The sequence below is a fragment of the Kitasatospora sp. NPDC101155 genome (genome assembly GCF_044768305.1).
Classification (GTDB): Bacteria; Actinomycetota; Actinomycetes; order Streptomycetales; family Streptomycetaceae; genus Kitasatospora.
In genome coordinates, this window is the sequence record NZ_JBIWPN010000004.1 from 1 (window position 1) to 115343 (window position 115343).

The 115343-nt window shown below is 73.0% G+C and carries 53 protein-coding genes, 6 pseudogenes and 1 riboswitch; of the genes and pseudogenes, 43 read left to right on the forward strand and 16 right to left on the reverse strand.

Going from position 1 to position 115343, the window contains the following annotated elements; all coding sequences use genetic code 11:
* Nucleotides 1-243 precede the first annotated feature (243 nt).
* From ACIRYZ_RS06935 to ACIRYZ_RS06945, 3 genes are all read left to right on the forward strand, one after another.
* On the forward strand, nucleotides 244-483 hold the full coding sequence (locus ACIRYZ_RS06935) for a chaplin (protein WP_402940576.1): 240 nt from the start codon (nucleotides 244-246) through the stop codon (nucleotides 481-483).
* Nucleotides 484-622: 139 nt separating this feature from the next.
* Nucleotides 623-2263 (forward strand): AMP-binding protein, encoded by a 1641-nt coding sequence (locus ACIRYZ_RS06940; RefSeq protein ID WP_402940578.1) that lies wholly within the window; start codon nucleotides 623-625, stop codon nucleotides 2261-2263.
* Between the two features lie 272 nt (nucleotides 2264-2535).
* Nucleotides 2536-3033 carry an adenosine-specific kinase gene (locus ACIRYZ_RS06945; RefSeq protein ID WP_402940581.1) on the forward strand — a complete coding sequence of 166 codons (498 nt, stop codon included), beginning with the start codon at nucleotides 2536-2538 and terminating at the stop codon, nucleotides 3031-3033.
* A gap of 243 nt (nucleotides 3034-3276) precedes the next feature.
* On the opposite strand, the gene ACIRYZ_RS06950 is transcribed toward ACIRYZ_RS06945, so the two are convergent.
* From ACIRYZ_RS06950 to ACIRYZ_RS06960, 3 genes are all read right to left on the reverse strand, one after another.
* A complete protein-coding gene (locus ACIRYZ_RS06950) occupies nucleotides 3277-3468 on the reverse strand; it encodes a ferredoxin (RefSeq protein WP_402940584.1) in 192 nt (63 codons plus the stop codon).
* A 62-nt stretch (nucleotides 3469-3530) separates the two neighbouring features.
* Nucleotides 3531-4751 carry a cytochrome P450 gene (locus tag ACIRYZ_RS06955; protein ID WP_402940587.1) on the reverse strand — a complete coding sequence of 407 codons (1221 nt, stop codon included), beginning with the start codon at nucleotides 4749-4751 and terminating at the stop codon, nucleotides 3531-3533.
* 48 nt (nucleotides 4752-4799) lie between these two features.
* Complete coding sequence (locus ACIRYZ_RS06960) at nucleotides 4800-6029, reverse strand: cytochrome P450 (RefSeq protein ID WP_402940590.1); 1230 nt, start codon at nucleotides 6027-6029, stop codon at nucleotides 4800-4802.
* 385 nt (nucleotides 6030-6414) lie between these two features.
* On the opposite strand from ACIRYZ_RS06960, the gene ACIRYZ_RS06965 reads away from it, so the two are divergent.
* The 10 genes from ACIRYZ_RS06965 to ACIRYZ_RS07010 all read left to right on the forward strand — a co-directional run bounded on the left by ACIRYZ_RS06965 (nucleotide 6415) and on the right by ACIRYZ_RS07010 (nucleotide 36311).
* Nucleotides 6415-7338: a proline iminopeptidase-family hydrolase gene (locus ACIRYZ_RS06965; RefSeq protein ID WP_402940591.1), complete on the forward strand. Its 924-nt coding sequence runs from the start codon at nucleotides 6415-6417 to the stop codon at nucleotides 7336-7338.
* Complete coding sequence (locus tag ACIRYZ_RS06970) at nucleotides 7335-8270, forward strand: ACP S-malonyltransferase (protein WP_402940594.1); 936 nt, start codon at nucleotides 7335-7337, stop codon at nucleotides 8268-8270. Before ACIRYZ_RS06965 ends, ACIRYZ_RS06970 begins: the two co-directional genes overlap by 4 nt.
* 144 nt (nucleotides 8271-8414) lie before the next feature.
* Nucleotides 8415-8666, forward strand: coding sequence for a phosphopantetheine-binding protein (locus tag ACIRYZ_RS06975; RefSeq protein ID WP_402940596.1), 252 nt, complete (start codon nucleotides 8415-8417; stop codon nucleotides 8664-8666).
* 33 nt (nucleotides 8667-8699) lie between these two features.
* Nucleotides 8700-10226, forward strand: coding sequence for an AMP-binding protein (locus ACIRYZ_RS06980; protein WP_402940599.1), 1527 nt, complete (start codon nucleotides 8700-8702; stop codon nucleotides 10224-10226).
* 30 nt (nucleotides 10227-10256) lie between these two features.
* Nucleotides 10257-11786, forward strand: coding sequence for an AMP-binding protein (locus ACIRYZ_RS06985; RefSeq protein ID WP_402940602.1), 1530 nt, complete (start codon nucleotides 10257-10259; stop codon nucleotides 11784-11786).
* Entirely contained in the window at nucleotides 11783-13021 is a 1239-nt protein-coding gene (locus ACIRYZ_RS06990) for a type III PLP-dependent enzyme (protein ID WP_402940605.1), read from the forward strand. The genes ACIRYZ_RS06985 and ACIRYZ_RS06990 overlap by 4 nt, the downstream gene beginning before the upstream one ends.
* The gene (locus ACIRYZ_RS06995) at nucleotides 13021-13533 is read left to right on the forward strand and encodes a cobalamin B12-binding domain-containing protein (protein WP_402940608.1); all 513 of its coding nucleotides are present in this window, start codon (nucleotides 13021-13023) and stop codon (nucleotides 13531-13533) included. Before ACIRYZ_RS06990 ends, ACIRYZ_RS06995 begins: the two co-directional genes overlap by 1 nt.
* Before the next feature lie 38 nt (nucleotides 13534-13571).
* Nucleotides 13572-14888 carry a methylaspartate mutase gene (locus ACIRYZ_RS07000; protein WP_402941432.1) on the forward strand — a complete coding sequence of 439 codons (1317 nt, stop codon included), beginning with the start codon at nucleotides 13572-13574 and terminating at the stop codon, nucleotides 14886-14888.
* A gap of 119 nt (nucleotides 14889-15007) precedes the next feature.
* Nucleotides 15008-25816, forward strand: a complete 10809-nt coding sequence (locus ACIRYZ_RS07005; protein WP_402940609.1) for an SDR family NAD(P)-dependent oxidoreductase — start codon at nucleotides 15008-15010, stop codon at nucleotides 25814-25816.
* Complete coding sequence (locus tag ACIRYZ_RS07010) at nucleotides 25776-36311, forward strand: SDR family NAD(P)-dependent oxidoreductase (protein WP_402941435.1); 10536 nt, start codon at nucleotides 25776-25778, stop codon at nucleotides 36309-36311. The genes ACIRYZ_RS07005 and ACIRYZ_RS07010 overlap by 41 nt, the downstream gene beginning before the upstream one ends.
* 252 nt (nucleotides 36312-36563) lie before the next feature.
* Here the strand turns inward: ACIRYZ_RS07010 and ACIRYZ_RS07015 are convergent, their stop codons facing one another.
* Nucleotides 36564-39509 carry an AAA family ATPase gene (locus ACIRYZ_RS07015; protein ID WP_402940612.1) on the reverse strand — a complete coding sequence of 982 codons (2946 nt, stop codon included), beginning with the start codon at nucleotides 39507-39509 and terminating at the stop codon, nucleotides 36564-36566.
* Nucleotides 39510-40095: 586 nt separating this feature from the next.
* Between ACIRYZ_RS07015 and ACIRYZ_RS07020 the strand changes: the two genes are divergently transcribed.
* The 9 genes from ACIRYZ_RS07020 (at nucleotide 40096) to ACIRYZ_RS07060 (ending at nucleotide 78862) form a co-directional block, all read left to right on the forward strand.
* On the forward strand, nucleotides 40096-45582 hold the full coding sequence (locus ACIRYZ_RS07020; protein WP_402940615.1) for an SDR family NAD(P)-dependent oxidoreductase: 5487 nt from the start codon (nucleotides 40096-40098) through the stop codon (nucleotides 45580-45582).
* Complete coding sequence (locus ACIRYZ_RS07025) at nucleotides 45582-50333, forward strand: type I polyketide synthase (RefSeq protein WP_402940617.1); 4752 nt, start codon at nucleotides 45582-45584, stop codon at nucleotides 50331-50333. The genes ACIRYZ_RS07020 and ACIRYZ_RS07025 overlap by 1 nt, the downstream gene beginning before the upstream one ends.
* Before the next feature lie 72 nt (nucleotides 50334-50405).
* Nucleotides 50406-65840 (forward strand): SDR family NAD(P)-dependent oxidoreductase, encoded by a 15435-nt coding sequence (locus ACIRYZ_RS07030; protein ID WP_402940620.1) that lies wholly within the window; start codon nucleotides 50406-50408, stop codon nucleotides 65838-65840.
* Nucleotides 65837-69763, forward strand: a complete 3927-nt coding sequence (locus ACIRYZ_RS07035; protein WP_402940623.1) for a type I polyketide synthase — start codon at nucleotides 65837-65839, stop codon at nucleotides 69761-69763. The genes ACIRYZ_RS07030 and ACIRYZ_RS07035 overlap by 4 nt, the downstream gene beginning before the upstream one ends.
* Nucleotides 69764-69997: 234 nt before the next feature.
* On the forward strand, nucleotides 69998-70798 hold the full coding sequence (locus ACIRYZ_RS07040) for an ABC transporter ATP-binding protein (protein WP_393026817.1): 801 nt from the start codon (nucleotides 69998-70000) through the stop codon (nucleotides 70796-70798).
* Nucleotides 70798-73311 (forward strand): ABC transporter permease, encoded by a 2514-nt coding sequence (locus ACIRYZ_RS07045; protein ID WP_402940627.1) that lies wholly within the window; start codon nucleotides 70798-70800, stop codon nucleotides 73309-73311. The genes ACIRYZ_RS07040 and ACIRYZ_RS07045 overlap by 1 nt, the downstream gene beginning before the upstream one ends.
* Nucleotides 73312-73649: 338 nt before the next feature.
* Nucleotides 73650-74957 carry a sensor histidine kinase gene (locus ACIRYZ_RS07050; protein ID WP_402940629.1) on the forward strand — a complete coding sequence of 436 codons (1308 nt, stop codon included), beginning with the start codon at nucleotides 73650-73652 and terminating at the stop codon, nucleotides 74955-74957.
* A complete protein-coding gene (locus ACIRYZ_RS07055) occupies nucleotides 74921-75565 on the forward strand; it encodes a response regulator (protein WP_393026808.1) in 645 nt (214 codons plus the stop codon). Before ACIRYZ_RS07050 ends, ACIRYZ_RS07055 begins: the two co-directional genes overlap by 37 nt.
* Nucleotides 75566-75919: 354 nt before the next feature.
* Nucleotides 75920-78862 (forward strand): amino acid adenylation domain-containing protein, encoded by a 2943-nt coding sequence (locus tag ACIRYZ_RS07060; RefSeq protein WP_402940632.1) that lies wholly within the window; start codon nucleotides 75920-75922, stop codon nucleotides 78860-78862.
* Between the two features lie 496 nt (nucleotides 78863-79358).
* Here the strand turns inward: ACIRYZ_RS07060 and ACIRYZ_RS07065 are convergent, their stop codons facing one another.
* Entirely contained in the window at nucleotides 79359-79760 is a 402-nt protein-coding gene (locus ACIRYZ_RS07065; RefSeq protein ID WP_402940635.1) for a YccF domain-containing protein, read from the reverse strand.
* A gap of 393 nt (nucleotides 79761-80153) precedes the next feature.
* Between ACIRYZ_RS07065 and ACIRYZ_RS07070 the strand changes: the two genes are divergently transcribed.
* The gene (locus ACIRYZ_RS07070; RefSeq protein ID WP_402940638.1) at nucleotides 80154-80987 is read left to right on the forward strand and encodes a universal stress protein; all 834 of its coding nucleotides are present in this window, start codon (nucleotides 80154-80156) and stop codon (nucleotides 80985-80987) included.
* Nucleotides 80988-81604: 617 nt separating this feature from the next.
* A riboswitch (TPP riboswitch) is annotated at nucleotides 81605-81776 on the forward strand.
* A gap of 91 nt (nucleotides 81777-81867) precedes the next feature.
* On the opposite strand, the pseudogene ACIRYZ_RS07075 reads toward ACIRYZ_RS07070, so the two are convergent.
* Nucleotides 81868-82746: pseudogene (locus ACIRYZ_RS07075) on the reverse strand (glycosyltransferase family 4 protein); the annotation flags it as partial.
* On the reverse strand, nucleotides 82634-83242 hold the full coding sequence (locus ACIRYZ_RS07080) for a hypothetical protein (RefSeq protein WP_402940641.1): 609 nt from the start codon (nucleotides 83240-83242) through the stop codon (nucleotides 82634-82636). The gene ACIRYZ_RS07080 and the pseudogene ACIRYZ_RS07075, both read right to left, overlap by 113 nt.
* Nucleotides 83243-83371: 129 nt before the next feature.
* On the opposite strand from ACIRYZ_RS07080, the gene ACIRYZ_RS07085 reads away from it, so the two are divergent.
* Nucleotides 83372-83644 (forward strand): hypothetical protein, encoded by a 273-nt coding sequence (locus tag ACIRYZ_RS07085; protein ID WP_402940644.1) that lies wholly within the window; start codon nucleotides 83372-83374, stop codon nucleotides 83642-83644.
* A 164-nt stretch (nucleotides 83645-83808) separates the two neighbouring features.
* Here ACIRYZ_RS07085 and ACIRYZ_RS07090 read toward each other — a convergent pair whose 3' ends face one another.
* Nucleotides 83809-86226: a collagenase gene (locus ACIRYZ_RS07090; protein WP_402940647.1), complete on the reverse strand. Its 2418-nt coding sequence runs from the start codon at nucleotides 86224-86226 to the stop codon at nucleotides 83809-83811.
* 250 nt (nucleotides 86227-86476) lie between these two features.
* On the opposite strand from ACIRYZ_RS07090, the gene ACIRYZ_RS07095 reads away from it, so the two are divergent.
* From ACIRYZ_RS07095 to ACIRYZ_RS07110, 4 genes are all read left to right on the forward strand, one after another.
* Nucleotides 86477-86911 carry a DUF6153 family protein gene (locus ACIRYZ_RS07095; RefSeq protein WP_402940650.1) on the forward strand — a complete coding sequence of 145 codons (435 nt, stop codon included), beginning with the start codon at nucleotides 86477-86479 and terminating at the stop codon, nucleotides 86909-86911.
* A 107-nt stretch (nucleotides 86912-87018) separates the two neighbouring features.
* Entirely contained in the window at nucleotides 87019-88665 is a 1647-nt protein-coding gene (locus ACIRYZ_RS07100) for a multicopper oxidase family protein (RefSeq protein WP_402940653.1), read from the forward strand.
* Between the two features lie 339 nt (nucleotides 88666-89004).
* The gene (locus tag ACIRYZ_RS07105) at nucleotides 89005-90933 is read left to right on the forward strand and encodes an amino acid transporter (RefSeq protein WP_402940656.1); all 1929 of its coding nucleotides are present in this window, start codon (nucleotides 89005-89007) and stop codon (nucleotides 90931-90933) included.
* A 148-nt stretch (nucleotides 90934-91081) separates the two neighbouring features.
* On the forward strand, nucleotides 91082-91843 hold the full coding sequence (locus ACIRYZ_RS07110; RefSeq protein ID WP_402940658.1) for a class I SAM-dependent methyltransferase: 762 nt from the start codon (nucleotides 91082-91084) through the stop codon (nucleotides 91841-91843).
* Between the two features lie 105 nt (nucleotides 91844-91948).
* On the opposite strand, the gene ACIRYZ_RS07115 is transcribed toward ACIRYZ_RS07110, so the two are convergent.
* Nucleotides 91949-92626 (reverse strand): transglycosylase family protein, encoded by a 678-nt coding sequence (locus ACIRYZ_RS07115; protein WP_402940661.1) that lies wholly within the window; start codon nucleotides 92624-92626, stop codon nucleotides 91949-91951.
* 223 nt (nucleotides 92627-92849) lie between these two features.
* On the opposite strand from ACIRYZ_RS07115, the gene ACIRYZ_RS07120 reads away from it, so the two are divergent.
* From ACIRYZ_RS07120 to ACIRYZ_RS07150, 7 genes and pseudogenes are all read left to right on the forward strand, one after another.
* Nucleotides 92850-93704, forward strand: coding sequence for an S-methyl-5'-thioadenosine phosphorylase (locus tag ACIRYZ_RS07120; protein ID WP_402940664.1), 855 nt, complete (start codon nucleotides 92850-92852; stop codon nucleotides 93702-93704).
* 239 nt (nucleotides 93705-93943) lie between these two features.
* Entirely contained in the window at nucleotides 93944-95326 is a 1383-nt protein-coding gene (locus tag ACIRYZ_RS07125; RefSeq protein ID WP_402940667.1) for a rhodanese-like domain-containing protein, read from the forward strand.
* Between the two features lie 167 nt (nucleotides 95327-95493).
* Nucleotides 95494-95754, forward strand: coding sequence for an MFS transporter (locus ACIRYZ_RS07130; RefSeq protein ID WP_402940669.1), 261 nt, complete (start codon nucleotides 95494-95496; stop codon nucleotides 95752-95754).
* Between the two features lie 238 nt (nucleotides 95755-95992).
* A complete protein-coding gene (locus ACIRYZ_RS07135; RefSeq protein WP_402940672.1) occupies nucleotides 95993-97498 on the forward strand; it encodes a purple acid phosphatase family protein in 1506 nt (501 codons plus the stop codon).
* 141 nt (nucleotides 97499-97639) lie between these two features.
* Entirely contained in the window at nucleotides 97640-97885 is a 246-nt protein-coding gene (locus tag ACIRYZ_RS07140) for an EF-hand domain-containing protein (protein ID WP_402940675.1), read from the forward strand.
* Between the two features lie 337 nt (nucleotides 97886-98222).
* A pseudogene (locus ACIRYZ_RS07145) lies at nucleotides 98223-98291 on the forward strand (helix-turn-helix domain-containing protein); the annotation flags it as partial.
* Nucleotides 98292-98637: 346 nt separating this feature from the next.
* Nucleotides 98638-98775 (forward strand): annotated as a pseudogene (locus ACIRYZ_RS07150) (ISL3 family transposase); the annotation flags it as partial.
* A gap of 17 nt (nucleotides 98776-98792) precedes the next feature.
* On the opposite strand, the gene ACIRYZ_RS07155 reads toward ACIRYZ_RS07150, so the two are convergent.
* The 4 genes and pseudogenes from ACIRYZ_RS07155 to ACIRYZ_RS07170 all read right to left on the reverse strand — a co-directional run.
* The gene (locus ACIRYZ_RS07155; protein WP_402940678.1) at nucleotides 98793-99374 is read right to left on the reverse strand and encodes a hypothetical protein; all 582 of its coding nucleotides are present in this window, start codon (nucleotides 99372-99374) and stop codon (nucleotides 98793-98795) included.
* Nucleotides 99352-100452, reverse strand: coding sequence for a hypothetical protein (locus tag ACIRYZ_RS07160; RefSeq protein WP_402940681.1), 1101 nt, complete (start codon nucleotides 100450-100452; stop codon nucleotides 99352-99354). The genes ACIRYZ_RS07155 and ACIRYZ_RS07160 overlap by 23 nt, the downstream gene beginning before the upstream one ends.
* 316 nt (nucleotides 100453-100768) lie before the next feature.
* The gene (locus ACIRYZ_RS07165; protein WP_402940684.1) at nucleotides 100769-101473 is read right to left on the reverse strand and encodes a sirohydrochlorin chelatase; all 705 of its coding nucleotides are present in this window, start codon (nucleotides 101471-101473) and stop codon (nucleotides 100769-100771) included.
* Nucleotides 101473-102573, reverse strand: a pseudogene (locus ACIRYZ_RS07170) (uroporphyrinogen-III synthase); the annotation flags it as partial. The pseudogene ACIRYZ_RS07170 and the gene ACIRYZ_RS07165, both read right to left, overlap by 1 nt.
* Here ACIRYZ_RS07170 and ACIRYZ_RS07175 point away from each other — a divergent pair.
* The 6 genes and pseudogenes from ACIRYZ_RS07175 to ACIRYZ_RS07200 form a co-directional block, all read left to right on the forward strand.
* Nucleotides 102570-104234: pseudogene (locus ACIRYZ_RS07175) on the forward strand (FAD-dependent oxidoreductase); the annotation flags it as partial. The pseudogenes ACIRYZ_RS07170 and ACIRYZ_RS07175 sit on opposite strands and share 4 nt — an antisense overlap.
* A 121-nt stretch (nucleotides 104235-104355) precedes the next feature.
* Complete coding sequence (gene nirD / locus ACIRYZ_RS07180) at nucleotides 104356-104715, forward strand: nitrite reductase small subunit NirD (RefSeq protein WP_387619380.1); 360 nt, start codon at nucleotides 104356-104358, stop codon at nucleotides 104713-104715.
* Entirely contained in the window at nucleotides 104712-106043 is a 1332-nt protein-coding gene (locus ACIRYZ_RS07185) for a nitrate/nitrite transporter (protein ID WP_402940687.1), read from the forward strand. Before nirD ends, ACIRYZ_RS07185 begins: the two co-directional genes overlap by 4 nt.
* Before the next feature lie 146 nt (nucleotides 106044-106189).
* Nucleotides 106190-106618 (forward strand): hypothetical protein, encoded by a 429-nt coding sequence (locus ACIRYZ_RS07190; protein WP_402940690.1) that lies wholly within the window; start codon nucleotides 106190-106192, stop codon nucleotides 106616-106618.
* A 196-nt stretch (nucleotides 106619-106814) separates the two neighbouring features.
* Nucleotides 106815-107435 carry a hypothetical protein gene (locus tag ACIRYZ_RS07195; protein ID WP_402940692.1) on the forward strand — a complete coding sequence of 207 codons (621 nt, stop codon included), beginning with the start codon at nucleotides 106815-106817 and terminating at the stop codon, nucleotides 107433-107435.
* A gap of 372 nt (nucleotides 107436-107807) precedes the next feature.
* Nucleotides 107808-109817: an Ig domain-containing protein gene (locus tag ACIRYZ_RS07200; RefSeq protein WP_402940695.1), complete on the forward strand. Its 2010-nt coding sequence runs from the start codon at nucleotides 107808-107810 to the stop codon at nucleotides 109815-109817.
* A gap of 76 nt (nucleotides 109818-109893) precedes the next feature.
* Here the strand turns inward: ACIRYZ_RS07200 and ACIRYZ_RS07205 are convergent, their stop codons facing one another.
* The gene (locus tag ACIRYZ_RS07205) at nucleotides 109894-110367 is read right to left on the reverse strand and encodes a hypothetical protein (protein WP_402940698.1); all 474 of its coding nucleotides are present in this window, start codon (nucleotides 110365-110367) and stop codon (nucleotides 109894-109896) included.
* A 478-nt stretch (nucleotides 110368-110845) separates the two neighbouring features.
* On the opposite strand from ACIRYZ_RS07205, the pseudogene ACIRYZ_RS07210 reads away from it, so the two are divergent.
* Nucleotides 110846-111016: pseudogene (locus ACIRYZ_RS07210) on the forward strand (hypoxanthine oxidase); the annotation flags it as partial.
* A 72-nt stretch (nucleotides 111017-111088) separates the two neighbouring features.
* Entirely contained in the window at nucleotides 111089-112330 is a 1242-nt protein-coding gene (locus tag ACIRYZ_RS07215; RefSeq protein WP_402940700.1) for an alpha/beta hydrolase, read from the forward strand.
* A 25-nt stretch (nucleotides 112331-112355) separates the two neighbouring features.
* On the opposite strand, the gene ACIRYZ_RS07220 is transcribed toward ACIRYZ_RS07215, so the two are convergent.
* Both ACIRYZ_RS07220 and kdpB read right to left on the reverse strand, forming a co-directional pair.
* Nucleotides 112356-112841: a universal stress protein gene (locus ACIRYZ_RS07220; RefSeq protein WP_402940703.1), complete on the reverse strand. Its 486-nt coding sequence runs from the start codon at nucleotides 112839-112841 to the stop codon at nucleotides 112356-112358.
* Between the two features lie 195 nt (nucleotides 112842-113036).
* The gene (gene kdpB / locus ACIRYZ_RS07225; protein ID WP_402940706.1) at nucleotides 113037-115223 is read right to left on the reverse strand and encodes a potassium-transporting ATPase subunit KdpB; all 2187 of its coding nucleotides are present in this window, start codon (nucleotides 115221-115223) and stop codon (nucleotides 113037-113039) included.
* Nucleotides 115224-115343: the final 120 nt, after the last annotated feature.

Genomic DNA, 115343 nt, shown 5'->3' on the forward strand with positions numbered 1-115343 from the left:
CGCGCTCGGTCTGCTGCACCGCGCGGTGGCGGCCGAACCCGGGTTGGAAGCGGCCCGGGAACTGCTGCAATCACTGAGCGTGGCCGGGGCCGCCGGGGCCGCCGGGGCCGCACCGGGGGCGGGGGAGGGCGACACGCCCTCCGACTGACCAATCCGGGCGTTCCCGGCCTGCGGTGAAGTTCGATCGGTGCGAGTGTGATGGTCACACGGCTGTTTTTCGCCACCCTCACAAGGAGTGACGCAATGCGTATTCGCACCACCCTCGCCGCCACCGCGCTCGCCGCGGTGGCGGTCCTCGCGGGCGCCGGCACCGCCGCGGCCGGCGACGCGAGTGCCAACGGCATCGCCGCCAACTCGCCCGGTTTTCTCTCCGGCAACCAGATCCTGATCCCGATCAACTTCGAGGCCAATTTCTGCGGGAACACGATCGGCGCGACCGGCCTTCTGAACCCGGCCTTCGGGAACCTCTGCATCAACGAGTGACCTGAGCCCCGGGGCCGTCCGTCGAATCCGACGGGCGGCCCCGGCGCCGTGTCCGCACCCCCGTTCGGGGGTGGCGCCGCGGGCCCGGGAACGGCGACCATGGTCCCCGTCCCGCACCTCCGCACCCAGGAGCCAGCCCGTGCCGACCACGCCCGCCCCGCGCAGCTACGCCTGCGGCACCTCGGACGTCCCGCTGCTCGGCGACACCATCGGGGAGAACCTCGACCGCGCGGTGCGCGCCTTCCCCGAGCGCGACGCCCTGGTCGACCGGCCCACCGCCCGCCGCTGGACGTACGCCCAACTCGCCGCCGACGTGGACGCGCTGGCGCTCGGCCTGCTGGAACTCGGGATCGCCAAGGGCGACCGGGTCGGCATCTGGGCCCCCAACTGTGCGGAGTGGACCCTCACCCAGTACGCCACCGCCAAGCTCGGCGCGATCCTGGTCACGGTCAACCCGGCCTACCGGGCACACGAGTTGGAGTATGTGCTGAACCAGGCCGGGATCCGGGTGCTGGTCGCCGCAGAGCGCTTCAAGACCTCGGACTACGCCGCGATGATCGAGGAAGTCCGGCCGAGCTGCCGCGAGTTGGAGCGGGTGGTGCTGCTCGGCAGTCCCTCCTGGGACGCCCTCCTGTCGGCCGGCCGCGGGGCCGATCCCGCCCTGCGCGCTCTCTTCTCCGAGCGCCAGGGCGAGTTGGCGCCCGACGACCCGATCAACATCCAGTACACCTCCGGCACCACCGGCTTCCCCAAGGGCGCGACCCTCTCGCACCACAACATCCTCAACAACGGCTACTTCGTCGGGGAGCTGCTCAACTACACCGAGCAGGACCGGATCTGCATCCCGGTGCCCTTCTACCACTGCTTCGGCATGGTGATGGGCAACCTCGCCGCCACCTCGCACGGCGCCTGCATGGTCATCCCGGCCCCCTCCTTCGAACCCGGCGCCACCCTGGCCGCCGTCGCCGCCGAGCGCTGCACCTCGCTGTACGGCGTGCCGACCATGTTCATCGCCGAACTCGCCGACCCGGACTTCGCCGGCTACGACCTCGGCAGCCTGCGCACCGGCATCATGGCCGGCTCGCCCTGCCCGACCGAGGTGATGAAGGAGGTCATCGACCGGATGGGCATGGCCGAGGTCTCCATCTGCTACGGCATGACGGAGACCTCGCCGGTCTCCACCCAGACCCGCACCGACGACTCGGTCGAGCGCCGGGTCTCCACCGTCGGCAGGGTCGGCCCGCACCTGGAGGTCAAGGTGGTCGACCCGGCCACCGGCCGTACCGTGCCGCGCGGCGAACCCGGCGAGCTGTGCACCCGCGGCTACTCCGTCATGCTCGGCTACTGGAACGAGCCCGAGCGCACCGCCGAGGCCGTCGACGCGGCCCGCTGGATGCACACCGGGGATCTCGCGGTGATGGACCAGGACGGCTACCTGGCGATCACCGGGCGGATCAAGGACATGGTGATCCGCGGCGGGGAGAACCTCTACCCGCGCGAGATCGAGGAGTTCCTCCACACCCACCCGGACATCCTCGACGTCCAGGTGATCGGTGTCCCGGATGCCAGGTACGGCGAGGAACTGATGGCCTGGATCCGGATGCGCGAGGGCGCCGATCAGCTCACCGCCGATGCCGTGCGCGAGTACTGCACGGGGCGGCTGGCCCACTTCAAGATCCCGCGCTACGTCCACGTGGTCGAGGAGTTCCCGATGACCGTGACCGGCAAGATCCGCAAGGTCGAGATGCGCGAGCTGGCCGTCCGCATCCTCGGCCTCTAGAGCCTTCCAGTACCTTCGGCCCGCCCGGGAGGCGGGCCCGGGAACCCGGCGGGAGAGTGGGATCACGCCCCTCGACGTCACCGTGGAACGCGTGATCCCCCTCCCGCCGGAAACCGGCCACCCGCGCACCGGTCCGTATCTGGTCCTCCGACGTCTTCCCGGCTGACTTGGCGACGCTCCGCCTGCGTGCCGTCCCGACGGCACGCAGGTCCGGCGGACATGATCGGAACGACGTGCATCGTCCGATGACGAGCGAGAGCAGGAGGTTCCTGATGGCCGCTGCCGGATTGTCCTTCGATGTGGTGAGCATCGAGAAGCCCGATGACGTGAATGTGATCATCGGCCAGTCGCACTTCATCAAGACCGTGGAGGACGTGCACGAGGCAATGGCCGGGGCGGGCCCGCACCTGCGCTTCGGAATCGCCTTCTGCGAGGCGTCCGGCGCCTGCCTGGTCCGTCGATCCGGCAACGACGAGGAGTTGGTGCCGCTGGCGGTACGCAACGCGCAGGCGATCGGGGCCGGCCACTCCTTCGTGATCCTGCTGCGCGGCGGCTACCCGGTCAACGTCCTCAACGCCGTCAAGCTCGTGCCCGAGCTGTGCGGCATCTTCTGCGCGACCGCCAACCCGGTCGATGTCCTGCTGGCCGTCACCGATCGGGGCCGCGGCGTGATCGGCGTGATCGACGGCGTACCACCGGTCGGGGTCGAGACCGACGAGGATGCCGCGGACCGCCACAGCCTGCTGCGCCAGATCGGCTACAAGCTCTGAACTCGGCGTCCTGTCTCCTGCCCGGTCGCATGCCTTCGGCACCTGCGCCCGGGCCCGCTGAGTGCCGCCAGGCCTCTGCCACGACGTGGACGGATACCTCGGCGCCGGCAGCGCCTCTCGGCGACGGGTGGGATCCGGTCCACCCGTCGCCGAGCGGGGGCCCGCGAACGCGCCACGCCCCGCCGAACGTGTGGGACGTTCGGCGGGGCGATCGGTGGGGGTGTTCGCTCAGTCGGCCTTCGGCTACTCGGTGATCTGGATGAGCCGCACCGGGCAGAGCGAGGCGGTCTGCCTGACCAGCGCGTGCAGCTCCGCGGGCGGCTCCTCCTGGAGCAGCGTCACGATGCCGTCGTCGTCCTGGTCGAAGACGTCGGGGGCGCGCATGACACACTGGCCGGCCGACACACACCGGTCGGGGTCGACGCTGACACGCATAGTGGTTGTACCTCGCTCTGTGGGGTGAACCTCGGTGGAGTGAACCTCTGTGGGCCGGACGGTCACCAGGTGACGGGGAGCTCGTGGACGCCGTAGACCAGGGCCTCGTCCTTGAACTTGAGCTCGGACATCGGGGCGGCCAGCTTGAGGCCGGGGATGCGCCGGAACAGGGTGCCGTAGACGACCTCGAGCTCGATCCGGGCGAGGTTCTGGCCGATGCACTGGTGGATGCCGTAGCCGAAGGCGAGGTGGCTGCGGGCCTCCTCGCGGCGGATGTCGAGGGTGTCGGCGTCGGGGAAGACGCTCTCGTCGTGGTTGGCGGAGTTGTTGAGCGGAAGAATGCCCTCGCCCGCCTTGATGACGGTGCCGTCGATCTCGATGTCCTCCAGTGCGACCCGGGCGGTGCCGGAGTCGGAGATGCTGAAGAAGCGCAGCAGCTCCTCCACCGCGCCGGGCAGCAGCTCGGGGTCGGCCTTGATGGCGTCGAGCTGCTCGGGGTGCTCCAGCAGGCCGAGCACGCCGAGCGAGATCATGTTGGCGGTGGTCTCGTGCCCGCCGACCAGCATCAGCCGGGCCATCGTGACGATGTCGGTGTGGTCGGCGATCGGCTCTTCGCGGTTCTTCTCGATGAACCGGCTGATCAGGTCGTCGCCGGGTTCGGTCTCCTTGGCGGTGATCAGCTTGTCCAGGTACATGTCCAGGCCGACGACCGCGGCGCCGTACTCCTCCGGGCTGATGTCGTGGTTCATCATCAGCGCCGACCACTCCTCGAACTGCGGGTGGTCCTCGTACGGGACGCCGAGCAGTTCGCAGATCACCAGCGAGGGCACCGCCAGCGAGAGTGCGGCCACCAGGTCGACCGGTCCGCCGGCCGCGAGCATCGCGTCGATCCGGGCGTCCACGATCTCCTGGATCCGGGGGCGCAGCGCGCGCATCCGGCGGGCGGTGAACTCGGGGATCAGGTAGCGGCGCTGGGCGGTGTGCTCCGGCGGGTCCATGGAGAGCAGCATGAGGCGGACCTCGCGCAGCATCTCCTCGGGGATGTGGAACTGGTGCGGGTAGCCGGGCAGTTTGAGGTTGGAGCTCACGCGGGAGTCGCCGAGCACCGTCTTGACGTGCTCGTGCGTGGTGACCAGCCAGGCCGGCTTGCCGGTGACCTTGAGTACCGCCTGGGAGATCGGCTCGTTCTCACGGAGCTCGGCGTACCGCGCCGGCGGGCTGAACGGACAGGTGCGGGTCATCGGGAAGTTCGGCAGTTCGGTGGCCAGGTGGTCCTGGGTCATGGTGCCCTCTCGGAGTCGGGTTCGACTGGTCGGATCGATCCGCCTGGGTCACCAGGTGACGGGCAGTTCGTACATGCCGTAGACGATGGCGTCGTCCTTGAACTTGAGCTCGGACATCGGGACGGTGAGCTTCAGGCCGGGGATGCGCCGGAACAGGGTCTCGTAGACGACCTCGAGCTCGATCCGGGCGAGGTTCTGGCCGATGCACTGGTGGATGCCGTAGCCGAAGGCGAGGTGACTGCGAGCCTCGCGGCGGATGTCGAGGGTGTCGGCGTCGGGGAAGACGCTCTCGTCGTGGTTGGCGGAGTTGTTGAGCGGAAGGATGCCCTCGCCCGCCTTGATGACGACTCCGTCGATCTCGATGTCCTCCAGCGCGACCCGGGCGGTGCCGGCGTCGGAGATGCTGAAGAACCGCAGCAACTCCTCGACGGCCTTGGGCAGCAGGGTGGAGTCGGCCTGGACGGCGGCGAGCTGGTCGGGGTGCTCCAGTAGGGCCAGGGTGCCCAGCGCGATCATGTTGGCAGTGGTCTCGTGGCCGGTGACCAGCATCAGTCGGGCCATGCTCACGATGTCGGCGTGCTCGACGGAGGGCTCGGCGCGGTTGGCCGCGATCAGTCGACTGATCATGTCGTCGCCCGGCATGGTCTCCTTGATGGTGACCAACTGATCGACGTACTGGTCGAGTTCGTAGTGCGCCAGGCCGCGCTCCGCGTCGCTGATGTCCTGGTTCATGATCTGGCCGGCCCAGTGCTCGAAGCGCGGGTGGTCCTCGTAGGGGACGCCGAGCAGCTCGCAGATCACCAGCGAGGGCACCGGCAGCGCGAGCGCGGCCACCAGGTCCAGCGGGCCGCCCTTGGCCAGCATCGCGTCGATCTGGGCATCCACGATCTGCTGGATCCGGGGGCGCAGCGCGCGAATCTGGCGGAGGCTGAACTCGGGCGCCAGCAGCCGGCGCTGGACGGTGTGTTCGGGCTGGTCCATGGAGAGGAAGGTGAGCGGGACGGCCTGCAGCATCTCCTCGGGCACCGGCACCTGCAGCGGGTAGCCGGGCAGCTTGAGGTTGGCGCTCACCCGGGAGTCGCCGAGGATCTTCTTCATGCTCTCGTAGGTGCTGACCAGCCAGGTGGGCTTGCCGTTGACCTTGAGGACCGCCCGAGAGATCGGCTCGCTCTCACGGAGCTCGGCGTACTGCGCCGGCGGGCTGAAGGGGCAGGAGCGCGGCATCGGGAAGGCCGGCGGCTGGGCGGCCGGACGGTCCTGGTCGGCAGTCTGGGTCATGGTGCCCTCTCGAACTCACTCGAACGAACTCATTCGAACTCGCATACGTCGGAACTCGCGTGCGTCGTATGCGCGAGCACGCTGATCCGGGCACGCTGATCCCGGCGCGAGGAAGCCCCCCGCGCGAGGAGGACCCGGGCGCGTGGAGCGGCCATCCGTACGGCGCATTCGACCGTTGTTCGCACGTTAGGCGGCCCGATCACCGCACCACACCCCTGCCGACCCCTACCGTGTGGCCTGTGCCGCTACCCGGGCCGATCCGGCTCGCGCCCCTGCTGGGCTAGGGGCCGCTAGGGGTCCAGCCGGGCCGTCGCAGCGCGTTAGCGTCGGGGCCGGATCACGTTCCCGTGCACCCCGAACACGTCTGTCGACTGAGGTGGTTACCGTGCCCCTGGAGCCCAGCGCAAAGGGAACCGTCCCGTTCGGGGAGTACCGAACCTGGTACCGGGTCACCGGCGATCTCCGAGCGGGAAAACCGGCCGTGGTGGTTGTGCACGGCGGTCCCGGCAGCACCCACGACTACCTGCTGCAGCTGACCGAACTCGCCGAGCAGGGCTGGCCGGTGGTGCACTACGACCAGCTCGGCAACGGCGGCTCGACCCATCTGCCCGACAAGGGCGCCGACTTCTGGAAGGTCGACCTCTTCGCCGCCGAACTGGCCAACCTGCTGAGCGAACTGGGCATCGCCGACAACTACGTGCTGTTCGGCCAGTCCTGGGGCGGCCTGCTCGCCGCGAAGCACGCGATGACCCGGCCGGTCGGACTGCGCGGCTTGGTGGTGGCCAACTCGCCCGCCTCCTACCCGCTGTGGCTCAGCGAGATGGCCGTGCTGCGCGCGCAGCTGCCGCCGGACGTGCAGGAGACCCTGCTGCGGCACGAGGCGGCCGAGACCTTCGAGTCCCCCGAGTACCTGGCCGCCATGCGGGTCTTCTACGACCGTCACGTGTGCCGGATCCTGCCCTGGCCAAGGGACTTCCTCTCCTCCTTCATGGAGATCTACAACAACCCGACCGTGTACTACACGATGAACGGGCCCAACGAGTTCCACGTGATCGGCACCCTCAAGGACTGGTCGATCATCGACGAACTGGACGCGATCCGGACGCCGACGCTGCTGATCAGCGGCAGGTACGACGAGGCCACCCCGGTGACGATGCAGCCCTACTTCGACCGCATCCCCAACGTGCGTTGGGAGATCTTCGAGAACTCCAGCCACTGCCCGCACCTGGAGGAGTCGGATCGCTTCACCGAGGTGATGGTGGGCTTCCTGAAGGAGCTGGCGCAGCCGGTGGGAGAGAGCCGGTCATGACGAAGCGAACAGCGATGATCTTCCCCGGCATGGGCCCGGTCGCCTTCAACGACGTCGGCCGGTTCATGGTGGCCAACCGATTCGCCAGGGAACTGGTCACGGTCGCCGACGAGGTCCTCGGCTACTCCCTGGTGGACGCCCTCCGCGAGGCCGAGGGCGACTACTCCGAGGCGGCCCAGGTGGCCTTCCTGGTCAACTGCCTGGCCAGCGCCGACTGGGCGCAGGATGCCCTCGGCGTCGAAGCCGAGGCCGTCCTCGGCCCCAGCTTCGGCGAGAAGGCGGCGGTCGCCTTCGCCCGGTCGCTCTCGACGCCCGAGGCCGTGCGGATGACCGCCGAACTCGCGCGCTGCATGGACGAGTACTTCAGCCGGGAGCACACCGACATCGTGGTGCTCTCCTTCGTCCGTACTCCCGAGGAGAAACTGGGCGAGATCCTCGCCGAGCTGGACGAGCAGGGCGAGTGGCACGACATCTCCTGCTACGTCGACGAGGGCTTCTACATGCTCTCGCTGCGCGAGTCCCGGGTGGAGTGGATGCAGCACCGGCTGCGCGCGATCGGTGGGATGCCGCTCTACACCATGCGTCCGCCGCTGCACTCGGGCGCCTTCGCCGGGCTGCGGGACAAGGCCGAGCGCGAGGTGCTGTCCACCCTGCACTTCACCGACCCGAAGCTGCCGGTGGTGGCCGACCAGGACGGCGCGCTGCTCACCACGGCCGAGCAGGTGCGCACGATGCTGCTGGACAGCATCGTGCGTCCGCTGCGCTGGCCGGACGCGGTGGCCGGGCTCAAGCGGCTCGGCGTCGAGCGGGTCTGTGTCGCGGGTCCTGACAGCCTGTTCGGCCGAGTCCCGTGCACCACGGGAAACTTCGAGGTCGTGCCGGCCAACCCCCGGCTGGCGATGACCCCCGGGCGCCGGTCCTCCGTCGGCTGAGCGCCGAGGCGCGGGTCCGCCCCCCTCCTGGAGCGCACCTGCCAGAACGCGCCGACACCGGTCAGCGCCGCCCGAGCACACCGGCGCCGCTGCGGCGCCGTCCGAGCACACTCGACGACGAACAACGACAGTGATGGAGTCACCATGTGGGACGAGAAGTTCGAAGAGACCCTGCGCCGCTTCCTGCCCTTCCTGCCCCCGGGCGAGCAGCTGGAGAACGACACCCCGCTGCGTGAGCTGGGCCTGGACTCGCTCGGCACCGTGGAGCTGCTGGGCAACCTGGAGGCGGCCTACGACGTCCGCTTCCTGGACGACGCGCTGACCCCGGAGACCTTCGAGACCCCCGGCGTGCTCTGGAAGACCGTGGCGGGCATGCTGACCGGCGCCGAGGCCTGACGGGGCGGAGAGGGACACGAAAGGGCCACCACGATGGATGACACCGTGGACCTCGCGCTGTCCGGGCGTTTCCTGCGCGGACTCGCCAAGTCGGCGGACCGCCCCGCAGTGCTGGCAGGCGGGACCAGCCTGACCTACCAGGAGCTGCACGAGCGCGCGCTGCTGCTGGCCGGTTCGCTGCTGGCCCACCTGCCGTCGCGGCCGGCGGCGATCGGCGTGCTGGCGGGCAAGGGCCCCTCGGCGTACGCGTCGATCCTGGCCGGTCTGTACACCGGGATCACCATGGTCCCGCTGCAGCCGGCCTTCCCCGCCGCCCGCACCCGGCAGATGATCGAGGCGAGCGGAGTCGGTGCGCTCATCGCCGACGACGACTCGCTGCCGGTCCTGGTCGGGCTGCGGGAGGAGGGCGTCGACCTACCGGTGCTCTTCGCCCCCGGCGGTCAGCCGCAGCCGGCCGTACCGCCGGCGGCGGGCAGCGCGCTGCCCGCGCCGATGCCGGTGCGCGGCGAGGACACCGCGTACGTCCTGTTCACCTCGGGCTCGACCGGCCGGCCCAAGGGCGTTCCGGTCACCCACGCCAACACCCGTCACTACTTCGGCCTGCTCGACGAGCGGTACGACTTCGGTCCCGAGGACGTCTTCTCGCAGAACTTCGACCTCAACTTCGACTGCGCGATGTTCGACCTGTTCTGCGCCTGGGGAGCCGGTGGCACGCTGGTCGTTCCGCCGCCGCAGGCCTACCGGGACATGCCGCGGTTCATCGCCGACAACGGCCTGACCGTCTGGTTCTCCACCCCCAGTGCGATCGCGCTGGTGCGGCGGATGGGGGGCCTCGGGCCCGCCAGCATGCCCTCGCTGCGCTGGAGCTTCTTCGCCGGAGAGGCGCTGAGCTGCCAGGATGCGGGCAACTGGCTGGCGGCGGCGCCGGATTCGACACTGGAGAACCTCTACGGGCCGACCGAGCTGACCATCACCGTCGCCGCCCACCGCTGGGCGGGCGAGGACGCGCTCAACGGCATGGTGCCGATCGGTTCGGTGCACGGCGGACACCAGGTCCTGCTGCTCGACCCCAGCGGCGAGGACTCTGCCGTTGAGGGTGAACTGTGCATTGCAGGACCACAGTTGACCGCCGGATACCTCGATCCCGGTGACGACGTGGGGCGGTTCTTCGACCGCAACGGTCGGCGCTTCTACCGCACCGGGGACCGGGTCCGCCGGGCGGACGGTGGTGAGCTGCTCTACCTGGGCCGGGACGACGCGCAGGTGCAGGTGCTCGGGGTGCGGGTGGAGTTGGCCGAGGTGGACGCCGCGGTGCGCAGCTGCCCCGGCGTGCAGGACGCGGTCACCGTGGCGACGGCGGCCCAGGGCTCGGTGGAACTGGTGGTCTTCTACACCGGCGAGGTCGTGCCGCCGGCTCAACTCGCCCGTGACCTGCGCAAGGTGCTACCGGTGGCGATCGTCCCCAAGCGCTATCAGCACCTGGCCGAGTTCCCGCTGAACTCGAACCGAAAGATCGACCGCAAGCAGCTCGCACTCCAGGCCGCGACGACATCCGATTGAGGCTCACGATGGAGAGGACGGACACACGCCGTGAGTGGTGACGCGATACCGCAGGCCGAGCCCGCCGTGCTGGTGCACGGGGTGCTCGACGAGGCGACGGCAGACGCCGCGCCCGGTGCCGTCGCGGTCAGCGACCGGGACGGGCGATGGACCTACCAGGAGCTCGGCGAGTACAGCCACGCGGTCGACGCGTGGCTGGAGTCGCGCGACGTGCGCCCCGGTGACCGGGTGCTGGTCCAACTGCCGAGCAACCGGGCGCTGGTGGCGCTGTTCTACGGCACGGCCCGGCGCGGTGCGGTGCTGGTGCCGCTGAACCCGGGCATGAAGGAGTACCACCTGCGTTCGGTGCTCGCCAACGCCGAACCCCGGCTGGTGATCGTCGCCGACACCGCGGTGGACCGGATCTCCGGGCTCTCGCCGGTCGAGGTGCTGGGCTTCGGCGAGGTCTGGCCCGAGGTGACGGCTCTGCACGGTGCCGGCGTGCGGGCCTCGGTCCAGGAGGTCGACGCCGACGAGGTCGCCGTCCTGGTCTACACCTCCGGTAGCACCGCCGCGCCCAAGGGCGTGATCTGCCCGCACCGCCAGATGGTCTTCGCCTCCAGGGCGATCAACCAGGAACTCGGCTACCGCCCCGACGACGTGGTGTTCTGCCGGTTCCCGATCTCCTGGGACTACGGGCTCTACAAGATCCTGATCGCCGCGCTCGGCCGCTCGGAACTGGTGCTGGCCGACACCGACTCGGACCTGGTGCTGCTCAAGCGGATTCGTGAGAGCGGCGCGACCGTGGTGCCGATCGTGCCCTCGCTGGCGGCGATGATCTGCTCCCTCGCCGAGCGCGACCCGGGCGGCGGGTCCAAGGTGCGGCTGTTCACCAACACCGGTGCCGCGCTGCCGAAGACCACGGTGGACGCGCTGCGCACGGCCTTCCCCGGCGCCGAGGTGGTCCGCCAGTTCGGCCAGACCGAGTGCAAGCGCATCTCGGTGCTGCCGCCCGAGTTCGAGGACGTCAAGCCCACCTCGGTGGGCCGTCCGCTGCCGGGCACCAGGGTGTTGATCCTCGACGAGGACGGCAATGAGGTGCCCACCGGCGCGGTCGGCGAGATCGTGGTCGAGGGCCCGCACGTGATGCCCGGCTACTGGCGGGCGCCCGAGCTCACCGCCAAGGCCTTCCGAACCGACCCGGTCAGTGGGCAACGGCGCCTGCACACCGGTGACTTCGGCAGTGTGGACGAGGACGGGTTCCTCTACTACGAGGGCCGCCGGGACGACATGTTCAAGCGCAAGGGCGTGCGGATGAGCACGATCGAGATCGAGGCGGCCGCGATGGACATCCCCGGTGTCCAGGCCGCCGCGGCGCTGCCGCCGACCGAGGACCGCGACCTCGCGGTCTGCGTGGTGGGCGACCTGGCGCCGCACACGGTGCTGCGGGAGCTGTCGCTGCGCCTGGAACCGGCCAAGGTGCCGGGCCTGTGCCGGATGGTCGAGGAACTGCCGCTCACGCTGCACGGCAAGCACGATCGCAGGAAGCTCGCTCTACTCTTCGAAGGGGCCACCCCGTGACCGGCTACGCCGAGCTTGCCAAGCGCTTCGGTACTCCGTCGTACGTCTACGACCTGGACCGCGTCGCGGCCGCCCGACGCGACCTGTTCGCCGCGCTGCCCGAGGAGGTCGAGCTCTTCTACGCGGCGAAGGCGAACCCGCACCCCGAGCTGCTGCGCGAGATGCGTGCCGGCGAGGGCCGGCGCTGCCGGGCGGAGATCAGCTCCACCGGTGAGCTCGCTGCGGTGCTGAGTGCGGGCTTCCAGGGCAGCGAGATCCTCTACACCGGCCCCGGCAAGACCGAGGGGGAGCTGACCGAGGCGCTGAGTGCCGGGGTACGGCTCTTCTCGGTCGAGTCGCTGGGTGATCTGCGCAACGTCGGCGCGGTCGCCACCCGGCTCGGCGTGGTCGCCACCTGCCTGCTGCGGGTCAACAGCGCCGGTGCCAGCGCCACGTCCAGCATCCGGATGACCGGGGTGCCCTCCCAGTTCGGCTTCGACAGCGAGACACTGCCCGAGCTGCGCGAGCAGCTCTTCGACGTGCCGGGTACGGACGTGGCGGGGGCGCACTTCTTCCCGCTCAGCAACGCCAAGGACGAGGCGAGCCTGATCGGGGAGTTCCAGCACACCATCGCGGTGGCCGCCCAGGTGCAGGACGAGCTCGGTACGCGCTTTCGCTTCGTCGACATCGGCGGCGGCTTCTCGGTGCCGTACGCGGTCCGCGGCGAGCGGCCGGTGTACGGCAACCTGCGTGAGGCGATGGCGATCTCGCTGGACGAGTGGTTCCCCGGCTGGCGCAGCGGCGAGGTGAGGATCGCGGTCGAGTCCGGGCGCTACCTGGTCGGCGACAGCGGCACCCTGATGGTCGGCGTGGTCAACCTCAAGGAGAGCCGCGGCCGGCGCTTCGTGATCCTGGACGGCGGGATCAACACCTTCGGCGGCATGTCCGGGCTGGGCCGGATCATGCCGGTCTCGGTGCGCCTGGACGACGAGGGGATCCCGCTCGAGCAGATCGCCAGCCTGGTCGGTCCGCTCTGCACTCCGGGCGATGTGCTCGGCCGCGACATCGAGCTGCCGGCGTTGGCGCCCGGGGACGTGGTGAGCATCCCCAACGCCGGCGCCTACGGCCCGACGGCCAGCCTGCTGATGTTCCTCGGGCGCCCGGCACCGACCGAGATCCTGGTCCGCGGCGAGGAGTTGGTCTCGGTGTCGCGGATCGAGCACATCCGCGCCTACGAGCTCGGCCAGGAGCTGTGATGTCGCTGCCCGCAGAGCAGAGAAAGGCCGTCGCCGCCGCGCGGGACCAGCCTGTCGCCGCCGCGCAGGACCTTCCCGCCGTGGTCAAGCGGGACGCGACGGTGATCGTCGCGGGCGGCACCTCCGACTCGCACACCTGGAACCTGGTCTTCCTGCAGCTGCTGCTGGAGGAGATGGGGTTCGACGTGGTGAACCTGGGCCCCTGCGTGCCCGCCGACCTGCTGGTGAGCGAGAGCCTGGCCCGCCGTCCGGCGCTGCTGGTGGTCAGCAGCGTCAACGGGCACGGCTTCCAGGACGGCATCCGGATGATCGGCAAGGTGCGCGAGCGCGACGAGCTGAGCGCCGTCCCGGCGGTGATCGGCGGCAAGTTGGGCATCGCGGGCGCCCAGAGCGCCGAGCAGCCGGCCGAGTTGATCGCGGCCGGCTACGACGCGGTCTTCGACGACGGGGCGGAGGGGATCGCCTCCTTCCGGCGGCTGCTCGACTCGCTCCCGCAGCGGGTGTTGACGTGATCGGGGGCGAGGTCGGCGGGTTCGGCGGCTTCGGCGAGGTGGTCGGTTCCGGCAGGTACGGCGAGGTCGCCGGGTTCGGCGGCTTCGGCGCGTTCGTCCGCCGGGCGCACCGGGCGGGCGAACTCGTGGTGCAGCCCCGGATGGGGATGAGCGACCCGGAGCTGATGCGGGCCGGACTGCTGGCCACCAAGGGTGCCGCCGGCCGTACGGTCGGCACCGTCACCCTGGACAGCTACACCCGGGTGAACGACCTGGAGTCCGCCGAACTCGCCCTGCTGGAAGGCGTGTCGCTCAACGGCTACCCGATCGTCAGCCATGATCTGGAGACCACCAGGAGGGTGCTGGACGGGATCCACGGCTCGGACTTCCCGGTGCAGGTCCGGCACGGCTCGGCCGCGCCGCTGGACATCTTCCGGGCGCTGATGACGGTGGGACTGGACGCCTCGGAAGGCGGTCCGGTCTCCTACTGCCTTCCGTACGGGCGCATCCCGCTGCGTGAGTCGGTGGAGAACTGGTCGCGCTCCTGCTCCCTCTTCAGCCGGCTGCGCGAACTCGGGCGGGATCCGCACCTGGAGACCTTCGGCGGTTGCATGCTCGGCCAACTCTGCCCGCCCAGCCAACTGGTGGCGATCAGCGCGCTCGAAGCGCTGTTCTTCTACCAGCACGGGCTGCGCTCGATCTCCGCCAGCTACGCCCAGCAGACGCACCAAGGCCAGGACATGGAGGCCGTGTTCGCGCTGCGCCGGCTGTGCGCCGAACTGCTGGCCGAGGCGGACTGGCATGTCGTCATCTACGCCTACATGGGCGTCTACCCCACCACGCCGCGCGGGGCGCTGGCGCTGCTCGGCGACGCGGCCGAGCTGGCCGCCTCCACCGGCTCGGAGCGGCTGATCGTGAAGACCGTCGCCGAGTCCGTGCGGATCCCGACGGTGGCGGAGAACGTCAGCGCGCTGGAGCACGCGGCCGCGCGCGCGGCCCGCACCGAGCGGGTCGCCGATGACGGCGCCGACTCGCAGACCTACGCGGAGGCCGCGGCGCTGGTCTCCGCGGTGCTGAACCTGAACCCGGACGTCGGGCGGGCGATGCTGCTGGCGTTTCAGCGCGGGTACCTGGACATCCCCTACTGCCTGCACCCCGACAACCAGGGGCGCACCCGCAGCTACCTGGACGGGGAGGGGCGGCTGCGCTGGGCGAACATCGGCAGGCTGCCGCTGGCCGGGGTGGTGGAGGCCGGCGAGTCCCACACCGTCACCTCCGGCGAGCTGCTCGGGTCACTGTCCTACATCCGCTGGAAGTTCGACAACGAAGCGATTGCCGCCGGGCAGGGCCATGCGCTCTCCGGCGGTGCTGCCTGAGCGCAGCCAGGCGCTGAGAGTGGCGCGGCATGACGGGGGCGATGTGCGGCTGGGCGCAGCCGTCCCCGCGTAACTGTTCGTTTGCTAAACGGTCTTGGCCGAATGTGGGAGATGCGCGGATGAATGAGTCCAGTTCCGATTCAGTACTGGCCCGGCTGCTGGCCGCTGCCGCGCCGTCGGAGCACCGGAGGTTGGTTCTCGACCTCGTGAGCAGCGCGGCGGTCGCGGCGCTGAAGGCCGCACGCCCGGAGGCGGCCGAGACCTTGGACACCGCGCGTGCCTTCACCGAGCTCGGCTTCGACTCGCTGGCCTCGGTCGACCTGCAGGCCCGCCTGGTCGCGGCCACCGGTCTCGACCTGCCGGTCACCGTGGTCTACGAGTGCCCGACCCCGGCCGCGCTGGTCGATCGGCTGCTCGCGGCGGCGCTCGGCGCCGTCACCCCCGAACCGGCCCCGACCGCCAACCTCGGTGCGGCGGACGAGCCGATCGCGATCGTGGGCATCGGCTGCCGGTTCGCGGGCGGGGTGGACTCCCCGGACGGGCTGTGGCAGCTGCTGCGCGACGGCGGCGAGGTGTTCTCCGACTTCCCCACCGACCGCGGCTGGGACCTGGACCGGCTGTTCGACGAGGACCCGGAGACCCCCGGCAGCAGCTACGCCCGCGCCGGCGGCTTCATCGACACCGCCACCGAGTTCGACGCCGACTTCTTCGGCATCAGCCCGCGCGAGGCGCTGGGCATGGACCCGCAGCAGAGGCTCGTCCTGGAGACCGCCTGGCAGGCCCTGGAGCACGCCGGGGTCGACCCGCTGGCGCTGCGCGGCACCGAGGCCGGCATGTTCTTCGGCGCCGAGGTGCAGGAGTACGGCCCGCGGCTGTACGAGGCCCCCGACGGCCTGGACGCCTACCTGCTGACCGGCAACGCCCCCAGCGTCATCTCCGGGCGGGTGGCCTACGTGCTCGGCGCGCTGGGCCCCGCCGTCACCGTGGACACCGCCTGCTCGGCCTCGCTGGTCGCGATCCACCTGGCCTGCCAGTCGCTGCGCGCGGGGGAGTCCTCGCTGGCGCTGGCCGGCGGCGTCGCCGTGATGGGCGGCCCGGGCGTCTTCACCGCCTTCAGCCGCCAGCGCGGCCTGGCCCCCGACGGCCGCTGCAAGGCCTTCGCCGCCGCCGCGGACGGCACCGGCTTCGCCGAGGGCGTCGGCGTCCTGGTGCTGGAGCGGCTTTCCGACGCCAAGCGCAACGGGCACCGGGTGCTGGCCGTGGTCCGCGGCTCCGCCGTCAACCAGGACGGCGCCTCCAACGGGCTCACCGCGCCCAGCGGCACCTCCCAGCAGCGGGTGATCCGCCAGGCCCTGGCCAATGCCGGCCTGCGCGCCGCCGAGGTGGACGCCGTCGACGCCCACGGCACCGGCACCACGCTCGGCGACCCGATCGAGGCCACCGCGCTGCTCGCCACCTACGGGCAGGACCGGCCCGAGGACGCGCCGCTGCTGCTCGGCTCGGCCAAGTCGAACCTGGGCCACACCCAGGGCGCCGCCGGCGTCGCCGGGGTGATCAAGATGGTGCTGAGCATGCGCCACGGCTACCTGCCGAAGAGCCTGCACATCGACGCCCCGAGCCCGCACGTCAACTGGTCGGCCGGCGCCGTCGAACTGCTCACGGAGGGCCGGCCGTGGCCCGAGACCGGCGCGCCGCGCCGAGCCGGCGTCTCCTCCTTCGGCGTCAGCGGCACCAACGCCCACGTCGTGCTGGAGCACGACGCCGAGGCCGAGCAGCCGCTCGCCGAGGAGCCCGCCACCGCCCCCGCCGACTCCGGGGTGCTGCCGTACGTGCTGTCGGCGCGCGGCGAGCAGGCCCTGCGCGAGCGCGCCGCGGACCTGCTGCCGCTGCTGGACGGCGACGAGGTCCGGCTCACCGACCTCGCCCACTCGCTGGCCATCACCCGGGCCGGCCTGGCGGACCGCGCCGCGATCGTCGCCGAGAGCCGCGAGGAACTGCGCGCCGCCCTGGCCGCGATCGCCTCCGGCGAGGCCCCCACCGCCGTCGCCGGCCCCGGCAAGCTCGCCTTCCTGTTCACCGGGCAGGGCAGCCAGCGCCTCGCGATGGGCCGCGAACTGGCCGCCGAGTTCCCGGTGTTCGCCGTCGCCCTGGAGAAGGTCTGCGGCTACCTGGACCTCCAGCTGGACCTGCCGCTCACCGAGGTGCTGTTCGCGGCCGAGGGCTCGGCCGAGGCCGAACTGCTGCACCACACCGAGTACGCCCAGCCCGCCCTGTTCGCGATCGAGGTCGCGCTGTTCCGGCTGGCCGAGAGCTGGGGCCTGCGCCCCGACTACCTGGCCGGGCACTCCATCGGCGAGCTGGCCGCCGCGCACGTCGCCGGGGTGCTCACCCTGGAGGACGCCGCCATCCTGGTGGCCGCGCGCGGCCGGCTGATGCAGGCCCTGCCGGCCGGCGGCGCGATGGTCGCGGTGCAGGCCACCGAGGCCGAGGTGGCGCCGCTGCTCACCGGGCGGATCGGCCTCGCGGCGGTCAACGGCCCCCGCGCGGTGGTGCTCTCCGGCGACGAGCGGGAGGTGCTGCGGATCGCCGAGGAGCTGGCCGCGGCCGGGCACCGGACCAAGCGGCTGCGGGTGAGCCACGCCTTCCACTCGCCGCTGATGGAGCCGATGCTCACCGAGTTCCGCCGGATCGCCAGGGTGCTGGAGTACACCGCGCCGAAGATCCCGATCGTCTCCACGGTCACCGGTGAGCTGTGCACCGAGGCGGTGGCGACGCCCGAGTACTGGGTCGAGCACGTGGCCGCCCAGGTGCGGTTCGCCGCCGCGATGGACTGGCTGGCGGCCGCCGGGGTCGACACCTTCCTGGAGATCGGCCCGGACGGCGTGCTCTGCGCCATGGGCCAGGAGTGCCTGGACGGCTCCCCGGCCGTCTTCGCCCCGCTGCTGCGCCGTGAGCACCCCGAGCCCCGGCAGGCCGTGCTGGCCCTGGCGGCGGCCTACACCACCGGTGTCCCGGTGGACTGGGCCCGCTTCCACGCCGGCCGCGACGGCCGCCGGATCGAGCTGCCGAACTACCCCTTCCAGCGCAAGCGGTTCTGGCTGGAGCCGGGCTCGGCCCACGCCGACCTCGCCGGCATCGGCCAACTTCCAGCCGGACACCCGCTGTTGAGCGCCGTGGTGGCCGTCGGTGCGGACGGCGTGGTGCTCACCGGGCACCTCTCGCTGCGCGCCCAGCCCTGGCTGGGCGACCACGTCATCGTCGGGCGGGTGCTCTTCCCCGGCACCGCCTTCGTCGAGCTGGCCGTGTGCGCGGGCGACCACGTGGGCGCCGGCGCGATCGAGGAACTCACCCTGGGCGCCCCGCTGGTGCTGCCGGCCGAGGGCGGCGCGGGCATCCAGGTCGCGGTGGGCGAGCCGGACGAGAGCGGGCGCCGACAGCTGACCATCCACTCCAGGGCGGACGGCGCGGACGCCGGGCAGTGGACCCAGCACGCCAGTGGTGTGCTGGCACCCGCCGCCGAGCCGCTGCCGCAGCCGCTGGACAGCTGGCCGCCGCAGGGCGCCGAGGCGATCGACCTCACGGGCGTCTACGAGGCCCTGGCGGCCCAGGGTTACGGCTACGGTCCGGCCTTCCAGGGTCTCAAGGCGGCCTGGCGCCACGGCGGCGAGGTCTTCGCCGAGGTCGAGCTGCCCACCGAACTGGTGGCCGACGCCGCCGAGTTCGGCCTGCACCCGGCGCTGCTGGACGCCGCCCTGCACGCCGCCGACCTGGGCGCCGAGCCCCGCGCCGAGGTGCTGGTGCCGTTCGCCTGGACCGGGGTGTCGCTGCACGCCGCCGGCGCCGCCTCGGTGCGGGTGCGGATCTCCCACCCCGGCAAGGACACCCTGGCCCTGGAGTTCGCCGACGCCACCGGCGCACCGCTGGCCACCGTCCGGGGCCTGGTCTCCCGCCCGGTCTCGGACGGCGAAGTCCTCTACGCCGTACGGCAGTCTCCGCTGGCCGTGCCGGCCGAGCCGCGGCCGCTGCGGATCGCGGTGCTGGACGGCGAGCTCGCCGACCTGACCGCGCCGGCCGACCTGACCACCTTGGCCGACCCGCTGCCGCAGGCCGTCGTGCTGCCCGCGGTGGCCGGCGCCGAGGAGCTGCCGCTCGCGGCCCGGGGCGCCACCGCCCGGGTGCTGCGGGTGCTCCAGGCCTGGCTGGCCGACGACCGCTTCGCCGACTCCACGCTGGTGGTGGTCACTTCGCCGGCGCTCGCCCAGGCACCCGTCCGCGGCCTGGTCCGCTCGGCGCAGGCGGAGAACCCCGGCCGGTTCGTCCTGATCGAGCACCCCGACCTGCCCACCGAGGCCGAGCTGTCCGCCGCGCTCGCCACCGGCGAGCCCGAACTGTCGCTGCTGAGCGGCGAGTTCACAGCCCCCCGGCTGGCCGCCCTGCCCTCGGCGGCGAACCCGGAGCCCCAGTGGGGGAGCGTCCTGATCACCGGCGGCACCGGTGGCCTGGGCGGACTGCTGGCCCGGCACCTGGTCATCGAGCACGGTGTGCGCAGCCTGGTGCTGGCCGGGCGCCGCGGCTCGGCGCCCGAACTCGAGGCCGAACTGAACGAGTTGGGTGCCGAGGTGGCCGTGGTCGCCTGCGACGTGGGCGACCGCGCCTCGGTGGCCGCGCTGCTGGCGGCCCACCCGGTCGACTCGGTGATCCACGCCGCCGGCACGGTGCGCGACGGAGTGATCGGCTCGCTCACCGAGGAGACGCTGGAGGAGGTGTTCCGGGCCAAGGTGGACGGCGCCTGCCACCTGCACGAGCTCACCGCCGAGCTGGACCTCAAGGCCTTCGTGCTCTTCTCCTCGCTCGCCGCCGTCCTCGACGGCGCCGGACAGGCCAACTACGCGGCGGCCAACGCCTTCCTGGACGCCCTGGCCGAGCACCGCGCCGAGCTGGGCCTGCCCGCCACCGCCCTCGCCTGGGGCCTGTGGACCGGCGGGGCCGGCATGGGTGCCGCGCTCGACGAGGCGACGCTGGCCCGGATCGCCCGCTACGGACTGCCCGGACTGGACGCGGCGCACTCGCTGCGGCTCTTCGACGCCGCCGTGCGCACCGGCGCCGCCCGGGTCGTCCCGGTCGAGGTGGACACCGCCGCCGTGCGCCGACGTACGGACGGCATCCCCGCGCTGCTCAGCGGCCTGGTGCGGCCGGTCAACCGCCGGGCGTCGGCCGCCCGCGGCACCCGCGCCCAGGACGGCGGCAACGCGCTCAGCGCGCTGCCCGTCGCCGAGCGGGACCGGACCCTGCTGGAGCTGGTCCGCACCGAGGTGGCGGCCGTGCTGCGGCACGAGAGCGCGGCGGCGATCAGCCCGACCCGGGCGTTCACCGAGATCGGCTTCGACTCGCTGGCCGCCGTGGAACTGCGCAACCGCCTCAACTCGGCGACCGGGCTGCGGCTTCCGGCCACGCTGGTCTTCGACTACCCGGCGCCGAAGGTGCTGGCCGAGTACATCCGCGACACCCTGTTCGGCAGCGAGCCCGGGGCCCCGGCCGCGCCGGTGGCGGCGGCCGCGGGCCTGGCCGTGGGGGCACCTCCCAGCCGCCAGGCTGGGGGAGACCCGATCGTGATCGTCGGGATGAGCTGCCGCTACCCCGGCGGCGTGGAGTCCCCCGAGGACCTGTGGCACCTGGTCGCCGACGGCGTCGACACCATCGCGGACTTCCCGGCCGACCGCGGCTGGGACACCGAGGGGATCTACGACCCGGAGCCGGGCACGCCCGGCAAGACCTACTCCCGCGAGGGCGGATTCCTCTACCAGGCCGCGGAGTTCGACGCCGACTTCTTCGGCATCAGCCCGCGCGAGGCGGTCGCGATGGACCCGCAGCAGCGCCTGCTGCTGGAGGTCTCCTGGGAGGCGTTCGAGCGCGCCGGAATCGATCCGGCGACGGTCCGCGGCACCGCCACCGGCGTGTTCGCAGGCGTGATGTACCACGACTACGGCAGCTGGCTCACCGACGCCCCCGAGGAGGTGGCCGCCTACTTCGGCAACGGCACCCTCGGCAGCGTGCTCTCCGGACGCGTCTCCTACGCGCTCGGCCTCGAAGGGCCGGCCGTCACCGTCGACACCGCCTGCTCCTCCTCGCTGGTCACCCTGCACCTGGCCGCGCAGGCGCTGCGCGGCGGCGAGTGCACGCTCGCCCTGGCAGGCGGTGTCACCGTGATGTCCACCCCCGACACCTTCATCGACTTCAGCCGTCAGCGCGGCCAGGCCGCCGACGGGCGCTGCAAGTCCTTCGCGGCCGCGGCGGACGGCACCGGCTGGGGCGAGGGCGTCGGCATGCTGGTGCTGGAGCGGCTCTCCGACGCCGAGCGCAACGGGCACCGGGTGCTCGCCGTGCTGCGGGGCAGCGCGATCAACCAGGACGGCGCCTCCAACGGCCTGACCGCCCCCAACGGGCCGTCCCAGCAGCGGGTGATCCGTCAGGCGCTGGCCAGCGCCGGGCTGTCGGCCGCCGAGGTCGACGTGGTGGAGGCGCACGGCACCGGCACCACGCTGGGCGACCCGATCGAGGCCCAGGCGCTGCTGGCCACCTACGGCCAGGAGCACACCGAGGAGCGCCCGCTCTGGCTCGGCTCGATCAAGTCGAACATCGGCCACACCCAGGCCGCCGCGGGCGTCGCGGGCGTGATCAAGATGGTCGAGGCGATGCGCCACGGCGTGCTGCCCAAGACCCTGCACGTGGACGCCCCCTCGGACCAGGTGGACTGGACGGCGGGCGCCGTCGAACTGCTCACCGAAGCCCGGGACTGGCCCGAGACCGGGCACCCGCGCCGCGCCGCCGTCTCCTCCTTCGGCATCAGCGGCACCAACGCCCATGTGATCCTCGAAGCGGCGCCGTTCACCGAGGACGCCCCGGCCACCGGAACCCCGCCCACCCTGGTGGCGCTGCCGGTCTCCGGCCGCAGCCCCGAGGCGCTGGCCGCCCAGGCCGAGAAGCTGGCCGCCACCGGCGACGCGGACCTCGCCGACCTGGGCCTCGCGCTGGCCACCACCCGCAGCGCCCACCCGTACCGCGCCGTGGTGCTGGCCGCCGGGCGCGCCGAACTCGACGCCGCCCTGGCCGCGTTGAGCGCGGGTACGGAGGCGCCCGGGCTGGTCACCGGCACCGTCGACGAGGGCGGCCTGGCTTTCCTCTTCTCCGGCCAGGGCTCGCAGCGCCCCGGCATGGGACGCGAGTGGTACGAGGCGTTCCCGGTCTTCGCCGAGCAGTTCGACCTCGTCGCCGCCCACCTGGACGGCGCCCTGGAGCGCCCGCTGGCCGAGGTGGTCTTCGGCGACGACGCCGAACTGCTGGGCCGGACGGCCTACACCCAGGCCGCGCTGTTCGCCACCGAGGTGGCGCTGTTCCGGCTGCTGGAGTCCCTCGGCCTGCGCCCGGACTTCCTGGCCGGCCACTCGATCGGCGAGCTGGCCGCCGCCCACGTCAGCGGCGTCTGGTCGCTGGCGGACGCGGCCAAGGCCGTCGCCGCCCGGGGCCGGCTGATGCAGGCGCTGCCCGAGGGCGGCGCGATGGTCGCGGTGCGGGCGAGCGAGGCCGAGGTGCTTTCGCTGCTGGACGAGCGGGTCGGCATCGCGGCGGTCAACGGGCCGCGCTCGGTGGTGCTCTCCGGCGACACCGAGGCGGTGCAGGAGGTGGCGGCCCACTTCGGGCGCGCCAAGCGGCTGACCGTCTCGCACGCCTTCCACTCGCCCCGGATGGACGGCATGCTGGCCGAGTTCGGCGCCGTGCTGGCCGAACTCGACTACGCCGAGCCGAACATCCCGATCGTCTCCACCCTGACCGGCAAGGCGGCGAGCGCGGCTGAGCTGGGCGCCCCCGAGTACTGGGTCCGGCACGTCCGGGAGAGCGTGCGCTTCGCCGACGCCGTCGACACGCTCGCCGGCCAGGGCGTCACCACCTTCCTGGAGCTCGGCCCCGACGCGGTGCTGACCGCCCTGGGCCCGGACTGCCTGGCCGACGACGCCCAGGCGCTCTTCACCTCCGTCGCCCGCAAGGGCAAGCCCGAGGTCGCCGAACTGCTCGGCGCCCTCGCGCAGGCCCACACCCGCGGCGCCGCCCTGGACTGGCCCGCGCTCTACGGCGACTACACCCCCCGGGCCGTCGAGCTGCCGACCTACGCCTTCCGGCACCGGCGGTTCTGGCTGGACGTCCCGGCCGCCAAGGGCGACGCGGGCAGCCTGGGCCAGGCGCCGGTGGACCACCCGCTGGTCGGCGCCGGGATCCGGCTGGCCGCCTCCGACGAGGTGCTGCTGACCGGCCGGGTGTCCCGCGCCACCCACCCGATGCTGGCCGAGCACGCCGTCCTCGGCACCGTCCTGCTGCCGGGAACGGCGCTGGTCGACCTGGCGATCCGGGCCGGCGACCTGCTCGGCCTGCCGGTCCTGGAGGAGCTGACGCTCCAGGCGCCGCTGCTGCTGCCCGAGTCGGGAGCCGTCCAGCTCCAGGTCGTCGCCGCGCGCGGCGGGGCCGTGCGGATCTTCTCCCGCCCGGCGGGCGACGAGGAGGCCGACTGGACCACCAACGCCACCGGCCTGCTCGCCGAGCGCGCCGCCGACCGCCCCGAGCCGACCACCCAGTGGCCGCCGGCCGGCGCGACCGAGGTCGACGTCACCGGCCTCTACGAGAAGATGCGCACCGAGGGCTACGAGTACGGCCCGGTCTTCCAGGGCGTCAAGGCCGCCTGGCGGCGCGGCGAGGAGGTCTTCACCGAGCTCGAACTCCCCGTCACCGAACGGCCCGACGCCGCCCGCTTCGGTCTGCACCCCGCGCTGCTGGACGCCGCCCTGCACGCCACCGCACTGCTGGACGAGGAGCGTGAGGAGGCACCGGCGGATGGCAAGGTGCTGCTCCCGTTCGCCTGGAACGGGGTCGAACTGCACACCGGTGGCGCCTCGGCGGCCCGGGTGCGGCTGACCCGCCAGGACGGCGGCGGCATCCGGATCGAGTTGGCCGACGGCGCCGGGACCCCTCTCGCCTCGGTCTCCTCCTTCGTGACCCGGCCGGTGGCGGCCGGCCAACTCGGCCCCCAGCAGGACTCGCTGTTCACTGTGGAGCTGACGCCCCGCCCTGAGCTGACCGCCCAGGGCGTGGGCAACCGGCAGTTCGCGGTGCTCGGCACCGGCGACCTCGGCCTCGACGTGCCCGTCCACCCCGACCTGGCCGCGCTCGGCGACGCCGTCCCCGACGTGCTGCTGCTCCCGGTGCCGACGCCGACGGGCCGGCCCGTCCCGGAGGCCGTACGCGCCGCGCTGCGCGCCGTGCTCGGGCCCGTCCAGGAATGGCTGCGCGAGGACCGGTACGCCAAGGCGACGCTGGTGGTGCTGACCGCCCAGGGCCTGGCGGACGCCGCCGTGCGCGGCCTGGTCCGCGCCTCGCAGGCGGAGGACCCGGGCCGGATCGTCCTGGTGGACTCCGCCGAGGCGCCCACCCTGCCGCTGCTGGCCGCCGCCCTCGACTCGGGCGAGCCCGAACTGCTGCTGCGCGAGGGCGCGATCCTGGTGCCGCGCCTGGCCAGGGTCCAGCTGCCGCAGGCCGATCAGGACGGCCCCGACTGGGGCACCGTGCTGATCACCGGCGGCACCGGCGGTCTGGGCGCGCTGGTGGCCAGGCACCTGGTGCGGCAGCACGCGGTCACCAGCCTGGTGCTGGCCGGACGCCGGGGCCTGGAGGCGCCCGAGGCGCGGGAGCTGCAGGCTGAGCTGACCGAACTGGGCGCCCAGGTAGCGGTGGTGGCCTGCGACGTCGCCGACCGGGCGGCGCTGGCCGCGCTGCTCGCTGAGCACCCGGTGCGAAGCGTCGTGCACACCGCGGGTGTCCTGGACGACGCCCTGATCGGCTCGCTGACCCCTGAGCGGATCGACCCGGTGCTGCGGCCCAAGGTCGACGGTGCGTGGCATCTGCACGAGTTGACCCTGGAGCGGGAGATCAGTAGGTTCGTCCTGTTCTCCTCGGCGGCCGGCACTCTGGACGCCACCGGGCAGGGCAACTACGCGGCCGCCAACGTCTTCCTGGACGCGCTGGCCGAGCATCGGGTCGCGGCCGGCCTGCCGGCCACCGCGCTGGCCTGGGGCCTGTGGGCGGGAGCCGGCGGGATGGGCGGCCAGCTCGCCGAGGCCGACCTGGAGCGGATCGAGCGCTCCGGCATCGGCGCGCTGGACCCGGCCGAGGGGCTGGCCCTGTTCGACGCGGCCCTGCGCGCAGAGCGTGCCACCCTGGTGCCGGCGCGCCTGGACCTGGCGGCGCTGCGCGAGCGCAGCGAGTCCCTCCCCGCCGTGCTGCGCGCTCTGGTGCGGCCCACCGTCCGCCGGGACGCGGCCACCGGCGCCGGCGGCTCCAGCGGTGCGGCCTCGCTGGCCCAGCGCCTGAGCACGCTGCCGGCCGCCGACCACGAGCACGCGGTGCTGGAGGCGGTCCGCTCGCAGGTGGCCGCCGTGCTCGGGCACGACGGCCCGGCATCCGTCCAACCCAGGCGCGCCTTCACCGAGCTGGGCTTCGACTCGCTCGCCGCGGTGGAGCTGCGCAACAAGTTGAACGCGGTCAGCGGGCTGCGCCTGCCGTCCTCGATGATCTTCGACTACACCACCCCGGCGGCGCTCGCCGCGTACCTGCTGGACAGGTTGCGCCCGGAGCGGACCGAGCCGGCGGACGAGGAGCCCGACGACGCCCGGGTGGCCGAGCTGCTGGCCGGCATCCCGGTGGCCAGGCTCCGCGAGTCGGGCCTGCTGGAACGGCTGCTGAAGCTCTCCGAGACCGCCGCCGACTCGAAGCCGGCCGCGCCCGGCGCACCGGCCGAGTCCGGGGCCGACCGGACCTCGGCCATCAAGAACATGGACATCTCCGATCTCATCCGCACTGCGCTCGACCGTAGCGACGCCAAGTAATCAGGGAGCGACACCGACCGTGGATACATCTGTCGAGCAGATAGTCGAGGCGCTGCGCGAGTCGTTGCTGGAGAACGAACGACTGCGCCAGCAGAACACGCGGATCGAGGCCGCGGCGCAGGAGCCGATCGCGATCGTGGCGATGAGCTGCCGCTACCCCGGCGGCGTCAGCTCGCCCGAGCAGTTGTGGCAGCTGGTCGACCAGGGCGTGGACGCGGTGGGGGACTTCCCCGCCGACCGTGACTGGGACGTCGAGGGGCTCTACGACCCGGACCCGGACGCGCCGGGCAAGACCCACGTCCGTGAGGGCGGCTTCCTCTACGACGCACCGCGCTTCGACGCCGCGTTCTTCGGCATCTCGCCGCGCGAGGCGATCGCGATGGACCCGCAGCAGCGCCTGCTCCTCGAGGTCTCCTGGGAGGCGTTCGAGCGGGCCAACATCGACCCGCACACCCTGCGCGGCAGCCGGACCGGCATCTTCGCCGGGGTGATGTACCACGACTACGGCAGTTGGCTGGCCGAGGTGCCCGAGGGCGTCGAGGGCTATCTCGGCAACGGCAACCTGGGCAGTGTCGCCTCGGGCCGGGTCTCCTACACGCTGGGCCTGGAGGGGCCCGCCGTCACCGTGGATACCGCCTGCTCCTCCTCGCTGGTCGCGCTGCACCTGGCGGTCCAGGCGCTGCGCACCGGTGAGTGCGCCTACGCGCTGGCCGGCGGTGTCACCGTGATGTCCACCCCGGACACCTTCGTGGACTTCAGCCGCCAGCGCGGGCTCTCGCTGGACGGCCGGTGCAAGTCCTTCGCCGCCTCGGCGGACGGCACCGGCTGGGGCGAGGGCGTCGGCATGGTGCTGCTGGAGCGCCTGTCGGACGCCGAGCGCAACGGGCACCGGGTGCTGGCCGTGGTCCGCGGCAGCGCGATCAACCAGGACGGCGCCTCCAACGGCCTGACCGCCCCCAACGGGCCGTCCCAGCAGCGGGTGATCCGCCAGGCGTTGGCCAACGCCAGGCTCAGCGCCGATCAGGTGCACCTGGTGGAGGCGCACGGCACCGGCACCCCGCTGGGCGACCCGATCGAGGCGCAGGCGCTGCTCGCGACCTACGGGCAGGAGCGCGCCGACGGTGAGCCGCTCTGGCTCGGCTCGATCAAGTCGAACATCGGCCACACCCAGGCGGCCGCGGGCGTCGCCGGGGTGATCAAGCTGGTGATGGCGATGCGCCACGGCCGGATGCCGAAGACGCTGCACGTCAACGAGCCCACCCCGCAGGTGGACTGGACCGAGGGCGCGGTCGAACTGCTCACCGAGGCCAGGGACTGGCCCGAGCGCGGCGAGGCCCGGCGGGCCGCGGTCTCCTCCTTCGGCATCAGCGGCACCAACGCCCACGTGATCCTGGAGAGCGTGCCCGAGCCCGAAGTGCCGCAGCGCGCCACCGAACTGACCGGACCGCTGCCGCTGGTGCTCTCCGGGAAGGGTGAGCAGGGCCTGGCCGCCCAGGCGCAGCGGCTGCTCGACCACCTGGACAGCGCCCCGCTGCCCGACCTCGCCTGGACCCTGGCCACCTCCCGGGCCGCCCTCGGCGACCGTGCGGTGGTGATCGGCGCGGACCGCTCCGCGCTGGCCACCGGGCTGAGGGAGCTCGCCGCCGGACGCGCCGCGGCGGGCGTGGTGCAGGGCGGGCGCCAGAGCGAGTCCCGGATCGCCTTCGTCTTCCCCGGACAGGGCTCGCAGTGGATCGGCATGGCGGCCGAACTGCTGGACACAGCACCGGTGTTCGCCGCCAGGATGACCGAGTGCGCCCAGGCGCTGGCCCCGCACGTGGACTGGGACCTGCTGGAGGTCATCCGCGGCGCGGGCTCGCTGGAGCGGGTGGACGTGGTGCAGCCCGTGCTCTGGGCGGTCATGGTGTCGCTGGCCGAGCTGTGGAACTCCTACGGGGTGCGCCCGGCCGCCGTGATCGGGCACTCGCAGGGCGAGATCGCGGCCGCCTGCGTGGCCGGGGCGCTCTCGCTGGCCGACGGCGCCAAGGTGGTGGCCCTGCGCAGCCTGGCCATCGCGGACACCCTGTCCGCGCGCGGCGGCATGATGTCGGTGGCGCTGTCGGCGGAGCAGGTCCGTGAGCGGCTCGCCGAGTACGAAGGGCGGCTCTCGGTGGCCGCCGTCAACGGCGCGGCCTCGGTGGTGGTCTCCGGCGACGCCGACGCCTTGGACCGGCTGCACGCCGGGCTGCGCGCGGTGGGCGCGCGGGCCAAGCGGCTGCCGGTGGACTACGCCTCGCACTCGGCCCAGGTCGAGTCGATCCGCGAGCGGCTGCTGAAGGAGCTTTCCGGGCTGAGCCCGCGCTCCGCCGAGGTGCCGTTCTACTCCACGGTGACCGGCGAACTGTTCGACACCGCGGGCCTGGACGCCGACTACTGGTACACCAACCTGCGCCAGAGCGTGCTCTTCGAGGGCACCACCCGGCTGCTGCTCGACAGTGGCTACGGCGTCTTCGTCGAGTGCAGCCCGCACCCGGTGCTGCTGCACAGCGTGGAGGAGACGGCGGAGGCGCTGAACGCCGAGGTCGTCGGGATCGGCTCGCTGCGCCGCGACGAGGGCGGCCCGGAGCGCTTCCTGACCTCGCTGGCCGAGGCGCACGTGCACGGCGTCGTCCTTGACTGGGCGGCGGTCTTCGCCGGGACGCCCGTGCGCAAGGTGGATCTGCCCACCTACGCCTTCCAGCGCGAGCGGTTCTGGCTCGGCGGCTCCCAGGCGGTGGGCGATGTGACCGCGGCCGGTCTGGTCGCCGCCGGACACCCGTTGCTCGGCGCCTCGGTCGCGGTCGCCGACGGCGGCGGCATGCTCTTCACCGGCCGGCTCGCCACCGCCACCGCGCCCTGGCTGGCCGACCACGCGGTGGGCGGCACGGTCCTGCTGCCGGGTACCGCGTTCGTGGAGTTGGCCGTCAAGGCCGGCGACGAGGTCGGCTGCGGCCGGGTGGCGGAACTGACCATGGAGGTGCCGCTGCTGCTGCCCGAGCGCGGCGCGGTCCAACTACAGCTCCACCTCGGCGAGTCGGACGAATCGGGCCGACGCCCGCTGACCGTGCACTCGCGCCCCGAGGGCGGCGAGGGCGAGTGGACCAGGCACGCCAGTGGCCTGCTGGAGCCGGACACCACCGAGGCCGGCTTCGACTTGGCCGCCTGGCCCCCGGCCGGTGCGCAGCCGGTCCCGGTGGACGGCGTGTACGAGGGGCTGGCCGAGCAGGGCTACCACTACGGCCCCGCCTTCCAGGGGCTCAAGGCGGCCTGGCGGCGTGGCGAGGAGGTCTTCGCCGAGGTCGAACTCCCGGTGGAGGAGCAGGGGTTCGCCCTGCACCCGGCGCTCTTCGACGCGGCTCTGCACGCCGCGGGCCTCGGCGGTGGCCAGGAATCGGACCAGGCCAGGCTGCCCTTCGTCTGGAACGGCGTCTCGCTGTACGCCTCGGGAGCCAAGGCGCTGCGCCTGCGGATCACCGGCACCGACGCATTGACCGTCCAGCTCGCCGACACCACCGGCTCCCCGGTGGCCTCGGTGGAGGCGCTGACCACCCGCGCGGCCGACCCCGCCGCGCTCGGGGCGGCCACCCGTTCCGATGCCCTGTTCCGGCTCGACTGGCCGGTCCTCGCGGTGGAGGGACCCGCACCCGAGCACGCGGTGCTCGGCGAGGGCGGCCTGGCGGAGCTGGCGACCGTACCGGAGTTCGTGGTCCTGCCGGTGCGGCGGGGCGAGGATCCCGTCACCGGCACCAGGGCCGTCTCCGTGCAGGTGCTCGAGATCCTGCGGCAGTGGCTGGACAGCGAGAAGGTCGCCGCCTCCCGCCTGGTGGTGCTCACCAGGGGAGCGGTGGCGGTGGGCGCCGAGGGCGTCCAGGACCTCGCCGCGGCCGCCGTCTGGGGCCTGACCCGCGCCGCCCAGGGCGAGAACCCCGAGCAGTTCGTCCTGGTGGACGCCGACCGGGACACCACCGTCGAGCAGGCCCTGGCGGCGGTCGCCGCCTCGGGCGAGCCCCAACTCGCCGTGCGCGACGGCAAGGTGCACGTGCCCCGGCTGGCCAGGAGCGCACCGGAGGGCACCGTCAGCCCCCTCGACGCCGAGGGCACCGTGCTGATCACCGGCGGCACCGGCGTGCTCGGCGCGCTGGTGGCCCGGCACCTGGTGGCCGAGCACGGTGTGCGCCACCTGCTGCTGGCCGGGCGCAGCGGCGTCGCCCAGGACGACTTCGCCGACCTGGACGCGGAGATCACCGTGGCCAAGTGCGACGCGGCCGACCGCGAGCAGCTCGCCGACCTGCTCGCCACCGTCCCCGCCGACCGCCCGCTGACCGCCGTGCTGCACCTGGCCGGCGCGCTGGACGACGGCTTGGTCACCGCGCTCACCGCTGAGCGGCTGGACGTGGTGCTGCGCCCCAAGGTGGACGCGGCCTGGCACCTGCACGAGCTCACCGCCGGTCTCGACCTCAAGGCGTTCGTGCTCTTCTCCTCGGCCGCCGGCACCGTGGACGGTGCGGGCCAGTCCGGCTACGCGGCGGCCAACGCCTTCCTCGACGGCCTGGCCCAGCACCGCCGGGCGCTCGGCCTGCCTGGCCTGTCGCTGGCCTGGGGCTTCTGGGAGCAGCGCACCGGGATGACCGCGCACCTGAGCGAGGCGGACGTGGTGCGGATGGCCAGGTCCGGGGTGCGTCCGATCGCCACCGCCGAGGGCCTGGCGCTCTTCGACGTCGCGTTGGCCGGGGACCGGGCGCTGCTGGTGCCGATCGGCCTGGACATGCCCGCGCTGCGTTCGGCGGGCACGCTCTCCCCGGTGCTGCGCGGCCTGCTCCGTCCGGCCGCCCGGCGCACGGCGGCAGCGGCACCCGCGGCACCGGGCAGCGCGCTGGACAGGCTGGCCGCCCTCGGACGGGCCGAGCGCGACACGGCCCTCTTCGAGCTGGTCCGCACCCATGTCGCCGCCGTGCTCGGCCACGACCCGGACATGGTGCTCGACCCGCGACGGGCCTTCAGGGACTGGGGCTTCGACTCGCTGACCGCGGTGGAACTGCGCAACCGGCTGGGCCTGGCGGTCGGGCTGCGGCTGCCGGCCACCCTGGTCTTCGACTACCCGGACCCCACCGCCCTGGTCGGCCACCTCAGGACCGAACTCTTCGGCTCCGCCGAGCCGGTCCCCGAACCCGCCGCCGGCGCGCGGCAGGCCGGCGACGAGCCGATCGCGATCGTGGCGATGGCCTGCCGCTTCCCCGGTGGTGTCGGCACCCCCGAGGAGTTGTGGCAGCTGCTGGCGGAGGGCGGTGACGGCATCTCGCAGTTCCCGGCCGACCGTGGCTGGGACATCGAGGGACTCTACGACCCGGAGCCGGGCAGGGCCGGTCGGACGTACTCCCGCGAGGGCGGATTCCTGCACGACGCCGCCGACTTCGAGCCGGACTTCTTCGGCATCTCGCCGCGCGAGGCGATCGCGATGGACCCGCAGCAGCGCCTGCTCCTGGAGACCTCCTGGGAGGCGCTGGAGCGCGCCGGCATCGACCCGTACTCGGTGCGGGGCAGCGCCACCGGCGTGTTCGCCGGGGTGATGTACCACGACTACGGCAGCAGGCTCAGCAACGCGCCGGAGGACGTGCGGGACTACCTGGGCAACGGCAGCCTCGGCAGCGTGGCCTCGGGCCGGGTCGCCTACACCCTCGGCCTGGAGGGGCCCACCCTCTCGGTGGACACCGCCTGCTCCTCCTCGCTGGTGGCGCTGCACCTGGCGGCGCAGGCGCTGCGCGGCGGCGAGTGCACGCTCGCCCTGGCCGGCGGCGTCTCGGTGATGTCCACCGTGGACACGTTCGTGGACTTCAGCAGGCAGCGCAATCTCGCCGCCGACGGCCGGGCGAAGTCCTTCGCCGACGGCGCGGACGGCACCACGCTCTCCGAGGGCGCCGGGATGCTGCTGCTGGAGCGCCTGTCGGACGCCCGGCGCAACGGGCACCAGGTGCTGGCCGTCATCCGTGGCTCCGCCGTCAACCAGGACGGTGCCTCCAACGGGCTGACCGCGCCCAACGGGCCGTCCCAGCAGCGGGTGATCCGTCAGGCGCTGGCGAGCGCGGGGCTCTCGGCCGCCGATGTCGACGTGGTGGAGGCGCACGGCACCGGTACCACGCTGGGCGACCCGATCGAGGCGCAGGCACTGCTGGCCACCTACGGCCAGGGCCGCTCGGCGGATCGGCCGTTGTGGCTGGGGTCGATCAAGTCGAACATCGGTCACACCCAGGCGGCCGCCGGTGTGGCCGGGGTGATCAAGATGGTGCAGGCGATGCGCCACGGCGTGCTGCCCAAGACCCTGCACGTGGACGAGCCCTCCAGCAAGGTGGACTGGTCGGCGGGCGAGGTCCGGTTGCTGACCGAGGCCCGGGCCTGGCCCGAGGTCGAGCGGCCGCGCCGGGCCGGGATCTCCTCCTTCGGGATCAGCGGCACCAACGCCCACACCATCATCGAGGCCGTCACCGAGCAGGTCGCCGAGCCGGCAGGCACCGAGGCCCCGCTGCTGCCCGTCCTGCTCTCCGGGGCCACCCCGGAGGCGCTCTCGGCCCAGGCGGCGAAGCTGACCGCCCTGGTGGAAGCGCCGATCGCCGACCTCGCCTTCTCGCTGGCCACCGGCCGCTCCGAGCTCGGCCACCGGGCCGCGCTGATCGCCCGCGACCGGGACGAACTAGCCGCAGGGCTGGCCGCGTTGACGGCCGGCGAGGCGGCGCCCGGTGTGCTGCGCGGCAAGCCGGTGGCCGGCAAGCTCGCCTTCCTGTTCACCGGCCAGGGCGCGCAACGCCCGGGCATGGGACGGGAGTTGTACCAGAGCCAGCCGGTCTTCCGACGCGCGTTGGACGAGGTCTGCGGCCAGCTGGACGCGCACCTCGACCGGCCGCTGCGGGAGCTGATCTTCGATCAGGACGCCGAGCTGCTCGACCAGACCCGCTACACCCAGAGCGCCCTGTTCGCCCTGGAGGTCGCGCTCTTCCGGTTGCTGGAGTCCTGGGGCGTCAGGCCGGACTTCCTGGCCGGGCACTCCATCGGCGAGCTGACTGCCGCCCACGTCGCGGGCGTGCTGAACCTTCAGGACGCCGCCCGCCTGGTCGTGGCCCGGGGCCGCCTGATGCAGGCGCTGCCCGCCGGTGGTGCGATGCTGGCCGTCGACGCCACCGAGGAGGAGGTGCTGCCGCACCTCGGGGAGGCCGTGAGCATCGCCGCCGTCAACGGGCCGAACGCCGTCGTGGTGTCCGGTGCGGAGGAGGCGGTGGCCGCCCTCGAGGCCGCCTTCACCCACCGCAGGACCAAGCGCCTGCGGGTCAGCCACGCGTTCCACTCGCCGCTGATGGACCCGATGCTGGCGGAGTTCACCGAGGTCGCGCGCACCCTTGAGTTCGCCCCGCCGACCGTGCCGATCGTCTCCAACCTGACCGGCGAGCGGGCCACCACCGAAGAGCTGACCTCACCCGAGTACTGGGTGCGACACGTGCGCGAGGCCGTCCGCTTCGCCGACGGGATCCGCACCCTGGAGGCCGAGCAGGTCCGCACCTTCCTGGAGCTGGGCCCCGACGCGGTGCTCTCCACCATGGGCACGCACTGCCTGGCCGACCCCGAGCGCTCGGCGCTGATCTCCGTGCTGCGCCGGGACAAGGAGGAACCCCTGGCCCTGGCCACCGCGTTGGGCGCGCTGCAGGTACGCGGCGTCCCGATCGACTGGGAGCGGCTCTACGGCGGTACGGCGGTGCGCCGGATCGACCTGCCGACGTACGCCTTCCAGCGTCGGCGGCTCTGGCTGGAGGACGGACCGTCAGGGCCGCGCGAGGCCGCCGGCTTCGGCCAGGCGGCGGCCGGGCACCCGCTGCTCGGTGCCGAGCTCAGGCTGGCGGAGAGCGACACCATCGTGCTGACCGGACGCCTCTCGCTGAGCACCCACCCGTGGCTGGCCGAGCACGCCGTCGCCGATGTGGTGCTGCTGCCCGGCAGTGCCTTCGTGGAACTGGCGGTCCAGGCGGGCGACCGGGTGGGCAAAACCCTGGTCGAGGAGTTGACCATCGAACGACCGCTGGTGCTGCCCGCGCAGGGCGGGATCCAGCTCCAGGTGGTCACCGGCGCCGACGACGGCTCCGGGCGCCGCCCGGTCACCGTGCACGCCCGCACCGAGGAGAGCGGCGCCGCATGGGCCAGGCACGCCACCGGCGTCCTGGCCCCGCTGAGCGCGCCGGAACCCGCCGCGCTTCAGGTCTGGCCGCCGGCCGGTGCCGTGCCCGTCGACCTCGACGGCAGCTACGACCGCCTCGCCGACCAGGGTTACGGCTACGGCCCGCTGTTCCGCTGCCTGCGGGCCGCCTGGCGGCTGGGCGAGGAGGTCTACGCCGAGCTCGCCCTGCCCGAGGAGGCCGAGCAGAACGGGTTCGGCCTGCACCCCGCACTGCTCGACTCCGCGCTGCACGCCATCGACCTGCTGGACGGCCAGGACCCGACGGTGATGACCCTGCCGTTCTCCTGGGAGGGCGTGACGCTGTACGCGGCGGGTGCCTCGGCCCTGCGGCTGCGGCTCACCCCGCAGAGCACCGAGCAGTTGAGCCTGCAGCTTTTCGACGGCGCCGGCGCACCGGTCGCCGTGGTGTCGGTGCTGCGGATCCGGCAGGTGTCCGCCGAGCAGCTGAACGCGGCCGCGGCCGCGGCCGCCTCGGGCTCCGGCGACCTGTTCGAACTGCACTGGGTGCCGGTGCCGTTGGCGGCTCTCCCGCAAGACGAAGCGCAGCTCGAACCGGACACCGTGGCCGTCACCGTCGACGGCGTTTCGCACGCCCCGGCCCAGGCTGGTCAGGCTGCTCACCGCGCCCTGGCCGTCCTCCAGGAGCGGCTAGCCGAGGACCGTGCCGAGGGCGCGCCGCTGGTGGTCGTCACCCGGGGTGCGGTGGGCGTGGACGGCGCGCCGGACCTCGCGCAGGCCGGCATCTGGGGTCTGGTGCGGGCGGCGGCCGTCGAACACCCCGACCGCCTGGTCCTGGTCGACCTCGATGAGGACCCCGCCTCCGAGGCCGCCCTGGCGGCGGCGGTGGCCACCGGGGAACCGGAGTTGGCGCTGCGGGCCGGTCAGGCGTACGTCCCGAGGCTGGCCGAGGCCACGGCCTTCGAGCGCGTCAGCTCGCTGGACCCGCAGGGCACCGTGCTCATCACGGGCGGTACCGGCAGCCTCGGCCGCCTGCTCGCCCGGCACCTGGTGGGCGAGTACGGCGTCCGACACCTGTTGCTGACCAGCCGCACCGGGGTCCTGCCAACGGAGCTGGCGGAGCTGGCCGAGCTGGGCGCGACCGTGACGGTGGCCGCCTGCGACGCCGCCGACCGCGAGGCGATGGCCGCGCTGCTCGACGACATCCCCGTCGAGCACCCGCTGACGGCGGTGGTGCACGCCGCCGGGGTCCTGGACGACGCTCTGATCTCGGCGCTCACCGACGAGCGCCTGGACGCGGTGCTGCGGCCCAAGGCGGACGCGGCCTGGCACCTGCACGAGCTGACCGCGGGCCTGGACCTGGCCGCCTTCGTCCTGTTCTCCTCGGCCGCCGCCACCCTCGGGGCCGCCGGGCAGGGCAACTATGCGGCGGCCAACGCCTTCCTGGACGCCCTGGCCGCCCGGCGGCGCTCGGCCGGGCTCCCCGCGCTCTCGCTCGGCTGGGGCCTGTGGGACACCGGCTCCGGGATGGCCGGCTCGCTCGGCGAGGCGGAGCTGCGCCGGCTCTCCCGGGACGGCATTCAGCCGCTGTCGGTCGACCGGGCGCTCGCACTCTTCGACCGGGCGCTGACCTCGGACCAGTCGCTGCTCCTGCCGATGCGGGTGCAGCCGACCGAGCAGGCGCCCCCGATGGTCCGCGCGCTGGCCGCCCGGACCCCGGCCCGCCGCACCGCCCAGGCAGGGCCGGCCGCGACCGACAAGCCGCAGCTCACCCCGCTGCCCGAGCGGCTCGCGGCGCTCTCCCCGGTGGAGAGCGGGCAGTTGTTGCTGGAGACCGTGCGCGGCCACGTCGCCGAGGTGCTCGGACACCCGAGCGCCGAGGCGGTGGACCCGGAGCGCGCGTTCGGTGAGCTGGGTGTGGACTCGCTCTCCGCGCTGGAGTTGCGCAACCGGATCAGCGCCGACACCGGCCTTCGTCTGTCCTCCACCCTCACCTTCGACTACCCGACCCCGGCGGCCATCGCCGACCACCTCTTCGACGAACTGGTCGAAGACGTGGACGGTGCGCCGGATGTCGAGGCCGAGGTGATCCGCCTGGAGTCCCTGCTGGAAGCAGCGGCCTCGGCCAGCTCGGTCAACGAGGAGCAGCGCTCCCGGGTGGCCCTGCGCCTGCGCGCCCTGACCGCCAGGTGGGCCGGCGACCTGCACCCGGAGCCCGCCGACCAGGGCGGCCCGGAGCTGGACACGGCCACCGCCGACGAGCTCTTCGATCTCCTCGACGACGAGCTCGGCAAGTTCGACTAGCAGGACCTGGGGGTCTGCCCGGCGGGACCGCGCCGGGCAGCCCCCCGGAAGCCGCAAGGCGGTGCCGGTGGCATCACCGGCACCGCCTTCCCGGCCCGCCCGCCTCAGCACGAGCAGCTCAGAACCCCTGGCCCGTCCCGATATCCGAAGGGAGCCCTCCCGATGCACCAACGCCAAAGCCGCCGCCGACTGCCCGCGGGGCGGTTCGGACGCGGCGGCTTCGGCGCCGGGCAGCAGGCCTTCCAACAGGCCTTACAGCGCCAACCGGCGCCAGAGCACTGGGAGTTCCTTGGTGGCCACGGTGCGCTGACGAGGACGGCGATCGGTGGCGGACGGGTGCTCGGGCAGCGCGGGGATCTGCCGTTCCAGGAGCTTGGACGGCAGTTCGGTGCGGCTGGCGACGTTCAACTTCCGGTACACGCGGGTGAGGTGCTGTTCGACCGTGCTGACCGTCACATGGATGCGGCCGCTGATCTCACGGTTGGTGTATCCGAGCGCAGCCAGGACGGCGACCCGGCTCTCCGCGTCGCTGAGCAGCGAGGCGTAGTCGGCAACCGGGATGGCAGCGGGGCCGGCGGCGGGCGAGGGGGTGGCAGGGGAGTCGGCGGGCACCGGCTCGTTCTGCGGCACCGCGCCGTCCACCGCCGCCGCCTGCGGCTCGCCGTCGCCGGCCTCCTGGGCGGCTTGACGCGCCACCAGGCGGGCTCTGGCGTAGTCGCCCAGCTCGTAGTGGGTGGCGGACAGGTCGGCGAAGGCCAGCGCGAGTTCCAGCCGGTCGCCGCAGGCCTGCAGCAGGTCGATCGACTCGCGCAGCAGCGCGGTGCGATGCCGCGGCTGGCTGGTGCCGGCCAGTACCCGCAGGGCGATCGCCCGCGAGCGGGTGCCCAGTGGGTGGCGCTGCCCGACCTGCTCCTCCGCCAGCTCCTTGGCGACCCGGGTTTTGCCGATCCGCAGGTTGGCCTGGGCGAGGTCGGTGCGCCAGGGGACCAGCGGCTGCAGGGCGGGGTTGCGGTCGCGCATCAGGTGCCCGCAGGTCTCGAAGTCGTTCAGCGCCGCGAACGGCCGGTCGGTGGACAGGTAGTGGTGTCCCCGGGCGCGCAGGTACTGGACGCCGAAGCCGGTGTCGAACATGCTGTCCGGCACCTTGCGCCGCAGCAGCTGCGCCGTGGTCTCGTGCCGGCCCATGGCCGTGTTGGCGGAGATCGCCGTCGACAGCGGCAGGCCGATCAGGACACCCCAGGCCTGGGAGTGCAGCAGATCGAGCGCCTCGGTGGCCTTGGCCTCCGCGGTGCCCGGATCGCCCTGCAGCAGGGCGATCTCGGCTCGGACGCTGAGCAGCAGCGCCCGCCAGGTCGTCCACCCGCGCCGCACGGAGTCGCTCAGCAGCGCCTCGCAGACCTCGATCGCGGTCTGGACCTGGCCGGTGAAGGCGATGACCAGCAGAGAGATGACCGTCAGTTCCAGTTTCAGGTCGCTGACCTGGTCGCTCTGCAGGGCCTCGGTCACCTGCGCCACCGACGCGGCGCTGACGTCTCCACCGACCAGCAGGGCCACCGTGGCCCACAGGGTGTTCACCTTGCCCGTGGTGGCCCGTTCCAGGGTGGCTATCTTGGCGAGGTCGCCGCCGTGGCTGACCCGGGGCACGCCGTAGAAGCAGTGCCGGACGAACTCCACCTCGGCCAGCACGTGGGCGTCGCCCGGGGCGAGCGAGGCGGCCAGCGCGGTCACGGCCTCGTCGGCGAGGCCGGTCTCGCCCTGCCAGAGCATGTGCCGCACCACGGTGGCCGCGTCCCGCGCGTCCAGGTCCTCGCCCAGCACGTGCCGGTGGAGCGGATTGAGATGCGGGGTCACGGCGGCCGGGTTCACCTGCCACTCCGCCCGCGCCAGCGCGGTGGAGAGGGTGTGCCGTTCCTGCTCGTCCGCGGACTCGCGCAGGGCCAGGCGCAGGTAGCCGGTGGACTGTTCGACGTCGTCCGCGGCCAGCGCCTGCTCGGAGGCCAGCCGCAGCACCGACAAGCCCCAGGGCTCGTCGACCTGGCCCGCGGCCATGAGGTGGTTGGTCACCACGGAAGCGGGCGCCCCGTCCAGATAGAGCAGTCGGGCGATCGCGCCGTGCAGCCGGGAGCGCTCGCCGGGGTCGAGGTCGCTCAACACCGCTTTGGCGGCGGCGGGCAGGCGGAAGCGGTACCCGTCGAGCAGGCCGGTGGAGCCCAGCACGTCGACCACGACCTGCACCGCGTCGGGGCTGGTCGACAGCAGCAGCGCGGCGGTCCGGGCGCTGGCGTGCTCGCCGAGCGCGGCCAGCGCCCTGGCGACGGAGAGGTGTCTGGGCTCGCCCCGGTAGAGGAAGGCCAGCACCGCTTGCCGGTAGGCGATGCTCGGGACGGGCTCACCGAGTTCGGTGCCGAACTGGGTGCCGTCGTCCAGCAGGGCGTGCACCAGCATGGGGTTTCCGCCGGTCACCTGGTGGTAGGTGGCGCTGATCTCGGCGGGCAGTGGCCGGTCGGCCTGGGCGGCGAGCATCCGGGCCACGCCCTGCTCGGACAGTGGCGCCAGCCGGACCCGGCGGTGTGGTTGGCGGCTGAGGCCGTCGTGGATGAGCGGGTTCGGCAGCGCGCACTGCTCCCAGCCGGCACAGACCACCGTGATCCGCTTGTTCCTGATCCGCCGCAGGAGGTACAGCAGGGTCTGAAGGGACTGGGTGTCCAGGAGATGGGCGTCGTCGATGAGGATGACCAGAGGACGTTCTCTGGCCAACTCCAAGATTGATGTGGACACGGCTTGGGGGAGGGTTTCCGGGGCGTATTGTGTGCCGCCGTGGTCCGGTCGACCCGATGCCGTCCGGTATCGGGCACCTGACGCTAAGTTGACTTCGGTATCAGGCTGTAACGAGTCTTCCAGAACATCCGTCGGGAGCTCGCCGCTGTGCAGGAGTTCCCGGATGGCGCTCATCGGCTGGGCCCGCTTCTGAAGGCAGCCGACGGTGGTCAGCAGCCGGGCGCCGGTCTTGCCCGCGGCGTTCGCGAACTCGTGGAGCAGCTCGGTCTTCCCGACCCCCGGGCCGCCGGTGACGATGACAAGCTGCCCTGCTCCGGCGACGCACTCGGCGAACGCGTCGCGCAGGGTCTCAAGCTCTCGATGGCGCTCGAACAGGCGCACCATGACCTCCCCCGTGATGGCCTCCCCCGTGGCCATCATTCTTGGATTGAATCCGCAAAAGAATTTACCGGGGCCGCCCACCCTCACGGATCCCCGGGGGCATTATCTTCGCTGCGCGACGACAAGCTCTGGAAACACGGAAGTGAAATCTTCTCCACAGCAAAAGGTCGTATACATGTCATCATTGGAATTTCCCGCCCTCGTCAGCGTTTCACGTGGCGTGGGCGGCGGAGACGGCACTGTCGTCTTGGAATGGTCCAGACCTTCCGGGGTTGGGCTGGCTTGCCGGGACACTCCGGGCCGATCGTGGACTTGTGGCTGTTCAGGGGGTCTCCTCCCGTTCCCCGGAGCCGACTTGACGTTATGTTCGATTCGCCGACGTTGTCAACATCGACCTCGCCGGATGGTCGGCGGTGGCGATCCGCGCGGGTCCGATGGGGGTGGTCGCCATGTCGGCGGGCCAATCGGCGCGGCATTCGACATGCTTCGGAAAGTGGGGGCCGGTTCACTCCAGGGGGCGGTAGGGGGGTGACCCCGACACCCCCTGATCCCTAGCCTCCCAAAGGCGGGGACATGGACCGACGAACCGGGATCCCGCGTTTCCGAAGGCTTCGATCCCGATCGGATGACTGCGTTGGCGAACAACGAGGACCGACTGCTCGACTATCTCAGGCGAACCACTTCGGATCTGCGCGAGACGCGGCGCAGGCTGCGCGAGTCGGAGTACCGCGCGCACGAGCCGATCGCGATCGTGGGGATGGCCTGCCGGTACCCCGGCGGGGTCGCCACGCCTGAGCAACTGTGGGACCTGGTGGTCGCCGGCGCCGACGCGGTGTCGGACTTCCCGGCCGACCGGGGCTGGGACGTCGAGTCGCTGTACGACCCCGACCCCGCGCGGGCGGGCAAGACCTACGCCCGGACCGGGGCCTTCCTGCACGACGCCGCCGACTTCGACCCGGACTTCTTCGGCATCTCGCCGCGCGAGGCGCTGGCGATGGATCCGCAGCAGCGGCTGCTCCTCGAGACCTCCCACGAGGCCTTCGAGGATGCCGGCATCGTCCCCGCGGCGCTGCGCGGCTCTCGTACCGGCGTCTTCGTCGGCGTCATGTACAACGACTACGCGACCCGGCTGCTCTCGGTGCCGGACGACCTCGACGGCTATCTGGCCAACGGCAGTGCCGCCAGCGTCGCCTCGGGCCGGGTGGCCTACACCTTCGGCCTGGAAGGGCCCGCCGTCACCATCGACACGGCCTGCTCGTCCTCGCTGGTGGCACTGCACTGGGCGGTCAAGGCGCTGCAGTCGGGCGAGTGCACGTTGGCGCTGGCCGGCGGTGTGACCGTGATGTCCACCCCCGAGACCTTCATCGACTTCAGCCGGCAGCGCGGCCTGGCCCCCGACGGCCGCTGCAAGGCCTTCGCCGAGGGTGCCGACGGCACCGGCTGGGGCGAGGGCGCGGGCATGCTGCTGGTCGAGCGGCTCTCCGACGCCCAGCGGCTCGGTCACCGGGTGCTGGCCGTGGTCAAGGGCACCGCGATCAACTCCGACGGAGCCAGCAGCAGGCTCACCGCACCCAACGGCCCCTCCCAGCAGCGGGTGATCAAGCAGGCGTTGGCGAGCGCCGGCGTCTCCCCGGCGGACGTCGACGTGGTCGAGGCACACGGCACCGGTACCGCGCTGGGTGACCCGATCGAGGCGCAGGCCCTGCTCGCGGCCTACGGTCAGGACCGGCCCGAGGGGCGGCCGCTGTGGCTCGGCTCGATCAAGTCCAACCTCGGGCACACCCAGGCCGCCGCGGGCGTGGCCGGGGTGATCAAGATGGTGCAGGCGATGCGGCACGGCGAACTGCCCAAGACCCTGCACGTGGACCGCCCCTCCACCCAGGTGGACTGGACGGCGGGCGAGGTCCGGCTGCTGACCGAGGCCCAGGAGTGGCCCGAGAGCGGACGGCCCCGGCGAGCGGCGGTCTCCTCGTTCGGGATCAGCGGCACCAACGCGCACGTGGTCCTCGAACAGGCCCCGGCGCTCGAACCGCAGACCGAGGCGGACGGCGAGCCGCGGACCGAGCCGCAGACCGGGGCTCAGGGCGAGGCGGAGACCGCGAAGAGCCAGGCGCAGGTTGCCGAGTCGCAGAGCGCCGACGCGCCGGCAGTGACCCCCGCGCCCCGGCTGGACGCCGTCCCGTGGCTCCTGTCGGCACGCACCCCCGAGGCGCTCGCCGAGCAGAAGGGCCGCCTGCGCGCCTGGGTCGAGGCCCGCCCCGAGCTTGACCCGGCCGAGGTGGCCTTCTCGCTGGCCTGCGCCCGCTCCTCCTGGGAGCACCGTGCGGTGGCCGTCGGCAGCTCCACCGAGGAGCTGCTGGCGGCCCTGGCCCTGGCTGCGGGCACCGTGGTCGGTAGCGGGAAGCTGGCGTTCCTCTTCACTGGGCAGGGCTCGCAGCGCCTTGGCATGGGGCGGGAGCTGTACCGGGCGTTCCCGGTCTTCGCGGCCGCCTTCGACGAGGTATCCGCCTTGCTGGATGCGGAGTTGGAGATTCCGATCGCCCGGGTGATCGAGGCGGAGCCGCAGCTGCTGAACCGCACCGACTACGCCCAGGCGGCGATCTTCGCCGTCGAGGTGGCGCTCTTCAGGCTGGTGGAGTCGCTGGGCGTGCGCCCCGACTACCTGGTCGGCCACTCGGTCGGCGAGCTGGCCGCCGCGCACGTCTCCGGCGTGCTGTCGCTGGAGGGCGCGGCCGCCATGGTGCTGGCGCGCGGCGGCCTGATGAGCCGGCTGCCCGCGGGAGGCGCGATGGTGGCGATCCGGGCCGCCGAGGCCGAGGTGCTGCCGCTGCTCTGCGAGCGGGTGGGCCTGGCCGCGGTCAACGGGCCGCGCTCGGTGGTGGTCTCGGGCGAGGAGGAGGCGGTGCTGGCGCTCGCCGCCCGGTTCGAGAAGAGCACCCGCCTGACCGTCTCGCACGCCTTCCACTCCCCGCTGATGGAGCCGATGCAGGCCGAGTTCGCCCTCGTCGCCAAGGCGCAGTCCTACGGCGCGCCGGGCATCCCGATCGTCTCCACCCTGACCGGCGCCCTGGCCGGCGCCGAGGAGCTCGGCTCGCCGGACTACTGGGTCGACCACGTCCGCCGGCCCGTGCGGTTCGAGCCGGCGCTGTGCGCGCTCGGGGCCCTGGGCGTGCGCAGGCTCCTGGAACTGGGACCGGACGCGGTGCTGACCGCTATGGCGCAGGACTGCCTCGACAGTGACCTGGCAGCCGCCGCGACCATGCGCCGCGACTCAGCCGAGACGCGGGAGCTGCTGGGCGGCCTGGGGCGGTTGCACGCCGACGGCGTGCCGGTCGACTGGGCCGCGCTCTTCGAAGGCCGTCGCCCGAACCGGGTCGACCTGCCGCTCTACCCGTTCCAGCGCACCAGGCTCTGGCTGGAGGCCACCGCCGCCGGCGGCGACCCGAGCGGCCTCGGTCAGCTCCCCGTCGAGCACCCGCTGCTGGCCGCGGCGACCGAACTGCCCGACTCGGGCGGGCTGGTGCTGACCGGGCGGCTCTCCCGCTCCGCTCAGCCCTGGCTGGCCGACCACGCCGTGCACGGCACGGTGCTGCTGCCCGGTACGGCCCTGGTGGAGCTGGCGGTCCAGGCCGGCGACCGGGTCGGCTGCGCCCTGCTGGAGGAGTTGACGCTCCAGGCGCCGCTGACCTTGCCGGAGCAGGGCGCGGTGGCGGTGCAGGTCGCGGTCGGCGCCGAGGACGCCGGGCGGCGCACGGTCGCGGTGTACTCCCGGTCCGCGGACGCGCCGGACGCGCCGTGGAGTCAGAACGCCGCCGGACTGCTCACCGGCGCCGGCGAGGAGCCGCAGTTCGACCTGCGGGTCTGGCCGCCCGAAGGGGCCGAACCCATCGAGCTGGGCGAGCTCTATCCCAGGCTCATCGGGGTCGGCTACGGCTACGGCGAGGTGTTCCAGGGACTGCGCGCGGCGTGGCGGCGCGGCGAGGACCTGTTCGCCGAGGCCGCCCTGCCCGACCGTGCCCGGGCCACGGCCGCCGCCTTCGGTCTGCACCCGGCGCTGTTGGACGCGGCCCTGCACGTCAACCTGCTCGACCTGGGTGACGGCCAGGCGGTGCTGCCGTTCAGCTGGGGCGGGGTCACCCTGCACGCCGGCGGGGCCGGTGAGTTGCGGCTGCACGTCGCCAAGGCCGGCCAGGACGCAGTCTCGCTGGCGGTCGCGGACGGCACCGGCGCGCCGGTGGCCACCGTCCGCACGCTGGTGGCCCGCCCGGTCTCGGCGGGGCAACTGGCCGCCGGACCGGGGGAGTCGCTCTTCCGCCTGGAGCAGGTTCCGCTCGGCCCCACCTCGGCCGAAGCCCTGCCCGCGGACGTCGTGGTCTGCGGCCCCGACGACCTCGCTCTCGGCGTGCCGGTCCACCCGGACCTGGCGTCGATCGAGGAAGCGCCGAGCCTGATCGTCCTGCCGGCGGCCACGGTCGCCGGTGAGGTGCCCGCGGCGGTGCACAGGAGTGTCGGCGAGACCTTCGCCGTCCTCGGGGCCTTCCTCGCCGACCGGCGCTTCGACCACTCCCGGTTGGCGGTGGTGATCCGGGCCGGTGAGCTCGCCCACGCGCCGCTGGCCGGACTGGTCCGGGCCGCCGAGTCGGAGAACCCCGGTCGCTTCCTGCTGGTGGACAGCGACGGCACCGCGGGCCTGGCCGCCGCGCTGGCCTGCGGCGAGCCCGAGGTCGCGGTGCGCGAGGGCGAGCTGTCGGTGCCCAGGCTCGCCAGGGCGAAGCCGGCGCAGCCGCCGCACTTCGACCCCGAGGCGTACGTGCTGATCACCGGCGGCCTCGGCGGCCTGGGACAGCTGATCGCCCGTCACCTCGTCGGCTCCCACGGCGTCCGGCGCCTGCTGCTGACGAGTCGGCGCGGCGCGGACACCCCCGGCGCGGCCGAGCTGCGGGCCGAGCTCGAAGGGCTCGGCGCCGAGGTCGCGCTGGCGAGCTGCGACGCGGCCGATCGCGGCCAACTCGCGGAGCTGCTGGGCCGCTACCAGGTCGGCGCCGTGGTGCACTCGGCCGGCGTGGTCGACAACGGGATGCTCGCCGCGCTCAGCCCCGAGCAGGTCGAGCGGGTGCTGCGGCCCAAGGTGGACGCCGCCTGGAACCTGCACGAACTCACGCAGGGCCGCGAGCTCAGCGCCTTCGTGCTGTTCTCCTCCACCGCCGGCCTGCTGGTCGGTGGCGGCCAGTCCAACTACGCGGCCGCCAACGCCTTCCTGGACGGCCTCGCGGCCCACCGCAGGGCCGCCGGGCTGCCCGCCGTCTCGATGGCCTGGGGCCTGTGGTCCGAGGTCGGCGGCCTGGCCGACCAGGTGGACGCCGCCGACCTGGAGCGGATGCACCGGATGGGCCTGCCACCGCTGCCCGCCGCCCAGGGCCTGGAGCTGTTCGACGCCGCCCTGGCCGCCGAGGACGCCCTCGTGGTGCCGATGCGCCTGGACGTCGCCGCGGTGCGGGCCAGGACCGACGGCGTCCCGACGCTGCTGCGCGGGCTGGTCCGCGGCGCCTCGCGCCGCGCCGCCGGCGCCGCGGGCACCTCCCGCGCCGATGCGCAGAACGGATGGCGCGAGCGCCTCGCCCCGCTGCCGGACCCCGACCGCGACCGCCTGCTGCTGGAGTTGGTGCTCACCGGGGTGGCCGCCGTACTCGGCCACACCTCGACCCAGGCGCTCGACCCGAACAAGGCATTCCAGGAGATGGGCTTCGACTCGCTGGCGGCGGTCGAACTGCGCAACCTGCTCGGGGCGGCCACCGGCCTCTCGCTGCCCGCCACCCTGGTCTTCGACCAGCCGGCACCGGCCGTCCTGACCGCCTACCTCAAGGCCGAACTCGTCCCCGGCCCGGCCGACCAGGCCCGGCTGATGGTCGCCGAGGTCGACCGGCTCGAAGTCGCGCTGACCGCACTGCCGGACCAGGACGGCTCACACGCCCGGATCACCGCGCGCCTCGAAGCGCTGCTGCGGACCTGGCGTGACACCCACAGCACGGGCGGCGAGGCGCCGGACGACTTCGACACCGCCACCGACGAAGAACTCTTCGCGACGATCGACAACGAATCTGGAGTCCAGTGATGGTAGACCCGGCCAACGTCGACAGGCTCCGCGACTACCTGAAGCGGGCCACCAGCGAGCTGGAGCGCACCCGCCGCCGGGTGCGCGAGCTGGAGGAGCTCAACCGCGAGCCGATCGCGATCATCGGGATGGCCTGCCGCTACCCCGGCGGCATCCGCTCGCCCGAGGACCTCTGGCGGATCGTCAGCGAAGGCGCCGACGTGATCTCCGGTTTCCCGGTGGACCGCGGGTGGGACGTGGAGAACCTCTACGACCCCGAGGTCGGCAAGCCCGGTAAGAGCTACGTGCGCCAGGGCGGCTTCCTGCACGACGCCGCCGAGTGCGACCCCGCGTTCTTCGGCATCAGCCCCAAGGACGCGCCCGGCACCGACCCGCAGCAGCGGATGCTGCTCGAGACCTCCTGGGAGGCTTTCGAGCGGGCCGGGATCGACCCGCAGTCGATGAAGGGCACCCCGACCGGCGTCTTCGTCGGCCTGATGCACCACGACTACGTGGGCGGCACCATCTCCGGCAGCATCGTCTCGGGCCGGATCGCCTACACGCTGGGCCTCGAGGGACCCGCGGTCACCATGGACACCGCGTGCTCCGCATCGCTGGTGGCGCTGCACCAGGCGACCCAGTCGCTGCGCCGCGGCGAGTGCGAGTTCGCCCTGGTCGGCGGTGCCGCGGTGATGGCCAGCCCCGAGATGTTCATCGAGTTCAGCGAGCGGCGGGCGCTGTCGGCCGACGGGCGCTGCAAGTCCTTCTCCGAGGACGCGGACGGCGCCGCCTGGTCCGAGGGCGCGGGTGTGCTGCTGGTGGAGCGGCTCTCGGACGCCCGGCGCAAGGGGCACCGGGTGCTCGCGGTGATCCGGGGCAGCGCGATCAACCAGGACGGTGCCTCCAACGGCATGACCGCGCCCAGCGGCCCGGCCCAGATCCGGGTGATCCAGTCGGCGCTGGCCGACGCCCAGTTGTCGCCGAACCAGATCGACGTCGTGGAGGCGCACGGCACCGGCACCAAGCTCGGCGACCCGATCGAGGCCCAGGCGGTCATCGCCGCCTACGGGCAGAACCGGCCCGAGGGCCGGCCGATGTGGCTGGGCTCGATCAAGTCCAACATGGGCCACCCACAGGCCGCCGCCGGCGTGGCAGGCGTGATCAAGATGGTCATGGCGATGCGCCACGGGGTGCTGCCCAAGTCGCTGCACTCCGAGCGCCGCACCTCCGCGGTGGACTGGTCGGCGGGCGAAGTCGAGCTGCTGACCGAGGCCCGGACGTGGCAGACCTACGGTCAGCCGCGCCGCGCCGCCGTCTCGGGCTTCGGGATCAGCGGCACCAACGCGCACACCATCCTCGAAGAGGCCCCGGCCGAGGAGGTGGCGGAGCGGGCGCCGCGCGCCGCCCTGCCGGCCGTGCCCTGGGTGCTCTCCGCCAAGACCGCAGAGGCGATCAAGGACCAGGCGAGCCGGCTGATCGCCGCGGCCGATGACCTCGACGTGCTGGACGTCGGCTTCTCGCTGGCCACCACCCGTGCCCTGCTCACCCACCGCGCCGCGGTGGTCGGCCACGACCGCGCCGAACTGCTGGAGGGGCTGCGCGCGCTGGCCGAGGGCCGGGAGCTGCCGCAGGTCGCCGCCGGCCCCGGCAAGCTCGCCGTGGTCTTCTCCGGTCAGGGCTCCCAGCGCCCCGGCATGGGACGCGAACTGATCGAGAGCTTCCCCGAGTTCGCCCGTGCCTTCGACGAGATCTGCGCCGAGTTCGACCAGTACCTGGAGCGGCCGCTGCGTGAGGTGGTGCTGGACACCGAGTCCGAGCTGCTGAACCAGACCGTCTTCACCCAGGCCGGCATCTTCGCCTTCGAGGTCGCGCTCTACCGCCTGCTGGAGTCCTGGGGCATCCGCCCCGACCTGCTCGGCGGGCACTCGATCGGCGAGGTGGTCGCCGCCCACGTCGCCGGTGTGCTCTCGCTGAGCGACGCCGTCACCCTGGTCGCCGCGCGCGGCCGGCTGATGCAGGCGCTGCCCGCCGGCGGCGCGATGGTCGCCATCCGGGCCGGCGAGGCCGAGGTCGCCCCGCTGCTCACCGAGGGCGCCGACCTCGCCGCGGTCAACGGCGAGCGCGCGGTGGTCGTCTCGGGCGACGAGGAGGCGGTGCTCGCGGTTGCCGCCCGGTTCGAGAAGACCACCAGGCTGAAGGTCTCGCACGCGTTCCACTCGCACCGGATGGACGACATGCTGGAGTCCTTCCGGGCCGTGCTCGACAAGCTGGAGTTCCACCAGCCGCAGCTGCCGGTCGTCTCCAACCTGACCGGATCGCTCGCCGACGAGCTGACCTCGCCCGACTACTGGGTGCGCCACGTACGCGAGGCCGTCCGGTTCCACGACGGTGTGCGCACCCTGGCCGCAGAGGGCGTCACCCGGCTGCTGGAGGTGGGCCCCGACTCGGTGCTCACCGGCATGTCCCAGGACATCGTGGCCGAGGTGGTCGCCACCCAGCGCCGCGACCAGGGCGAGGCCAAGGCGCTGCTGACGGCGCTCGGCCGACTGCACGTCAGCGGCCTGAGCCCGGACTGGTCGGCGCTGTTCACCGGCGCCCGCGTGGTGGACCTGCCGACCTACCCCTTCCGGCGCGACCGGCACTGGGAGAACGCCCCGTCCATCACGGCGGCCACCGCCCCGGGCCGCGGCGGCGACGAGGGCGGCGAGTTCTGGGAGCTGGTCCGGGAGCAGGACGTGGCCGCGGTCGCCGCCACCCTCGGCGTGGACGACCAGGCCCCGGTGGCCGCGCTGATCCCGGCGCTGGCCTCCTGGTACGACCAGCGGCAGGCCAATTCCACCGTGGACGGCTGGCGTTACCGCGTCGGCTGGCGGATGCTGCCCGGCTCCGAGGACCGCGCCGCAACGTTCCGCTGGCTGGCCGTGGTCTCCGAGGCCCTGGCCCAGGACCCGTGGGTCGAGGCCGCGCTGACCGCGCTGCGCGAGCGCGGCCACCAGGTCGAGCTGCTCGCCGTGCCCACTGCCGCGCAGCAGCGCACCGCCCTGGCCGAACTGCTCGACGGCCACGGTGCGGTGGACGGCGTGCTCTCCCTGCTGGCGCTCGACACCCGGACCGCCGTGACCGCCGCGCTGATCCAGGCACTCGGCGACGCCGGGATCGAGGCCGGGCTGTGGGCCGTCACCCGGGACGCGATGGCCCACGAGTCCTCGGCCCGCCCGAGCGGATTCAGCCAGGCCGAGGTCTGGGGCCTGGGCCGGGTGGCCGCGCTGGAGCACCCCGGGCGCTGGGGCGGTCTGCTCGACCTGCCCGCCGAGCTCGGCCCGCTCACCCTGGCCCGACTCGCCACCGCGCTCACCGCCTACGGCGACGAGGACCAGCTGGTCCTGCGCGAGTCCGGCCTGTTCGCCCGCCGCCTGGAGCACGCGCCGGCCCGGCCCGGTACCCCGTGGCAGCCCACCGGCACGGTGCTGGTCACCGGCGCCACCGGCGCGGTCGGTGCCCGGGTGGCGAGCTGGCTGGCCGAGCAGGGTGCGGAGCACCTGCTGCTCACCAGCCGCCGCGGCGAGGCGGCGCCCGGCGCCGCCGAACTGCGGCAGGAGCTGGCCGAGACCGGCACCGAGGTCACCTTCGCCGCCTGCGACGCGGCCGACCGCGAGAGCCTGGCCGCGCTGCTGGCCACCGTCCCGGCCGAGCATCCGCTGACCGCCGTGATCCACCTGGCCGGCGTGCTGGACGACGGCGTGCTGGACGCGCTCACCCCCGAGCGCTTCGCCACGGTGCTGCGGCCCAAGGCGCAGGCCGCCCTGAACCTGCACGAGCTCACCGCGGAGCTGGACCTGTCGGCGTTCATCCTCTTCTCCTCGCTCACCGCCACCGTCGGCGGCGCCGGGCAGGCCAACTACGCGGCCGCCAACGCCTTCCTGGACGCGCTGGCCGAGTACCGGCGCGGCGAGGGCCTGGCGGCCTCCTCGATCGCCTGGGGCCTGTGGGGTGGCGGCGGCATGGCCGACCACGACGCCGTGCGTGACGCGGGCCGCAGCCTCGGCATCTCGGCGATGAACCCCGACCAGGCGCTGATCGCGCTGCGCCGGGCGCTGGAGAGCGGCGAGACCACGCTGACCGTGGCCGACGTGGACTGGACCCGGTTCGCGCCCGCCTTCGGCGCCGCCCGGCCCAGCCCGCTGCTGGCCGACCTGCCCGAGGTCCAGGGCCTGGCGGCGTCCGGCGGCGGTGACAACGCGGTCCCCGACGGCTTCGCCCAGAAGCTGGCCGCCCTGACCGGCGGCGAGCGCAAGCGCGCTCTGGTGGACCTGGTCTGCACCCAGGCCGCCACCGTGCTCGGCTACGGCGCGGCCGGCGGGATCGAGCCCAGCACCGCGTTCCGTGACCTCGGCTTCGACTCGCTGACCTCGGTGGACCTGCGCAACCGGCTCAGCACCGCCGCCGGGGTGGCCCTGCCGGCCACGCTGATCTTCGACTACGCGACGCCCGCCGCGTTGGCCGAGCACCTCGGCACCGAGCTGGGCGAGGGCGAGAGCGGCTCCTCGACTGACGTGCTGCTGGCCGAACTCGACCGGCTGGAGGCCGCGTTCGGCGGGCTGAAGGTCGAGGAGATCGAGCAGGGCCGGTTCACGGCCCGCCTGCAGGCGATGCTCAACGGGCTGACCGAGACCCTGTCCGCCGCCGGCGGCGAGTCGGTCGCGGGGCGGCTGGAGAACGCCTCCGCCGACGACGTCTTCGCCTTCATCGACAACGAGCTCGGCACGGCGTGACGACGTGAGCACGACCGCCGACCCCGCCCCGCACGCCGGCCTGAATCTTTCGCACAGAAGTGGCGACACTCGATGACCAACGATGACAAGCTGCTCGACTATCTCAAGAGGGTCACCGCTGATCTGGCCCAGACCCGGCAGCGGCTGCGCGACGTGGAGACCGAGGAGAAGGAGCCCATCGCCATCGTGGCGATGAGCTGCCGGTTCCCCGGTGGCGTCAGTACCCCCGAGGAGCTCTGGCGGCTGGTCGACGAGGGCACCGATGCCATCACGGACTTCCCGGACAACCGGGGCTGGGACGGCGCCGCGCTCTACGACCCCGACCCGGACGCCTCCGGCAAGAGCTATGTGCTGCGGGGCGGGTTCCTGCACGGGGCCGCCGACTTCGAGCCGGACTTCTTCGGCATCTCGCCGCGCGAGGCGCTGCTGATGGACCCCCAGCAGCGGCTGCTCCTCGAGGTGGCCTGGGAGGCGCTGGAACGCGGCGGCATCGCGCCGGACTCGGTACGCGGCGCCCGGATCGGGGTGTTCGCGGGCACCAACGGCCAGGACTACCGCGACGTGCTGGCGAAGCTGCCGAAGGACCCCGAGGCGGCGCTCGGCACCGGCGTGCTGGCGGCGGTGATGGCCGGCCGGATCTCCTACACCCTCGGCACCGAGGGGCCCGCGGTCACCATCGACACCGCGTGCTCCTCGGCCCTGGTCGCGCTGCACCTGGCGGTGCAGGCGCTGCGCCAGCGCGAGTGCACGCTGGCGATGGCCGGCGGTGTCTCGGTGATGTCCACCCCGGGCGCGTTCATCGCCTTCAGCCGTCAGCGCGGGCTCTCCCCGGACGGCCGGTGCAAGTCCTTCGCCGATGAGGCGGACGGCACCGGCTGGGGCGAGGGCGCCGGGATGCTGCTGCTGGAGCGCCTCTCGGACGCCCGGCGCAACGGGCACCAGGTGCTGGCCGTCATCCGTGGCTCCGCCGTCAACCAGGACGGTGCCTCCAACGGGCTGACCGCGCCCAACGGGCCGTCCCAGCAGCGGGTGATCCGTCAGGCGCTGGCGAGCGCCGGGCTCTCGGCGAGCGACGTCGACGTGGTGGAGGCGCACGGCACCGGTACCACGCTGGGCGACCCGATCGAGGCGCAGGCACTGCTGGCCACCTACGGCCAGGGCCGCTCGGCGGATCGGCCGTTGTGGCTGGGGTCGATCAAGTCGAACATCGGTCACACCCAGGCGGCCGCCGGTGTGGCCGGGGTGATCAAGATGGTGCAGGCGATGCGCCACGGCGTGCTGCCCAAGACCCTGCACGCGGAGAACCCCGCCAGCAAGGTCGACTGGACGGCCGGCGAGGTCAAGCTGCTCACCGAGGCCCGGGCCTGGCCCGAGGTGGAGCGTCCACGTCGGGCCGCCGTCTCCTCCTTCGGCGCGAGCGGCACCAACGCCCACACCATCATCGAGCAGGCCCCCGCCGAGGAGGCCGTCGAGCGCACCCCGGCCGTCGCGCCCTCGACCATCCCGTGGCTGCTCTCCGGGCGCACCCCGGAGGCCCTGCGCGAGCAGGCGCTGCGACTGGCCGCGGTGGCGGACACCCTGGACCCGGTGGACGCCGCCTTCTCGCTGGCCACCACCAGGACGGCCCAGCAGTACCGGGCCGTGGTGCTCGGCCAGGACCGCGAACAACTGCGCGCCGGCCTGAACACGCTGGTCGAGGGCGCGCCCGGGGTGCTCCAGGGCCGTACCGTCAAGGGGCTGACGGCCTTCCTGTTCACCGGCCAGGGGTCGCAACGCCCGGGTATGGGCCGGGAGTTGTACCAGGGGTTCGAGACGTTCCGGCAGGCCTTCGACGAGGTCTGCACCCACTTCGGCGGCGGCCTCAAGGACCTGGTCTTCGGCGTCGACGCCGAGCCGCTGAACGAGACCGCCACCACCCAGGCCGCGCTCTTCGCCTTCGAGGTGGCGCTGTACCGGCTGGTGGAGTCCTGGGGCATCCGGCCCGACTACCTGGCGGGCCACTCGATCGGTGAGATCGCGGCCGCCCACGTGGCCGGGGTGCTGTCGCTGGCGGACGCGTGCCGTCTGGTGGCGGCGCGGGGCCGGTTGATGCAGGCGCTGCCCACCGGTGGCGCGATGGTGGCGGTGCAGGCGAGTGAGGCCGAGGTGCTGCCGCTGCTGACCGAGGGCGTGGGCATCGCGGCGGTCAACGGGCCGCGGGCGGTGGTGATCTCGGGTGTCGAGGCCGAGGTGCTGCGGATCGCCGAGTCCTTCGAGAAGACGAAGCGGCTGAAGGTCAGCCATGCCTTCCACTCGCCGTTGATGGAGCCGATGCTGGCGGAGTTCCGCGCGGTGGTGTCGGGTCTGACGTACGGGCGGGCGACCGTTCCGGTGGTCTCCAACGTCACGGGTGCGCTGGCGACGGAGGAGTTGGCGGACCCGGAGTACTGGGTGCGCCACGTCCGCGAGGCCGTGCGCTTCTACGACGGTGTCCGGGCCCTGGAGGCCGCGGGCGTCAGCCGCTTCCTGGAGCTCGGCCCCGACGCCGTCCTGACCGCGATGGCCCGCGGCTGCCTGGACTCCGAGGACGCCGTGCTCGCCGCCGCCACCCGGCGCGAGCGCCCCGAGCCGGACACCCTGCTCACCGCGCTGGCCCAACTGCACATCGGCGGCTGCTCGCCCGACTGGCGCACCCTGTTCCCGGGGGCCGCCCGGGTTGACCTGCCCACCACTGCCTTCCAGCGCAGCCGATTCTGGGTCGAGGTCCCGGCCTCGGTCGGCGACGTCGCCTCCGCCGGCCTGGACTCCACCGAGCACCCGCTGCTCGGCGCGGCCACCATGCTGGCGGACTCGGACGGCGCGGTGCTCACCGGGCGGCTCTCGGTGCGCACCCACCCGTGGCTGGCAGACCACGTGGTCGGCGACCGGGTCGTGGTGCCCGGCACCGCCATGGTCGAACTGGCCATCAGGGCCGGCGACCAGGTCGGCTGCGGCCACCTGGAGGAGCTCACCCTTGAGGTGCCGCTGGTCCTGCCCGAGCAGGACGGCATCCGGGTGCAGGTCACCGTCAGCGCCCCCGACGCCGCCGGCAGCCGTACGGTGTGCGTCTACTCGCGAGCCGAGAGCGCGGCCGCCGAAGTCCCGTGGACCCTGCACGCCTCCGGCCTGCTCGGCCAGGTGCCCGCGCGCACGGGTGAACACCTCACCGAGTGGCCGCCGGCCGGTGCCGAGGCGCTGGAGACCGCCGGCCTCTACGAGCGGCACGCCGCCTCAGGCCTGCACTACGGTCCGACCTTCCAGGCCCTGCACGCCGCCTGGCAGCGCGGTGACGAGTTGTTCGCCGAGGTCCGCCTGGCCGATCGCCCGGCCGCCGACGCGGGCCGGTTCGGCCTGCACCCGGCCGCCTTTGACGCCGCACTGCACGCGCTCGCCCTGCTCGGTGACGGCTCCGACGACGAGACCGCCCGCCTGCCCTTCATGTTCTCCGGCGTCTCGCTGCACGCGGTCGGCGCCTCGGTGCTGCGGGTGCGGCTGCTCGCCACCGGAGCGCACTCCTTCGCCGTCGACCTGGCCGACGCCACCGGCGCCCCGGTCGCCTCGGTGACCTCGCTGGCCTCCCGCCCGCTGACCAACCTGCGCCAGGAGCAGGGCGTTTCGAGCGACGCGCTGTTCCGGCTCGGCTGGAGCCCGATCCAACTGGCCGAGACGGCAGGCGAGGCCGACCACCGCCTCCTGCACAGCGTGGCGGGCAACGACGCCGAGGCCGTCCGGGTGGCCGTCCACGTGGCGCTGGCCGCGGCGCAGGACGAGGACCCGCGCCCGCTGATCGTGGTCACCCGCGGCGCGCTCTCGCTCGCCGGGGAGGAGGTGGCCGACCTGGCAGGCGCCGCGGTGTGGGGCCTGCTGCGCTCGGCGCAGTCGGAGAACCCCGACCGTTTCGTGCTGCTGGACCTCGATGCGGACGCCGACGCCGAGGCGCTCGCCGCCTCCGTACTGGCCAGTGGTGAGCCGCAGGTGGCGATCCGCGCCGGCGCGGCCCACGCCGCCCGGCTGACCGCCGCCGAGCTCACCGCCGAGGCCGCGCCGGAGCTCGACCCCGAGGGCACCGTCCTGCTGACCGGCGCGACCGGGGGCCTTGGCCCGGTGCTCGCCCGGCACCTGATCACTGCCCTCGGCGCGCGCCACCTGCTGCTGCTCAGCCGGCGCGGCGGCGCGGACGAGCTGACCGCCGAACTCACCGGGCTCGGCGCGCAGGTCACCGTCCGGGCCTGCGACGTGGCCGACCGCGCCGCGCTCGCCGAGGTGCTGGCCGAGATCCCGGCCGAGCATCCGCTCACCGCCGTGGTGCACGCCGCCGGGCTGCTCGACGACGGCGTGGTCGCCTCGCTGACCCCCGAGCGGATCGACGCCGTGCTGCGGCCCAAGGTGGACGGCGCGCTCAACCTGCACGAGCTCACCGCGGACGCGCCGCTGCGCGCCTTCGTGCTGTTCTCCTCGGTCGCCGGGCTGGTGGGCGCACCGGGTCAGGGCAACTACGCGGCCGCCAACGCCTTCCTGGACGCGCTGGCCGCCGGGCGGCACGCGCTCGGCCTGCCCGCCCTCTCGCTGGCCTGGGGGCCCTGGGCCCCGGTCGGCGGCATGACCAGCTCCCTGGAGGAGGCCGACCGGGCGAGGATCTCGCGCGGCGGCATGACCGAGCTGTCCGCCGAGGACGGCGTGGCGCTCTTCGACCTGGCCCGGGCCACCGGGCTGGCGGCCCTGGCCCCGGTGCGGCTGAACCTGGCGGCGCTGCGTCGCCAGGGCGCCGCGCTCGCCCCGGTGTTTCGCTCCCTGGTGGGCCGTACGGTGCGCCGCGGGGCGGTGGCGGTCGAGGGCTCGGAGTTCTCCTTCGCCGACCGGATGGCCGAACTCGGCGAGCGGGAGCGCGCGGACGCGCTGCTCCAGCTGGTCCGGGTCCAGGTCGCGGCCGTGCTCGGGCACGCCTCCGCGGAGGCGATCGACCCGGGCCGGGCTTTCCAGGACCTCGGCTTCGACTCGCTGGCCGCCGTCGAACTGCGCAACGCCCTGACCACCGAGACCGGCCACCGGCTGCCCGCCACCCTGGTCTTCGACTACCCGTCACCCGAGGCGCTGGCCGGCAACCTGGTCACCCGGTTCAGCGGCGTCAAGTCCGGCCCGCGCAAGGCCGCCCGGGCGAGCGCCGCCCGTACCGACGAGCCGATCGCCATCGTCGGCATGGCCTGCCGTTATCCGGGCGGGGTGACCTCGCCGCAGGAGCTGTGGGACCTGGTGATCGGCGAGGGCGACGCGATCAGCGCCTTCCCGGACAACCGGGGCTGGGACATCGACCGGATCTACGACCCGACCCGCGAGCGCCCCGACACCAGCTACGTCCACGAGGGCGGGTTCCTGCACGAGGCCGGCGCGTTCGATGCCGAGTTCTTCGGGATCTCGCCGCGTGAGGCGCTGTTGATGGATCCGCAGCAGCGGTTGCTGCTGGAGAGTTCCTGGGAGGCGTTGGAGGGCGCCGGGATCGATCCGGTCTTGCTGAAGGGCAGTCGTACCGGTGTGTTCGCCGGGGTGATGTACCACGACTACTTCGGTGCGTTCGGTAGTGGCAGCATCGTGTCGGGTCGGGTGGCTTACACCCTCGGGCTCGAGGGGCCGACGCTGTCGATCGACACGGCGTGCTCCTCCTCGCTGGTGGCGCTGCACCTGGCGGCGCAGTCGCTGCGCGGCGGCGAGTCCACCCTCGCGCTGGTGGGCGGCGTCGCGGTGATGTCGACCCCGGACCCGTTCGTGGAGTTCAGCCGCCAGGGCGCGCTCGCCCCCGACGCGCAGTGCCGCCCGTTCGCCACCGGCGCCGGCGGCACGGTCTGGGGTGAGGGCGTCGGCGTCCTGGTCCTGGAGCGCCTGTCGGACGCCCGGCGCAACGGGCACCAGGTACTGGCCGTGGTCCGCGGCACCGCCGTCAACCAGGACGGTGCCTCCAACGGGCTGACCGCGCCCAACGGGCCCTCCCAGCAGCGGGTGATCGAGCAGGCCCTGGCCAACGCCGGGCTGTCGGCCGCCGATGTCGACGTGGTGGAGGCGCACGGCACCGGTACCACGCTGGGCGACCCGATCGAGGCGCAGGCCCTGCTGGCCACCTACGGCCAGGACCGTGGTGAGGACCGACCGCTCTGGTTGGGCTCGATCAAGTCGAACATCGGTCACACCCAGGCGGCCGCCGGTGTGGCCGGCGTGATCAAGATGGTGCAGGCGATACGCCACGGCGTGCTGCCCAAGACCCTGCACGTGGACGAGCCCTCCACCCACGTGGACTGGACGGCCGGCGAGGTCCGGTTGCTGACCGAGGCCCGGGCCTGGCCCGAGGTCGAGCGGCCGCGCCGGGCCGGGATCTCCTCCTTCGGGATCAGCGGCACCAACGCCCACACCATCATCGAACAGGCCCCGGCCGCGGCCGAGCAGCCGGAGACGAGCGCGGCGCCGACCACGGCCCCGTGGCTGCTCTCCGCGAAGTCCCGAGCGGCGCTGCCCGCCCAGGCCGAACGGCTGCTGGCCTTCGTGGACGCCAACCCGCAGCTCGCGCCCGCGGACCTGGCCCACGCACTGGCCACCACCCGTGCCCACTTCGAGCACCGCGCGGCCATCGCCGGCGCGGACCGCGCCGAACTGCGCGACTCGCTGGCCGCGTTGGCCGCCGGGCGCACCGCTCCCGGGCTGGTCGAGGGCACCGCCACCGGCTCCCGCCCGGTCTTCGTGTTCCCGGGCCAGGGCTCCCAGTGGCAGGGTATGGCCACCGAACTGCTGATCTCCTCGCCGGTGTTCGCGGCCGCGATGGCCGAGTGCGCCGCCGCCTGCGCGCCGTTCACCGACTGGGACCTGCTGGCCGAGCTGAACGGCCCGCTGGACCGGGTGGACGTCGTCCAGCCGCTGCTCTGGGCCGTCATGGTCTCGCTGGCGCGGACCTGGATCTCGTACGGGGTGCGCCCCGCCGCGGTGATCGGGCACTCCCAGGGCGAGATCGCGGCGGCCGTGGTGGCCGGTGCGCTGTCGCTGGAGGACGGCGCCCGGATCGTCACCCTGCGCAGCCAGGCCATCGCCCAGGACCTGTCCGGCGGGGGCGGCATGATGTCGGTCGCGCTGCCCGTCGACCAGGTGGAGGAACGACTGGCGGCCTTCGACGGCCGGCTCTCCGTCGCCGCGCGCAACGGGTCGGGATCGGTCGTGGTCGCCGGCTTCGTGGACGCCCTGGACCTCCTGCAGGCCCAGCTCAAGGACGAGGGCGTGCGGGTCAAGCGGCTGCCGGTGGACTACGCCTCGCACTCCGCGCAGGTCGAGGCGATCCGGACCAGGTTGCTGGAGACCCTGGCGGAGGTCTCGCCGCTCCCCGCCGAGGTGCCGTTCTACTCGACCGTCACCGGCGAGCTCGTCGACACCACCGAGCTGAACGCCGAGTACTGGTACACCAACCTGCGCCGGACCGTGCTCTTCGAGCAGGCCGCCGGGGCCGCGGTCGGCAAGGGCCACGGCGTGTTCATCGAGTGCAGCCCGCACCCGGTGCTCACCGTCGGCCTCCAGGAGACCTTCGACGGCGTGCGGGCGCTGGGCTCGCTGCGCCGCGAGGAGGGCGGCCCGGCCCGGTTCGCCGCCGCGCTCGGCGAGGCCTTCGCGCACGGCGTCGCGGTCGACTGGCGACAGGTCTTCGATGGCCTGCGCCCGCGCCGCGTCGAGCTGCCGACCTATGCCTTCCGACACGAGCAGTTCTGGCTGGACAGCGTCTCCGGCAACGCCGACGTCACCTCGGCCGGTCTCACCCAGACCGACCATCCGATCCTCAGTGCGGCGATGACCCGCGCCGACACCGACGGCACCGTCCTCACCGGCCGTCTCTCGCTCGGCACCCACCCGTGGCTGGCCGACCACGTGGTCGGCGGGGAGTTGCTGTTCCCCGGCACCGGCTACCTCGAGCTGGCCCTCCAGGCCGCCGATCAGGTGGGCCTGGGCCGGGTCGCCGACCTCACCCTGCACGCCCCGCTGGTCTTCCCCGAGCACGGTGCGGTGCAACTGCAGGTCGTGGTCGGCGCGGTGGAGGAGTCCAGCCGCCCGGTCGGCATCTACTCGCGCCCCGAGAGCGAGGCCGACGACGAGCCCTGGACCCGGCACGCCGACGGTGTGCTCGCCCCGGGCGGCGCGCCCGCCGAGCCGGAGCTCACCCTCTGGCCGCCCACCGGCGCCGAGCCGATCGATCTCGACGGGGTGTACGAGCAGCTCGCCGAGGCCGGACTCGCCTACGGGCCCGCCTTCCAGGGCCTGCGCGCCGCCTGGCGCCTGGGCCAGGAGGTCTACGCCGAGGTGGCCTTCGCCCAGCAGGTGGACGGCTACGGCCTGCACCCGGCCCTGGCGGACGCCGCCCTGCACACGGTCGGCCTGACCGGCGTCGCCGAGGACGAGGCGCTGCTGCCGTTCGCCTGGTCCGAGGTGCACCTGCACGCGACCGGCGCCAGGGAACTGCGGGTCCGGGTCAAGCCCTTGGGCCGGAGCGGCGCGGTGGAGCTGACGCTCGCCGACGCCGGCGGCGCGCCGGTGGCGAGCGTCGGCTCGCTCGCCCTGCGCCCGATCCCGGCCGAACAGCTCGCCGCCGCCGCCAAGTCGGCGCGGGCGGGCGCGCTCTACCAGGTGGAGTGGATCACCGCGCCGACCCCGGCCGTCGACCCCGCCCACGACCCGGTGGTGCTGCGCAGCCCGGCGGGCACCAGCGCAAACGAGGTACGGGCAGCCGTGCACACCGTCCTCGACCAGCTGCGTGAGCAACTGGCGGGCGAGGCCACCGTGCTGGTGGCCACCGGCGCCGACCTGGCCGGTGCGGCGGTGGCCGGACTGGTCCGCTCGGCGCAGTCGGAGAACCCGGAGCGGATCGTCCTGGTCGAGCTCGACCAGGACCCGGCCTCCGAGGCGCTGCTGCCCACCGCCTCGGCCGTGGGCGAGCCGCACCTGGCGATCCGGGGCGGCGCCGTCCAGCTGCCCCGGCTGGTCCGGGCCGAACCGGCCGCCGACCAGGAACGGTTGGAGCTCGACCCCGCGGGCACCGTGCTGCTGACCGGCGCGAGCGGCGCACTGGGCACCCTGATCGCCCGACAGCTGGTCACCGAGTGGGGGGTGCGGCACCTGCTGCTGCTCAGCCGCCGCGGCGCGGCCCCCGAGCTCGTCACCGAGCTCACCGAACTCGGCGCCGAGGTCACCGCCGCCGCCTGCGACGTGGCGGACCGCGCGGCGCTGGCCGAGGTGTTGGCACAGGTCCCGGCCGAGCATCCGCTGACCGCGGTGGTGCACGCGGCCGGGGTGCTCGCCGACGGCGTGCTCTCCTCGCTCACCGCCGAGCGGCTGGACGCCGTGCTGCGCCCCAAGGTGGACGCAGCCTGGTACCTGCACGAGCTGACCGCCGGTCTCGACCTCAAGGCGTTCGTCCTGTTCTCCTCGGCCGCCGCCACCCTCGGCTCGCCGGGGCAGGCCAACTACGCCGCGGCCAACGCCTTCCTGGACGCGCTGGCGGGCCACCGCCGGCGGCTCGGCCTGCCGGGCCAGTCACTGGCCTGGGGCCTGTGGGCGCAGGCCAGCGGGATGACCGGCACGCTGGACGACACCGACCTGTCCCGGATCTCCCGGGGCGGCGTGGCGGCCCTGGCCACCGATGAGGGCTTGGCGCTCTTCGACGAGGCGCTGCACTCCCGGCACCCCGCCGTGCTGCCGATGAAGCTGGAACCGGCCGGACTGCGGACCCAAGGTGACGTCCTGTCACCGCTCTTCCGCGCCCTGGTGCGCTCCCGGCGCCAGGCCGTCTCCGGTCAGCCGGCCGCCGGCGCCGACTCGCTGCGCGGCCGGCTGGCCGCCCTCGCCGAGGCCGGACGCAAGCCCTTCCTGGTGGAGTTGGTGCGCACCCAAGCCGCCTCGGTGCTCGGGCACCGCTCGGCGGAGGCGGTCGAAGCGCACAAGGCTTTCCGCGAGCTGGGCTTCGACTCGCTGGCCGCGGTCGAGTTGCGCAACGGCCTGGCGGCGGCCACCGGGCTGCGCCTGCCGGCCACCTTGGTGTTCGACTACCCCAACCCCCTCGAACTGGCCGGCTACCTGCTCGAGCAGCTGGTCGGCAACCTGGCGGCCGTGCCGGTGCAGGCCGCGCCCGCCGGCTCGGAGGAGCCGATCGCGATCATCGGGATGAGCTGCCGCTACCCCGGCGGCGTGAACTCGCCCGAGGACCTGTGGAAGCTGGTCGTCGGCGAGGTGGACGCCATCGGCGAGTTCCCCACCGACCGGGGCTGGGACCTGGAGTCGCTCTACGACCCGACCCTGGACCGCCCCGGCACCAGCTACGCCAAGCACGGCGCGTTCCTGTACGACGCGGGCGACTTCGACGCCGACTTCTTCGGCATGGATCCGGAGGAGGCGCTGGTCACCGACCCGCAGCAGCGGGTGCTGCTGGAGACCGCCTGGGAGGCGCTGGAGCGGGCCGCCATCGACCCGGTCTCGCTGCGCGGCAGCGCGACCGGGGTGTTCGCCGGCGTGATGTACCACGACTACTTCGAGAGCTACGGCTCCGGCAGTGTGGTCTCGGGCCGGGTCGCCTACACGCTCGGTCTGGAGGGGCCGACACTGACGGTGGACACCGCCTGCTCCTCCTCGCTGGTCGCGTTGCACCTCGCGGTGCAGTCGCTGCGCCAGGGTGACTGCACCCTGGCACTGGCCGGCGGGGTGACGGTGATGGCCACCCCGGGGACCTTCGTCGAGTTCAGCCGGCAGCGCGGCCTGTCGCGCGACGGGCGCTGCCGCCCGTTCGCGGACGCCGCCAACGGCACCGGTTTCGGCGAGGGCGCGGGCGTCCTGCTGCTGGAGCGGCTCTCGGACGCCCGCCGCAACGGCCACCAGGTGCTGGCCGTGGTGCGCGGCACCGCGATGAACCAGGACGGTGCTTCCAACGGCATCACCGCCCCCAACGGCCCCGCCCAGCAGCGGGTGATCCGCCGCGCGCTGGCGGCGGCGGGCGTGCCCGGCGGCGAGGTCGACCTGGTCGAGGCGCACGGCACCGGCACCACGCTGGGCGACCCGATCGAGGCGCAGGCCCTGATCGCGACCTACGGCAGCGAGCACACCGAGGAGCGCCCGCTCTGGCTCGGCTCGATCAAGTCGAACATCGGTCACACCCAGGCCGCGGCCGGGGTGGCCGGGGTGATCAAGATGGTGCAGGCGATGCGCCACGGGGTGCTGCCCAAGACCCTGCACGTGGACGAGCCGTCCCGGCACGTCGACTGGACGGACAGCCACGTCCGGCTGCTCACCGAGTCGTTGGCATGGCCCGAGTACGACCACCCGCGCCGGGCCGGGATCTCCTCGTTCGGGATCAGCGGCACCAACGCGCACGTGGTGATCGAGGCCGCGCCCAGCGCTCCCGGTGAGGAGGCTGCCGCGCTGGTGGCGCAGCAGCCACAGGCCCCGCTGCTGCTCTCGGGCCACAGCCCACAGGCGCTGCGCGAGCAGGCCGAGCGGCTGCTGAGCCACCTGGGCGAGCGGGCCGAGCTCGATCCGCGCCAGGTCGCGGCGGCGCTGGCGAGTGCCCGTGGCCACCACGCCCACCGGGCGGCGGTGAGCGGCGGTGACTGGGACGAACTCCTGCGCGGCCTGCGGTCGTTGGCCGAGGGCCAGGCCTCGCCGAGCGTGGCGCTCGGCACTGCGGCAGCGGGTCGCACCGCGTTCCTGTTCTCCGGCCAGGGCTCGCAACTGGTCGGTATGGGCGAGGAGTTGATCGAGACGTTCCCGGCCTTCGCGGCCGCCTTCGAGGAGGTGTGCGAGCGGCTGGACCCGCTGCTCGACCGGCCGCTGCGCGAGGCGCTGTCCTCGGCCGAGCTGCTGGACCGCACCGAGTACACCCAGCCCGCCCTGTTCGCGCTCGAAGTCGCGCTCTTCAGGCTGCTGGAGTCCTGGGGCGTCCGCCCCGACCTGCTGGCCGGGCACTCCATCGGCGAGTTCGCCGCCGCCCACGTGGCCGGGGTCTGGTCGCTGGCGGACGCCGCCCGACTGGTCGCCGCGCGCGGCCGGCTGATGCAGGCGCTGCCCGCCGGCGGTGCGATGGTGGCGATCAAGGCCACCGAGGCCGAGATCGAGCCGCTGCTGACCGAGCGGGTGAGCATCGCGGCGGTCAACGGGCCGAGCTCCGTGGTGATCTCGGGCGAGGCGATGGCGGTGCGCGCGATCGCCGAGCGGTTCGAGCGGACCAGGGAGCTGACGGTCAGCCACGCCTTCCACTCGCCGCTGATGGAGCCGATGCTCGCCGAGTTCCGCGACGTCGCCGCCGGGCTGGAGTACCACCCGCCGCGGATCGCCGTCGTCTCCACCCTGACCGGTGCGCAGGCTGCCGCGCAGGAGCTGTGCTCACCGGAGTACTGGGTGCGCCACGTGCGCGAGGCGGTGCGCTTCGCGGACGGCGTGCGGGCGCTGGAGGAGGCCGGCGCGCGCCGGTTCGTCGAGATCGGTCCGGGCGGGGTGCTGACCGCGCTGGCCGCCGAGAACCTGGCCGAGGGTCCGAGCGGTGACGCCGCGCTGATCCCGCTGCTGCGCAAGGACCGGCAGGAGTCGGCGGCGGTGCTCACCGCCCTGGGCGCCTTCCACGTCCACGGCGGCGCGGTGGACTGGGCGCGGCTGCTGCCGGCCGGTGCCGCGGTCGAGTTGCCGACGTACGCCTTCCAGCGCCGCCGGTACTGGATGGCGAGCGAGCCTGCGGGCTACCGGGCGACGGCGGACCACCCGCTGCTGGGCAGCGCCGTGGACCTCGCGGGAGGCGAGGGCACGCTGTTCACCGGACGGCTCTCGTTGCAGAGCCACCCCTGGCTGGCCGATCACGCGGTCGGCGGGGTGGTGCTGCTGCCCGGCACGGCGTTCGTCGAGATGGCGCTGGCGGCCGGCGCGGACCTCGGGGCCGGCGCGGTCGAGGAGCTGACCATCGCCGAACCCCTGCTGCTGCCCGAGCAGGGCACGGTCCGGCTGCAGTGCACGGTGCGTCCGGCCGATGCCGGGACCTGGACGTTCCAGGTGTACTCCCGCACGGCGGACGAGTTGGGGGCACCTCCCGGTCACCAGGCCGGGGGACCGTGGACCTCGCACGCCACCGGGCTGCTGCGGGCCGCTTCGGCCCCGGCGCCCGGCATGCCGCAGGCCTGGCCGCCGGTCGGCGCCGAGGCGCTCGACCTGGCGGGGACCTATGAGCGCCTGGCCGAGCTCGGCGCCGAGTACGGCCCGCAGTTCCAGGGGCTGCGGGCCGCCTGGCGGCTGGCTGACGAGGTCTTCGCCGAGGTCGAACTCCCGCTGGAGACCGATCGGTTCGGCATTCATCCGGCGCTGTTCGACGCCTCGCTGCACGCGATCGGACTGCGGGCGGGTGCGGCGCAGCGGATGAGCCTGCCGTTCGCCTGGAACGGGGTCGAGCTGTACGCCGTGGGCGCGCGGACGCTGCGGGTGCGGATCAGCCCGGTCGGCTCGGACGCGGTGCGGATCGAGCTCGCCGACGGGGCCGGTGCCCCGGTGGCCCGGGTGGAGTCGCTGGTGCTGCGCGAGGTCGCGGTGGACCGGCTGGCAACGGCCGGCGGCAACGACTCGCTCTTCGCCCTGGAGTGGACCAGGCTCACCGGCGGCGCAGTGCCCTCGGGCGGACACTGGGCGGTGCTCGGTACGCACCGTCGGCGGCTGCTGGACGCCTTGGCGGTGCAGGTCGCCACGGTCAGTACGGTCGCCGACCTCGACGAGCTCGCGGCGCTGGCCGACCCGGTGGACGTCCTGGTGCTGCCCTGGGCGGGCGGTGACGATCCGCGGGCGGTCCACGAGGGCCTGGCCGCGCTGCTCGGCCGCCTGCAGTCCTGGCTGGCCGACGAGCGGTTCGCGCAGGCGACCGTGGTCGTGGCGACCAGTGGCGCGGTCTCGCCCACCGGTGAGGACGTCACCGACCTGGCCGCCGCGGCGGCCTGGGGGCTGATCCGTACGGCGCAGTCGGAGAACCCCGACCGGATCGTGCTGATCGACCTGGACGACCACGATGCCGACGACGAGGCGGCCCCGGGTTGGCACCTGCTGCCGGCCGCCGTCGCCTGCGGCGAGGCGCAGCTCGCGGTGCGTTCGGGTGTGCTCAACGTGCCGCGGCTCACCAGGGCGGCGAAGGCCGTACCGGACGCCTCCGTCGAGTGGAGCGGCCGGGTGCTGCTCACAGGCGGCACCGGGGCGCTGGGGCGTCTGGTGGCCCGTCACCTGGTCGCCGAGCACCAGGTGTCGAGTCTGCTGCTGCTCAGCCGGCGAGGCGAGGCGGCGCCCGGCGCCGCCGAGCTGCACGCCGAACTCACCGGCCTGGGCGCCGAAGTGACCATCCTGGCCTGTGACCTGGCCGACCGGGAGGAGCTGGCCGCAGTACTGGCGCGCTACCCGGTCTCCGCGGTGGTGCACTCCGCGGGCGTGCTGGACGACGGGACGCTCGCCTCGCTGACGCCCGAGCGGCTGTCCGCCGTGCTGCGACCCAAGGTGGACGCGGCTTGGCACCTGCACGAGCTGACCAAGGACCGACAGCTGTCGGCGTTCGTCCTGTTCTCCTCGGCGGCCGGTCTGCTCGGCAGCCCCGGGCAGGCGAGTTACGCCGCCGCCAACGCGTTCCTCGACGGCCTGGCCCTGCACCGCAGGGCGGTCGGCCTGCCGGCCACCTCACTGGCCTGGGGCGCGTGGTCGGGCAACGGCGGCATGGCCGACCGGCTCAGCGAGGCCGACAGCCGCCGGATGGCCCAGTCGGGGGTGGGCAGCCTCAGCGAGGAGGCCGGTCTGGCCCTGTTCGACGCCGCGGTCGGCCGGGCGGAAGCCGTCCTGATGCCCGCACACCTCGACCTGGCCGCACTGGCCCGGGGCAACCGGGTCCCGCCGCTGTTGAGTCGGCTGGTGCGCTCCTCGTCCGCGCGGCGGGTGGCGCAGGCAGCCTCCACGGCCTCGGCCGCGCTGCGGCGCAGCCTGGCCGGGCTGGTCGGCCAGGAGCGGATCGCGCTCCTGCTCGAACTGGTCGGCACCCAGGCGGCCGGGGTGCTCGGGGTCACCGAGGTGGCCCTGGACCGGGCGTTCAGCGAACTCGGCTTCGACTCGCTGACGGCGGTGGAGTTCCGCAACCAGCTCAACGAGGCCACCGGGCTGCGGCTCTCGGCCACGCTGATCTTCGACTACCCGAACCCGATGGTGCTGGCCCGGCACCTGGAAGCCGAACTGGCCCCGGCCGAGGGCTCGGCCGGGGAAGTGCAGGAGGCCGCCGTGCGCCAGGCGCTGGGCGCGATCCCGCTGGCCCGGCTGCGCGACGCCGGCCTGCTGGACAGCCTGCTCGAACTGGCCGGGCTCAAGGCCGAGTCCGCCGCCGAGTCGAAGGACGACGACGGCGAGAGCGGCGAGTCGATCGACACGATGGACATCGAGAGCCTGATGAACCTGGCCCTTGACGACCTCGGCGGACAGGAGGAGCTGTGACAGGGGGTACTCCGGTGGCGAAGAGCGAGAGCAAGGAACAGCCGCAGAACCCGGGCACCAGGATGGTCGACGCCCTGCGGGCCTCACTGAAGGAGACCGAACGGCTGCGGGAGCAGAACCGCAAGCTGACCGCGACCCTGCGTGAGCCGATCGCGATCGTGGGTATGGCCTGCCGCTATCCGGGCGGGGTGACATCGCCGCAGCAGCTCTGGGAGCTGGTGACCGAGGGCGGGGACGGCATCACGCCGTTCCCCACCGACCGGGGGTGGGACGCCGACCTCTACGATCCGCGGCCGGGTCTGGAGGGCAGGTCCTACACCGCCGAGGGTGGGTTCCTGCACGAGGCCGGCGCGTTCGATGCGGGGTTCTTCGGGATCTCGCCGCGTGAGGCGCTGTTGATGGATCCGCAGCAGCGGTTGCTGCTGGAGAGTTCCTGGGAGGCGTTGGAGGGTGCGGGGATCGATCCGGTCTCGCTGAAGGGCAGTCGTACCGGTGTGTTCGCCGGGGTGATGTACCACGACTACTTCGGCGCGTTCGGTAGCGGCAGCATCGTGTCGGGCCGGGTGGCTTACACCCTCGGGCTCGAGGGGCCGACGCTGTCGATCGACACGGCGTGCTCCTCCTCATTGGTGGCGCTGCACCTGGCGGCGCAGTCGCTGCGCGGCGGCGAGTGCACCCTCGCGCTGGCCGGCGGTGTGACGGTGATGGCCTCGCCCGGCACCTTCGTGGAGTTCAGCCGTCAGCGCGGGCTCTCCCCGGACGGCCGCTGCAAGGCGTTCGCGGAGGGCGCGGACGGCACCGGCTTCGCCGAGGGCGTCGGTGTCCTGGTGCTGGAGCGGCTCTCGGACGCCCGGCGCAACGGGCACCAGGTGCTGGCCGTGGTCCGTGGTTCCGCGGTGAACCAGGACGGTGCCTCCAACGGGCTGACCGCGCCCAACGGGCCGTCCCAGCAGCGGGTGATCCGTCAGGCGCTGGCCGGTGCCCGGCTGTCGGCCGCCGATGTCGACGTGGTCGAGGCGCACGGCACCGGTACCACGTTGGGTGACCCGATCGAGGCGCAGGCGCTGCTGGCCACCTACGGCCAGGACCGTGGTGAGGACCGACCGCTCTGGTTGGGCTCGGTCAAGTCGAACATCGGTCACACCCAGGCGGCCGCCGGTGTGGCCGGGGTGATCAAGATGGTGCAGGCGATGCGCCACGGCGTGCTGCCCAAGACCCTGCACGTGGACGAGCCCTCCAGCAAGGTGGACTGGTCGGCGGGCGAGGTCCGGCTGCTGACCGAGGCCCGGGCCTGGCCCGAGGTCGAGCGGCCGCGCCGGGCCGGGATCTCCTCCTTCGGGATCAGCGGCACCAACGCCCACGTCATCCTCGAACAGGCCCCGGCCGCGGCCGAGCAGCCCGAACCCGACCCGGCACCGCCGATGGCCCTGTGGCCGCTCTCCGCCCGCACCCCGCAGGCACTGTCGGCCCAGGGCGAGCGGCTGCGCGCCTTCGCCGCCGACCGCCCTGAGCTGAAGGCGGGCGCGGTGGCCAGGTCGCTCGGCACCGAACGCGCCGTCTTCGAGCACCGGGCCGCCGTCCTCGGCCCGGACCGCGACCGACTCCTCGACGGGCTGGCGCTGTTGGGCGCCTCGGACGAGTCGCCGTCGGTGCTGCGCGGCCGGGCCCGCACGGGGGTCAAGACCGCCTTCCTGTTCACCGGGCAGGGCGCCCAGCGGCTCGGGATGGGCGCGGAACTGCGGGCCCACTACCCGGTGTTCGCCGAGGCCTTCGACGAGCTGAACGAACACCTCGGGGTCGGCACCGCCGAGGTCCTCTTCGGCACCGACCCCGACCAGGTCGATCGGACCCTGTACGCGCAGACCGGTCTCTTCGCTTTCGAGGTGGCGCTGTTCCGGTTGTTGGAGTCCTGGGGTGTGGTGCCGGACTTCCTGGCGGGGCATTCGATCGGTGAGGTGGCGGCCGCGCATGTGGCCGGGGTGCTGTCGCTGGCGGACGCGTGCCGGTTGGTGGCGGCTCGGGGTCGGTTGATGCAGGCGCTGCCGGTCGGTGGGGCGATGGTGGCGGTGCGGGCGAGTGAGGCCGAGGTGCTGCCGCTGCTGACCGGGGGGGTCGGCATCGCGGCGGTCAACGGGCCGCGGGCGGTGGTGGTCTCGGGTGTCGAGGCGGAGGTGTTGCGGGTCGCGGAGTCGTTCGCGAAGACGAAGCGGTTGAAGGTCAGCCATGCCTTCCACTCGCCGTTGATGGAGCCGGTGCTCGCGGAGTTCCGTGAGGTGGCGGCCGGTCTGACGTACGGCCGGGCGACCGTGCCGGTGGTCTCCAACCTCACGGGTGAGCTCGCCGGCGAGGAGTTGGCCTCTCCGGAGTACTGGGTGCGCCACGTGCGCGAAGCCGTCCGCTTCGAGGCCGGGATCCGCACGCTGGCCGAGGCCGGGGTCACCCGTTTCGTGGAGCTGGGCCCCGACGCGGTGCTGACCGGGCTGGCCAGGGAGAGCGCCCAGGCGCCGAACACGGCGTTCGTCCCGCTCGGCCGCCGGCTCGGCTCGGAGAGCGCCACCCTGCTGACGGGGCTGGCCCAGCTCTACGTGGACGGCCTGTCTCCCGACTGGCAGGCGGTTTTCCCCGGCGTCGGGCGGGCGGAGCTGCCGACGTACGCCTTCCAGCACCAGCGGTACTGGCTGGCGGCGGACGTCCCGCTGATCGTCGGCGCGCTCGACACCCCCGACCAGCAGGCCGGGGCGGGGGAGGTGGCGCCGCTTCGCGCGCGCCTCGCCGGGGTCGGCGAGTCCGAACAGCAGGAGCTGCTGGTCGAGTTGGTCCGCGCGCAGAGCGCCGCCATCCTCGGCCACTCCTCCGTGGAGGCGATCGAGCCGGAGGTCGGCTTCCTGGAGGCCGGGATGGACTCGGTCTCCGGCACCGAACTGCGCATCGCACTCTCCGCGGCCACCGGGCTGGCCCTGTCCGCCGGCGTGGTCTTCGACCACCGCACCCCGGCCGACCTGGCCGCCCACCTGCGAACCGAGCTGGCCCACGGCGGGGCCGGGCTCGCCGGGGCGGGCGCCGACGGCGCTGTCGACGGCGGCGCCGAGGACCTGGAGTCGATCAGCGGGCTGCTGCGCCGGGCCGCCGCCGAGGGCCGGATGACGAAGGGGATGGCGCTGCTCGACGCGGTCGCCGAGATCCTGCCCGACTTCTCCTCGGCGGCCGAACTGGAGCGCCTGGCCGAGCCGGTCCGCCTTGCCCAGGGGGAGCAGGGACCCAAGCTGATCTGCTTCCCCTCCCCGATGGCGCTCGGCGGCGCCCACCAGTACGCCCGGTTCGCCTCGCACTTCCGTGGCCGCCGCGAGGTGGTGGTGCCGCCGGTGCCGGGGTTCGGCCCGGGGGAGGCGCTGCCGCGCTCGGTGGACGCCGTGCTCGAGGTCTTCGTCGAAGGCGTGCCGGCCGTGGCGGCGGGGGAGCCCTTCGTCCTGGTCGGCTACTCCTCCGGCGGCCAGTTCGCGCACGCCACCGCCGAGGCGTTGGAGAAGGCGGGCACCCCGGCGGCCGGGGTCGTCCTGCTGGACACCTACCTGCCCGACGGCGAGGGTCAGGACGAACTCTGGCCGCAGATGTTCCGGGGCATGCTGGACCGGGAGTCCTCCTTCGGCCGGTTCAGCGCCGCCAGGCTCGCCGCGATGAGCCGCTACAGCGACCTGATCGTGGACTGCCTGCCGGGAGCGCTGTCGGCCCCGGTGCTCTTCGTCCGCCCGGCGCGGTCCTTCACCGACGCGCCCGGCACCGAGGACTGGCGAGCCTCGTGGAGCGGCGAGCACCTGCTGCGGGAGGTGCCCGGCACCCACTTCACCATCCTGGAGGAGTCGGCCCCGGTAGTGGCAGAGGCGGTCGACGACTGGCTCGCGACCCTCGGAACCCTCGAAAGCTGACCGCTACTCGCCGGCCCTGCCGTCAGGGGCCCGGTGACCAGGGGCGCGGGCCACCGGTTCCGCGCCCTTGGTGTTCCCGGAAGCGGCCTTGCGGTGGTGGTAGAACATCCGCCACCGAGGGAGAGAAAGTTCTACCTCGGATACGCCAAACAATGCCAATGTGCCGAACCGCCGCCGCTTCTACCGTTGATACCAGTTCGCGTGAGGTGCGTGATCAACCGGGTGGGAGTTCCAGTGCAGACTCAGGAGAGCGGTCAGCAGGCAGTGGCCGTCCGGCTGGAAGCGGTCGAGAAGATCTACGGCAAAGGCGACAACGAGGTGGCCGCGCTCAAGAGACTGAGCATGACCTTCGATACCGGCAGCTTCACGGCCGTGATGGGACCCTCGGGATCGGGCAAGAGCACTTTCCTGCACTGCGCCGCCGGTCTGGTCCAGCCCACTTCGGGCAAGGTGCTGATCGGTGACACCAACCTCGCGGACCTGGACGAGGTGCGGCTCACCAAGCTGCGCCGCGACCGGATCGGCTTCATCTTCCAGTCGTTCAACCTGCTTCCGGCCCTGACGGTGATGCAGAACATCGTGCTGCCGCTCCAGCTGGCCGGCAAGCGTCCGAACAAGAGCCAGATCCTGATGGTGGTCAACCGGGTCGGTCTGGCCGACCGGCTCGACCACCTGCCCGGCCAGCTCTCCGGCGGCCAGCAGCAGCGCGTGGCGATCGCGCGCGCCTTGGTGACCCGGCCCGCCGTGGTCTTCGCCGACGAGCCGACCGGCGCCCTGGACACCCGTACCGCCGCGGCCGTGCTCGGCCTGCTGCGCGAGTCGGTGACCGCCGGCGGGCAGACCCTGGTCATGGTCACCCACGACCCGGTGGCCGCCTCCTACGCCGACCGCGTGGTCTTCCTCGCGGACGGCCGCTTCGTCGGCGAGCTGTACCAGCCGACCGCCGAGGCCGTCGCCGCGCGGATGACCCGGCTCGGCGCCTGGGACGACGAGAACTTCGAGCCCTCCTCCACCCTGTCGGGGGGTGGCCGCTGATGCTGCTGCTGGCTCTGCGCACACTGAAGTTCCGTAAGACCGGGTTCATCGCCACCTTCGTGGCGATGTTCCTGGGCGCCGCGATCGTGATGGCCTGCGGTGGCCTGATGGAGACCGGCGTCCGGATGGCGGCCCCGCCGCAGCGCCTGGTCGGGGTGCCGATCGTGGTGACCGGTCAGCAGACCTACGACGACACCGCGCTGACCGAGCGCAACCGGATCGACCCGAGTGTGCTCGACACGGTCAAGGCGGTTCCCGGCGTCGGCAGCGCGATCACCGACCTGTCCTTCCCCGCGACCGTGGTGGTGGGCGGCAAGGCGGTCGACGCCGGCTCGAAGGGCCACAACTGGTCCAGCGCCGGGCTGACCCCGTTCACGCTGACCCAGGGCGTGGCCCCGGGCAACGGCCAGGTGGTCCTCGACGCGAAGCTGTCGGCCGATTCGGGCGCCGGGGTCGGCTCCAGCGTGCAGCTGACCGTGCACGGCGCTGCCCGGACCTTCACGGTCTCCGGCATCGCCCACCAGACCACCGGCGAGACGATCCAGCCGAGCCTGTTCTTCTCCGACGCCCAGGCGCAGCAACTGGCCGGTTCCGAGGGAAAGTTCGACTCCATCGGGGTGCAGCCGGCGGCCGGTGCCGACATCGCGACGCTGGAGCAGGCCGTGAGTTCGGCGGTCAGCGGCAAGGCGATGGTGCTCACCGGCGAGCGGCGTGGCCTGGCCGACCTGCCGGGCACGCTCTCCAGCCAGCAGACCGTGACCATCCTGGCGGCGATCTTCGGCAGCTGGGCGGTCCTGATCGTGATGTTCGGTGTCGCCTCCACGCTCGGGCTCTCGCTCCAGCAGCGGGCGCACGAGATGGCCCTGCTGCGGGCGATCGGCACCACCTCCCGGCAGGTGCGCCGGATGATCCTCGGTGAGACCGCCGTGCTGTCGGTGCTCGCCACCGCCCTGGCGATCGCCCCCGGCTTCGTTGTCGGCAAGCTGCTGTACGGGCAGCTGACCGGCAACGGCGTGGTGTCCAAGGAGATCATCTTCCACGAGGGCTGGATCCCGATCACGGTCGGCGCCTTCGCGGCGATCGCGGCCGCCATGGGCGCGGCGCTGTTCGCGGGGCGCAAGGCGGCGAAGACCAAGCCGGTCGCGGCGCTGGCCGAGAGCACCCTGCAGACCAAGTGGCTCACCACCACCCGGCTGCTGCTGGCGCTGTTCTTCATGCTCAACGGCGTCACGCTGTCGGTCGTCACGGCCACGGTGATGACCGACGGTCCGACCCTGGCGAGCACCGCGGGACCGGCCTCGGTCCTGTTCGCGATCGGCGTGGCGCTGCTCGCCCCGGGGATCACCAAGGCGATCGTGGTGGCGCTCCGTTGGCCCGTCCGCGCGTTCTCCGGACTGTCCGGGTACATGGCGCTGCGCAACGCCACCACCAACAACGTCCGCATGGCGGGCGCGGTGGCCCCGATCATCCTGCTGATCGGCATCGCCAACGGCACCCTGTACATGCAGGCCACCGAGGACACCGTCTCCGCCAAGAGCTACGAGAACAACGTGCTGGCCGACTACGTGCTGGACTCCTCGACCGGCGGCTTCGCGCCGGGCGTGGCCGGCTCGGTCCGCTCCATCCCGGGCGTGTCCGGCGTCTCCGAACTGGTCAGCTCCATCGGCTTCGTGGACGCCGCAGGCAGCGGCAACACCATGGACCTGCGCGGCGTATCGGCCAACGGCGTCCAGCAGACCATCGCGCTCGACTCGCTGAACGGGCCGATCGGCGACCTGAAGGGCAACACGGTTGCCCTGTCGGACAAGCAGGCGAAGGACTTCGGCGTCCGTATCGGGGACAACCTGAAGATCCACTTCGGTGACGGTACGGCCGCCGACCCCAAGGTCGTGGCCACCTACGCCGACAACCCCCAGGAGCAGTACCTCCTGCTGCCCTCCGACGTGCTGGCCCCGCACACCACCACCGGCCTGCCGACCAAGATCCTGGTCAAGGCGGACGGCAGCGCCGACCACGCCCGGATCCAGTCCCGCCTCGACGGCGTGGCGGCCACGGTGCCCGGCACCGCGATCGCCGACCGTTCCACGCTGACCAGCTCCAACAACCAGATCCAGCAGATCCTGGTCTCCTCGAACTACACCATCGTCGCCATGATCGTCGGCTACGCGGCGATCACCGTGATCAACAGCCTGGTGGCGGTGACCCGCAAGCGCCAGGGTGAGTTCGGCCTCCAGCGCCTGACCGGCTCCACCAAGGCCCAGGTGCTGGGCATGCTGAGCGTCGAAGGCGCCCTGGTCGCCGTCATCGCCACCATCCTGGGCACCATCTCCTCGGCGACCACGATCGTCCCGTACAGCCTGGTGAAGGCCGACTCGATCCTGCCGAAGGGCTCGATCGGCATCTACCTCGCGATCATCGGCGGCGCGCTCGCTCTGATCTTCGGCGCGACCCTGTTCCCCTCCTGGAGGGGCATGCGGACGCCGCCGATCGAAACGGCCAGGTCTCCCGCCTGACCGGCACGCCGGGGCCGCTCTTCCGTCACCCCCGGACGGAGGAGCGGCCCCGCAGCCGTTTTCCGGCCAGCCGCCGGCCGGTCAACTCGTCACGGCTCGTTGAGTTTTAGTAACGTGGCGCTGATCGGAAAAACCCGCGAGCACGACCGACAGGTACGTCCTGTACGTACTTGTCGGACAGGCTCGCGGGATCGGCGCTGTCACGGATGGACGATCGCTCAGGTGTACTTCGCTTACCGCCCTTCCTTCGACCCATCCATCGACCGGGCCGCGGATCCGGTGGCTTCGCCCATGTCCCGCCGGGCCTTATCCCTCTGCGCGGGCCCGAGCGAGACCTGGTGAACATCAGGAACGGCCTGCACGAGTTCCCCGCCCGACTCCGCCGGGCCGGCGGCGACCTGGTGGTCGGGGTGCTGATCGCGCTGGGCGCCATGCTCTCGGTCTGCCTGTTCCTGATCACCGCCTATTTCGTGATCCTCTTCGTCATCGGTATCGGCGCGGTGATGCTGCCGATCGTGACCAAGTGGGTCCGCTGGCTGTGCAACGCCAACCGGCGGGTGGCCGCCCGATCGGGAATCGAGATCGCCGTTCCCTACCGGCCGGAGCCCCAGGAGTTCGAGAAGGACATCGTCGGCTGGATTCGCCGCTGCAAATGGATTCTGACCGATCCGGCGAGCTGGCGGGACCTGCTCTGGCTGCTGCTCAACTCGGTCGTCGGCATGATCGGTTTCCTGCCCGCCGCGGTGCTCTACTACGTCCTCGAAGGGTTCGCGCTGGCCTGCGGCCTGTGGCGGCCCATCCTGCGGGCGCAGGGCACCGGGCGCGAGTACTTCTTCGTCCCGATCCAGAGCCAACCCACCGCCGCCCTGGGCGCGCTGGCGGCAGCGGCGCTCTTCGTCGTCTGGGTGTGGTACAGCCCGGTCTTCCTCACCGCGCACGCGTACTTCACCCGCCTGCTGCTCGGCCCCACCGAGCGCTCCCAACTCACCGTCCGGGTCCAGCACCTGGCCGAGACCCGATCCGGTGCCCTGGACGCGGCGGCCGCCGAACTGCGCCGGATCGAACGCGACCTGCACGACGGTGCCCAGGCCAGGCTGGTCAGCCTCGGCATGACCCTCGGGGCGCTCGAACGCCACCTCGGCAGCGAATCGGACGAGGCCCGCAGGCTGCTGCGCGACGCCCGCACCTCCTCCATCTCGGCCCTGCGTGAGCTGCGCGACCTGGTGCGCGGCATCCACCCGCCGATCCTCGCCGAACGCGGCCTGGCCGACGCGCTGCGCGCACTCGGCCTGGCCAGCCCGCTCCGGGTCGAGGTGACGGTGAGCATCCCGGGCGAGATGCCGCCACCGCTCGAATCCGCCCTGTACTTCGCGGTGTCCGAGCTGCTGGCCAACGCCCTGAAGTACTCCGGCGCCGAGCACGTCGAGGTCAGCGCCTGGCACGACGGCGCCGTGCTGCACGCCCGGGTCACCGACGACGGCCGCGGCGGTGCCGACGCCACCAAGGGAACCGGTCTGCACGGCATCCGGCGGCGGCTGGCGACCTTCGACGGAACCCTCGACATCAGTAGCCCGCTGGGCGGTCCGACCGCAATCAAGATGGAGATACCGTGCGTGTTGTCCTCGCTGAAGACCTCTTCCTCCTGAGGCAGGGGCTGATCCAACTCCTGGACGCCTACGGCTTCGAGACCGTGGCGGCCGTCGACAACGGTCCCGACCTGCTCGAAGCCGCCGCCAGGCATCGTCCCGACATCCTGATCGTCGACGTCCGGCTGCCGCCGACCTTCACCACCGAAGGCCTCAAGGCCGCCCTGCAGGCCAGGCGTGAGATCCCCAAACTCCCGATCCTCGTGCTCTCCCAGCACGTCGAGCAGATGTACGCCAGGGAGCTGCTCGCCGACGGCACCGGCGGCATCGGCTACCTGCTCAAGGACAGCGTCTTCGACAACGAGCAGTTCATCGACGCGATCCGCCGGGTTGCCGCCGGCGGTACCGCCATGGACCCCTCCGTGGTCTCCCAACTGATGGTGAGCCACGCGCGCGACGAACCGCTCGCCGCACTCACGGCACGAGAGCGCAGCGTCCTGGAGCTGATGGCCGAGGGCTGCTCCAACACCGCCATCGCACAACGCCTCGTCATCACCGAGGGTTCGGCGGCCAAGCACATCTCGAACATCTTCGTCAAGCTCATGCTGCCCCCGGACAGCGACAGCAACCGGCGCGTCCTGGCGGTCCTCGCCTACCTCAACGCCTGAGTGGACGCACGAGGCCCTGTCCGGCCGGTCGCGCCGGGCGATCGCGTCGGACAGGGCCCGGGTAGCGACATGAACACCGGCTGTACGTAGGGGAGGGTAAGGGGTACTCGAGCCGGGTGCGAGGTTCTAGCGTCCGGAGGGAGCCGAGCGAGGCGGAGCACCACATCCTTCGGGTGCCGACACTGCCACGCGCGGCTATCAGCACGCCACTTGGCCAAGCGCGGTCTTGTTGACCGAGCCATAAAAAGAGCGTGATCAATTTTGAGTACTCAATCCGGTGGTAGCTCAATGCCAAGGTCACCGCAAGCCCACACCCCCTCCGCGGCCCAGCCCTACGCTCGTGACGTATCGCCCATGGAGTGGGTGTTCCTGGGCATGGGGCCGGGCCACTGCGTGGCCCATGTGGTCGAAGGCGAAGGAGAACTGACGTTCAATCAGCTGACCCGGGCGGTCGAGGTCGCCGCGCGGGCGTCCCCCGGGATGCGGCTGGTCCGCCAGGGCAAGCGCTGGGTGGACGGTGGGACGGCGCCGTCCGTGGTGGTGCTCGACGCCGCCGGCGGCCTGCTCGACTCGCCCGCCCTGCAGCGCCCGCTGGGCGCGAGAGGCCGGACCTGCGAGGTGCTGCTGGTGCCCGGAACACGTTCCACCGTGGTGTTCCGCGCCTTCCACGGCATCACCGACGGGCGCGGCCTGCTGCAGTGGGCGGGCGACGTGTTCCGGGTGCTGCGCGGCGAGGAGCCGTTGGGCGCGGACTCCCGGCTCAACGACAGCGAGCTGATCCTGGGGCTCGACCGGCAAGGTGGCCTGCCGCCGGCCCAGCCCAACCCGAAGCTGGAGTGGCCGCCGCTGCTCGGTCGCCGCTCACCGGGCTCCTCCGGCGTGCTCTGGCGCCGCCGTACCGTCGACGGCCGCCACCCGGCGGCGACGGCCAAGGTGGCCGCGGCCCTGGCGCGGACGTACGGCTCCGGGCGCGGACGGTTCTTCGTCCCCGTCGACCTGCGCCGGCACCGTCCGGAGCTGCGCTCCACGGCCTCGCTGGCCCGTGCGGTGCAGCTGCAGGTCGAGGTCGGCGACGGCTGGCAGGAGGTGCAGCAGCGGCTGCTCACCCTGCTCGCCGCGGACGCGGAGCTGGCCCCGCAGTTCGCCGACTCGATCCTGCGCACGCCGCTGCCGGTGATGCGCCTCGTCAACGCCGGGATCGACTACCTCGCGGCCAGGAAGAACCAGTACAACAGCCTGGCCTACGTCTCCCACGCGGGCAACGTCGCACTGGCCGACTTCTGCGCCGGGGACTTCCAGGCGGATGCGGTCTATCCGCTGGGCACCACAGGACCTGGCGGCCCGCTCGAGGTCAACCTGCTGGAGAGCGCGGGCCGCACCGGGATCACCGTGGCCTGGCACAACGGCCCCGGCCTGGCGAAGCGGGCCGAAGCCGTGCTGGACACCATCGAGGAAGCACTCTCCCCGCGCGAGCACCGGCAGTGGGAGGGAAACCGCACCGAGCGCCCACTGCCCTCCCAGCGCTCGGTGGTCGAACTCTTCCGGGAGCAGGTCGAGCGCACGCCGGAGCGGATCGCGCTCAGCGGCCCCGAGGGCGAGGTCAGCTACGCGCAACTGAGCCGCCGCGCGGACGCGGTCGCCGCCGAGCTGCGCGCGCGGGGCGTCGGCCCCGGCGACGTGGTCGGGCTGCTCGCGGGCCGCACGGCGGCCGCGATTGCCGCGGTGTGGGGCGTGCTGCGGGCCGGGGCCTGCTACCTCCCGCTGGACGCCCGGCACCCGGACGCGCGCATCTCCGGCCTACTGGCCGACGCCGACTGCACCTACTGCCTGGTGGAGAAGCCCTACGACACCCGCGAGTGCGTCAAGTCGGGCTGCAAGCCGCTGATCCTGGACGACCTCGCCGTGGACGGCGCCGCGCCCCAGGACTGGCAGGACGTCGTCGTCGCCCCCGAGGACCTGGCCTACACCATCTACACCTCGGGCTCGACCGGGCGGCCGAAGGGCGTGCAGATCGAGCACCGGAACCTGGTCAACTACGTCCACTGGGGGATCCGCGCCTTCGACGTGGACGCCGACACCCGGCTGCCGCTGCTGACCTCGCCCTCCTTCGACGTCACGGGCACCTCCGTCTTCCTGCCGCTGCTGGCGGGCGGCCAGGTGATCCTGATGCCGGAGGACCCCAACCACCTCTCGTTGCGCCGACTCCTGGAGGAGTCGGGCGCCAACGCGCTCAACCTGACCCCCTCCCACCTCGACCTGATCGGACAGCTCGACCTGTCACCCACCGGGTACCGCACGGTGATCGTGATCGGCGAGCAGCTGCGGGTGGAGGTCGCCGCCCGAGCCCAGCAGATGTTCGGGCCCAACTGCCGGATCATCAACGAGTACGGGCCGACCGAGGCCACCATCGGGTGCATCGCGCACACCTTCGATGCTGAACTGGACGGCGGCATCGCCGTGGTGCCGATCGGGCTGCCCGCGGACAACACCACGGTGCACCTGCTCGACCCGGACGGCCGGTTCGTCGCCCCCGGCGAGACCGGCGAGATGTACCTGGGTGGCGTACAGGTCGCTCGCGGCTACCTCGGCCGCCCCGAGCTCACCCGCGAGCGCTTCGTCCACCTCGCCGACGGCAGCCGCGTCTACCGCACCGGCGATCTGGCACGGATCCTGCCGTCGGGCGAGATCGAGTGCGTGGGACGGGTCGACGACCAGGTCAAGGTGCGCGGTCACCGGGTGGAGCCGGCCGAGGTGGCCCAGGCCCTGGAGGAGCACCCGGCCGTGGACCGGGCCGTGGTGGTCGCCCGTAGCCGGGCCGGGCAGTCGGGCAAGGGCCTGTACGGCTACGCCCTGACCAACTCGGCGGTCGCACCGGATGAGTTGACCGAGCACCTGGCTGCGGTGCTGCCCTCGTACATGGTCCCCGCCGCCATCATGACGGTGTCGGAACTGCCCTACACGGTGAGCGGCAAGGTCGACACGAAGGCCCTGCCCGATCCGTTCGCCGACGATTCGCCCACCGGCGCGGCGCCGCTCACCCCGATGGACCCGACCGAGGAGGCGGTGGCCGACATCTGGGCACGCACCCTGGGGACGGAGCGTTCCCGGCTGGAGGCCCAGTCCGACTTCCACCACCTCGGCGGGGACTCCGTGTCGCTGCTCGGCATGCTCGCGGCCGTCTGCCGCGAGGTGCTGACCTCGGACCAGGAGGCCGCCTTCATGGCCGAGTTGCCCGAGATCCTCGCCGAGCCCACCGTGGAACGCGTAGCCGCCCTGGCCCGCGACGCCCGCGGCTAGGCCTACCGCGGACCGGCGCCGTCCGGCCCCCGGGGACAGGTCTGCGGTGCCCTTGCCGAAAGACTCATCCGCCCTGCTCGGGCCACATGCTGGTACTCGTGGAGGAGGCCGCCGAGTCGGTCGCGCCTGCTACGGGTTCGGGCCGGTGCCCGGGTGTTGCTGCTCAAGGCCTTCGCCTCCGGGTGCGCGGCGCTCACCGGTGTGGTGGCGATCGTCCATGGGATCGCGTTGGGACGCTCAGCACGGCGCACTTTCGCCGCTCCGCTTCCGGCTGACGCTGACGCGGGCCTGAACAGCGCAAACACTGATGGTCGACGAGGGTCTCCGCCCTTGTCGACCATCAGTGTTCAATGGCGGCTGGTGGCCTGAGCCAGAGATCCGGTGGCAGTTGGCGGCGACTTTGTCGAGGATCTCGTCGGTCACCGGCAATGGAAGGATCTTCCATCCAGGGCAACCCATGCCCATCAAGCGACAAATCTCCGACTCAGGTCACTGGCTAGTAGGTGCCCCACTCCCGGTCGGTGGAGACGATCTCGCGGCCGAGTGGCATCAGCGAGATCGGGATCATCTTGAGGTTGGCCCACCCGAAGGGGATCCCGATGACCGACAGGAACAGCGGGATGCTGGTGGCCAGGTGCGCGATGGCCAGCCACCACCCGGCGAAGACGAACCAGATCACGTTGCCGATGCAGGAAGCGGCCCCGGCGTCCCGGCGTTCGACGGTGGTCCGCCCGAACGGCCACAGTATGAAGCCGGCGATCCGAAATGAAGCAATGCCAAATGGAATGGTAATGACGAGTAGACAGCAGATAATTCCGGCAAGCACGTAGGCGAGAGCCATCCAAATGCCACAGAAAACCAACCAGATGACATTGAGGATGAACTTTATTGCACTCATGCTTGCTACCTTCTCACGGCTGATGGCGTTGCACTACGACCGTGCCATGCCCGCTGGCGAGCGTGTCTACCCCCCCTAGGGGTTGTTCCTCAGGGATCGCTCCGGGTCGCAGCCTCGGATAGGGACTCCTTCAACCTCAATGCCCGCCAAGGAGGGCCAGGTGCGAGGCGGCCGACTTCGAAAGACTGTCGAGTATTGACTTCCCCTTCGTGGCGGTGTCGAGCGACGGAGTATCGATGATGCCGTTGGTCGTGCATCTGGCCATACCCAGGGTGAGCGGAGGGTCCCCGACGACCAGCTGGTGCGCGGCGTGGCTGCGATGGTGCCACACCGGCGAGGTGCGGAAGAACCGTCGACCCGCAGCACGTCAACGCTCCACCGGTGGCGGTGGGGGTGAACTCCGAAACGGACTCCGAGATCGTCCGTTACGCCGCTCGCGAGGCCGAATTGCGCCGCGCGCCCGTTCACTTGCTCCACGTGGTCGACCCGGCCACACCGGCCCCCGGTCAAGGCGGGACCGGGCAGGTGCAGGAGATCGCGGCCGCCGTTCTCGCCCCACACGCCGCACTGATCCGGACGGAGTTCCCGCAGCTCGACGTCATGGTGGAACCGGTACTCGGACGGCCGTCCGCCGAGCTGACCGACCGCTCCGGCGGCTACTCCCTGATCGTGCTCGGCCACCGCCGCCGCGGCAGGTTCCCTAGGCCACCGCTGAGCTCGGTCGCCCGGCAGGTGGCGACCCGCGCCGACTGCCCCGTCATGGTGATACGGGCCCTGCCTGCTGACGAGCACGGCCCGGTCGCGGTCGGCTTCGCGCTTCCCGACGGCTCGCGGGCCGCCCTGCGGTTCGCCGCCTGTGAAGCGGGGCTTCGCGGGGAATCGTTGGAGATCGTCCACGCCGACCACCGCCCGCAGCCGCTCACCCTCGGCCGCGCGCCGCCCGGACAGGTCGACCAGAGCGGCATCGTGCGCGCCGGGCGCCGTGTCCTCGAAGGAGAAGCAGCCCTGCCGCACCCCCGCCATCCGGGCCTGCGGACTGCCGTCCGCATCGAGCACGGCTACCCCGTACCGGTCCTGCTGGACACTACCCGGCACGCCGCCCTGCTCGTGATCGGCTCCCACCACCGGACGCCGCTGCCACGGGTGCTGCTCGGATCGCTGACGGGAGAAGTCCTGCGCCGGGCCTCCTGCCCCGTCGCGGTCGTCCCAACCGCCGGCACTGCCTGACCGCCGGCCCGCTGTGGCGAGCCCCGAACCCCCTTGGGCGGCCGCTCACTCCGGGGACGTGTCCTCCCGAGGCTGGACGTGTGCTGCTCAACAGGACGTTCGGGCGGCCTCCGCAGTAGGACCCGCACGGTTCAGGCACGAAGTGCGCCCGCAGAGTTCACTCGCCCGGGCGGCTCCTGCTGGCCGCCCAGCACGTGCCCGGGGTGCCATGGACGGGCGGGCCGGTGCGCAGGTAGGGGCGTGACGGGTCCGCTCCAGCCCTGCTCCCGGACACGATGCGAGCGACGAAGGGCCACGTGTTGTTCGAGATGATCCCCGAACACGATCCGGCTGCGCCGGAGTCGGTGATGGTGTGGCACGCCCGGGAGGCGAGGTCGTGGCCCTGTGCGGCCGAGCCCTGCCACCGGGCCGACCGGCGGCGGCGAAGGCCGCAGACGCCGAGACCGACCGATACTGCGCGCCGTGCTTGAACGCGGTGAGCCGGGCTATGGCCCAGCGCACTGCCCCGTAAGTGCGCGACCTGGCCAAGCGGATCCGGGCAAGGCCAGATGGCCGACGCGCAGGGCCGTTCGGCCCTGGTGCCGCGGTGCGGTGCGGGTAGCGTGGGAGGAGGCCTGCAGGGCGAGCGAGGGAGTTCGGTCGGAGCGGCTTCGGGTGGTCAACTGCGCTGTTCGGGGCCGATCTCGACGGTCGGGCTGAGAGGCCGGAAGGGTGTCGACGAGCCCCCGACGGCGACCTCCACTACCTGATCCGGGCAATTCCGGCGCAGGGAGCCCACCTTGCAGGTTCCACCCTGGGGAAGGGAAAGGCCCGTGCCGCGCCCGCGCCACCTGGGCGGCGAGTTGGGCCTCCAGGTGGCGGCAGCGCCGTCGTGGTCGACGAGCAGGTAGTCGCCGTGGCCGGTCGGGTCGATGAGGGCGGGCAGGTTGCCGACACGATAGGCGACGACCGGGGTGCCGACGCTCATTGCCTCCAGCGCCACCAGGCCGAAGGTCTCCTTGTGGCTGGGGACGATCACCACGGCGGCCTGGGCGAGCCAGGGCAGCACCTCGTCCCAGGCCAGAGCCCCGCGCAGACGGACGCCCGGAGTACGGGCCGCCGCCTGGTGACAGTGCTTGAGGAGCTCGGACTGTGAGCCCGCACTGGCCTCGAATCCGGCTTCGGCGAGGGCCACTTCGACCGGCCGGTCCCAGCCGGCGGCGGCCTCCAGCAGATCGAGCACGCCCTTCTCCGGCCCGAGCCGTGCGAGAACGCGCACCGGGCCGCTGCGGCGCAGCTGCTCGCGGCGGGACGGCGTGGGCGGGGCCACAGAGGCGTCGGCCAGGAGTGCGTTGGGGACGACACGGAGGTTGCGCGGGCCCCAGCCGGCCAGCTTGTCGCGGACGACCGTGGAGGGCACGAGGACGCACGTGGCGTGGGCGGCGAGCGCACGGCGGACGTGGGTCTGTACAGCGCGGCGCCGCGCGCCGCGCGCCGCGCGCCGATGACCGTACAGACCCGGGCGGTGGGGAGCATCGGCGTTCCAGTGGTCAGGCCGTCGATCCGTTCGGAGCCGACGGCGGTCCCCCGGATGTCCTTGTCCTTGGTGATCACCGTCAGAGGGCGGGCCAGCCCTGCCCGGAGCCCGCTCATGAACATCCTCGCCGTCAGCGGGCCTCGCGGCAGGAGCCGGTGGGGGTGCAGAGGGCGATGGAGAGGGGCCGGCCGGTCGGGGGGATCCGGTAGTGGTATTCGGCGAAGGTGACGAGGTCGCCGGCACCGAGGTCGATGGTGCTGTGGTGGACGGGGCTGACGATGTGGGCGGTGTCGCCGGAGACGGTGATGTCGTCCACCTGGCCGCGGTAGGCCGTGAAGGCGTAGGCGTCCACGCCTGCCGTGGTGTCGGTCGGCATGGGGGTGCGGGGGATGAGGTCCTTGATGGCGGTGAACCAGATGGTCGTGGGTGCCTCGCCCGCGTGGTTGATGATGGCGTAGCAGACGTCGAGGTTGTCCACCAGCCAGAACGCCATCGCCCGGTACTGGCCGGCGGTGTCGAGGACCACCAGGGTCGGTCGGGTCGGCTTCGGGCACTGGGGTGGTGTGTTGAGCGAGGCGATGAGGTCCACGATCCACTGCGCGGACGGCGGGGCGGGTTCGGGGAGAAGGACCGGGTGGCGGAACGGGCCGGGGGCGGGGATCGGTTCGCACGCAGCGGCCGCGGTCAGGGCCGTCACCAGTGCCGCCGTCGAACAGAGCGCACCGAAGCTGCGTTTCATCGTTTCTCCCCGGAACGACGGGTGCGCCCCAGGATGCGCCCCCGACTCGGGCGGCGGCAAGACTCCGGGCGCGGGCCGCGCCCGGAGTCCGGTGCTGCGTCAGGAGGGGCGGGGGAGGTAGGCGAGGCCGTGGGCGCCGGGCTCGGCGAGCTTGGGGAGGGTGAGGCGGGAGACGGGGGTGAGGGTGTCGAGGTCGATGATGTCGACGGTGGAGGAGACGACGCTGGAGACGTAGGCGAGGCGGCCGTCGGGGGAGGAGGTGATGGTGAGGGGGAAGAGGCCGATGTCGACGGAGCCGAGCTGCCGGTGGGTGTCGGCGGAGAAGACGGTGAGGAGCCCTGGGGCCTGGCGGCCGAGGGGGAGTCGGGGGCGGAGTCGGGTTTCGCGGCGAAGCCGAGGTAGGGGGCGGCGACGTAGGCGCGGGTGCCGTCGTGGGAGACGGCGAGGCCCTCGCTGCCGGGGACCTCGGGAGGCGGCGGAGTGACACGGCGGAGGGGGCGGCGGGGAACGGCAAGGGGCGCGGTGCGGGCCCCACCGTCCGTACCGCGCCCCTCAGTTGAGCTGTGTCACCGGCGCAGCGGGCCCTCGCAGGTGTAGTCGGCGGTGCCCGCCTTGCCGTTGGTCCAGACGTCGACCTTGCCGAAGGTGCAGTTCATGTCGTTGAGGTTGTTGGCGTCCTCCACGTCCTTGGTGCGGCTGAGGATGAAGTAGTCCACGGTGTCGGACATGTCCTTGAAGACCTTGTCCGGGTTGGCGGAGTCGGAGAGGTTGGCGGTGATCCTGCCGGTGCAGATGAAGCGCATCGGCTTGTTGGCCCAGTCCCCGTTGTCCTTGCAGTTCGGCGTGGCGCCGGTGGCGCCGGCGAACGCGTTCTGGACGTCGGCGGCCTCGGCGAGGTCCAGCGAGCCGTTGCCGATGAAGGAGGTCGACGGCACGTACAGGTTGTCGACGTTCTTGATCTGCGCGTCCAGGAAGGCGTAGTACTCGGTCTGCAGGGCGGCGTCGGCGCCCATCCGGTCGCGCCAGGCGTCGAAGCCGGCCGGGTTGTCGGCGCGCTGGTAGCCGTACATCTCGCGGATCAGCGAGGGGTGCTTCTGCCAGAGGAACTCGAAGAAGGTGCCGGCGTAGTTGTAGAAGTGGAACGCCGGGGTGTCGTTGTAACTGGAGTGCAGGATCTGGGCGATGGTCATCCGGGGGATGCCGGCGGCCTCGTCCGAGGCGAGCTTGCGGACCAGCGACTTGCGCACCAGGATGCCCTGGTCGCGGGTGGAGCCGTCGAAGAACTCGGCGGTGCCCTCGTCCATCGCGGTGGTCTTGTCGTTGGCGTACCAGCGCTGGTCGCCGAAGTAACCCGGCACCGCCCAGCGGCCGTTGAGGTAGTGCACGTACTCGTGGCGGAACAGTTCCTCCAGCGTGAGGGTGGAGTCCTGCGGGACGCGCCGCTGGTAGGTGTAGAAGGTGGCGCCGCGCTCGATGTAGATGCCGCCGTTGTTGGTGCTGTAGCCGGTGAGGATCGGGTGGTACACCTCGTAGTCGGCGCGCGAGGCGTACAGGTGGATGTGCAGGGTGGTGTTGATGTCGTCGGCGAGCGGCTGGTCGGTGCCGAGGACGCGGAAGTACTGGCTCTTCACCTGCTTGCTGGCGTAGTACATCTGGTCGACGGTGGCCTTGTCGAGGGCGGTGCGGACCTCGACGGCGCCGTTGTCGTAGGTGTACGTGTGCGGGAAGAGCCTGGCCTCCAGGTCGGATATGCAGACGCCGTACTGCTGGCAGACGCCGTAGGTGTTGGCCCAGCCGATGGCCTTGGCCCACGGGTCGGACCACTCGCCGAAGGCGGTCCTGGTGGCGTCGATCAGCGGGCCGAGGTCGGCGACGGTGGCGTCGTGCAGGGCCGGGACCTGGCCGAAGCGGCCGTACTCGCCGACGGCGTCGCGGGCGGCCCAGGCGTTCTGGGTGCCCTTGAGGTGGCTCCAGGAGGCGTACGCGCGGAACGCGGCCCGGTAGTCGGCGTCGGAGGCGACGGCGGCGAGGAAGGCCGGGTCCTGGTTGTAGATCCCCAGGTAGTTGAGGTTGAGCGCCTGCAGGACGGCGTTGCCCCAGTGGGTGTTGTCGGCGAGGGCGGTACCGGGGGCGAGCACGGCGAGGATGCGCTTGGCGAGGCCCAGGTTGTGCTGGCGCAGGCCGTCGGCGCCGGCGGTGATGGCGGTCTCGCGCAGGATGTCGGCGGCCAGGTCGGTGCCGTCGAAGGCGTGCGCGCTGCCCGCGTACGTCGTGACGGCCTGCTGGATCGCGGCGAGCGTGGCCGGGTCGCCGACGTTCAGCTCGTGGTGGCCGAAGGCGTGGTAGACGGTCGCGTGCAGGTACGTCCAGAGCTCGTAGAGGTGGGAGGCCCCGGTGCCGTCGTCGGTGGCGGACAGCTGGGTGATCCGGTGGGCGACGGCCTGGACGTGGGCGTTGTCCATGGTGGTGGTGAACCGGGCGTCCCAGGTCCAGATGACCGAGCGCAGGCAGCCGTCGGCGGTGACGGCCGGGTCGGCGAGGAAGGCGACCAGCTGGTCCGGGTTGAGGCCGGTGAAGCCGTCGGCGGTGCAGGGCACCCCGGCGCTGGTGCGGGGTGCGGTGCTGGCGGGGGTGACGGCGAACTGGTCGGCGGTCGGGGCGGGCGCGCCGACGCGGTCGGGCAGCAGACCGGGGATCAGGGTGCTGCCGAGCGAGCCGCCGCCGGGGGCCGGGGCGGGGGCGCCGGGCTTGGCGGCGGCGGTGCCGAGGTGGTCGGCGTCGTCGTAGGCGGTGCGCTGGTCGGGGTCGGGCTGGGCGGGCGCGGCCTGGGCGGGCGTGCTCCGGGCGGGTCCGGCCTTGGTGGCCGTCGCGGACGGGGCGGGGGTGGGTGCGGCGGCCTGGGCGCTCTGCAGGGTGGGCAGCGTGAGGGTCGCGGCGGTCGCGGCGGCGAGCAGGACTCGCTTGGCAACGCGGGAAGTTGACACCGATTCTCCTGGAGGGGGAAGTGGCAGGGCGGTGTGAGGCGGCAGTGCGGTGGGTTTTCGGCTCGGTACTGCCGGGGGAGACCGGGGCGGACGCTGTGGGGTCGGCCGTCCTCGGGTGAGCCGTAACATAGCAATGTGAAATTGCACCTGCCAAGAGGGTGAACAGGGTTGACCCCGGCTCGGCGTCCAGTCGCAGTTCGGGATACCCTGCGGGGGTACACGGCAGCCGGAGACGGTCGGGAGGCGGACCATGGCGCGGCAGCGGCCGAACGGTGCGCCGGTTCCGTCGGTGCTGCGTCTGCTGCTCCTCGCCGCCCTGCTGTTGGGCGTCGTGACGATGCACACCCTCGGCCACCCGACCGGCGGCCACAGCGGCCACGGCGGTCACGGAGCCGAGGTGGCGGCGGTCCAGCAGATGCGGGAGCACCACGCGGCGGCCGTCCCGATGACACCCGCGAGCTTGACCGCCGCCCCCGCCGCGGCCGACGGCATGGACCCGATGACGGTCTGTCTCGCCGTCCTGGCCGGCTGGACCCTGGTGCTCCTGATCGCCGGCCCGCTGCTGCGCCGCAGTGGCGACGCCGCCGCCGAGGTGCGGGCCCGGCTGCTCCGGGCCGTCCGCGCGCTGCCGCCGCCCGAAGGCGGGCGGATGCTCCTCAACCGGCTGTCGGTGCTGCGTCAGTAGGCGCGCGCCCGCCGCTCCGTGCCCGCGCGCACTTCCTCGCGCCCGCGTACGGAACGGCCGACGCGACCTCCCGTACGCCCACTCCACCGCACGAGGTGCACTCCGTCATGCGCACTCCCACCCGTCGTACCGTCCTCGGCGCCGCGCTCGCCGCCGCCGGGACCGGCCTGCTCGCCGCCTGCTCCTCCGACTCGATGAAGGGCATGGACCACTCGTCCATGAACCACTCCTCGACGAACGGCACCGGCACCCCGGCCGCCGCCCCCGCCGGCTTCGTCGCGCCCAACGGCCCCGAGGTCGCCGCCGCCGAGGCCGGGCGCAAGCCCGGACCCGAGCGCAAGGTCGCGCTCACCGCCACCGAGACCACCCTCGACCTGGGCGGACGCACCGTCCGCAGCTGGGCGTACGGCGACCGGCTGCCCGGCCAGGAGGTGCGCGCCACCCTCGGCGACACGCTCGCCGTCACCCTCGCCAACCACCTGCCGCAGTCCACCTCCCTGCACTGGCACGGCCTCGCGCTGCGCAACGACATGGACGGCGTGCCGGGCGTGACCCAGGCCGACGTCAAGCCCGGCGCCTCCTTCGACTACCGCTTCGCGCTCGCCCACCCGGGCACCTACTGGTTCCACCCGCACTCCGGCGTCCAGCAGGACCGCGGCCTGTACGCGCCGCTGATCGTCGAGGACCCGAAGGAGCCACTGCGCTACGACAAGGAGTGGGTCGTCGTCCTGGACGACTGGGTGGACGGCGTCGACGGCAGCACCCCGGACGCCGTCCTCGCCGAACTCGCCAAGGGCATGGGCGGGACGGACCACTCCGGCCACGACATGTCAGGGATGCCCGGCACGGACATGGGCGGCATGGGCGGCATGGGCGGCATGAGTGGTACGGGCGGCACGGGCGGCACCCCCACCGGATCCACCGGCCCGTCCCGGATGCTGATGGGTGCCCGGAGCCCGCTGCTCGGCGGCGACGCGGGCGACGTCGCCCACCCGTTGCACCTGGTCAACGGCCGCCTGGCGAGCGCCCCCGAGACCTTCACCGCCAAGCCCGGCGACCGGATCCGGATCCGCCTGATCAATGCGGGCGGCGACACCGCCTACCGGGTCGCCCTCGGCGGTCACGACCTGACGGTCACCCACACCGACGGCTTCCCGGTCGAACCGGCCACCACCCAGGCGCTGCTGCTGGGCATGGGCGAGCGCTACGACGTCCTGGTCACCGCCAAGGACGGCGTCTTCCCACTCACCGCGCTCGCCGAGGGCAAGAACGCCGCCGCCCTGGCCGTGCTGCGCACCGGCGGCGGCGCCGCGCCCGACGCCGGGACGCGCCCGGCCGAGCTGGACGGCAGGCTGCTGACCGCCGCGCAGCTCAAGGCCGACGCGAGCGTGCGGCTGCCCGCCAAGGCGCCGGACCGGACGGTGAAGCTGGAGCTCACCGGCGGCATGGCGAAGGCCGACTGGGCGTTCAACGGCCGCAGGTACGACCCCTCGCAGCGCTACCCGGTGGCGGCGGGGGAGCGGGTGCGGCTGGAGTTCCGCAACAGCACCGACATGTGGCACCCGGTCCACCTGCACGGACACACCTTCGCGCTGGGCGGCGACGGCCCGCGCAAGGACACCGCGATCGTGCTGCCGGGCACGACCCTGGCCGTGGACTTCGACGCCGACAACCCGGGTCTGTGGATGGTGCACTGCCACAACGTCTACCACTCGGAGGCCGGAATGATGACCGTCCTCGGTTACCAGGCGTAACCCCGGTCCACGTTCTGAGACGCCGGGCCGGGGGCCACCCCCTCGCCCGGGTCCACGTTCTGAGACGCCGGGGTGGGGGTCGTCTCCCCCGCCCCGGCACCCGTCCCGCCGCACCATGCCACCCGCCCCGACCTGCGCATCCATGACGTTTTCTTAACGCGGGCCGATGACGTCTCCTTAACGGCTGTCGCATAGCCTGGCGCACTGCCGTCGCCCGACGGCGCTTTTACGGGGTCTTTAAACAAGAGGTGCAAGGTGGTTTCGTCGGGTTCGACGGAGACGGCGACGGAGGATCCGTCGTCGGCTCGAATACGGTTCCGCAGCTGGCTGCTGGAGGACATGTCCCCGGACAAGTCCGCCCAGAAGGCCGGCACGGAGGCATCGGAAGGCGGTGCGGAGCCGGGGGACTCCGCCGCCGAGCACGGTGCGCACGCCGGCCAGCCCTGGTGGCGCGTGATGTGCCTGACCGGCCTGGACTACTTCTCCACGCTCGGTTACCAGCCGGGCATCGCCGCCCTCGCGGCCGGCCTGCTGTCGCCGATCGCCACGATCGTGCTCGTGCTCGTCACCCTGCTGGGCGCGCTGCCGGTCTACCGGCGGGTCGCCCAGGAGAGCCCGCGCGGCGAGGGCTCGATCGCGATGCTGGAGCGGTTGCTGTCGTTCTGGAAGGGCAAGCTGTTCGTCCTCGCCCTGCTCGGCTTCGCGGCGACGGACTTCATCATCACGATCACGCTCTCGGCCGCCGACGCCAGCGCGCACCTGGTCGAGAACCCGCACCTGACCAGCGTGCTCGGCGGCAAGCAGATGATCATCACGCTGATCCTGGTCGCCCTGCTCGGCGCGGTCTTCCTCAAGGGCTTCAGCGAGGCCATCGGCCTGGCCGTGGCGCTCGTCGCGGTCTACCTGACGCTCAACGTGGTCGTCGTCGCGGTCGGCATCTGGAAGATCATCCAGGCGCCGCACGTCGTCGCGGACTGGTCCAACGCGCTGACCGCCGAGCACGGCAACGTGTTCGTCATGATCGGCGTCTCGCTCGTCGTCTTCCCGAAGCTCGCGCTCGGCATGTCCGGTTTCGAGACCGGTGTCGCCGTGATGCCGCACATCAAGGGCGACGCCGGCGACACCGCCGCGAACCCGGCCGGCCGGATCCGCGGCACCCGCAAGCTGCTCACCACCGCCGCCGTGATCATGAGCGCCTTCCTGATCGCCACCAGCTTCATCTGCACGCTGCTCATCCCGGCCAAGGAGTTCGAGGACGGCGGCCAGGCCAACGGCCGCGCCCTCGCCTACCTGGCGCACCAGTACCTGGGCGGTGCCTTCGGCAGCGTCTACGACCTGTCGACCATCGCGATCCTGTGGTTCGCCGGCGCCTCCGCCATGGCGGGCATGCTCAACCTGCTGCCCCGCTACCTGCCGCGCTACGGCATGGCCCCGCACTGGGCCCGCGCCGTCCGCCCGATGGTGATCGTCCTGACGATCGTCGGCTTCCTGATCACCTGGCTGTTCGACGCGAACGTCGACGCCCAGGGCGGCGCCTACGCCACCGGCGTGCTGGTCCTGATCAGCTCGGCGGCCATCGCCGTCACCATCGCCGCCTACAAGAAGCGCCAGCGCGGCTGGACCATCGCCTTCGGGATCATCGCGGCGGTCTTCCTCTACACCACCGTGCTGAACACCATGGAGCGCCCGGACGGTGTCAAGATCGGTGCCTGCTTCATCGCCGGCATCATCCTGGTCTCGCTGCTCTCCCGTCTGAAGCGCGCCTTCGAGCTGCGGGTCACGGACGTCGTGCTGGACGACACGGCCGAGCGCTTCATCCGCGACTACGCCCACCGCCCGCTGCGCCTGATCGCCAACGAGCCGACCCACCGGGACGTCGCCGAGTACCGCGACAAGATCCGGCAGATCCGCGCCGACAACGACATCCCGGGCGAGGACGACCTGGTCTTCGTCGAGGTGACGGTCCGCGACGCGTCGGACTTCGAGTCCGAGCTGACCGTGCGCGGCGAGGTGCTGCACAACCGCTACCGGGTGCTCGCCCTGGAGAGCTCCAGCATCCCGAACGCGATCGCCGCGCTGGCGCTCACCGTCCGGGACCGCACCGGGCAGCGGCCGCACCTGTACTTCGAGTGGACCGAGGGCAACCCCTTCGCCCAGTTCCTGCGGTTCTTCCTGTTCGGCCAGGGCGAGGTCGCGCCGGTCACCCGTGAGGTGCTGCGCGAGGCGGAGCCGGACCGGACCAAGCGTCCACGCGTCCACGTCGGCTGACCCGCGCCCCCGCGCCGCCACGGCCCGTCCGGTCCTCCACGACCGGGCGGGCCGTCGCCGTTCCCGTAGGCACCCCTAGAGTGCGATCGGACCGATACCCGATTGGTCGAGCACAGCGCCGGACACCGCGAGAAGGGGCCCAGCCCGCATGAGTACCGCACCCGAGCACTACGACCGTCTCCTCGCCGCCCACTACACCTGGATGCTCGGCGGCGACATCCCCGCGCTCGCCGAGGCGCAGGCCGAACTGCTGGCCGGGCTGGGGGTCGCGCCCGAGGCCGGTTCCGGCACCGCCGTGGACCTCGGCGCCGGCCCGGGCACCCAGACCCTGGCGCTGGCCGCGCTCGGCTTCGGGCCCGTCCTCGCGGTCGACACCAGCGCGCCGCTGCTGGCCGAGCTGACCGAGTCGGCGGCGAAGGCCGGGCACGCCGAGGCGGTCCGGACCGTACGGGCCGACCTGCGCGGCGCGCTGCCGCAGCACACCGAGCCGGGCTCGGTGGCGGCGGTGGTCTGCATGGGCGACACCCTCACCCACCTGCCGTCCCGCGCGGACGTGGCCGCACTGCTGCGCGGTGCCGCCGCCGCGCTCGCCCCGGGCGGGCGGCTGGTGCTCACCTTCCGCGACCTCACCCGCCCGCTGGCCGGCACCGAGCGCTTCCTGCCGGTGCGCTCCACCCCGGACCGGATCATGACCTGCTTCCTGGAGTACCCGGACGAGGACACCGCGCTGGTGCACGACCTGATCCACACCCGCGCCGGCGAGGGCTGGACCCAGCAGGTCAGCAGCTACCCGAAGCTGCGGCTGGCGGTCGGCTGGGTGGAGGACCAGGTGCGCGCGGCGGGCCTGGAGGTGCGCCACAGCGAGACCAACGCGCGGGGACTGCACGTGCTGGCGGCGGTGCGGCCGTAGCCCGGTCGTAGCGCTGGGGCGCCTCGCGGAGAACCCCTCGGGGGGACGACCGCAGGGCGCCGCCCACGCCGGAGGGGGCGTGGGCGGCGGGTCGGTGGGGCGAGGTCAGGACGGCAGGCGCAGCACCAGGCCGGGCTCGATGAGGTCCGGGTCCTCGCCCACGACGGAGCGGTTGAGCGCGTAGAGGGCGGGCCAGCCGCCGGGGACGCGCAGCTCGGTGGCGATCTGGTCCAGGGTGTCGCCCTCGCGGACGGTCCACTGGCCGTCGTCGGCGGCATCGGAGGCGGACGTGGACGCGGGGGCCGAGGTGGAGGCCGGCGGCGGCAGCACGGGGGCGCGCCCGTGGTCACGGGTGGCCCCGTGGCCGTGGCCCTGGCCCTGGCCGTGACCGTTGCCGCGGCCGTTGACGGCGCGGGCGCCGCAGACCGGCCACGGGGAGAGGCCGCGACGGTCGGCGAGGTGCTGGGCGACCGCCATCTGTTCCTCGCGGCTGGCGAGGTCGGGGCGCGGGGCGTAGGCGAGGCCGCCGTTCGCCCGCCAGGTGGACTGGTCGAACTGGAGGCCGCCGAAGTAGCCGTTGCCGCTGTTGACGTGCCAGTTGCCGCTGCTCTCGCAGGCCGCCACGCGCTCCCAGTCGTACTTCCCGGCGTCCGGCCTCCCGGCGGGATCGGTCCCGGTCTCCCCGCCTGGGGGTGCAGCGTGGGCCGCGGAGGAGGCGAGGGCCACGGCGAGGGCGCAGAGCGCGGTGGGGACGAGGCGGCGGAGACGAGCGGTGGGAGGCATGGGCGACTCTCAGATCCGGGGACAGGGCGTGCACCGCCCGGAGGCGGCGCCCTCCAACCGACGCATGCCGAGTGGGGCGTACGGTCGGCGACACGTCCGACAGGTCACCCGCTCGGCCCCTCGGGACCACCCCGGCGGCCCCCGGACATCCGGCCGTACCCCTGCCGAAGGTCCGACTCCTAGAGTGGCCGGGATGCCTCTCGACGAAGGGTACGGACGAACGATGACGATCGATCAGGGAACCGTGCGGGCCGAGGTGGGTGTGATCGGCGGTTCGGGGCTGTACGCGCTGCTGGACGACGTGGCGGAGGTGCGGGTCGACACGCCGTACGGTCCGCCCAGTGACGCGCTGTTCGTGGGGGAGGCGGCGGGGCGGCGGGTCGCCTTCCTGCCCCGGCACGGGCGCGGCCACAGGCTGCCGCCGCACCGGATCAACTACCGGGCCAACCTGTGGGCGCTGCGCTCGCTGGGGGTGCGGCAGGTGCTGGGGCCGTGCGCGGTGGGCGGGTTGCGCGCGGAGTACGGGCCGGGCACGCTGCTGGTGCCGGACCAGTTCGTGGACCGGACCTCGGGACGGGTGCAGACCTTCTACGACGGGCAGCCGCTGCCGGACGGCTCGGTGCCCGAGGTGGTGCACGTGTCGATGGCCGACCCGTACTGCCCGGCCGGGCGGCGGGCCGCGCTGGAGGCGGCGTGCGGGGCGGCCTGGGAGCCGGTGGACGGCGGGACGCTGGTGGTCATCGAGGGCCCGCGCTTCTCCACCCGGGCCGAGTCCCGCTGGTTCACCGCCAACGGCTGGTCGGTGGTCGGCATGACCGGCCATCCCGAGGCCGTCCTCGCCCGTGAACTCGGGCTCTGCTACAGCTCCTTGGCGCTGGTCACGGATCTGGACGCCGGGGTGGAGAGCGGCGAGGGCGTCACCCACGCGGAGGTGCTGGAGGCCTTCGCGGCCAACGTCGACCGGCTGCGCACGGTGCTGTTCAAGACGCTGGAGCTGTTGCCCGGCGAGCGGGACTGCGTCTGCTCGCACGCCCTGGACGGGGTCGTCACCGGGCTGCCGGGGGTGGTCGCCGGCTGAGCCGGGACGCCCGCCGCCCGCGCGCTGAGCAGCCGGACGGCGTCGTACGCGAGTACGCAGTCCTCGCCGCGGCAGTGGACGGCCACCTCGGTGTCGTCGGGCGGCTCGTCCGGGCGGTCGGCGAGCTCGTCGACCGGGATGTCGACCGGGATGTCGACCGGGATGGAGAGCGCGCCCCGGATGTGCCCGCGGTTGCTGCATCCGGACGCAGACGGCACTGTCAAACCAGGAGGACCGAGATGCGCTTCGCCGACGAACACCTGATACCGCTGGTCGACGAGGGACTGGGCAACAGCGCCTACCTGGTCGACCTGGGCGACGGCCGTGCTCTGGCCGTGGACGCCAGCCGAGACCTGCGCGCCCTACGGGCTGCCGCCGATCGGCGCGGGCTGACCGTGGCCTTCGCCGCCGACACCCACCTGCACGCCGACTTCCTCTCCGGCGCCGTCCAGCTCGGCCACGACGACGGCGCCACCGTGCTGGCCTCCGCCGCCGGCCACCGAGCCTTCCCGCACACCCCGCTCGCCGACGGCGACGAGGTCGACCTCGGAGGGCTCGCCCTGCGCGCCCTCGCCACCCCCGGGCACACCGACGAGCACCTCTCCTTCCTGCTCCTCGACGGCGTCGGAGCCGGCGCCACCGAACTCGGCGTCTTCACCGGCGGCTCGCTGATCGTCGACTCCGCCGCCCGCCCCGACCTGCTCGGCCCCGAGCGCACCGAGGAACTCGCCCGCGCCCAGTACCGCTCGCTGCGCCGCCTCGCCGCCCTCCCCGGCCACCTCCCGGTCTGGCCCACCCACGGCGCCGGCTCCTTCTGCTCCGCCCCGCCCGGCTCCGCCCGCACCACCACCGTCGGCGCCCAGAAGCAGTCCAACCCGCTGCTCGCCGCGCCCACCGAGGACGCCTTCGTCGCCGAACTGCTCGCGAGCCTCGGCAGCTACCCCGCCTACTTCGCCCGCCTCGGCGAACTCAACCGCACCGGGCCCCGGGTGCTCGGCGGCACGCCGCGGCTCCCGCTGCTCGACGCCGCCCAGCTCGGCCGACTGCTCGCGAGCGGCGGCCAGGTCGTGGACGTCCGCCCGGCCGCCGACTACGCCGCCGGGCACATCCCCGGCGCCCTCTCCATCCCGCTGCGAGGCCAGTTCGCCACCTGGCTCGGCTGGCTGCTGCCCGACACCGCCCCGCTGGCCTTCGTCATCGGCGAGGACCAGGACCTCGACGAGCTGGTCTGGCAGGCCCACAAGATCGGCTACGAGCGCCTGGCCGGCCGACTGGCGGGCGGCATGCGGGCCTGGCGCGAGGCCGAAGGAGCCGTCGCCGCAACCGAGTTCGTCACCCCGGAGGAGGCCGGGCAGCGCCCGTACCTGGACGTCCGGCAGGAGTCCGAGTTCGCCGCCGGGCACGTCCCGGGCGCCACCCACATCGAACTGGGCTCGCTGACCGGCCACGCCGCCGACGCCCCGCAGGGCGCGCTGGTCGCCTGCGGCCGCGGCGAACGCGCGATGACCGCCGCCAGCATCCTGGAACGCGCCGGGCACACCGGCCTGGCCGTCCTGCGCGGCGGGTTCGCCGAGTACGCCGCCGCCCGCGGTGTCCGCCTGGTCGAGGGGACGGCGGCGTGAGCGAGCGCAGCGAGCGAACCATCAAGAGGTGCGTGTGGGCGAATGCCCCTGCCGAGCGCAGCGAGGCGGGCGCATGAGTACTGCTACGACTGCCGCGCCGGCCCGTGCCGAACGCCCGGTCCGGCTCGGCCTGCGGGAGAACCGGCTGCAGTTCACCCTGCTCGGCCGTGCTGCTCGGCCTCGGCACCGCGATGGTCTACCCGGCGCTGATCGCCTCCGTCTCCGACCACGCCCACCCCGGCTGGCGCGCCAACGCCCTGGGCACCTACCGGTTCTGGCGCGACATCGGCTGCGCGGCCGGCGCCCTGGTCGCCGGCGTCCTCGCGGACGCGCTCGGGCTGAACGCGACCATCGTGGCGGCGGCAGCGCTCACGGCGGCCTCCGGACTGCTCGCGGCCCGGCTGATCAAGGACAAGGCCGCGCACTGAGCTTGTGTGGGGGCAGCGTTCAACTTCCGTTCTCCGTACGCACGGTTGAGCTTGGCTCGACCGTGCGTTTCGGCTGGGAACCTCCTGGGCGTTTCTCGGAGCCCAGGAGGCGGCAGTGGCACATCCCCCGGCACATCCCTCGGCACATCCCTCGCGTAGAACGGTCCTTCGGACGGGTACGGCGGTCGGTGCGCTGGCCGCTCTCCCCACGTCCACCCTGCTGTGGACCCAGCCGGCCGTGGCCGGGACCCCGGGCCCGGAGCAGATCCACCTCCAGTGGGGCAACGAGCCCTCCCGCGAGATGACCGTCTCCTGGGCGACGGCCGCATCGGTGAGCCGCCCCAAGGTGCGGATCGGCACCCCGCGGGGCGGCGCGGGTCGTACCGTCGACGCGTCCAGCCGCAGCTACGTCGACGGGCTCAACAAGGTCGAGACCTTCACCCACCACGCCCGCTTGGACGGGCTGCGCCCCGACACCACCTACGTCTACGAGGTGCTGCACGACGGCGCCGAGCCGGTGCGCGGCACCTTCCGCACCGCGCCCGCGCGCGGCCGGGCCGCCTTCCGGTTCACCAGCTTCGGCGACCTCGGCACCGGCGACAACGTGTACAAGAAGTCCTCGATCCACGGCGCCGCCGCCGTCCGGCAGGTCGAGCAGTTCGCTCCGCTGTTCCACCTGCTCAACGGGGACCTCGCGTACGCCAACAACAACGAGCAGCTCCAGCCGCAGTGCTGGAACGCGTTCATGAACAACATGTCCAAGTCGGCTGCGAACCGGCCGTGGATGCCCGCGCCCGGCAACCACGAGGTCGAAGCCGGCGGCGGCGACCTCGGGTACGCCTCCTACCTGACCCGCTTCGAACTGCCCGACAACGGCACCCGCGACTACTGCGGCAACTGGTACAGCTTCCAGGTCGGTTCGGTCCTGTTCGTGAGCCTGGACGGCAACGAGATCGCCGTCGAGGACGACGCCAGCCTCGACCCGGCCACCGGCCAGTCCATCTACATCAGCGAGTACAGCGAGGGAGCCCAACTCCGCTGGCTGGAGCGGGTGCTGTCGCGCGCCCGGGGCGGGCGGTCGGTGGACTGGATCGTGGTCAACCTGCACCAGTTCGCGATGTCCTCCTCCGCCCAGAGCCACGGCGGCGACATGGGGCTGCGCGAGAAGCTGCTGCCGCTGTTCGACCGCTACTCCGTCGACCTCGTCCTGGCCGGCCACGACCACGACTACGAGCGCACCCACCCCGTCCGCGGCACCGAGGCCGGCGGCCTGCTCACCCCGGCCGTGGTCGACGACGACCTGCGCCGGATCGACACCTCCCAGGGCACCGTCCACCTGATCCTGGGCGGCGGCGGCACCGCCGGCCACGACGACGTCTACCTGCCGGTGGATCAGGACGGCATCCGCGAGGCCACCGTCCGTACCCAGCGCCTCACCTTCAAGGCCGACCCGGACGCCAAGGAGAAGGCCCACTGGTCCGCCGTCACCGACCCCGACACCAAGTTCCCGTACGGCGTCGCGGTCTTCGACGTCGACCCGGGGCTGCTGCCGGGCGGCCGGACCACCATCACCGTCTCCTACTACCACTCGGCCCAGGCCACCGCCGCCAACCCCTTCCCGACGCCGGTGCTGTACGACCGTTTCACGCTGTACTGCGACCGCAGCGACGGCTGGGGCGACGACGACCAGGGCGAGGACGAGAACAGCGACTCCCAGGGTCGGGCGGCCGCCGACCGGCGGTAACCGATTCCCGTCGAGGGACCGGCGCATTGCCGGCGGTTCAAGCGGTCGCGATAGGAAATTCCCCGAACGGCCCTTTCGTGCGATCAGCACAACAAGGGTCGTTCGGCTTTTCTATCCCACGGCCCCTCGGGCATTCCGCCTATGCTTCGGAGCGCCAGAATTTCCCGAGACACAGGAGCGGAAATGAGCGACAAGGACAGCGTCCGGCGCCAGTTCGACGAGATCGACACCGATCACGACGGCTACATCGCCACCGGCGAGTTCAAGGCGTTCCTTCAGAAGAACCCCAAGGTCAGCGACGCCAACGCCCGCGCGGCCTTCGACTTCGCCGACGAGAACGGCGACGAGCAGATCAGCTTCGAGGAATTCTCCAAGTTTATCCGATAATTAATCCGAATCGGTCTGAGGTGGTTTGCCGATCGGTCGGTAAACTACCCACCAGGCTGTGGGGCAACCACCGTTTCTCTGGCCGCCCCGCCCCGCCCCGCCCCGCCGCGATCGTGGTCGCGGCGGGGCGGAACGCGCTACCGGGCGAACATGGAACGGATGAGAACAGGCGGGCCCGCGTCATCGGACGCAGGCCCGTTCACCTGATTCTGCCGAGGGAGCCCGGGGCTTCAGCCCCGGGGGGAATCGGCTCCTTGTCTCGGAGTCGCGAAGCGGCGGAGTGAGCTCCGGAGTTCTGGACGGGGCCGTTGTCAGTGGGCCTCGGTAGGTTGATCTCGTGCATCTCCGGTACTCGTATCGCATCTATCCGACGGAGAGTCAGCGCGCTGCGCTGGCCCGGACGTTCGGGTGCGCGAGGGTGGTGCACAACGATGCTCTTGCGGCGCGCAAGGATGCCCGGAAAGGGGGCTTGCCGTACCCGAAGAGCGCCGATCTGCAGAAGCTGGTGATCACGGCGGCGAAGAAGACCGCCGAGCGGGCGTGGCTTTCGTCGGTCGGTGTGGACCCGCTGATCCAGTCTCTTCGGGACCTGGACGCTGCCTACCGGAACTTCTTCGATTCGGTGTCGGGCAAGCGCGCGGGGCGTCCGGTCGGTCTGCCCCGGTTCAAGTCGAAGCGGGACAACCGGCAGTCGCTGCGGTTCACCCGCAACGGGTTCCGCATCCGTTCGAACGGAAAGCTGAATCTGGCGACTCACCGCCCGCCAGCAGGCCAAACTCGCCTGGATCGCCACCAACGACCCGCGCCTGCACCGCGCCTACCTCCTCAAGGAGGGACTGCGCACGATCTACCGGATCGCCAGGACAGAGGGCGTGCCTGCCGGGCGGCGTAGGAGCTGTGCCACCGGTCAGCCGGGCGGGGTCGGCGCGCAGTGGCGCAGCACCACGCCCCTGCGCCACCGCACGCCGCCCGGCAGGTCGAACTGTCTCTGACGGCTCGCCACCCTGATCCGCTCGACGGCCAGCGTCGCCTCGGCCGTGCAGAAGCCCGCCCGCACCGCCACCAGCCTGCCCTCGCGTACGACGGCCACGATCCCGTTGAGCTCGAAGACCACCTCGATGTCCACCGCGAGGGTGCCGACCGGCACCCCGTCGACCGACACCTTCACCGTGGGGTGGTGGACCGACCTGACCCGGTGGTCCAGCAGTGCGACGACCTCCTCGCTGCCCGGGGCCGCGCACGTGTTCCGCGCGGCCGCCGCGAGCCCGGCGTGGGTGCGCCAGCCGCCGGCCACCAGATCGATCATGTCCAGTCCCAGGAAACCGTGGACGACGCGCGTCACCTCCTGCTCGGCGGCCTGGGCGAGGGCCCGGTTCAGGCCGCCCAGGGCGGTGACCGCGTCCTGTCGGCGGAGGGCGTCGGTGAGCGGCTCCACGGTCCCCAGGAACGTCCCCAGGGAGTACGGGTCATCCGTCGCGACCATCGTCATCGCGCACCTCCTCGATGCTCTGCCGGCCCGGGTCCGGATGCGGCTCCAGCCGGACGCTGCGTCCGGGCCCGGCGGGCCCGCCCTGCTCGGTCAGCTCGGCCCGGGCGTCGCCCCACGCGCCCGCCTCGGCCGTCACCGTGCCCGACGTGCCGCCTGTCCGCAGGGTGCGGTGCAGCCCGAACGCCGCCAGGGCCGCCGCCGCGAGAGCGCCGAGGACGATCCAGAGCAGGTGGTCCGGCTTCGGTGGCTGCGGCGGGACCTGTCGGGCGACAAGGACCGGGACGGTCTCGGTCACCGTGTGGGTGTCCGCGCATTCCACGGTGATCCGATGGGAGCCCGTGGGTGCGTTCGACGGGATGGTGGCGGTCGCGTCGAACTTTCCCGACCCGTCGGCCGCGACCGGCTGCGACCTGGGCCCGTTGTCCCAGGAGAACACGACCTGGCGCGGCCCGGTGCCCTCGGGGCAGGCGTTCGTCGGGCCGGAAAGGTGCAGGGCGGCGCCCGGTGTCGCGGTCATCGTCCTGACGGGTGACGGCCCGGGCGGTGTCGGCGTGGGTGTGGTCGGCGCCGGGGCCTGGACGTGGAGGTGTGTGTCGGCCGTGATCCCTGCGACCGACGCGCAGGACGCCCGCAGGTCGTGGTCGCCGTCGGCCGCGTCCGGGGGAACGGTGACCGGGGCGCTGAAGCTCCCGTCGGCGTTGGGCTTGCCGGGGCCGGGAAGCGTGGTGGTGTCCCACATCAGGGCGATGGTGTCGCCCGCGGGGCAGGCGAAGCCGGCCCCGGACACAGTGGTGGTGGACCCCGGTGCCGAGCTGGGCGGATCCGCCGTCAGCGTGGGCGGCGCGACGGTGAACGTGGCGGTGGCCGAGGCCGCGGGAACGCCCGTGCAGGTCACCGTGACCGTGTGCGGGCCGTCCTTGGCGCCGTCGGGCACGGTGAACGTGCCGATGGGCGGCTTGTCGCTCTCGCTCTGGACGGTCGTGAGCTTCACGGCCGGGTCGTCCCAGGTCACCTCGGCGGGGAGCGGAGAGGGAAACTCCCCGTAGACGCCCCGGCAGTCCTCGAACCCGGACGGCATCACCTGAACGGTCCCGAGTCGAGGCCCGTGCGTCGGCTTCAGGGAGACGGTCTGTCCCTGCGCGGTGGTCGCCGTGGGCGAAGGCGTGGGTGAAGGCGAGGGCGACGCCGTGTCCGTCGGCGAGGGGCTCGCGCCCGTGACGAGGACGGCGAGGACGGCAAGAACCGCGACGAGCGTGGCAGGGCCACCCGGTAAAGCCTTCACCAGCGACTCCGTCCTCTGCCCGGCCCCGCCGCCATTCTCACCACCAACCCGTTCGCGTGCACCCCAAGGTCGCGGAGCCCCGGCGCCCCGTCAGGACGGCGGACGGTCTGGTTCAGGCGGCCGAAGGCAGCGCCGTAGCCGCCCGCGCCTCGTCGTAGCGCCGCAGCACCAGCCGGGCGACAGCCGGGTGGGCCGCCAGCGGGGCGCTGGTCCAGGTGGCCGCCGTGGTGGCCGCGCGGCGGGCGAAGAAGCCGGGGGAGAGGAGGTAGCTGGCCAGGGCGACCCGGGGGTGGCCGGTGGCCTGGAGGGCGGCGACCGCCTGGTGGGGGGTGGGGGTGGCGGCCGAGAGGTGGGCCGGGGTGACCGGGCGGTCGAGACGGGCGGCGAGAAGACCCGCCATCCGGGTGGTGTCGGCGAGGGCGGTGGGGTCGGAGGAGCCCGCCCCGGCCAGCACCACCGGCGCGTGTGAAGGGGCTCCGGCCTCGGTGAGGCGGTCGGCGAGGGCCTCGGCGAGCAGGGGGTGGGGGCCGAGGGTCGGGGCGAGGTGGGTGAGTGGGAGGCCGGCAGCGGCAAGTGTCTCGGGCAGGTCGACGCGTACGTGGTAGCCGGCGCCGAGGAGGAGGGGGACCAGGATCGGGCGCCGGCCCGCGAGTTGGGCAAGGGAATCTGAGAGCGAAGGCCGGACGAGGTCCAGGAAGCAGCAGCGGACGGTCAGTTCGGGGCGGAGTGAGCGAACCGTCCGCAGCAGAAGACGCGTTGATGTGGAAGCCAGCGGATCGCGGCTGCCGTGGGCGACGGCGAGCAGCACCGGGGCCATCAACCCGCCGCCAGCCGGTAGCCGCGCTTGGGGACAGTGCGGATCAGCGTGGCGTGCGGCCCCAGCGCCGCCCGCAGCCGTCCGACCGCGGCCTCCACGGCGTGTTCGTCGGCGGTGGCGTCCGGCCAGGCGGCGCGCAGCAGGTCGGCGCGGCTGAGCACCCGGCCGGGCCGCTCGGCGAGCGCCCGCAACACCGCCGCGCCGCGCGGGCTGAGCCAGTGGCTCTCGCCGTCGACCAGGGTGGCGTTCCCTTGGAGGGTCAACACCTTTCCGGCGAGGGCGACTTGACGGCGGGCCCGGCCCGGCAGGGTGTCCGCGAGCAGCCGGACCAGTGCGCCGAGGCGGCCGCGCTCGGGGTGGACGGCGGGCAGGCCGAGGTCGGTGAGGGGGCGGGCGCACAGGGTACCGACGCAGACCGGCAGGACATCCGCGCGTAGCGCGTCCAGCAGCGCGTCGTACAGGCCTTCGGCCTGCGCCGCGGCGAGCAGCGCGGTGATCGCGGGCGCGCTGGTGAAGGTGAGGGCGTGCACCTGGCGGCGGACGGTCCGGTCGAGGAGCCTGCGCACCGCGCCCGGGTCCTCCGGGGGCGCCCAGCGGTAGACCGGAACGGAGATCACCTCGGCGCCGCGTTCGCGCAGCGCCGCCGCGAAGGTGTCCAGGCGGACCCCGTGCTCCTGGACGGCGATCCGGCGCCCGGCCAGCGGGCGGGCGAGCAGCCAGGTGAGCAGTTCGTCGGTGGCCTCGGTGTCGGGGGAGTAGCCCTCGTCCAACCCGCTGGCCCGGACCGCGCCGGTGGCCTTGGGGCCGCGGCTGAGCACCACCGCGCCGCGGCAGGCCTCGGCGAGGGCGGCGCCCCGGCCCCAGCCCTCGGCCGCTCTCATCCAGCCGCGCCAGCCGACCCCGGTGGTGGCCACCACGTAGTCGAGCGGGGCGGCCAGGCAGCGGGCGGTGGCCTCGCGCAGCGCGAGGTCGTCGGCGAGCGGCAGGATGCGCAGCACCGGCGCCTCGACCACCTGCGCGCCGCGCCGGGTGAGCAGGGCGGTGAGTTCCTCGCGGCGGCGCGCGGCGGTGACGCCGACGGTGAAGCCGGTGAGCGGTGACCGAGCAGCCGGCCGCGCGCGGCTGGCGGGTCACCGTGCTCGCCGAGGAACCCCGGCCCGCCTACGACCGGGTCCACCTCAGCTCGCTCTTCGACGGCAGCACCGCCGAGGACCTCGCGCTCTGCCCGGCCGGCTTCCTCGCCGAGCACGGCATCGACCTGCGCCTGGGCGACCCGGCCACCGCGATCGACCGGGCCGGGCGGACCGTCACCACCCGGTCCGGCACCGAAGTCCGCTACGACGTCCTGGTGCTGGCCACCGGCTCGGTGCCGTTCGTGCCGCCCGTACCCGGGACGGACGCCCCCGGCTGCCACGTCTACCGCACCATCGAGGACGTCGACGCCATCCGTGCCGAGGCCGCCGGCGCCGGCACCGGCACCGGCGTGGTGGTCGGCGGCGGACTGCTCGGCCTGGAGGCGGCCGGCGCCCTGCGGGCCGGGGGCCTGGCCACCCACGTCGTGGAGTTCGCGCCCCGGCTGATGGCCGTGCAGGTGGACGACGGCGGCGGCGCCGCGCTGCGCCGCAAGATCGAGGACCTGGGCGTCACCGTCCACACCAGCGCCGGCGCCAGTGGCGTGCTCACCGGCCCGGACGGCCGGGTCCGCGCCCTCGCCCTCTCCGACGGCCGGGAGCTGCCCGCCGACCTGGTGGTCTTCTCCGCCGGGGTGCGCGCCCGCGACCAGCTCGCCCGGGACTGCGGACTGCCGGTCGGCCAGCGCGGCGGCGTCGTGGTCGACGCGCACTGCCGCACCGAGGACCCGGCGATCCTCGCCATCGGCGAATGCGCCCAAGCCGTCGACGGCCGGGTCTACGGGCTGGTCGCCCCCGGCTACCAGATGGCCGAGACGGCCGCCCGGACCATCGCGGAGCGGGAGGGCCAGGGCACTGCTCCCACCGGCGAGGGTCTTGTCGGCGCCGATCTGTCCACCAAGCTCAAGCTGCTCGGCGTCGACGTCGCCAGCTTCGGCGACCCGCACGGCAGCGCCGAGGGCGCGCTCGACGTGCTGTACAGCGACAGCCGCAGCGGCGTCTACCGCAAGCTGGTGATCGGCTCCGACGGCGCGCTGCTCGGCGGCGTCCTGGTCGGCGACACCGAGGGCTACGGCGCCCTGCGCCCGCTCGCCGTGGCCGGCAAGCCGCTCACCGTCGCCCCCGAACAGCTGGTGTTGCCCACCGGGTTCGCCTCCGCCGGACCGGTCGCGCTGCCCGACGAGGCGGTGCTCTGCTCCTGCCACAACGTCACCCAGGGCGCCGTCCGGGCCGCCGTCCGCGAGCAGGGCGCCGACAGCGTCGCCGCCGTCAAGAAGTGCACCCGGGCCGGCACCGGCTGCGGCAGCTGCCTCAAGCAGCTCGGCACCGTCGTCGGTGAGGAGCTGGAGGCCGCCGGGGTCTCCACCGCCAAGGGCCTGTGCGAGCACTTCGCCCACACCCGGGCCGAGTTGTACGAGATCGTCCGGGTGACGGGGTCGGCGAGCTTCTCCGAGCTGCTCGCCGCGCACGGCAGCGGCGAGGGCTGCGAGATCTGCAAGCCGACCGTCGCCTCCATCCTGGCCAGCCTCGGCAACGGCCACATCCTGGACGGCGAACAGGGCGCCCTGCAGGACTCCAACCCCGGGCGGCTGCGGCGCTTCGCCTCCTTCGTCAACGCCCCCGGCACCCCGACCCCGCCGTGACCTTCGTCCCCGAACGCGGCCAGATCCGCCCCGCCCGCCCCGGCGAGGCCGGCCACACCCTCAACGCCCCGGTGCTGGTCGCCGGGGCCCGACTGGAGGTGCTCACCCCGTGACCGTACAGATCCACGACGGCAGCCGCTGGCAGACCGTCTGCTCCCTCGCCGACCTCGAACCCGGCCGCGGCGTCGCGGTGCTGCTGCCCGACGCCGGCCAGGTCGCCCTCTTCCGCGACCGCGCCGGGGAGCTGTACGCCGTCGACAACCTCGACCCGTTCAGCGGCGCCCCGGTCCTCTCCCGCGGCCTGATCGGCAGCCGCGGCGAGCGGCCGACCCTCATCTCCCCGATGTACAAGCAGGTGTACGACCTCACCGACGGGCGCTGCCTGGACGAGGACACCGCCCCCGACGGCGCCCCCGCCGTGCTGCGGCGCTGGCCGGTCCGGGCCTTCGACCGGGAGCCGGTGGCATGACGGCCGTCCTCGAAGCGAGAACGCCCGCCCCGCTGGCCGGCTGGGACCCGGAGGACGAGGAGTTCTGGGCGCGTACCGGCGCGCGGATCGCCCGGCGCAACCTGGTCCTCTCGGTCCTCTCCGAGCACATCGGCTTCTCGGTGTGGAGCCTGTGGTCGGTGCTGGTGCTCTTCCTCGGGCCCGAGTACCACATCGACACTGCCGGGAAGTTCACCCTCACCGCCCTGCCGACCGCGCTCGGCGCGCTGCTGCGGCTGCCGTACACCTTCGCCGTCGCCCGCTTCGGCGGCCGCAACTGGACGGTGATCAGCGCGCTGCTGCTGCTGGTGCCCACCGCGCTGGCGGCCGTGGTGCTGGAGCCGGGCGTCCCGTACGGGACGCTGCTCGCGGTGGCCTGCGTGGCCGGGGTCGGCGGCGGCAACTTCGCCTCCTCGATGGCCAACATCAACGCCTTCTACCCGCACCGGCTCAAGGGCTGGGCGCTCGGCATCAACGCGGGCGGCGGCAACCTCGGCGTCCCGGCCGTCCAACTGCTCGGGCTGCTGGTGCTGTCCACGGCGGGCGCCGCCCACCCCCGGCTGCTGCCGCTGGTCTACCTGCCGCTGATCGTGCTGGCGGCGGCCGGGGCCTGGTGGAGGATGGACAACCTGCCGGTGTCCGCCAGCGGTGAGGGGCGGGCGCTGCGCGAGGTCGCCCGCGACCCGTACGGCTGGGTGGTGTCCACGCTGTACATCGGCACCTTCGGCTCCTTCATCGGCTTCGGCTTCGCCTTCGGGCAGGTGCTGCAGGTGCAGTTCCACGACCGCTTCGACACCCCGGTCAAGGCCGCCGCGCTCACCTTCCTCGGGCCGCTGCTCGGCTCGCTGCTGCGGCCCGTCGGCGGGCGGCTCGCCGACCGGTACGGCGGCGCGCGGGTGACGCCGGCGACCTTCCTCGCCATGGGGGCCGGGACGGCCGTCGTGCTGGCCGCCTCCCGGGCGGGCTCGTTGCCGCTGTTCCTGGCCGGGTTCATCGGGCTGTTCGTGCTCAGCGGGATCGGCAACGGCTCGACGTACAAGATGATCCCGGCGCACTTCCAGTCGATCGCCCGCAGGGCCGTCGCGGGCGGCGCCGATCCGGCCGCCGCCGAGGCCGACTCCCGGCGCCGGGCCGGGGCACTGATCGGGCTCGCCGGGGCGATCGGCGCCTTCGGCGGGGTGCTGGTGAACCTGGCCTTCCGGCAGTCCTTCCAGGCCAGCCACAACGGGGACGCCGCGTACCTGGGGTTCCTGGCGGCGTACGTGCTCTGCTCGGTGCTGACCTGGGCGGTGTGGCTCCGGCGGCGATGAGGGGAGGCCCGCCTCGGCCGCACCGGCGCCGGGTCGTTCGTACGGCGATCGGACGACTCGGCGGGCGGGTGTTCGGGGCGCCGGTTAGCGTCGGCCGCAACACGTCTTCAGCCCCGGAGGTTGCAGTGCAGCGGTGGATCGTCCTGATGGTACTGACCTCGGCCCTCGTCGGCCTCGCGTCTCCGGCCCTGGCCGCCGACCCGGATCCGAGCGATGACCCGGTCATCACGACGGTGACCCTCGGTAAGGCCCAGATCGATCCGAAGATCCCCGGCCGGGTGCGGGTGGACGTCGACTACCTGTGCTCGGTCGCCGACGAAGCCCGCTCGCTCACCGTCTCGGTCGAGCAGAAGGACCCGGAGGACTCCTCCTCCATCGCCTTCGGCTCCAGCCGGACCGCCGAGGCCGACATCCTCTGCGACGGCACGACGCACCAGCGGCAGCTGATCGTCCAGTCCAAGACTGTCAACTGGATCCCGGGCGTCGACGCCGTCGTGATCGCCACCGTCTCCAACATCGGCGCCACCCCGTCGGCCGCCGCGGACTCCCTCCAGGTGAAACTCGCCGTCGGCTGACGCACCCGCCCGTCCGGCCCGCCGCCCTCCTGCTCCCCGGGGCGGCCGCCGGCCCCGCAAGCGGGGCCGCGTTCACTGAGGTGACCCTTCCTCGTCCTCGATTCCACAGGTGAACCGGGCTGCTCCACCCTGGTCGCGTGTTCTACAGTGCTGTAGAACTATGGCCCACAGGTGAACAGTGAACGGGGGGCACGCCATGGACAGGCCGCTTCGACTGCCGCAGCAGGATCGGGCCGACTTCGAGACGGAGCTCGGCAAGGCGCTGGCGGCGCCGCAGGTGCGGGCCGCGCTGCGGGAGAGCGGGGAGGAGGCGCGGGGGGTGGAGCGGTTGCGGCGGACGGCGCGGGAGAACGCCGAGTACGTGCTGGCCGCGGCGGCGCCGGAGTACGAGCGGTACGCGGCGCTGCGGGCGGACGCCGACTCGGTGGCCCGGCTGCCGGTGGACGCGCCGGCGCGGGAGCGGGTGTCCGGATGGTGGGGGGTGCTGGGGGTGATAGTGCCGATCGTCGCCGCCGCGGCCGCCGCGGTGCTCCTGCTGCTCGGCTACTTGTTGGGGCTGGCCGAGGACATGGAGGTGCTGGGGCGGGCACTGGTGACCGCCGGGTGGGTGGCCGCCGCAGTGGCGGCGCTGTGCCTGCTGGTCGGCGGGCTGGGGCTGTTGGGGGCGGCGTCCCGGGCCCAGGGCCCGGTGGCGGCCGAAGAGGCAGAGGGGCTGGGGGAGTTGGCGCGCGCGCGGGATGCCTGGCGGTCGGCGCTGGCGGAGCGCGGGTTGGTGCCGTTCCTGGTCGCGCAGGCGAACGCGGGTCGGCGGGTCTGACACAGGGGTGGGCCGTGGGAATGCCAAGGCGAGGTCGGGGCGGGTAAGGGAAAGTTAAAATCCCTGCCCGCCCGCCGCGTTGGCGGGAAGGCCGGTTCGGGGGCGATCGGGCCAGGCGGGGCGGGCGTGCTGGCGCGCCGGGGTGAGGCCGGGCGGGGCGTCGCCGGCCGGGTGGCGCGATGTCGGGCCGTGTGAGGCCCTTGTGTGCGACCGTCAGTGAAATATCATATAGCGCATTGCACAGCGGCGCCCGGGGGTGAGATCCGGTTCCCCGTCCTCCCGTCGCAACCCCGTTGGCGATCAGTCAGCTCCACATGCGTGCCGCAAACGTGCGTCCCCCTCCCCCACGTCACGAGAGACGGAACCCGACCCGTGTTCAGATTCCGATCCCGCACCTCCGAACGCGCCCGGCGCGTCGGCCACGTCCAACGCGCCCCGCGAACCGCCCTGGTGGCCCTCGCGGCCGCCCTGGCCGGCGCGGCGCTCAGCAGTCCGCTGTCCGCCATGGCCGACTCCCACGCGCCGCAGGCCGCCACCGTCGCGGTCCAGCCGGGTACCCCGAAGACGGCCGCCGCCCCGCAGAAGTCCGGCCCGCGTCGGGCCAGGGCCGCCCGGACCGGCCCGGTCGCCACGGCGAACACCGGCGACAAGAAGACTCCCCAGCTGGTGGACGGCGCCGACCCCGGCACCGGCAAGGACGGCGACGGCAACGTCGCGAACCAGTACGACCTCCAGGTCACCTACAAGGGCGGCCAGGAGTCGACCGGCGTGGTGATCGGCGCGCCCAAGGTCTACCTGGTGCTCTGGGGCTCCCAGTGGGGGACCCCGTCGACCAACTCGACCGGCGACGTCGTGACGACCGGGGACCCGGATCAGGCCGCCCCGTACCAGCAGGACTTCTTCAAGGGCCTCGGCAGCGCCGGTGACGGCTGGAGCGCCGTCCTGACCCAGTACTGCGAGGGCATCGCCGCCGGTTCGGTCCAGTGTCCGGCCGGGGCCGCGCACATCCCGTACCCGCAGGCGGGGAGCGTGCTCGCGGGTGTCTGGGTGGACAACGCCGCCCCCGCGCCGCAGGCCGCGACCGAACCGCAGCTCGGTGCCGAGGCGCTGGCCGCCGCCAAGCACTTCGGCAACCTGACCGAGGCGCAGAACCGCAACGTCCAGTACATCATCGACTCGCCGCAGGGCGCCGACCCGGACAAGTGGAAGGAGCTGGGCTACTGCGCCTGGCACGACTTCCAGCGCTCGCCGTACGGCCAGCTCGCCTACACCAACATGCCGTACCTGACGGATGTGGCCGGCTGCGGCACCAACTGGTTCGGCGAGAACACCCCGAGGGGCCGACTGGACGGCTACGGGATCATCGGCGGCCACGAGTACGCGGAGACGGTGACCGACCCGAACACCCCGGGCGGCTGGACCGACGCCACCGGCCAGGAGGTCGGGGACAAGTGTGCCTGGATCCCGAAGGGCGCCAACGGCGGGCTGTTCTTCGAGAACCTGTCGACGGGCAGCTTCCCGCTGCAGACCCTGTGGTCCAACACCGACCACCTGTGCATGGCCTCGGACCCGGTGGTGACCAGTCCGCCGGTCTCGGTGAGCACGATGTGTGACCGGACCGACAAGGCCGGGCAGCCGCTGTCAGTCCCGGCGGTGGGCGTGTCCAGCAGCGGTTCGGCCCTCACCTACAGCGCCACCGGGCTGCCGCAGGGGCTGACCATCGACGCGAACAGCGGGGTGATCTCCGGCACCGCCGCCGCGACCAACGGCTACCAGCGGATCACCGTGACGGCGACGGACGCGGCGGGCAAGGCGGCGTCCACCGGCTTCTGGGAGAACCTCAGCACCGCCGGCGGGACGGGCTGCGGCTCGATCGAGCAGCTCATCGACGCCGGCTTCGAGAACGGTTCGGCGGACGTCAACCACACCGTGATGACGGACGCCTGGAGCCCGTCGGGGTACAACATCATCACCCCGTCCAGCCTGCACGCGCCGCACTCCGGCTCATGGTACGCCTGGCTCGGCCAGAACACCGGGACGGACGACTCCATCACCACCTACCTGAACACCTACCCGGGCTACGCGCAGGCGAGCTTCTCCTTCTGGCTCGACACCGAGTCGACCAACGCCTCCACCACCGCGCCCGACACCCTGTCGCTGGTGGCGATCAACCAGTACACCGGGCAGCCGATCGGCACGGTGAAGACCTGGAGCAGCCAGAACCCGACCAACGGCTACCAGTACCAGTCGGTGGATCTCTCCTCGGTGATCGCCCAGGTCGGCTGGGGGACCACCATCGGCCTCAAGCTGGTCTCCCACGAGACCGGTGCGACCCCGACCACCGCGTTCCTGATCGACGACGCCTCGGGTCGGGAGAGCTGACCCCGCGCCCGAACGTCGGCCCCGCCACCGCGCGTCGCGGTGGCGGGGCCGACGCCGCTGCGATCACGGCCCGGGGTCACGGCCCGGGCAACGGCCGGGGGTCGGTGTGCGCGCGGGCGGCGTCGGTCAGGAGTTGGGCGGCGTCGAGCGGGATGTCGAGCCGCCGGGCGATCCACGGGGCCGGGCGGCCGGCCCTGGCGAGCATCCAGGCCGAGTACAACTGGCCGAGCTGGGGGGCGTGTTCGGCGAGCAGCAGGGGGCGGACGGCCTCCATCGGGAAGCCTTCGAGCGCCCGGGCGCTGTACTCGCGCCCGTTGGGGCCGAGCGGCGGCAGCGGCAGCGGGCGGCGGGCTTCGAGCCATCGGCTGAACAGCGCCGCCCCGACCGCCAGCAGCCCGGAGCAGGAGGCACCGATCAGGATGCCGCCGATCAGCGGGCGGTCCTCCTCCTCCGCCATGCCGAGGGCGATCTCCTCCAGGACGAGCAGCCCGAGGACGGCGAGCAGGACCGCCGCCTCGCGCGGGCGCGGGAAGAGCCGGGACGTCGTCATGGGGAACCTCTTCCTCGGCAGGGACGCCGGGGGTCGGGGGCGGGCGCGGCGACTCACCCTCCGTACAACGGTGGCGGGCGGCCCGGGGCACGCCTGGACGACCAGGTGGTGGAAGACCGGTCGCTGAGTTGACGCGACGTCAGAAGGTCACCGGATGGGCCGAGTTCTGCCGAACGGCGGCTCGGGGGCTCGGGAGCGGACGTGGGCGTGGTCGCGGGCCGGACTCCTGCGGTCCATGGGTCTCGCCTCCTTCCGGTCGGGTGCGCCGGGGTCGGTGCGGGCGTCGACGGGGCGGGGACTCAAGGTGCGGGCCTCCGCCAGCATAGCCCGGTCATGCCAAGTTCGACAGTCTTGTCGAAGTTGGCCTGCGGAGCGGCCAACTCCCCGCCCGCCCTTGGGCGATCAACCAGTGCGCAACCGGTGCGAATGGTGCCCGGACCCACTCGTGACGCCCGTGCGCTGGCGGCTTCAATCGCCTACCTCGGACGCGATCGGCCCGCTCGGCGCCAAGTCGATGAGCGAGAGCCCGTTCAACCCGGTCGCCCCCGCCTTCGCCAACGCGCTGCGCGACGCCACCGGCATCCGCTTCACCGACCCGCCGTTCCTGCGCGACCAGGTGTGGCAGGCGGTGGCCGACCGGAGGCGGTGACGAGGCGGTCACCCTGGGTGGGGGTCCTATTTCCCGGCCGGTGGTCCACAGTGGTAGGGGAGGCCGGGAGAGATGGGACTCACCAGTCACGGACTGCTGGCGCTGGCGGCGCTGCTCGCGGTGGCCACCGTGCTCGGCACGCTCTGGGTCTGGCCCAAGCTCGCCGTCCGCAGCTGGCCCGCGATGTTCCTGCGGCTGGGCACCATCGCCCTCACCCAGGTGGCCCTGCTCGCCACCCTCGGGCTCGCCGTCAACGACTACTTCATCTTCTACAGCAGTTGGTCCGACCTGCTGGGGCGCGAGCACGGCGCCGGTGTCATCCAGGGCGCCGGAGCCACCCCGGGCACCAGCACGACCCCGGGCAGCAGCGCCACCCCAGGCGCCGGAGCCGCCGCGGGCAGCGGCGCCACCCCAGGCAGCGGCGCCGCCCCGGGCGCCAGCGGCACCCCGGCGGGCGGGCGCCCCGGGGTGCAGGCGCTCGGCACGGCGGAGATCACCGGCGCCGACTCGGCCAACCGGGACCCGGCCCGGATCGGCCGGCTCGACCAGGTCCGGCTGCCCGGCACCACCACCGGGCTGAGCACCGACGGGTACGTCTACCTGCCGCCGCAGTACTTCCAGCCCGGCAACGAGGGCCGGCACTTCCCGGCCGTGCTGGTGATGACCGGTTTCCCCGGGGACGCCAAGAACCTGGTCACCAAGCTGCGCTACCCGGCCACCGAACTCGACCTGCTGCGCAAGGGGACGATGAAGCCGACCGTACTGGTGCTGATGCGGCCCTCGCCCAGCATGCCCCGGGACAGCGAGTGCGAGGACATCCCGCACGGCCCGCAGGCGCAGACCTACTTCACCATCGACGTGCCCGCCGACCTGCGGGCTTCCTACCGGGTGCTGGGCGGTGCGGACGGCCTGGGCGTCATGGGCGATTCGACCGGCGGCTACTGCGCCCTCAAGCTCGGCATGGAGCACCCGGCGGTCTTCCCGGTCGTGGCCTCGCTCTCCGGCTACTTCAAGGCCCCGGAGGACGTGACCACCGGCGACCTCTTCGGCGGCAGCCGGCAGCGCCGCGACGAGGCGGATCTCGACTGGCGCCTCTCCCACCTGCCGCCGCCCGCGCTCGCCGTGCTGCTCGCCGACAGCAAGGAGGACGGCAGCACCTACGCCGACTCCAGGGCCTTCGCGGCGGCCGCCCGTCCGCCCCTGGTGGTGGCCCAGGCGACGGTGGACACCGGCGGCCACAACTTCACCACCTGGGACCGGCTGATCCCGACCTCGCTCGGCTGGCTCAGCGCGCACCTGGCGGATCCGGCGTAGCGGGCGCGCCGGGCGCGCCGCGCGCTCACCGCGCGAGCAGCGGCAGCGGTGCCCCCGTACGGGCGGGAAGTTCGAGCCGGGTCAGCAGCGCCGACGGTGAGACCTCGACCACCCGGCAGCCGGCCCGGTGCCGGCAGTGCCGGGCGACCGACGCGCCGCGCAGCCGGTCGAGGCCGCGCCGGGTGGCGGCGCCGAGGATGAGCAGGTCGTCCGGGCCGGTCACGGCGCCGACCAGGGCGGGCCCCGGCTCGGCGTTCACCACCATGGGGTGGATGACCAGGCCGGACGGGTAGCCGCCGTAGGCCTGCTCGAAGGCGATGTCCAGCCGCCGCCGGGCGGCGTGCTCCAGCTCGGAGAGCGGACGCAGCCCGTCCTTGTCGCCCGCCGTCCACGCGGCGACGGGCACCAGCACGGCCTCGTGCCGGGCCGCCTCGCCGACGGCGTGGTAGAGGGCGGCCAGACTGCTCAGTGATCCGCTCAGGCCGACGATCACTCGGGATGTGCCGGTCATGGCCGTTCGCCTCCGTCTCTCCGGTAGGTCACTCCGGTAGTTCACTCCGGGCGAGTTCCGCCGGTTCGGTACTCCTTGCTTCGGATGACTCCAGTGAACCCCGGAACAGCGCCGTCCGTACGGCCGCTGACACCGTCATGACGCCGGTCGTGCACATCTTGACGGCCTACTGACAGGTCCGCCGCTGCGGAGGGTTCAGCCCAGTCCCGGCACGAACTGGATCAGCAGGTCGATCGCCTTGATCCCGAGGAACGGCAGGATCAGCCCGCCCAGCCCGTACACCCGCAGGTTGCGCCGGAGCAGGTCGGTCGCGGAGGCGGGCTGGTAGCGCACGCCGCGCAGCGCCAGCGGAATCAGCGCGATGATGATCAGCGCGTTGAAGATGATCGCGGAGGCGATCGCCGAGGTGGGGCTGTGCAGTTCCATGATGTTGAGGTGGTGCAGCCCGGGGTAGGCGTTCGCGAACATCGCGGGGATGATCGCGAAGAACTTCGCCACGTCGTTGGTGATCGAGAAGGTGGTCAACGCGCCCCGGGTGATCAGGAGTTGCTTGCCCACCCGGACGATGTCGATCAGCTTGGCCGGGTTGGAGTCGAGGTCGACCATGTTGCCGGCCTCCTTGGCGGCCGGGGTGCCGGAGTTCATCGCGACGCCGACGTCGGCCTGGGCGAGGGCGGGGGCGTCGTTGGTGCCGTCGCCGGTCATCGCGACCATGTTCCCGGCGGCCTGCTCGCGCCGCAGGTGGGCGAGCTTGTCCTCCGGGGTGGCCTCGGCGAGGAAGTCGTCCACGCCCGCCTCCGCCGCGATCGCCTTGGCGGTCAGCGGGTTGTCGCCGGTGACCATGACGGTGCGGATGCCCATCCGCCGGAGCTCGGCGAAGCGTTCGGCGATGCCCTCCTTGACCACGTCCTTGAGCTCGACCACGCCGAGCGCCCGTGCGCCGTGCCGGTCGTGCACGGCGACCAGCAGCGGAGTGCCGCCGGTCTCGGCGATCCGGTCCACCAGCGGCTTGGCCTCCATCGGCAGCCGCCCGCCTGAGTCCACCACCCAGCGGGCGACGGCCGCGGCCGCGCCCTTGCGGATCAGGCAGCCGTTGCCGTCCGGCCAGCGCAGGTCGACGCCGCTCATCCGGCTGTGCGCGGTGAACGGCACGGGCTGCTGCTCGCCCAGTTCGCCGGGGGCCCTTGGTGGGACCCAGTACTGGCGATTCGTCAGTTCGATCAACGAGCGCCCCTCCGGGGTCTCGTCCGCGACGGACGCCAACTGCGCGGCCTCGGCGAGCTGTTCCATCGTGGCGCCGGGCAGCGGGTGCAGCGCGACGGCCCGGCGGTTGCCGTGGGTGATGGTGCCGGTCTTGTCGAGGAGCAGCACGTCGACGTCGCCCGCGGCCTCAACTGCCCGGCCGGACAGGGCGATCACGTTGCGCTGCACCAGCCGGTCCATTCCGGCGATGCCGATCGCGGACAGCAGGGCGCCGATCGTGGTCGGGATCAGCGCGACCATCAGCGCGACCAGCACGATCGTGGTCTGCGGCGCGTGGGCGTAGATGGCCATCGGCTGGAGCGAGACGACCGAGAGCAGGAAGATGATGGTCAGCGAGGCGAGCAGGATGTTCAGCGCGATCTCGTTCGGCGTCTTCTGCCGGTTGGCGCCCTCGACCAGGGCGATCATCCGGTCCACGAAGCTCTGCCCGGGGCGGGAGGTGACCCGGACGATCAGGTGGTCGGAGAGCACCCTGGTGCCGCCGGTGACAGCGGTGCGGTCGCCGCCGGACTCGCGGATGACGGGCGCGGACTCGCCGGTGATCGCCGACTCGTCGACGCTCGCGACGCCCTCGACCACCTCGCCGTCCTGCGGGATCACCTCCCCGGCCGGGACGAGCACGATGTCGTGCAGCATCAACTCCTCGGCGGGGAGCACCTCGTGGCGGTGGTCGCGGGTGCCGACCCGCCAGTGCAGCAGCCGTCGGGCGGTGGTGCCTGCCTGGGCACGGCGCAGCGATTCGGCCTGCGCCTTGCCCCGGCTCTCGGCCACGGCCTCGGCGAGGTTGGCGAACAGCACGGTCAGCCAGAGCCAGAAGGAGATCACCCAGGCGAAGACGCTCGGGTGGATCACCGCGCTGATGGTGGTGAGCGCGGAGCCGGTCTCGACCACGAGCATCACCGGGTTGCGCACCATCACACGCGGGTCGAGCTTCCGGACGGCGGCGGGCAGCGCCTCGGCCAGCTGCCGTCGGGTGATCAGCGTGCGGCGGCCTCTGGGCGAGGACGGGCGGTGGCTCGGATGGTGCTGCGGGGGTTGCTCGGGTGCGGGCGCTGGGCGGCGGAACCAGTTCTGCTGGTGGTCGGTGGCATCCGGTGTGGTGAGGGCCGAACGGCGCATCGTCTCGGGGACCTTCCGGGCCGCCCCGAAGCGGCGGGGCGGCGGGCTCGGTGGCGACGGGGAACGGCCGACAGCCCACCACCGGATCGGGCCGCGCCACGCGGCTCTTGACGCAGGCTT

What these genes read in the sequence shown, in the direction of transcription:
- ACIRYZ_RS06935 (WP_402940576.1), top strand. Translation starts at nt 244, where the DNA reads ATGCGTATTCGCACCACCCTCGCCGCCACCGCGCTCGCCGCGGTGGCG.
- ACIRYZ_RS06945 (WP_402940581.1), top strand. Translation starts at nt 2,536, where the DNA reads ATGGCCGCTGCCGGATTGTCCTTCGATGTGGTGAGCATCGAGAAGCCC.
- ACIRYZ_RS06950 (WP_402940584.1), bottom strand. Translation starts at nt 3,468, where the DNA reads ATGCGTGTCAGCGTCGACCCCGACCGGTGTGTGTCGGCCGGCCAGTGT.
- ACIRYZ_RS06955 (WP_402940587.1), bottom strand. Translation starts at nt 4,751, where the DNA reads ATGACCCAGGACCACCTGGCCACCGAACTGCCGAACTTCCCGATGACC.
- ACIRYZ_RS06960 (WP_402940590.1), bottom strand. Translation starts at nt 6,029, where the DNA reads ATGACCCAGACTGCCGACCAGGACCGTCCGGCCGCCCAGCCGCCGGCC.
- ACIRYZ_RS06970 (WP_402940594.1), top strand. Translation starts at nt 7,335, where the DNA reads ATGACGAAGCGAACAGCGATGATCTTCCCCGGCATGGGCCCGGTCGCC.
- ACIRYZ_RS06975 (WP_402940596.1), top strand. Translation starts at nt 8,415, where the DNA reads ATGTGGGACGAGAAGTTCGAAGAGACCCTGCGCCGCTTCCTGCCCTTC.
- ACIRYZ_RS06980 (WP_402940599.1), top strand. Translation starts at nt 8,700, where the DNA reads ATGGATGACACCGTGGACCTCGCGCTGTCCGGGCGTTTCCTGCGCGGA.
- ACIRYZ_RS06995 (WP_402940608.1), top strand. Translation starts at nt 13,021, where the DNA reads ATGTCGCTGCCCGCAGAGCAGAGAAAGGCCGTCGCCGCCGCGCGGGAC.
- ACIRYZ_RS07005 (WP_402940609.1), top strand. Translation starts at nt 15,008, where the DNA reads ATGAATGAGTCCAGTTCCGATTCAGTACTGGCCCGGCTGCTGGCCGCT.
- ACIRYZ_RS07015 (WP_402940612.1), bottom strand. Translation starts at nt 39,509, where the DNA reads ATGATGGCCACGGGGGAGGCCATCACGGGGGAGGTCATGGTGCGCCTG.
- ACIRYZ_RS07020 (WP_402940615.1), top strand. Translation starts at nt 40,096, where the DNA reads ATGACTGCGTTGGCGAACAACGAGGACCGACTGCTCGACTATCTCAGG.
- ACIRYZ_RS07025 (WP_402940617.1), top strand. Translation starts at nt 45,582, where the DNA reads ATGGTAGACCCGGCCAACGTCGACAGGCTCCGCGACTACCTGAAGCGG.
- ACIRYZ_RS07030 (WP_402940620.1), top strand. Translation starts at nt 50,406, where the DNA reads ATGACCAACGATGACAAGCTGCTCGACTATCTCAAGAGGGTCACCGCT.
- ACIRYZ_RS07045 (WP_402940627.1), top strand. Translation starts at nt 70,798, where the DNA reads ATGCTGCTGCTGGCTCTGCGCACACTGAAGTTCCGTAAGACCGGGTTC.
- ACIRYZ_RS07060 (WP_402940632.1), top strand. Translation starts at nt 75,920, where the DNA reads ATGGAGTGGGTGTTCCTGGGCATGGGGCCGGGCCACTGCGTGGCCCAT.
- ACIRYZ_RS07065 (WP_402940635.1), bottom strand. Translation starts at nt 79,760, where the DNA reads ATGAGTGCAATAAAGTTCATCCTCAATGTCATCTGGTTGGTTTTCTGT.
- ACIRYZ_RS07080 (WP_402940641.1), bottom strand. Translation starts at nt 83,242, where the DNA reads ATGAAACGCAGCTTCGGTGCGCTCTGTTCGACGGCGGCACTGGTGACG.
- ACIRYZ_RS07095 (WP_402940650.1), top strand. Translation starts at nt 86,477, where the DNA reads ATGGCGCGGCAGCGGCCGAACGGTGCGCCGGTTCCGTCGGTGCTGCGT.
- ACIRYZ_RS07100 (WP_402940653.1), top strand. Translation starts at nt 87,019, where the DNA reads ATGCGCACTCCCACCCGTCGTACCGTCCTCGGCGCCGCGCTCGCCGCC.
- ACIRYZ_RS07105 (WP_402940656.1), top strand. Translation starts at nt 89,005, where the DNA reads ATGTCCCCGGACAAGTCCGCCCAGAAGGCCGGCACGGAGGCATCGGAA.
- ACIRYZ_RS07110 (WP_402940658.1), top strand. Translation starts at nt 91,082, where the DNA reads ATGAGTACCGCACCCGAGCACTACGACCGTCTCCTCGCCGCCCACTAC.
- ACIRYZ_RS07115 (WP_402940661.1), bottom strand. Translation starts at nt 92,626, where the DNA reads ATGCCTCCCACCGCTCGTCTCCGCCGCCTCGTCCCCACCGCGCTCTGC.
- ACIRYZ_RS07120 (WP_402940664.1), top strand. Translation starts at nt 92,850, where the DNA reads ATGACGATCGATCAGGGAACCGTGCGGGCCGAGGTGGGTGTGATCGGC.
- ACIRYZ_RS07125 (WP_402940667.1), top strand. Translation starts at nt 93,944, where the DNA reads ATGCGCTTCGCCGACGAACACCTGATACCGCTGGTCGACGAGGGACTG.
- ACIRYZ_RS07140 (WP_402940675.1), top strand. Translation starts at nt 97,640, where the DNA reads ATGCTTCGGAGCGCCAGAATTTCCCGAGACACAGGAGCGGAAATGAGC.
- ACIRYZ_RS07155 (WP_402940678.1), bottom strand. Translation starts at nt 99,374, where the DNA reads ATGACGATGGTCGCGACGGATGACCCGTACTCCCTGGGGACGTTCCTG.
- ACIRYZ_RS07160 (WP_402940681.1), bottom strand. Translation starts at nt 100,452, where the DNA reads ATGCCGTCCGGGTTCGAGGACTGCCGGGGCGTCTACGGGGAGTTTCCC.
- ACIRYZ_RS07165 (WP_402940684.1), bottom strand. Translation starts at nt 101,473, where the DNA reads ATGGCCCCGGTGCTGCTCGCCGTCGCCCACGGCAGCCGCGATCCGCTG.
- ACIRYZ_RS07185 (WP_402940687.1), top strand. Translation starts at nt 104,712, where the DNA reads ATGACGGCCGTCCTCGAAGCGAGAACGCCCGCCCCGCTGGCCGGCTGG.
- ACIRYZ_RS07190 (WP_402940690.1), top strand. Translation starts at nt 106,190, where the DNA reads ATGGTACTGACCTCGGCCCTCGTCGGCCTCGCGTCTCCGGCCCTGGCC.
- ACIRYZ_RS07195 (WP_402940692.1), top strand. Translation starts at nt 106,815, where the DNA reads ATGGACAGGCCGCTTCGACTGCCGCAGCAGGATCGGGCCGACTTCGAG.
- ACIRYZ_RS07205 (WP_402940698.1), bottom strand. Translation starts at nt 110,367, where the DNA reads ATGACGACGTCCCGGCTCTTCCCGCGCCCGCGCGAGGCGGCGGTCCTG.
- ACIRYZ_RS07215 (WP_402940700.1), top strand. Translation starts at nt 111,089, where the DNA reads ATGGGACTCACCAGTCACGGACTGCTGGCGCTGGCGGCGCTGCTCGCG.
- ACIRYZ_RS07220 (WP_402940703.1), bottom strand. Translation starts at nt 112,841, where the DNA reads ATGACCGGCACATCCCGAGTGATCGTCGGCCTGAGCGGATCACTGAGC.
- kdpB (WP_402940706.1), bottom strand. Translation starts at nt 115,223, where the DNA reads ATGCGCCGTTCGGCCCTCACCACACCGGATGCCACCGACCACCAGCAG.